We start from the raw sequence: 115,343 nt of genomic DNA, 5'->3' as shown, positions 1-115,343 counted from the left end.
GTGGATACGGCTGACCTTGCCAGTTTCCACCCGGACCTGGTAATGGTCCCTCAAAGTTTGGTGGGTACGGCTGACCTTGCCAGTTTCCACCCGGACCTGGTAATGGTCCCTCAAAGTTTGGTGGGTATGGTTGCCCGTAATTCCCATATGGATTAAAACCATTATTTCTGTTTGGCATCATGTACTGCTCCTCTCTTCATGCATTACACAATTAGCCTATTCATCAATTTCAAATCCGCAACTACCCATCCCAAAAATAGGCGCATATCCTAACTCGTTCGAAAGCCTTTTTGCCATAATACTAGGTTTACTACAATCAAAATTACTAAATATCCATACAAACCAAATGGAATGACGGAAGCGATAAAGTGTATTCCGGCAAACACTCCACCAATAATCATCATAAGAATATTATTTGCAACATTTGTTTCCTGTGCAAATGCAAAGGATTGAGAAAAGGGATATAGCTCATTATTTAATGCCTTATACGAAATAATCGTGTGTAAGAAAGCGACTGCCAGCACCACAGCAAGATCTAGGATGATCGTGAAAGAATGAATGCTCACAAATACGATGCTCGTCACAAAGAATACAGGAAAATAAAGCTTCACAAGAAATGCTTTTAATGTCGCACGATAAATGGAAGCTTGATCCTGAATGGGTGTAGCACGATAAATCCAAGCCCCTTTATACTTGCCAGAAAACTTAACCATATGGACGATTGAAGGAATGATAATATTAATAAAGTAAATCGTTAAATACATTTTAGTGTTTGACAAGTCTCCAAATGATTCCATGCTTAAAAAGTTCGCGACAAAAATAAACGGGAAAATAAAGGACATGCCTAGTAAAGGATAGACCTTTAGCTTAAATTCCCTTTCTTGCTTCATCATCCTAATGGCAAACAAGTAAAACGTACGCTCCTCTTTCGTTCTGCACATTACCTTTTGCCAAAAACGATCTACGCGTAACTTTTTCTTTTTATTATCTCCACTATTATTAAGTAGCTTTTGCAAATTCCTTTCAAACGATGGAACTAACAGAGCATAAATAAAAATGGAGATCAACGGAACAATGAGTGCCAATATTGAAAATAGAATAATAGCTTTTGATCCATTTTGATTTAATATCAGTTCAAATGGCGCTCCATACCACATTGGCGGAATGAATATGTGCCACCATTGAAAGTGGAATGTAACATCTAAATCGACAAATTCAAATGATCTTATTAAAACTTGGTAACCGACAGCGATTCCAACAGATAACAGAATTTGCACATAATTAATAATATCTTTTAATCGCTCTCCATTAAAAAAGCGTAAAATAAATATGTACACTAATGCAGTTAATACAACAATGAATAAACCAATTAAAATGATTTCAAGGATAAAAATAAGACCAAAGAGGATTCCTTTCACAAATATACTTACAATAATTGGAATGAGCGCAAACGCGCCAGTTAATTGGATCATATAAATGCTTACGTGTACGATCTTAGAAGCACTAATCGTCTTTTTCTTCACAGGTTTCGTGTCTAAAATAGCTTTATCTCTTACATCTAACAGTACTGTAGAAAAGTCGGAGATCATTGACGTCATCAGAATGAACATCGATATACCAAAGACAATGCTCATTTGGAAAACATAGTGGTCACCCATAACAATAAAAGGAATGAGAATGAGTCCATATAATGCATAAAGCCCAAGCGATTTAAAAAACTGATTACCTGTTTCTTTATTTTTTGACTGGTTAAAAATGGTTGGAACACGTCTTTGGTCCATCGTTAGCTTCATTGCTAGAATCTTTCTCATCATCTCGTATTCTATTCCTAGAAATCTAAAAATGAATTGAAACCTATCGAGTATTCTTAGGGATAGGAAGTTACGCATTATTGCCCACCTCTTTAACAATCGACACGACTTCTTCTGCTATTTGTTTATGCTGATCAAACCCAGTGAGCTCATTGAAAATCTCCTCTAACGTTCCTTCTTTATTTTTTTGTTTTAACTCCTCAAACGAACCATCAGCAATGATTTTCCCATCCGCTAGCAGTACGATTCGGTTACTGATTTTTTCTACAACATCCATAATGTGCGAGGAGTAGAAAATCGTCTTACCTTCCGCAGCTAACTGTGCCAAAATCTCTTTAATAATCATGACACTATTGGCATCCAGCCCACTTAGCGGCTCATCCAGGAATATCAGATCCGGATCATGCAGTAAACTAGCAATAATCAAAACCTTTTGTCGCATCCCTTTCGAATAAGCAGAGATCCTAGTATGATAGACATCACCTAACCCGAATTTTTCTACTAGTCTAATAGCTTTATATTCTGCTTCACTTTCGTCCATCCCATATAACTGCCCAGTAAACGTTAAATATTCACTTGCAGTTAAATTATCATACACCTCTGCATTTTCCGGCACATAGCCAATTCGTTGCTTATAGCTGTTGTCTCCATTGGAAATGTCCTGCCCAAAAATCTCAACGTTCCCATGATACCCATCAACCAAACCAAGCATAATTTTTACTGTCGTACTTTTACCAGCACCGTTTGGCCCTATGTATCCAATAATTTGACCCTTGTAAACATCAAGATCAACACCAGTTAGTACATTTGTTGCCCCATACCGCATCGTTAAATTAGAGATTGATAGTATTTTTTCGCTATTTGTATCGATTTCGATCACCCCTCCGGTTAAAAGCTTTACTCTACTTTAACATATTTTACCTTTTGTGTTGGGATGATAAATAGTTGTAAGAAAAAGGATTTTCTTTTGACAGTTTCTACCCCAGTCTTCTTTCCCGCCTGTCAAATGCGCTTCTCTTTTGACACCTTCTAACGCGATTTCCTTTCCCACCCGTCAAATACGCTTCTATCTCTTCAGACTCAACTCACCCTTGCCCATTTTCTGTCATCACGAGCCATACTCTAATGGCAACAAAAAAAGACACACAACAGAATCCCCTCCCATTGTATGCCTCAACCAGCCTCTATTTATTTCGTCCAAACCCAATATCACTACGGTAAAAAAACGAATCCGTGCGATCAAATACTTTTAAATAATCATAAATATGCTGCTGTGCAATCCCAGCTTCTTTTTGCACAGAACCTACAAGAAGAACACGCCCCCCAGAAGAAACAAATCCACCCGATTCATCATCCAAAGCTGTTCCAGCATGAATAACAAAGCATTCGTCAGAAGGAGCAAGCTCTGGTAACGCCACACCCTTGTCGTAAGCACCTGGATAGCCAGCAGATGCGACAACTGTTCCGATACAGTATGCATCCTCCCATGCAAGCTCTGGATCACGACCTGCTGTAACATCCTGAACAACCTGCAACAAATCATTTTTCAACAGTGGCAACACGACTTGTGTTTCGGGGTCACCCAATCTAGCATTAAACTCGATTACTTTAGGACCTTGGTCTGTTTCTATTAAACCAGCATATAAAATCCCCGTAAAAGTGCGACCTTCTGCAATCATTCCTTTTGCAGCGGGCATTAAAATTGTCTTAACAGCAAGTTCCACGTCCGAACCAGATAGATCAGGTACCGGTGAAAAAGCACCCATCCCCCCCGTATTAGGCCCTTCATCATTATCAAAAGCGCGCTTATGATCTCTTGCTGGCATTAATGGAAAAACATTTTCTCCATTCACAAAAGCCATCAAGGAAAATTCTTTCCCGTCCAAAAACTCTTCAATGACAACGCGGCTACCCGCTTCTCCAAACTTGTTGTCAACGAGCATCATCTCAACTGCATCTAACGCTTCTCTTACTGTCATGGCAACAACTACACCTTTTCCAGCAGCAAGGCCATCCGCTTTGATGACAATCGGTGCACCTTTCTCCTCTATGTATTGCTTCGCTTGATCAACATCGGTAAAGGTTTGATAGTCTGCAGTTGGGATCTGGTATTTTTTCATAAATGCTTTGGCAAAGTCTTTACTACCTTCGATTAAGGCAGCTTCTTTTGTTGGGCCAAATACGTTTAAGCCCTCCGCTTGAAATGCATTTACAACACCTGCAAGTAAAGGAACTTCCGGACCAACGATCGTCCAATCAATCGCATTATCCTTAGCAAAAGCCACTAGCGTATCCACATCATCGTCCTTTATATCTACACACGTTGCATCTGCAGCAATTCCACCATTACCTGGTGCCGCAAAGATCGAATCCACCTGCTTGCTCTCCATTAACTTTTTCACAATACTATGTTCACGACCACCACTACCGATTACAAGAACTCTCACACCACTACCCCCTTTTTTAATCAAAAACCCCCACATTGTGAGGGCCATTCAAAATCCTAAAATTAATGTTTAAAATGACGCATGCCGGTGAACACCATCGTAATTCCGTGTGCATTACAAGCATCGATCGAATCTTGGTCACGCTTCGAACCACCTGGTTGAATGATTGCTTTGATTCCAGCTTTTGCAGCTGCTTCTACTGTGTCAGGCATTGGGAAAAATGCATCGGATGCCATCACCGCACCGTTTGCTTTTTCTCCTGCTTGTTCAAAAGCAATTTTTGCCGCGCCAACACGGTTCATCTGCCCAGCACCAACACCAATCGTTTGGTCACCTTTCGCAACAACAATTGCGTTGGATTTCACGTGCTTTACAACTTTCCAAGCAAATAATAGCTCTGCTAATTCTTTTTCATCTGGTTTTCGATCTGTAGGAACTGTGATATCTTCTGCAGAAACGCTACCAGTATCTTGGTCTTGCACAAGCAGTCCACCAATCACGCTAACAACTTTCTTTGTATTCGAGCCTTCTCTGTTCATCGGTGTTTCTAGTAGACGGATGTTAGGCTTCACTGTTAAAATCTCCATTGCTTTTTCAGAGAATGAAGGTGCAATAACGATCTCTAAAAAGATATCCTTTAACTGATCTGCCGTTGCCGCGTCCACTTCACGATTCAGTGCCACAATTCCACCAAAAATAGAAACAGGATCTGCTTCATATGCTTTTGTATAAGCTTCTGTAATCGTCTCACCAATACCAACACCGCAAGGATTCATATGTTTCACTGCTACTGCAGCAGGCTCGCTATATTCAAGCACGATCTCTAGTGCAGCATTTGCATCTTGAATATTGTTATAAGACAGATCTTTACCATGTAGCTGTTTTGCATTTGCAATCGAAGCACCTTTTACATTAGGCTCTTGATAAAATGCCGCTTGTTGATGTGGGTTCTCTCCGTAACGTAAAGATTGTACTTTTTCATATGTAACAGTGTACGTTTCTGGATCTTTTTCTTCTGTAATCGTTGTAAAATAATTTGCGATCATTGCATCGTAATTCGCTGTATGTCTAAATACCTTTGCAGCTAGTTTTTTACGGAATTCTACAGCGTTAGAACCCTCGTTAAGCTGCTGTAACACTGCATCATAATCAGTAGGATCGACAACGACAGTTACGCCATTGAAGTTTTTTGCTGCTGCACGAAGCATCGTTGGGCCACCGATATCAATGTTTTCTATCGCATCTGCTTCCGTAACGCCTTCCTGCTCAATCGTTTGTTTAAAAGGATACAGGTTCACTACAACTACATCAATCGGAAGAATATCACGTTCCTCTAATTGTTGTTTATGGGATTCATCATCACGTTTTGCTAGTAATCCTGCATGGATATACGGGTGAAGTGTCTTCACTCTTCCATCTAAAATCTCTTCAAAGTTGGTTACTGCAGAAACCGGAAGTGCCGGTAATCCAGCGTCCTTTAACTTCTTCAACGTTCCCCCTGTTGAAATTAACTCATAGCCTAATTGATCTAGTCCTTGTGCAAATTCTACTACGTTCGTTTTGTCTGATACACTGAGTAATGCGCGCTTTCTCATATTGATGCTCCCCTTTCCCCTGTTTCAGCTTGTTCCTCGATTAATTTCTGGATCGTTTGTGGAAAAAGACGATGTTCAATTGCTTGGATTCGTTTTTGTAAGGAATCACGCGTTTCTCCTTTTTCCACATACAATGCTTGCTGATCGATGATTTGTCCAGTATCCATGCCTTCATCTACAAAATGGATTGTCACGCCCGCAACGCGCACCCCTGCTTCAATCGCTTGGCCAACTGCATCTTTACCTGGAAAAGCAGGTAAAAGTGATGGATGGATATTAATAATTTTTGATTCGTAAGGTGCTAATAGAGTTGGACCAATTAGGCGCATATAGCCCGCTAAGATAATCAACTCGACACCTTGTTCTTGTAACCTCTGTACGATCTCGTTTTCAAAAGTTGCTTTTGATTCATATTGTTTCGGATCAAACACAAATAAAGGTGTGCCTAATTCTTCTGCTTTCCCAATTACTTTTGCATTTGGTTGATCGCATACGAGCAGTGCTACTTCACACGCTAACTGCCCTGCATTGATCTGGTCCATAATCGCTTCATAATTACTACCAGTACCTGAGGCAAACACCGCAATCTTGGTTTTACGCATCGATTACGGTCACCCCGTTACCTTCAACAACTTCCCCAATTACAAATGCTTCCTCACCAATATCCTCTAACACTTGTAGCGCAATCTCCGCTTCGTAAGGAGACACAACTACCGCCATTCCAATACCTGCGTTAAATACACCAAGCATATCATCAAAGCTAAGGTTCGCTTGCTCTTGCAAAAGCGTATAGATGGCTGGCACTTTCCATGCATCTTTATTTATTGTAACACCTAAACCTTCTGGTAAAGCTCTTGGAAGGTTTTCATAGAATCCACCACCTGTAATATGGCTAATTCCTTTGATGGTCATGTTTAATTTCAGTTGCTTGATTGCTTCTACGTAAATTTTTGTTGGCGTTAATAGCTCTTCTCCTAAGGGACGATCTAGTGGTGCATAGGTGGATGCTAAATCTAATTGCTTATCGGCTACGATTTTTCGAACGAGTGAAAAACCATTGGAATGAAGACCACTTGAAGCAATCCCGATTACTTTATCACCAGCTTCAATCTCTGAACCGGTAATGATCTCTTTCTTATCAACAATCCCAACAACAAAACCTGCAAGATCATATTCACCGTCTTGATACATGCCTGGCATCTCAGCAGTTTCTCCACCGATTAATGCACTTCCGCTTTGTACACAACCTTCGGAGATTCCTTTAACGATTTGCTCGATCTTCTCCGGTTCATTTTTCCCACATGCAATATAATCAAGGAAGAACAATGGATCTGCCCCTTGTGCCACAATATCATTCACACACATCGCTACTAAATCAATACCGACAGTATCATGTTGGTCCATTTGAAAAGCTAGCTTCAATTTTGTTCCAACACCATCTGTACCGGACACAAGCACAGGTTCCTCATATTTAAAAGAAGAAAGGTCAAACAATCCAGCAAACGCGCCTACGCCACCAATCACTTCTGGGCGGTTTGTCGTTTTTATATGTTTTTTCATTAAATCTACTGCTTTATATCCAGCATGTACATCCACACCAGCTTGCTTATAAATATCGCTCATGATTTAAGCTCCTTTATTCCTTATATGCAGGTAACACAGTATCCGGATAGATTTCCGTTGGATAATTCCCTGTGAAACAAGCTTGGCATATGCCATGTTCCATCGAGTCTTTATCTTTTACAATCGCATCTTCTAATCCCTCTGTTGTTAAAAACGATAGACTATCCGCACCAATCAGCTCACACATTTCTTCTATGGAATGATTGGATGCAATCAATTCACCTTTCGTAGAGGTATCAATCCCGTAATAACACGGATTCTCTATTGGTGGAGATGCAATTCGAACATGAACCTCAGTTGCTCCAGCCTCTTTTAATAGCCGTACAATTCTTTTACTCGTTGTACCACGAACGATCGAATCATCGACCATCACGACACGTTTTCCTTCGACAATACCGCGAACAGCAGAAAGCTTCATCTTTACCCCTTGTTCTCTCAGTTCTTGCGAAGGTTGAATAAACGTGCGACCTACATATCTATTTTTTATCAAACCTAATTCATAGGGAATACCTGTCGCTTCTGAGAACCCGATTGCTGCAGATATACTTGAATCTGGAACCCCAGTCACTACATCTGCTTCTACAGGAGCTTCCATCGCTAACTGTTTCCCCATTGTTTTACGACTCGCATGCACATTTAATCCATCAAGGTCACTATCTGGTCTGGAAAAATACACATATTCCATCGAGCATAAAGTACGCTTCATTGGTGATGAAAATTCTTTTGATGTAATGCCAGTATCATCAATCATCAGTAACTCGCCCGGTCTTACTTCACGAATATACGATGCACCAATTAGGTCAAACGCACAAGTTTCAGAAGCAACTACATAAGCACCACCTAGCATCCCAATCGATAAAGGACGCAGACCACGTGGGTCAAGCGCAACGTACAATTTATCTTCCGTTAAGATCGTAATTGCATAAGCACCTTTGACCATGCTCAAGGCAGAGGCAATTGCCTGATCCATATCCATATAACCATTGCGTTTAATTAAGTGTGCTATCACTTCTGTATCAGATGTTGTTTGTAAAATACTTCCTTGTGCTTCTAGTTGAGATTTTAACGCATAAGCATTTACTAAGTTTCCGTTATGCGCTAGAGCCATACTGTTTCTTTGCGAACGAAACACAAGTGGTTGCACGTTCTCGTAACCGCCCCCACCTTGGGTAGCGTAACGTACGTGACCAACGGCTGCATGCCCTGTTAATCGTGAAAATTCTGCTTGTTGAAAAACTTCGTTGATGAGTCCGTTTCCTTTGTGCAAATGTAACGCTTCTCCATCACTCGTTACAATTCCTGCACCCTCTTGACCACGGTGCTGCAGTGCATGTAGCCCGTAATAGGTCATTTCTGCAGCCTTTTCATGTCCCCAAATTGCAAAGACACCGCACTCTTCGTTTAAGCCTTTGATTTCAGCAAGCATGGGATAGCCCCTTTCCATAACGCTGTCAAGTCTGCAACAGACTCTTCAATCACGGTTTCATCAGCTTTTGTTACTTGTAACATCTTGGTATTTGTTACCGAACCGATCAGTTTCGCATCTTCTACAGACGCTTCAAACACTTCTCTATTTTCTTGTTTCACGGATACGATAAAGCGTGATTGCGTTTCACTGAATAATGCAGTTGTAAGGTTGCCATCTACATCAACAACACACCCAAGATTTGTTCCGAATAGCGACTCCGCAAGCGCTACACCTAATCCACCTTCGGCTAAATCATGTGCTGATGCAACAAGACCTGACTGTATCGCTTGTAATAACTGCGTTTGACGTTTTGCTTCGACATCTAAATCAATCGCAGGCGCTTTGCCAAAATATTTATTTTCAAATACATTTTGCAACTCACTACCACCAAATTCAGGGGTAGCTTCACCAATCACATAGATGGCATCGCCTTCTGCTTGGAAGAAAGATGGTGTAATATGATCAAGTGACTCATGCAAACCTACCATGCCAACAACTGGTGTTGGAAAGATTGCTTGATTACCAGATTCATTGTAAAGAGACACGTTTCCACTAATAACAGGCGTGTTTAGCTTTAAGCAAGCCTCACTCATGCCATCCACACTTTTCTCAATTTGCCAAAAAACTTCTGGCTTGTCAGGATTACCAAAGTTCAACCCATCTGTTAAGCCTAAAGGTCTCGCACCTGAACAAATGATATTTCTAGCAGCTTCTGCCACTGCAATTTTTCCACCAACTTCAGGATCTAAATAGATATAACGAGAATTACAGTCCGTAGTCATTGCTAGTGCTTTGTCATAGCCACGCACACGTACAACGGCAGCATCAGAACCAGGTGTCACAACTGTGTTGGTTTGCACCATCGAATCGTATTGATCGTAAACCCATTCTTTACTTGCAATCGTAGGTTGTTGTAATAATGCTTTTAACGCCTCTGCTTGATTTTTCACATCTGGAATATAATTGTCCATTGCTTGGAATTCTTCGTAATATCCAGGCACTTTGGATGGCTTGTGATAAACCGGTGCATCTTCTGCTAACGAATCAACCGGAATATCTGCAGCTACCTCACCTTTATGCAATAAACGGAACTTTTTATCGTCCGTTACTTTACCAACAGCAACTGCTTCTAAACCGTATTTTTCAAAAATATCAATGATCTCTTGTTCTTCGCCTTGTTTCACACACAAAAGCATTCTCTCTTGTGACTCCGAAAGCATCATTTCATAAGGTGTCATATTTAATTCACGCTGTGGAATTAAGTCCAAATTCATTTCCATACCAGTGCCAGCTTTACTAGCCATTTCACTCGCAGAAGATGTAAGGCCTGCTGCACCCATATCTTGAATTCCAACAAGCGCATTACAGTGGATTACTTCTAAACATGCTTCAATTAGTAATTTTTCCATAAACGGATCGCCAACTTGAACAGACGGACGTTTGCTTTCGGATTCTTCCGATAAATCTTCAGAAGCAAAAGTCGCACCATGGATCCCATCACGGCCAGTACGCGCACCTGCATAAATGATCGTATTCCCGATACCAGCTGCAATTCCTTTTTGGATATCTTTTTGATCGATTAACCCGACGCACATTGCGTTTACAAGCGGATTACCTTCATAGCAGTTGTCGAACTGCACTTCTCCACCAACAGTTGGAACGCCGACACAGTTGCCGTATCCTGCGATTCCATGCACGACTTCTTCAAAAAGATATTTCACACGGCCAGATGTTAAATTACCAAAACGTAACGAGTTTAATAGAGCGATCGGACGAGCTCCCATTGAGAAAACGTCACGGATAATCCCACCAACACCAGTAGCTGCACCTTGATAAGGTTCAACGGCAGAAGGGTGGTTGTGACTTTCCACCTTAAATACCACTGCTTGGTTATCACCGATATCAATAATCCCAGCACCTTCACCAGGTCCTTGGATCACGTGAGGGGCTTTCGTTGGGAATTTTGCCAATACAGGCTTTGATGTTTTATAACTACAGTGTTCCGACCACATAACCGAGAAGATGCCTGTTTCGGTAAAGTTAGGAAGCCTGCCTAGAATTTTTTTAATCATGCCAAACTCTTCATCTGTTATCCCCATGTCACGATAAAGTTTGTCTTTTTCCACTACTTCCGGGGTAATCTCAGGCGCCTGTAACATATGCTTCCCTCCAATTGTTTAACACTGATTTAAATAGGTTTAATCCATCATCGCCACCAAGTATGCTTTCTACTGCACGCTCTGGGTGTGGCATCATACCAAGTACATTACCTTCTTCGTTCACAATTCCTGCGATATCTTCCACCGATCCATTCGGATTATTAGCATACGTAAACACGATTTGATTGTTTGCTTTTAACTGCTTTAAGGTAGCGTCGTCGCAATAATAGTTACCTTCTCCATGTGCAATTGGAAGGGAAATCACTTGTTTCTCTTCATAAGCAGATGAAAACATTGTCTTACTATTTTCCACTACTAAATCTTCAAAACGACACATGAACTTCAAGTTTTTATTACGTAATAACGCACCAGGTAACAAGCCTGCTTCTAATAGAATTTGAAATCCGTTGCATACACCTAAGACTGGCTTTCCTTTTGCCGCTTCACGTTTAATTTCCGTTACAATATGTGACGTTGCTGCAATCGCACCACATCTTAAATAATCACCATAAGAAAAACCACCAGGGACTAAAATAGCATCATAGTCTTCTAGATTGGCAGTTTGGTACCACACAAGTTCCGCTTCCGCACCTAATGCATCTTTAGCTGCATGATACATGTCTCTGTCACAATTAGATCCAGGAAAAACAATCACTGCAAACTTCACGAAACGACAACCTCCTCAACTGTGTACGCATAATCTTCAATAACTGGGTTAGCAAGTAACTTTACACACATTTCTTCCACTTGTTTTTCCACATCGGCATGATCATCCATTGTTAACTCCATGTATTTTCCTACACGCGCGCTTAACACATCCTCATAACCTAATGTGTTCAACGAATCTTGTACTGCTTTACCTTGTGGATCTAAAACACCCTGCTTTAATGTGATATAAATTTTCACTTTTTTCATTTTACTGCCTCCAGTCGATTTAAAATGTTGTCGTACACAGATAAAAGATCGCCTAAATCCTCACGAAACACATCTTTATCCATTTTTTCACCAGTGTTAACGTCCCATAGTCTACATGTATCCGGGGAGATCTCATCCGATAGGATAATCTCCCCATTTTTGTTTCGTCCAAACTCTAATTTAAAATCTGCGATCGTTAATCCTATATCTTCAAAGAATACTTGTAGTTGTGTATTCACCGCTAATGCCATCGACTTAATCTGTTGTAGTTCTTGTTCGGTCACATCCGTTAAGAGGAATGCATGCGCATCATTAATGATTGGGTCACCTAATTCATCTTTTTTGTAATAAAGCTCCACAAGAGGTGGCGTAAACACTGTTTTCTCAGCAATACCTAAGCGTCTCGTAATACTACCCGCAGCAATATTTCGAACAACTACTTCCACTGGAATAATCGTTGTTCTTTCGACTAACTGCTCCGTGTCATTCAAGGCACGAATAAAGTGACTGTTTACCCCTTTGTCCTTTAAGTATTCAAAAACTTTGGCCGTGATTAAATTGTTGTACTTTCCTTTACCAGTAAAACTAGCCTTCTTCTTCCCGTTAAATGCTGTAGCATCATTTTTATAGGACAATACTAACTGGTCGTCACTTCCTTCTACTTCGAACACTTGCTTTGCTTTCCCCTCATACAAAAGGTTACCCTTCACGAATGTCACCCCATTTTATTTTGTGAGTTGCAACTTACAATCCAATCTTGGTAAAAATCTGATCTACATTTTTCAAGTGGTATGTGTAATCAAAACAGTCATCCAGCTCTTCTTTTGATAAAACATTAGTAATTTTCTCTTCTGCTTCAATTAATTCTCTAAATGGAGTTGCCGTTTCCCAAGCCTTCATCGCATTTGGTTGCACCATGTCGTATGCTTCTTCTCTGCTCATTCCTTTATCGATTAACGATAGAAGTACGCGTTGTGAGAAAATAACACCGTAAGTTCGATCAATGTTACGTTTCATGTTTTCTGGGAACACCGTTAAGTTTTTCACGATATTCGAAAAACGATTTAACATATAGTCAAGCGCAATCGTTCCATCTGGTAAAATTACACGCTCTGCAGACGAGTGCGAGATATCTCTTTCATGCCATAACGCGACATTCTCATATGCCGTTACCATATAACCGCGAATCACTCTTGCCATACCAGTCATATTCTCAGAGCCAATTGGGTTACGCTTATGTGGCATTGCAGATGAACCTTTTTGTCCTTTTGCGAAAAATTCTTCTACTTCTCTTGTTTCTGTTTTCTGCAAGCCACGAACCTCTGTCGCAAACTTCTCAATCGATGCCGCCACTAGCGCTAGTGTAGACATGTAATGGGCATGACGATCACGTTGCAATGTTTGTGTCGATACAGGTGCAGGTGTTAAACCTAGCTTTTCACATACATATTGCTCTACAAAAGGATCGATATTGGCATACGTTCCAACCGCACCAGATAGTTTACCAGTTTCAATTGTGTTAGCTGCTGCATTAAAACGTTCCAAGTTACGCTTCATTTCTTCGTACCATAAAGCCATTTTCAAGCCAAACGTTGTTGGTTCTGCATGTACACCATGCGTTCTACCCATCATCACCGTATGCTTATGCTCTTGTGCTTTTGTAGCAAGGATATCGATGAAATTTTCGATGTCTTTTCTGATGATGTCATTTGCTTGTTTTAATAAGTAAGATAAAGCTGTGTCTACTACATCAGTAGAAGTAAGACCGTAATGCACCCACTTTTTCTCTTCGCCTAACGTTTCGGATACAGCACGAGTAAAGGCAACTACATCGTGTCTTGTTTCTTGTTCGATTTCTAAAATACGGTTCACATCAAACGATGCATTTTCTCTTATTTTCGCCACATCTTCTTTTGGAATAAAACCTAATTCACTCCATGCTTCACATGCTAATATTTCAACTTCTAACCAAGCTTGGTATTTGTTTTCATCTGTCCAAATCGATCCCATTTCTTCTCGTGTATAGCGACTAATCATGTATGTGTTTCCTCCTATATACTTGTTATACTTTTTCTATTTGTATTGCATCATCTATGATCTGTTGTAATTGTTCTAATTCGTTAGCTACAAAAGTGATGTGCCCCATCTTTCGTTTAGGCTTGTTTTCACTTTTTCCATACATGTGGATTTGTGCTCCAGTTAATTCATCGATTTTTTGCATGTAAGGCTCTACATCTTCTCCAAGTAAATTGACCATCACCGCTCCTCCATGGAACAATACTGGTACTAATGGCAACCCACAAATGGCTCTTACATGTTGCTCAAACTGGGATACATTACACGCTTCTATTGTATAGTGACCAGAGTTATGTGGCCTCGGTGCCATTTCATTTATATAGATAGCATCACCACGAACGAACATTTCAATCGCAAATGTCCCAACGACTCCAATACTTTCTGCAATCACCTTTGCTGCATCTAGTGCTTTTTCATGTACAAGCATTGGTACACGTGCTGGTACGATTGTTTTCGATAAAATATGGTGTTTGTGTTCATTTTCAGCTACTGGGAAGAACGTAATGTCACCATCCAACCCTCTTGTTAGCACAACGGAAACTTCTTTATCAAACACTACCCATTGTTCTAAGATACAACGACCATTCTTTTCAACAAATTGGATCGCTTCCGCTACATTTGCTTCTGTTTCAATCTTTAGTTGGCCTTTTCCGTCATATCCACCTCGACAAGTTTTTAAGACAGAAGGAATACCAATTTCCTTGATTGCTTCTTGTAACTGCTTACCATCTGTGACGATTGCAAAAGGTGCGATAGGTAAGCCATTTTCTCTCAATAATGTCTTTTCATCTTCACGATCTTGTGTAAACCGAAGTTGCTTTGAACCTTGTGGAAGCAACCCTTTTTCTTGTAAATAATTCGCTGACTCTAGATCAACATTTTCAAACTCATAGGTCACGACATCACACTGTGCAGCCAATTGTCTGATAGCTTCTTTATCAGCATAATCAGCAATAATGTGGTGATCACTTACTTGAGCGGTTGGACAATCTTCTGTCGGGTCTAACACAACAATCCGGTAACCCATATGTTTTGCTGCAGTTGCCATCATTCGACCTAGTTGGCCCCCACCAACGATGCCAATCGTAGATCCATAATACAATCTATTTTGTCGCAAGTTGGTCCCTCATTTCATTTACCTTTTCTTGTAATTGATTTTGATATGCTTGCAACCTATTGGCTACATCTTGCTCAAACGCGCCAATCATTTGGGTTGCTAGGATGCCTGCATTTTTTGCGCCAGCTTCACCTATAGCTACCGTTGCGACAGGTACACCACCCGGCATTTGCACAATCGATAGTAACGAATCTAATCCGTTTAATGCTTTAGACTGTACAGGTACACCTATGACTGGCAGTGTTGTTTTAGCTGCAATCATTCCTGGTAAGTGCGCAGCTCCACCTGCACCTGCGATAATAACGTTCAGTCCTTTTTCTCTAGCAGTCTCTGCATAAGTAAACATATCATCAGGCGTTCGATGTGCAGAAACGATTTCTTTTTCATAGGAGATTCCTAGTTCATCCAGTACGTCACATGCATGCTTCATCGTTTCCCAATCCGAGATACTGCCCATCACGATTCCGACTCTAGTCATAAAACCCCTCTTCCCCTGTTATGTATTTATAACAAATTATCTGATAATTGTTTTCGTAAAAAAATGCCTATTCATCTCATGTTGAGAGAAGATGAATAGGCATACGTCATTTCATATGCATCCGTAATAATCACTGTAGTGGCATTCGATGACTCGAAACATCATCGCGAAGGTTCACATGTATTCCTTGTTATATTTTCTTACATAACTTGGAGGCACACGTATCCCTAATACATGGCAAATACAATGATTCATCCTCCCTCATAGTCCATCATTTACGGTGACGGGTAGAAACGATCGGGCCATATCCCCGAAATTATATGAGGTTAACGTATAATCTTAGTGCATTTCTATGATAACAAGTATTAGGGAGTTGGTCAATAAAATATCGAACAATAGTTTATAGGTATTTTTTATTGTTCGTGTTTTGCTAGTATTGAATCAAAGATCACCTTTCTTCCCACCGGTTCGTAGGTCTTTTGTCCGTTTTGTTCTATTTCTTGAAATACAGGTTCTTCTACCCTTCTAACCGGGGTGTATCCTTCCTGCTTAATTCGGTCTAGACACTGGTCTATTGATTCATTTTCTTGTAACTCAAACCTTTTCTTATTCCTTTGGTTTTGCGTTTGGCTCTTCGACAGGTTGTTCGGTTGGCGCTTCTGTACGTTCTTCTGTTTTTTTGGCATTTTTAAAAAGGCGTCCTTTCTTTACCTGTTTGACCCAAAAGCCGCCGTGAATTTGTTTTGGCTCATACGCAATGATAAATGCTTTCGGATCCAGTTCTTTTATCGCTTCATATAACATTAACTCATATTTCCTCGGTGTCAATATTTGCATCGATAAACGATCCCCTTCCATACCATAGGCATAACTGCTTGTAACGCCATACCCTTTATCACGCAGCTTTTTAGTAAATTCAATATCAGGGTTAGACGAGATCACATTGACTGTAATGTACCCAAGCGCAAGTTTTTCCTCAATTTTAGACCCAACGATTACACCGATCCCATAACCGAGTGCATAGGCAATTAAATTCTCAATACGATCAAGATTACTCAACACTAGCCCTAAACCTAACGTGTAAATGGTAATCTCGAACATCCCGATCATTGCAGCTATGTATCTTCTTCCTTTTAAAGTTAAAATTACCCGTAGTGTCGATAAAGATACGTAAACCACATTAACTAACAAAATAATAACGATCATAATAAAAGCATTTTCTAACACATTAAAAGCCTCCTACTATTTGTTAAAACCTAGTTTTTCTCTATTTCACTTGTTGTAATCATCAAATCTAGGTATTCACCCATATAAAAAGTTATGCATACACTATATCGTATTCTATTCCTTAGCGCCAAACATTCAAAACCGCTTCCTCTGTCCATTTCAGGAAATTCGAGGTAAGAAAGGAGAATTATATGGATCCTTTTCGTAATATGAATGACTGGAAAAAGAACATGGATCATTTTTTTGGAGATACTTTTTGGAACGAATTTGAAGATGTACTTAAGCCACCTGTACCCCAGATTAATTTGTACAAATATGAAAATGAACTAATCTGTTATGTTAATTTACCTGGTGTAAAAGATCTAGAAAAAGTAGATGTATATGTTGATTATGCAACATTGGAATTAAAAGGCATGATTGATATTAATCACGAGAGCGGCGAGGTTATGAAAAACGAAATCATTCAGGGTATGTTTGAAAGAAAAATTGAGCTTCCCTATCCAGTAAGAAGTGATAAAATCCAAGCCACCTACCAACATGGATTACTCGTGCTGCAATTGCACCGGTTAGTGAATGATGGGACGAAAAAGAATCGGTTGGAAATACGGAATTTGGAGGAGCAGTGAGTAGTCTAATAGGTTCACTACCACGGCTACTTTTCTGGTGGTGACAGTTTCAATGGACGGACATTTTTTCCCTTATTTTCTTCTTTTCTTATTAATTTAGACTACTTGCGGACATTTATTCCGTTATTCCTTAGAATTGCTATGAAAATCCCTTCAAAATCAGGAAATAGCGGAACATATGTCCGCAAGTATTATTAAAATGGTCATTTTGGTGTAAATAAAGGAATAATTGTCCGCTTAAAAACTGTCTGAGTACATCTTATACATTAAGAAAATCAAAATAAAAAGCCTTGGCCAGTCAGCCAAGGCTTTTTCCATCTATTTATTCCGCTAAGAAAATGAAGTACAGGATAAAGATCACGAACAATCCCCACATAATTGGGTTGATTTCTTTGGCTTTCCCTCTTACTACCATTGTGATTGGATAGAATACAAATCCCATCGCGATACCTGTTGCAATACTATACGCAAGTGGCATAGCAATGACAGTCAAGAATGCAGGAACAGCAACTTCAAATTGATCCCATTCAATCTCTTTTAACGCAGAACACATGAGTACACCAACAATGATTAACGCAGGTGCCGTTACAGATGATGTAACCATACCTAATAGCGGTGAGAACACAAGTGCTAATAAGAATAATGCAGCCGTTACGATTGACGCAAAACCTGTACGACCACCAGCACTAACACCAGTTGTAGACTCTACATATGAAGTAGTAGTAGAAGTACCAAGCGTTGCACCAACAACTGTTGCAGCAGAGTCAGCGAATAATGCTTTGCCTGCACGTGGAAGTTTATTGTCTTTCATTAAACCAGCTTTATTTGCTACAGCCACTAAAGTACCAGCTGTATCAAAGAAGTCAACGAATAAGAATGTAAGAATAACAACTAGCATTTGAATCGTAAATACATCACCTAAGTGTAGAAACGCTTGACCAAATGTTGGCTCTAAGCTTGGAACTGGACCAATGATGTCATTAATGCTTGTCGGATATGGTACTTGACCAAAAAACATACCAACAATCGCAGTTATGATCATTCCATAAAATACGCCTCCTTTGATATTCGCAGCAAGAAGGATTACTGTCACGATAATACCAAAGATTGCAAGTAATGTAGGACCAGCAGATAAATCACCTAAACTAACTAATGTTGCATCATCATTAACAATGATCCCTGCATTTTGGAAACCAATAAATGCGATGAATAAACCAATACCTGCACCAACCGCTAATTTTAGGTTAGCTGGAATTGCATTAATTACTTTTTCACGGACACCTGTAAGGGTTAAAACAATAAAAATAAGACCTGAAACTAAAACCCCTGCTAATGCTGTTTCCCATGGAATTTCCCATCCAATAACTACTGTAAAAGCAAAGAACGCATTTAATCCCATGCCAGGTGCTAATGCAACTGGATACTTTGCAAGAAGACCCATGATTAACGTACCTACTGCTGCAGCAAGTGCTGTTGCCGTAAAGATTGCACCTTGATCCATACCTGTTGCAGATAACAGGTCAGGGTTAACGAACAAGATATACGCCATAGCTAAGAATGTTGTAACACCAGCCATGGATTCCTTACGATAGTTCGTACCTAACGCATCAAACTGGAAATACTTCTTCATGAATAAATTCCTCCTCTTTTTATGTCGCATTTTTTAAGAAAGCACAAAAAGCACCCCTGGAAATACCAAGAGTGCTACCTTTACTGTCGAAGAAACGAAAAAAAACAAAAAATATATCGTTTATCTTCGTAGTCAGACCAATTTACGGTAGTCCGGTAGAAACTCATGGGCCATATCCCCATCATTATACGACGATATTTCTATGAAATTATGATTACAAAATCTATAATACTAGGTAAATGACACATAGTCAATACGAAAAACGAATGTTTTTATTTGGAAATTACCTAACGTTCGGTTATTAGAACAAAAACAATAGACCTCCTAACTCGAAAGGTCTATTGTTTACTCACTCTATTCCCACTCAATCGTTGCAGGTGGCTTACTCGTAATGTCATACACCACGCGATTGATGTGATCGACTTCGTTTACGATTCTTGTTGATATTTTTTCAAGTACTTCCCACGGAATTCTAGCCCAATCCGATGTCATTCCATCGATCGAAGTTACGGCACGAATCCCAATTGTATAATCATATGTTCGCGCATCACCCATTACACCGACACTTCGAATGTCAGGTAATACGGTGAAATATTGCCAGATGTCACGGTCTAATCCAGCATTTTTGATTTCTTCTCTTAAAATTGCATCAGATTCTCTAACAATCTCGATTTTTTCATCGGTTACCTCGCCTAACACACGGATCCCTAGTCCTGGACCTGGGAATGGTTGTCTCCATACGATTTCCTCTGGAACACCTAACTCTAATCCCAGCGCACGAACCTCGTCCTTAAACAACGTATTTAATGGCTCAATAAGCTCAAATTGCATATCTTCAGGTAATCCACCTACGTTATGGTGGGATTTGATCGTTTGAGCTGTTTCTGTACCACTTTCTACAATGTCTGTATATAACGTGCCTTGTGCTAAATAGTCAAAGTCCTTAAGCTTTGCAGCCTCTTCATCAAACACATAAATAAATTCATTTCCGATGATTTTGCGTTTTTGCTCCGGATCTGAGACACCTTTTAACTTGCTTAAGAAACGGTCTTGCGCATCAATTTTGATAATATTCATATGGAAACCATCACGGAACGTTTCCATTACTGTGTCTGCTTCATCTTTTCTCAATAAACCATGGTCGACAAACATACAAGTAAGTTGATCACCAATTGCTTTATGAATAAGGGCTGCAACCACAGATGAGTCTACCCCACCACTTAATGCACAAAGCACTTTATTGGATCCTACTAGTTCACGAATTTTTTCTACTTCTTGATCTATAAAATTCGCCATTGTCCAGTCGCCTTTACATTCACAAACAGAAAATACGAACTGTTTTAATAAGTCGTTCCCATATTCCGTATTTCTTACTTCTGGGTGAAATTGAACACCATAGAAGTGACGTTCTACATCACTCATCGCTGCTACTGGAGTAGACTGACTAGTCGCGTCAATCGTAAATCCTGCAGGTGCTTCAATAATTTTATCGCCATGGCTCATCCAAACGGTTTGCGCATGTGGTGTTCCTTCAAACAGTTTTGCATTTGCTGTTACTTGAATGTCTGCTTTCCCATACTCTCTTTCGTTTGCTCTTCTTACATTTCCACCAAAGTGTTGCGTCATCAGTTGCATACCATAGCAAATTCCTAGGACAGGAATACCTAAGTCAAAGAGCGCTTCGTCACAACGAAAACTATTCTCTCCATATACACTATGCGGGCCACCTGATAAAATAATACCTTTTGGATTTATTTCTTTAATTTCTTCTGCTGTTATTCTGTGCGAGTGTAATTCACTATAAACACCAAATTCTCTAATACGTCTAGTAATCAGTTGATTATATTGACTACCAAAGTCTAATACTAGAATCATTTCGTTATTGAGTTCCATGTTTTCATCTCCTTATTTATGTAACCTACCATCAGCCTTTTATTGAAAGACTGTTTGATAAGATTGTTGTCTTTAACAAAACTTTGCCCAAACAGCCTAAAGAAAAAGTGATTTCTGTCTGTACATATACAGAGAAAGACAGAAATCACCGTTGATACCTGCCTTCATAGTCAGAACATTTACGGCGTTCTGGTAGAAACTTTCGAACCATATCATCGAGTATATATGAAGGAATTTTTCATTATTAATTTATATTATTCTATCAATGTGTCTATATCCGGTCAAGACAATGAACGCTTAATTAAATTTTCCCATAATTCACTCATTTTGGACCAATGCTCTGAACTCGCTTCATCTCTATATAAAAACCGTTCATAGTGATGCGTGAAACGACTCATCTCATTTGACTCAAATATTTTATCAATCATTCTAGCATATTCTCTTAGTGTTTGATCTTTATTTCTTTTTAAACCTTTGTGATCTAACACTTTTAATAAATATTCATAAGCATCCTGATAAGCTTGTGCATCGTGTCGTTTCTTATAACGGCTAACCAACCATCTGGTAACCCAACGATATCTCGTCAGATAGAGCAGGCTCGCTCCCACTGCTAATACAACTCCTGCAACAACCCATCCCCATATAGATGCACTGTCTTGACTACTGCCATTTGGAGTATAGCCAGTTTCAAAATCTTCAAATCCTGGAGGGACTCTTGGGTCAGCTGCACTAGTCTCTTCTTCCGTTTCATCCTCCGTTGTTTCTTCTGTTTCCTCTGTTTCTTCTTCTTCTTGCTCATCATCTATCGTAGCAGAGGCTTCTTCATAAAAATCAACCGGACTACTAAAACCTCTAGTAGGTTCAAAAGGAACCCATCCCACATCTGGAAAATAAACCTCTACCCAAGAGTGTGCATTTGCGTTACTCACTTCATAAACAGTTAAGTCTTGATTAGGTGCTTGTTCATCAGCTTGTTGGCCACTCGTAAAGCCTTTTACCCATCGTGCTGGTATATCGAGTGTACGCAACATAACAACCATCGAGGTAGAGAAGTTATCACAATAACCAATCTTCGTATCGAACAAGAATTGGTCAACGTAATCCTGGCCATCCTCTGGTACTGCCACTCCATTTGTTTCATAATTGTATCCATTGCGATTAAAATAGCTTTCAATCGACTTCACCATGTCGTATCTCGTTTGATCGTCTACAACCACGTCTTCAGCTAATGCACTTATCCTTTCAGGTAAATCATCTGGTAACTGCAGGTATAAATCACTTATTTCTTCAGGATCTTCTTCACTCGAAGTTATGAGTTTGTCTAAAGAAAAGGATGGATAGCTATAGTTGATTTGATAACCTTGCCCATTATCACGGAACTCTCCACCTTCTGATTCGATCGTTCCCGTTTCTCTGTCCACTAAATACTGAACCTGTTGATTACCCTGAATAGATGTTAAACCATAAGGATAGACCACTTTTGATAGATTTGCGTCATCTTCAAACCGGACCATTGCTGTTAAATCTTCCGTCTCAAGTGAATCATTAAACATTTCTAAATCAATTTGGTCGTTATCTTGTTCTTGTAGGTCTAAGTCTGTAGATCTCTCCCACCCAAGGCCAGTATAAAGATCTTTCGATTCAATTCTCCAATAGTGACTTTTGTTAACAGCCGCTTGGAATACAGGTGAATTATCAACGACAAAGGACCCACCTAAGCGAGAATCGTTTTCTCCGTAACCTGATTTTTGTACTGCATTTCCACCCCCACTACCAAATCCAGCATGCTCTGCTGTGCTAGTGAAAAATGGAACAGGGTCTGGCCATTGCGGGTTAAGCTTTGGCGATGCATAACCAATCACCGTAGATGAAAAGATAACGACAAACAAAGGAATAAACCACAAGGCTAATTTCTTTACATTCACTTGTTTAATCGCCTCTCTCGTAATCTCTTTCGATATACTAGAGATCCCCATTGCGATTAATGAAATGATAAACGTGCGTACGATCGCAGCGTTTGCACTATACGTAGTAAACGTATCTAGGATGGTTAAATAAACAAAGGTTAATAGAATGAACAAGAAGATTCGATTTGCAACGACAAACCAATAGTATAAGAGATAACTCATTAACCATAACAAAACTAAAAATAGGACACTTCGGAACAAAGGCGTCATTTGATACCATTGTTGATTAAGAATGACCTCCATATTAAATGTTGCATGCATTTTTAGTACGATAAACCAAGATTGACTAAACATTGCTTCCGAAATAAATAAACTATCGATGATAAACAACAGACTTATTAATTTCAACAAGCTTGATAGCCACCATTTAGGTCTAAGTATGGAAATGAAAAAACAAAACGCCGCGTAGATGACAAACACCGACAAACTACCTGTATCTGAAATCGTATCTAATGGTCGTAACCATTCCCAAAACAACAGAAACCCACACAGGTAAATAAGAGATGAATAAGTAGCTTTACTTTTTTGCGCTAGATTGTCCATTACATACTCACCTCGATTTCGGGCTTGGATAATTGCTCTTCCATTAATACATTCATGACGACCCCTTTTAGCGATAATTGATGGATGTACTCTTTGTCTAATCGGGTCATCTTTGAAGCAGGTTTTATTAGGAAAACAATTACTTGTTTACTTTTTCGTCGTAAATGAAGCAGTGCCTCCACCATATCTTGATCCACGTAAGTAATCACAACCATCGTCATGATTCCTTGTGGTATTTTCTTATATTCTTGCATTAACTGGAGCGGGAACGGCACATCTCCTCTTGGCTGCACTTTTGCTAATAAGGCATTCATTTGTTCATTCTTGCTAGGGTCTTGACTAAACGGAAAATACACTCTTTCCTCACCAATGGCGATCAGTGACAATTGCGAAGATTGATTCCGCATCGACTTAATAATAGAAGCTGTTAATTCTACACTTGCCTCAAAACTTATTTTGTTCTGCCCTTCATACGCCGTGCTGTCCATAATAAGTAATAACAAGGAGCTTTTCTCTTGCTCAAATTCCTTTGTCATCACTGCATCTTTACGGGCAGTTGTTTTCCAATCTATCCAGGAAAAACGATCACCTGGCATATATTCGCGCACACCAGAAACGACATTCGTATTTTTATGATTCACTGTATAAGCAGGCGATGCACCTTCATCGAAACTGTTTACTTTTTCTTTTAAAGACACCTTTCGTTGGTGTGGATACGCAAGAATATGATTATTCACCTGATACACACAGTCTTTTTTTATAAAACCAAAAAAGTCACCTGTTTTAATTCGAATAGCTTTCATGTGATGTTCTCCACGCGGTATATTGTTTAGCGTATAATTTACCGTCATCGTCCGCTTAAACCATGGAAAGATGAGCTTCTTTTCCATTCTTTTTATCGATAGCCTGGTAGGATCAGTCATATATTTATATTGGTTCCTACTTATACTCTCATACTGTAGTGATGCAGGAAAATACTCTTCAACAACGAGATAGGCAATCGGGAAAGCAAAATTTCTAGTAATCTCAATTTCTACTTGTATATGATTACCAGATTGTACAACATGCTTCGGTATTTTTCTCTTTACTGTCCATGTTGAAATGGGATAGAGAAGTAAAAGAAAAAGGTATAAGATGATAGGTAAGAAGCCATAAAAGAGGAACCAACTTACAAAGCCACCTTGGAACATTGCATACGTATAAAAGATTGCAAATAGGAGCAATACCTGGCATAGTTTTAGAGCAAAAATAACTTTTTCTTTCATTAACGAAATTCCCTTCGTACAGGGATTGCTACTTTTTCTAGTAATTCTTCAATCACATGATCTGTACTAACGCCATCAAATTTCGCCTCTGAGTTAAGAATAATGCGGTGGGTCAACACAAACGGCGCTAAATATTTTACATCGTCCGGAATGACATAATCACGGTCATGAATGTACGCATATGCCTTCGCAGCCTTCATCAATGCAATCGATCCACGCGGACTTACACCTAAATAAACAGAATCATGGTCTCTTGTTGCAGTGACCAATTGAACAATATATTGTTTCACATTCTGATCGATAAACACTTCTCTTACTTGGAGTTGCGCTTCGACTAGTTCATCCTTACTCATAACAGCCTCCACTTGATGAATTGGATGCTCTTTTGACGTACGGTCTAGCATTTCTAGTTCCTGTTCTGGATTTGGATAACCCATTTTTAATTTTAAAATAAACCGATCCAATTGCGCTTCTGGTAAAGGATACGTCCCCTCGTATTCAATTGGATTTTGCGTTGCCATAACGAAAAACGGTTTCTTTAAATCGATTGTTTTACCATCAACTGTCACACTCATCTCCTCCATTGCTTCCAATAAAGAAGATTGCGTTTTCGGCGACGTACGATTAATCTCATCCGCAAGCACCACGTCACCTAAGATCGGGCCACCTCTAAACTCAAATTGAAGTTCTTTTGGGTTATATATAGATACCCCAGTAACATCTGACGGAAGTAAATCTGGAGTAAATTGGATTCGCTTGAATTCACAGTCTAGTGATTTGGCAAGTGTTCGAACTAGCATCGTTTTCCCAACACCAGGAACATCTTCTAACAAAACATGCCCTTCAGCCAGTAATGCTACTAAGCTAAGTGTTGCAGCCTCATCTTTTCCGATCATTACTTTATTTATATTTTTTAACACTTTACCAACTTTGGAATTATACAGGTAAGTCTGTTGCGTCATTCTATCCATGCCCCTTCCATATTCTGGTTACTACATTTACACAAATATCCTTATTATAACTATACTACATGAGGGTGAGGGCAATGCAAGCAGATTGGATAGGTAATGGAGGAAATTTACGGATAATTTATAATTCTGAGACAATTGAACAAGTACTGCAGTTTTACTATAGAGTGCGCCGTCACGCAAAGATAATGAGTGCATACAACGCAAGCGGTCATGAGATCCCTTATTTTCCTGTTTTTGGTCAATTTTGATTTTAAGCGGTCGTACAGTACGCTATTTTACCAAAATCTCATCGAAACCAATGCAATTAGGGCAAATAACGGATCTGGTGACCGGCAAAATTTGATAATCTTGGATTTTAAGTGAATAACGGATCTCATGACCGCCAAATTGACCTTATATTTCTGAGCGGCTGTGAGAGACCTTATTCTTTTGTTTTAGACTACTGTTGAACCCAAGCGGCTATACAGTACGTTATTTTAACAACTTGCCGCCAAGATCAACCTTATTAGCCGCTACTTATAGTTACAACGCAATTTACATCAAATCCGACATAATCTTTATGAAATGAACTGAATTAAATAAAAACAGGAATTCTCTATCCAAGCTAGCTATGTGTCGCTAACCAGAAATGGAATTCCTGTTCCTATATATTAACCAATAATCACTTTCTCTGATGGATAACGGAAAACATCTTTTGTGCCTTTTCCTCTTAACAAGAATAAGAACGAGAAGATGCCGATACGACCAATAAACATCAGAAGCATGATAACGGTTTTTCCAAAGGTTGATAGATCTGGTGTTATGCCCATGGATAAACCGGTCGTTCCAAAGGCGGAACAAACCTCAAATATGATAGCCAAAATAGGAAGGCTCTCCGTCGTAGCTAAAATGATTATCGATGAAATGACCAATAAAGATGCTGTTGAAATAACAATAAAGGAGCGCGTAATATCTTCTTGGTCAATTTCCCTTCCAAATACTTTGATACTAGAGTTACCTTTGGCGTAGTTATAAATAGAAAGGAGCATGATAGCAAAGGTAGTTGTCCGAATTCCACCACCCACACTGCTTGGCGATGCCCCAATAAACATCAGAACACTAGTTAGCAATAAGGTTGGTAGGGAAAAATCATTGACATCCATTGTTGACAAGCCCCCACTACGAGAGGTAACGGACTGAAATAGACTATAGAAAAACGTCTCATGCCACGTTTTGTCTGCAAAGAAAGCATTCCGTTCCAGCAGGAAAATCAATAACCAACCAATAAGTACTAATCCAAAGAAGGTAAAAGTAGTAAGCTTTGTAAATAAAGAAAAACGATACGTTTCTCCATTATCTTTAAACATTCCTTTTAGCAATTCTTGAATTTCAATAAGAACAGGGAAACCTATCGCCCCAAGAATAATCAAGATAATATTAATAAACTGTACGAAGTAATCATTTGCAAACGGCATTAAGGAAGACCCCGTAATATCAAAACCACCGTTTGTTGTTGCACTAACAGCTCCAAAAAAACCATGCAACAATGCCTCTTGCCATGTATCATAATAAGTTAAAAAATAAGTAGATAAAATAATCGTTCCTACGAGTTCAATAAGCAAAATTATCTTAAATATTTGAAGCATCAATTTTACTAATCCAGATAATGTTTTACTATTTTGGTCTACCCTAATTAGCTGTCTGCCTCGGAGGCCGATTTTCTTTCCAAGTAATACCCATACGAATGTTCCCATGGTCATAATTCCGATTCCACCAAATTGCAAAATAACTGTGATCGCAATTTTTCCGTAAGCATTAAATGTCTCTGCAGTGGAAACTACCGTTAAACCAGTTACACTAATAGCACTTACCGCAGTGAATAAAATATCGATAAAGGTAAGATCCACACCGTCTTGATGAAAGATGGGCAAGCTTAACAAAAGTGTAGAAAATCCTACAGCCAGTAAATAATACAACACAATCAGATGTATCGTTGTTAGTTGTTTTGAGAGTTTAAATTCTTTAGAAAATAAATGCATGAAAAAGCTCCTTGACCTATAATCACATCAAACTATTTGTAAGTTTAACACAAAAGCAATCTGTTGGGACATTAATTTTTATGATGTGATTGGCGAGTACACCCCTATTAGTATAAACATCATTAAAGCCAAAAAAACACCCACAGATGAATATCTGTAGGTTTGCAGTAGTTTTATTAGATTAACCAATAATTATTTTTTCAGTTGGATAATGGAAAATGTCTTTTGTGTCATTCCCTCTTAACAAAAATAGGAAGGAGAATATTCCAATTCTTCCAACAAACATAAGAAACATAATTATAACTTCTCCAACTGTAGATAAGTCGGGAGTTATTCCCATCGATAACCCTGTCGTCCCAAAAGCAGAAGTTACTTCAAATATAATGGCTATAGTCGAGAAACTTTCTGTCGCTGATAAAAATATGATGGCTGTACCACATAAGATACCAGCTGTAAATATGACGATAAAAGATCGCATAATATCTTCTTGGTCAATTTCCCTTCCAAATACTTTTATACAAGTGTTGCCTTTTGCATAATTGTATATAGCTAATAGCATAATCGCAAAAGTAGTGGTCCGAATCCCTCCACCCACACTACTAGGGGAAGCACCAATAAACATAAGGATGCTAATTATCAGTAACGTAGGGTCTTGAAATTCACTAACATCCATCGTCGCAAGTCCTCCATTCCGGGTTGTGACCGACTGGAACAAACTATAAAAAAGGGATTCATGCCATGTTTTATTTGCAAAAAACGCATGTTGCTCGAATAGATAAATCATCACCGCGCCAAAAAGTACTAAGCCAAAAAAAGTTGTTGTTGTTAACTTGGTAAAAAGAGAAAAATGGTACTTACCGTTTTTAAGTTTGTTTTTCCCTCTTAACAGTTCCTGGACTTCAATTAAAACAGGGAAACCGATCGCACCTAGTATTAAAAGGAGCATATTAATAAACTGAACAAAATAATCGTTTGCAAATGGGATTAAAGAAGAACCAGTTATATCAAAACCCGCGTTTGTTGTCGCACTAACTGCAGCAAAGAATCCTTGTAATAAAGCTTCCTGCCATGTTTCGTAGTACATTAAAAGATAGCTTGATAGAATCACAGTACCAATTAATTCTATGATTATAATTATTTGAAGGATTTTTAACATCAACTTTACTAACCCTGAAAGAGTCGTCCGGTTTTGATCAATTTTAATTAATTGTCTTTCTCTTAACCCAATCTTCTTTCCAAACAATATATAGATAAATGTTCCTAGAGTCATGATCCCTATCCCACCAAATTGCAACACAACAGTAAGCGCAATCTTCCCGGCAGTATTAAATGTATCTGCAGTAGAAACTACAGTTAAGCCTGTTACACTGATGGCGCTAATTGCAGTAAATATTGTATCAAGAAGAGATAACTCCACTCCTGTTTTATGCAGAAAAGGTAAACTTAGTAGAATCGATGAAAAACAAACTGCCAATACATAAAAAAGTACAATTAGATGTATGGATGACAATTGACGTCTGCTTTTAAATTCTTTCCTTTTAAATATCATCGTATATTCCCCCATATATTGTATCCACTTATGCATTCTCGTTTGTCATATACTTAGAAATCGAATTCGTAAATCTATAATACTCCTATAGCAAATAATGTCTAGTGAAAATTAATTTTTTCACGTTCTAGACAAAAAAAAAGCACTTTACTGCTTCTTTTCCAAAAGGCAGAAGTGCTTTTGTTTCAGGCTCAAATCTTCATTTTTTAATTCAAGTACGCTCTAAACATCCAAACATGCTTCTCTAATGACACTCTTATTCCAGTAAACATATCAGCAGTCACTTCATCATTTGTTTCTTCTGCGATATGAATGACATCCTTCGACTCTCCAGTTATGATATCAAAATCATTCACAAGTGATGTAACCATTTCTTGTGGATCCTCGCTACCAGTTGCTTCTTCAATAGAAGCATGATTTAAATAATCCTTTAACGTCGCTAATGGTTTTCCACCAATCGTTAAGATACGCTCAGCGATTTCATCGACATATCCAGCCGCCTCTGTATATAATTCCTCAAATTTCTCATGTAAGGTGAAGAATTCTGGCCCAGTCACATACCAATGATAGTTATGAAGCTTCGTGTAGAGAATATTCCAATTCGCTAACTGCATGTTTAATTCATCAATTAATTGCTTGTTCTCCATTTTAATACACCTCCAAGTTATTCTTCTTTAAATGTAAAGCTACTCGGAGATTTATTCTGTGATTATTATCACAAAAGAATTGTTTAGTTACGTTACATATGTATCCGAATATTTTTCTATTAAAAATTGAAAATACAACCTGTGAATAAAATAGTCCATTGAAATAAGTGAAGGTATGGTAATACCTAGACCTGTAGTAACTGGTAATCCGCCGAATTAAGTTCATAGCCCAAAACATTGCAATAAAAGTCTACTGACTTTTTCAACTCACTCACTGGGAGTCTCAAGCAACAGTACCAATTATATCTGCATTATCCGTTTTTTTACTCACCATATTTTCTAGATTCCCCTTTTCAATAGGTTTTCGTATGCAAGAACATAAATCACTTCAACAAAAAAACCTTAATTCCTGCTTTGTTCAACGCAACATTAAAACTTTTTTCTTCATCAAACTTTCACATTCGTACTCTACTATTATTAATAATTAATTGCTTATTAAAACTTAGAGTAAAGGATGTGGAGAAACTGAAGGCATTTGCGACGATACTTATGATTGGTGGTGCATTATTTCTTATAATTGGTGGCTACCAATTGGTAAACTCGAAAATGGAGCAAAAAGATAGATTAAACGAAGCTAAGGAAGTAATTAATACGACACAGGATGGAAAAGAGGCACCCAATCTCTTACGTGGTGATCCATTTTCTTTTCATCCAAATCAAGGAGAAACGGTAGGGCTTTTAGAAATACCAAGTATAGAAGGAGAACTACCAATCATTGAAGGCACAGATCCAGATGAATTAGAAAAAGGCGTCGGACACTATAGTGGAACAGCTTTTCCAATGCAAGGTGATCAAATTGTCATGTCAGGTCATAGAGATACGGTTTTTCGTAGATTAGGAGACGTACAGATTGGAGATACGATTACCGTGAAGTTACCATACGGTGAAAAGGCGTATGAAATGGTTGATTCTAAAATTGTAGATGCAGACGACCGAACCATTATTGGACCGACTTCCGATGAAGAATTAGTGATTACTACATGCTATCCATTTTCTTATGTTGGAGATGCGCCGGATCGGTACATATTATATGCAAAGCCAGTGGAGAACGAATAAAAAAGATTTACACTTGAATTTTTAGCTGTCGAGGTATCTCCGACAGCTTATTTATTTTGATCAAGACGACTTTTCTACACTTGTGAACAAAAAAAGTTAACCTCTAGCTAATCCTCTCTCAAACGCTGCAAGGTGATTTACCGAGGCATTGCGTAATTGTTGAAAGACAGTTCTCATATCAACAGGTAGTTCATAAGCCAAAAACTTATCATACATCGCAATATTCGCTATTTCTCCTTGCACACCAGCAGCATAGGATGCTTTCAGGCTTTCTGGTGTAGTTACAAAATTTTGCGACATATCTTCTGGTAATGGCACTTGGTACCGTTCAAATAAAGGTAATAATGCGCTTATATGTCTCAGTTCAGCTTGCCTTATTCTTGAAAAGGTTGGAATATCACCAAACGTTCCAAGAATGTTATCATACCTTGCTTGTGCCAAGTATTCATCTTGAAGGGCGTAAGTTAGCATTTGAGGGAATGTCAATGTTGTAGCACTTAATGCTCCTTTCGCTCCATAATTCTCAACTTGACGACTGCCTTTAATGCTATCTGTTGTATTAAAAATGAAATACATAAACCAAACAGCATGATTTTGTTCGTCTGCTGCCGCACGTCGAAATCTATCTTTAATATGAGGATCTTGCGCTTGATCTGCTATATCTAAATAAAAATCAACTGCTCCTTGTTCATCCTTAAAAGCAAAATCGATTCCTGCTCTATACTTTTGGGGACATTCCTCAATTATTGTATAGCTAGGTTGTTGACCTGTTAAATTTCCATAAATATTACTGAACTCGTCCAAATGTCGTTTTTCATCTTGTTGTATCTCAATTATCTTTTCCTTTACATCCATTGTAGGTGCCACCTTGGCTAAATGCTCATAACAAATAATTGCACTATACTCTGCGTTAATCGCTTTCTGAAAATCACTGACAAGTAGATTGTCATTATCCATTCGATAAGCATTATATATTGTACCCTGATGATTTAAATTGTAATTTGAATACATGATTGTCCTCCTTCTGTTTAATTCTCAACTTATTTTATGCTTAACGTATAGGTTACTGTGCATAGTGCATTCTAGTTCAGGGTCAGGATGACTTTTTTGAAGAAGGGTGTTACTTTTAAACAATCCAACCAGTTGGTTAAAAAATTCATAAAATAAGTGAAGTTTAAGTACATCGCCGTTACAAGTGCATACGATAATTTTGTAGAACTTGTGAAGGGATTGAGAAAAAATGTACTATGTTCCATATACGTATCCATGTCAATATCAATATCCGTATTATGCGAATGCACCAATGCAATATCATGAAAGACAGCCTATGTACGGGGCTTATCCTAATGAGGTAGGGAAAACAAACAGTGGTTTTAGATATTCAAATACTAATGGCGCCGTTCCTTTAAGAGATTATGGACCAAATCCATTTGTGATTGATATCAATCAAGCAACACTGCAAAACGATACGTTTCGAACCGCTTTGTGGACAGGGAAACATTTACAACTGACTTTAATGAATATCGGTGTTGGGGAAGATATTGGTTTGGAGATGCACCCTAATCTTGACCAATTCTTACGTGTTGAACAAGGTCAGGGAATTGTTCGCATGGGGAAAAATAAAGATAATTTAAACTTCGAAAGAAATGTCTATGATGATTCAGTAATCATTATACCTGCTGGAATGTGGCATAATCTAACCAATACAGGTAATACACCTATAAAACTTTACTCGATTTACGCTCCACCTAATCATCCATTCGGTACCGTTCACGTTACCAAAGCAGATGCAATGGCTGCGGAGGAAGGACACGGCAATGAAAATACAAATGTATTTGGAAAGACTCCAGATGAATGGGTGCAGCACACGGAATTTTTAGTAAAAGAAGGATTAGAGGACGTCGAAAGAGGCATTAATGCAACACATATCCTTCAAGAATTCGTGCTAATGGGGGTTCTTGTCGGAAAAGGTTATACTCCTGAAAAAGCCTATGAAACAGTCGAAGAATGGGAACGTACAGGAGAATCCAAACTTCTTCAGCAAAGTAAAAATATGTAGAAATAAAATGTAGGTATAAACATGAGGGGGCTGTCAGATGACAACTCCCTTATTTGAATTGACTTCTTACACAGTAGTTGTTGATGAAGTGAGTTGCCAAACTGGCAATCCCTTTTGATGCATATCTAAATCTATAAAATAAAACATGTATAACAATAATCCTAGAGGAGATAATGGTGATAAAAATTTGGAAAGGGTGGAAATATGAATAGTTATCTTTCAACTGCGATAGAATTATTATTCGGATTTCTACTTCTATTATTAATCATAAAGATTCTAGGAAAAACACAATTTTCCCAAATCACTCCGTTTGATTTTATATCTGCTTTAATTTTAGGTGAATTGGTAGGGAATGCTGCATATGATGATGGGGTTAAGCTAGGTCAAATAACCTTTGCCATTTTATTTTGGGGGATGTTAATTTACATGATTGAATGGATTACACAAAAGTATAAAGGCACACGTAAGCTTCTTGAAGGTGAACCGAACATTGTCATCCATAAAGGTCAAATAAAGTTTGATGCTCTAAAGAAAGTAAAATTAGACATCAATGCATTACAAAGTTTAATAAGACAACAAGGGTACTTCACTATTCAAGAAGTGGACTACGCTATAGTGGAGACAAATGGCATGATTAGTGTTCTTCCCAAATCTGACTATGATACTCCTAAAAACAAAGATTTAAATCTCGTAACGAAACCGGCTTCTTTACCAATAACCCTCATTCTTGATGGAGAAGTAATCCTTGATAATTTAAAAGAACTCGGTCTTGGTGAAAAGTGGCTAAAAGATCAACTAGCAATGCAAAGTATCAAGGAATATAAAGAAGTATTGTTTGCTGAATGGATTCCCAACATGCCTGTATATGTGATGAGGTATGAAAAGGGATGAAGCAATTAAAGATTAAATTTTAACTACTCTTCCTTAGGTAACGTAAAAGCAAACGTATGATCATTCCCATTGGAACTCAACCAGATATCTCCACCATGACTCTGAACTATTTCCTTAGATATCGCTAGACCTAATCCGACTCCACCCGTAGAACGGTTACGCGAACCATCAACACGGTAAAAACGATCAAATATTTTATGATGATCTGCTTCAGGAATTGCTGTACCTTTGCCACTCACGGAAACTTTATACTTTTTGTTAGAGACATCTCCCCGTACTGTTATAGCACTCGAACCTATATTATAACGAATTGCATTTTCCAATAAGTTGCTCATCACTTGCAATACTGCTTCTCGATTAATGACAACAACTCCACTTTCTAATTCAACGTTTACTACAATACCTGCTTTTTCTAATGACCAGTGACACATATCAACAGACTGCTCAATAAGTCTCACTATTTCTACTCGATCCTTCTCAAACAAAACTTGGTTTGACACATAATCCCATTCTTTTAAATGCTCTAATTGCTCAACCATATTGGTTAGTCGTTTCGCTTCATCATGAAGCGCCTGATACAACTTCTCATCCCCAGTTACTACACCTTTTTGTAAGGCGTAAAGGTAACCATTCAAGTTGGATAACGGCGTCCTGAATTCATGAGATATATCAGTTACAAGCTTATCTTTATGTTGCTGATTTATTTTCAACTGCTTGACCAAATCATTAAAATGGCCTATTAATTGACCTGTCTCATCCTTGTTATTCACTTCTAATGGGCCAGGATATTCTCCGCGTTTCATTTTCTTTGTAGATTCAATCAGCTCTCTTAACGGGTGAATCATTTTTCTAGTTAAATAAAAATGAACAATACTTCCGGTAACAATTGTAATTACACTAAAAATCCATAAATATTGAAACAACGTCGCATTGAATTGTGATTGTTGACTAGCATTCATCGGTAACATGCCCTCTGCAAGTACGCAAGCCGTATTATAAATCGCCCAGCTACTTATAGCGATAAAAGAGGATACAATTAAGCCATTTACTAAAGTTAACCTCCATAAAAACTGTTTTGGTAGTCCTTTAAATCTATTTAACAAATTTATACCCCATCCCACGAACAGTACAAATTCTTCTTGGATTTGCAGGTTGATCCTCTATCTTCTCTCTTATCTTTTTTATGTGGGCATCAATAGTTCGGTCCATTACGGTATTATCCTTATATGGATATAGTTGATCAATAAGCTGCTCTCTTGTTATGACGATGTTTGGGTTCTCCATAAAATAATAGAGTAATAGAAACTCATGCTTGGTCAACTTAATCACTTGATCATACAGTAAAACCTCACCTTTTCTGGGCTTTATACATAAACCACCGTAAACAATTTTTTGACAAAATTGACCGGTTCTCCGCAGAACTGCTTCTACATGGGCCACAAGTTCATCTGGATCAAACGGCTTTGTCAAATATCCATCTGCACCAATCTTTAACCCGTTAATTTTGTCCTCTATTCTTACTTTGGCAGAAACCATAATAATAGAAACTTCATTCCGCTCTTGCTCTCGAACCCATTTACAGAAATCTTCACCACTTATTATAGGAAGCATTAAGTCCAGTACAATTAAGCAAGGATGATGGGTTAAAAATAGATGTTTAGCGCTGTCTCCATCAGCAGCCTCGACTACCTCATATCCTGCTTTCTCTAAGTAAATGGAAATAAGTTTCCTAATCATTTCATCATCTTCAACCACTAAGATTGTTTGCTTCATTAGACCACCTCGCTTCCTTTCATTGTAATTTAGAATTAATGTTAATTCATATTATCTAGCTCCTGAACCATCATTTCATAGTTCATCGGACCAAACGCCTTATATTGAATAACGCCATTTGAATCAATCATATAGGATGTCGGAATTGGTCGGATCGCATAATTTGTCGCAACTTCTAAATCTTCATCTAAAAGAATAGGAAACGTTAACTCAAAATCTTTCACAAAATCTTCCACATCTTGCATACTGCCCTCTGTTTGTGCCAAATTAACTGCTAAGATGGCTACATCTTGATTTTCATAAAACTTTTGCATATCAGGCATTTCCGCACGACAAGGTGGGCACCAAGTAGCCCAAAAGTTTAACATCACATTTTGACCACGAAAATCTGACAGCTTAATCGTTTCCCCAGCAAGCGTTTCTAATTCAAAATCTGGAGCCAGATTTCCAACTTCTAGTCCTTCATTTTCATACTTTTCTTCAGACGTTTCATTTGGATTTCCCTGTTGCTCCGTATCCGTTTCTTCACTTTCCTCGACAGATGTAAATACTTGGGCTGACTCCTCTTCTTGTGCCTTTTCAGAATTAGCATTATCCGACTTAGCAACAAGGGCATAAATTGCGTAACCAAACATTCCTACTAATACGAAGACTATTATCATTTTTTTCATTGTGACACCTCCACGAATTATCCTAAGTTTGACAACCAACTATCCTGTACTAGACGAAGCAAGAAATTAGATAGCTTTGCCATCTGTCCAGTAAATAACAACACACCCATCATAATCATAACTACTCCACCGACCTTCATGATTTTTCCACTATGACGCACTAACCCTTTTATTGAACCCAAGAAAAAGGTAAGCACTAGAAATGGAAGGGCAAAACCAATCACATACACAATTGTGTACAATGCACCTTGTGTTGGGTTACTTCCCGCAACAACTAGTATGGAAGCGAAAATCGGCCCAATACACGGTGTCCAACCAGCAGCAAAACCCATTCCCACAAAAATCGTACCAATGTAGCCTACTGGTTTTTTAGCGAAACGAAAACGTTTCTCTTTCATTAATCCTTTGAATTGAAGCCATCCAGCCACAAATAATCCCATGAATATAATGAAAATCCCTGCAATCCTTTGTAGAAACAGTCCGGATTGGCCTGATAATATACTTTGGATCCACTGGCCTAATAAAGACACACCTATACCCAAACTTATGAAGATCATGGAAACACCTAAAAGAAAAAATAGCGCATGAATTAATAATTTCCCGCGAACTCTTGTATCTTGATTATCTTGAATCTCCTTTACACTCATTCCAGTAATGTACGAAAGATAAGCTGGAAAAATAGGTAGTGTACATGGAGAGAGAAAAGACAGCATACCCGCTCCAAGTGCGATCCATATTGTAAGATCCGCAACTGCAGTCATTATTACACCTTCTTTCTAAAAATAAATAACAGAACGCCACTTACCATAATAAGAGAATAAAAGAATAAGCTTACATTAAATTGAAAAACAGTTGTTCCTATAACTAATTTCAACAAAAGTTGTCCCAAACCCCATCCTACTAATAAGATGGACGTCATAGTCACGATGGAATACTTCTCCTGCAGAAACAAAATAATAAATAAAAGAACAATCAGTACACCTAAGTATCCCCATGTTCGACTGTGCTGCCCTGAGATGATTTGCACAAACTCATTAATAAAAGAGGCAGTCAGAAAAACACAAATCCATGCATAGAGGATCGGTGTCCATTCTACCTGTTTTCGAATGTACTTAAACCAGACATATATAATTGTAAATACTAGACCAATATAAAGTGCATTTGAATCACTAGGATAGGCAAGAATAGCAATTGGATCTTTGATGAATGTTGCAAATCCTAACAAGATTTTCCCAATCCATAACGAAAATATAAACGTAATGAGAATGTTTCCTACTTGATCCACATGTTGCTTCGCTTCCATTTTCGGGAAAGGACTTGTAAACCGATAAAAAATAATTGCTACAATAAAACTAACTAGTGTTACTACCAATGAACTCTTAATAACGAGCGGGCCAATTAGCCAAGCAGATGGCATGAAGACATGCCCCCTTTCTTTGTAATTTTATTATAAGCATGTAATGTGAAAGTTTTATGAAAGCGAAAGTAAAAAATAGAACGACAATAAGGATTACTCCTTGCCGTTCTATCATCATACTTCTAAATACTTTTGTCGATACAAGCAATTAGTCGATTTTCGATATCAGCTGCAAATTCTTTTAATGTCTTATCCTCAACCATTTGAATTAATGCTGTCGGTCTTGGCATACCAATTTTTGTTTTACCCCCATCATCATAGACTACAATTTTACAAGGTAAAAAGTAACCTACCATCTGATTTTGCGATAAAACGCGTTCAGCTTCGACAGGGTTACAAACCTCAAGAACCATATAGTCTTGATTGAAATCTAGTCCTTTTTCTTGTAATTTCCCCTTTATATCAAATTGCCAAAGAACACCAAACTTTTCTTCCTTTAAGCTTTCTTCTAATGCCTGTATGGCATCGTTCATGCTTTTATCTGTTTCAATGGTATAATGAAACATTTTTCACCTCCTCAAAATAATTTAGAAGTAATGGAAAACAACACAAATACTGCTCCTACCAGGAACATTAATTTTTGTGAAGGTCATAAGCTCTTCCATAGGTTCCCTAACTGCTTTTTCATATCCTCTCTCCTTCACCACAAGCTTACCGTTCCAATTCTCCTTTGTATTCCTGCATGCCACCAACCATATTTTCCGCTTCAAATCCTAGGGCAGTTAAAATCCCACAAGCTGCCTTACTTCGATTGCCTGAACGGCACACAACCGTGTAGGCTTTGTCTTTTTCTAGTTCAGCTTTTCTTATTGCCAAATGACCAAGGGGAATATGCTTCGCTCTAGGAATCTTCCCTTCTGCAACTTCATCATTCTCCCGAACATCTAGAACATGAATTTTCTCTTTTTGTTTTATACGATCAGATACTTCCTCAGGTGTAACTTGTTTCGGCATTCGCTTTCCTTCTTTCCTTCATCGTTCATGACATTGTCATAGACAAACACTCAGACAAAGATGTTACATTGCTACATGGGATAAGAGGACCTTTATTTGTCCTCTCCCTTACCCTTTTTTAATCCAAAACTTTAATACATCGCCTTCTTCTGTATCCTGTAATAATTCATGTCCACCTGATTTAGCCCAGGCCGTTAAGTCACTTTTAACCCCTTTATCCGTAGCATGAACCTCTAAAATATCCCCAGAACTCAATTCGTTTATATTATCTCCTACTGTTTTGAATTTATCACATCAATATACCTATACCACTAAAGGTATAGATAATAACATAAAATAATACCCTTAACAATAGAAGAATAGGGGTTTTCTATTGTTAATCTTTTGTCGGTATTTTTGTTTGATTATTTTCCAAGCGTTCATTACCTGTCACTTTTACTCCTAGTATTTTGCTTTTTGTAAGTGTTAATACCTAGGTTGCTTAATTGTTACGTAAAGCCATAAATACTACTGGAACGAGTATCAATGAAAGAATCCCACCACCAAGTGATAAGACAGTAAAACTTGAATGCGCAACAACAATTCCTGCCAACGCTCCCCCAGAGGCTCCCGCAAGAGCAATGAACACATCCGCAGCACCTTGTGTTTTAGCACGTTTCGATGGTGGCGTTGCATCTACAATAAGTGCTGTTCCGCTGATTAAGCCAAAGTTCCACCCTAACCCTAGCAAGGCTAACGCAATAGTAAGGACAACGAGAGAATCGGTTGGTGCAAAAGCTGCTAGAGCACCCGCTACTAATAAAGTAGCTCCTGAAGTGATAGCCATAATCTTACGACCAAATTTGTCAACAAGCATTCCAGTTACAAGAGAAGGAAGATACATGGCTCCAATATGAATACCAATGATGAGTCCTACTTGATTTAAACCATGGCCATGATCTCCCATATGAACAGGTGTCATTGTCATAACTGCAACCATCACGATTTGTGTTACAACCATAATGGTTGTCCCAGCAATAACTCCACGTTTATTTATTGGTTGTATTTCGGTATTTTTGCCTATCCTATCTTCCTGTTGATTTTGTCTCCTGATTGCTATTGCTTCTGCAACCTTAAGAGGATCAGGTCGTAATAATATGAAAATCATTAATCCCGCAAGTATGAACGCTACACCAGCTAATATAAAAGGGCCCGCCAGTGCAGGTACGCCAATAGACAAAGCAAATTCACCCATGACATCCACTAAGATCGGACCTGCAACCGCACCGAATGTCGTTGCAACCAATGCTATACTTACCGCCGTTCCCCTTTGCTTCGAAGTAGCTAAATCCGTTCCTGCATAGCGAGCTTGTAAATTAGTAGCCGTTCCTGCACCATAGATGAATAAGGAAACAAACAATAGAATGACGTTGTTTGTGATTGCCGCAATGACTACTGTAAGGGCGCCAATCCCACCGGTTATGAAGCCAATTGCAAGTCCTGGTCGACGACCAAACCGATGCGATAAATTTCCTACAAGTAGGGCAGCACCTGCTGATCCTAATGTGAACAACGCGATCGGAATACCGGCAAAACTGTCTGCGCCTAACATGTCCTCTGCTAGCAAGGCACCCACTGTGATACCAGCTGCAAGACCTGCCCCACCAAAGATCTGTGCAATAACTATAACGATTAATGTTCTTTTATATAATTGTTGTTGTTTAATAGGATCATCTACATAATCTTGGATCTTCGTATTTATCGAATTACTCATGCTGACCTCCTATCTAGATTTATTTAATAGTATTTTATACGCCCCTACATACCCCTATAGGTATTATAGAGTTAAAATATATGCATTGCAACCTAAGAACCTCAAAAAGCGTATTCCTATCACCCTGTACATTGTTATTTTTATTGATTAATCTATTGCATAGGTATGAGATTGATTACTGAAAAAGAAAAATAAGGATAGAGATAAAACAGATAATAACGAAGAATTTATAGAATGGGATACAAAAAAGCTGAAGCCATCCCCTAAAAGGTTAGCTTCAGCTTTTCATTCATACTTTTAGAACACGAAACTGTCCATCACCGAACAATTCCTTCGTATAATCAACTTTACCATTGTCAAAATAGATCGCATCCCTTTCACTTACTAAAAATTGAATGCCATCTAGTTCCGTAATTTCATCATTTTCTGAAGCTGACTCTTCCAGAGCCAGACGAAGTTGTGGGCCACCTCAGCCAATTCCCATTGTTAATCGAACGAAGGGTTTTTTGCCTTCATCTATAACCGGTTGAACTTCTTCTTTAATCTTAGAAATTGCCGATTCCGTTACTTTTACCATATTTATTCCTCCCTGATCGCATACGATCCTTTATAGTTTTTTCTGTGTATTACAAAATATCCATCCATATTTTAATAGCAGTAGCAGCTATTAAGGTCGCCAATATCACTTGTAATACTTTGGTATTCACCTTTTTTCCTGCCATCGCACCGAGTGGTGATGCAATAAGACTAGCTACAATCATAATCGCAGCAGGAAGATATTCAATTTGCCCTGTTGTTATTTTTCCAACTGTTGCACCAATTGATGATATAAACGTGATTGCAAGTGATGAAGCAATCGTCATTCGAGTTGGAATCTTAAGCACAACGAGCATAATCGGTACAAGTAAAAATGCACCGGCAGCTCCTACGATACCCGCACCAACACCCACAATAAGCGCAAGTATTGCTGCAACCCACTTGTTAAATTTCACTTGATCAAATGGGATATCATCAATTCCCTTTTTTGGAACAAACATCATGATAGCAGCAATCAATGCTAATATACCATAAGTTAGATTTATTCCGCCTTCAGAAAGCATCTTGGAGCCATACCCTCCAACAAAACTACCAATTAATATACTTGTACCCATATAAGCAATTAATGTTTTATTGAGATATCCACCTTTACGGTATGCCCATACCCCTCCAATTGTAGCAAAAAACACTTGAATAGCGCTAATTCCTGATACTTCGTGTGCTGTGAATGCTGCTAAACCAAATAATGGAGGGATATATAAAAGCATTGGATATTTAATAATAGATCCGCCGATACCTAGCATTCCAGAAATATATGAGCCGACAAAGCCAATTAAAAATATAGTAATGATGAATGCAAAGTCCATACTTCTCCTCCTATCTAAGAAAAGGAGGCTCACCAAACGGGCAGGCTTTTCACACTTGTTAGCGTGCATATTAAGCCCTTTATCCCTTTTGACGAGCCCACATCCTTATGGATTAACCCTTTTTAATCCAAAACTTGAAGACTTCATTTTCTTCGGTATCTTTTAGTAGTTCATGACCACCAGATTTTGCCCATGCTGTTAAATCACTTTTTGCACCTTTATCTGTTGCATGCACTTCTAAAATTTGTCCAGGTTCTAATTCATTGATTGCCTTCTTTGTTCTAACGATTGGCATAGGACACGCCAATCCTTTTGCATCTAATACTTTTGTTACGTCCATTTTTCATCCTCCTATTTTTCAACGAATTTCTATTAAGCTCTGGTGGTAGAAAATCTAAATTCCCACCCCATTGTTATTATCTAACTGCACAACGGTTTGGTCCGATCTCCATTTCGCGTTGTTTTTCTTCTTCTGGCGTAATTTTCCCCATATTTGTTTCACGAATTTCTTGATATGCATTCGGTTGTGGTGGTAAGTTCTCTGTTACTAGTCTTCTGAACTCCGCCTCATCGTCAATGTTTAGACCATGGTTTTTTACAAAAAGTGTACCTAGTTTCTCAGCAACACTTCCGTCTTCATTTAACTCATCAATAATCATAAAGTGAGCTGGAAGTACGACTAATTCTCCCGATAGCTCTCTGTAACGTGTATATAAGCTTTCTCTTAAATCGCCAACCCAATCCTCTGCTTTCCCAGCTAGGTCAGGTCTTCCGATTGAGTCAATGAATAGGATATCCCCAGATAATAAGAACTTCTCATCCACAACAAAGGAAGTAGAACCAATCGTGTGTCCAGGTGAATATAATGCATGAATATCAATAGCTGTATTACCGATCGTTACAACGTTTCCACCTTCTAATGTCGCATAGTCAAAAGTAACTTCTTCTGCATCTTTCGGCGGTAGCCAATACGTTGTATTTGTTTTCTCCGCAATACTTCTTCCGCCAGAGATGTGGTCTGCATGTAAGTGTGTGTCTAATACGTTCGTGATTTTCGCACCTTTAGATTCTGCAAAGTTTAGGAAAACATCTGTCATACGGGTAGCATCGATAATTGCTGCTTCCCCATTTGAAATAACCATGTAAGACAAGCAACCTTTTCCAATACGGACAAATTGATACAATTCGCCACCGTCTTTTAAGTCACCTACTTTAACCGGTTCTAAGTGTTCACTCCACGACTTCATACCACCTTTAAGGTAGGAAACAGTTAAGCCTTCTTCTGCAAGCATTTCTGCTACCATCACAGATGAGCCTTCTTTCGCACAAACAACTAAGACTTCTTTGTCAGAAGGGATTTTCTCCATTATTCCTTCTACACCATCTAGTAATTCAAAATAAGGAATGTTGAAGTAATCAAAGTTATCTCCTTCGATCTTCCAATCTGCAAAAGCATCTTCATTACGAACGTCTAAGATAAATAACGCATCTTTGTTAATTACTTTTTTTGCTACTTCTCCTGCTGTCATTACATTTACAGTCATTTAAAATACCTCCTTATTTTCCAATACTTGTTGTCTCGCCGTTCCATTCGCTCATACCTGGAACTACGTTAATAACGTTAGAAAAGCCTAATTCCGTTAATTTTTGTGCAGCCATGTCACTTCTACTTCCCGTACGGCAGACCACATAGATTTCAGCTGCTTTATCTAACTCATTTGCTCGCGCTTCTAACTCACCTAGTGGAATACTAATTGATTTTTTTATGTGATTAAAAGCATATTCTGCTTCTTCTCTCACATCTAGTACAACGATATTTTCATTCGCATGTAGCTTGTTTTGAAATTCTTCATTATTAGCAACATTCGGATGTTTTCTTTCGGCTTTTTCCTCATCATTTGACTTTCGGATATAATGCTTTAACACATCGCCATCTTCAATCGTACCTAAATACTGATGTCCTGAGCTCTTTGCCCATGCTTCCATATCCGCTTTTGAGCCTTTATCTGTTGCTTGCACTTCCACTACTTGACCTGCTTCTACATCCTTCATTGCCTTTTTTGTTTTAACAATTGGCATTGGGCACGCTAAGCCTTTTGCATCCAACACCATGTTCGATTTCACTTGTTCCATCTATAGCCCTCCTCTATATACCAATAGGGGTATATTTGTTTTCAAAAAATTTTACGCTAATTCGCCTTCCCACGCTAACATACCACCAGTCATGTTAATGACCTTATAACCTTGCTCTATTAAGAACTGACACGCATTCCCACTTCTTCCTCCAGAACGACAAACCATAATATACTCCTGAGACTTATCTAATTCATCTAATCGATTTGGTAATGAACCCAGTGCAATGTGTTTCGCTCCTGGAATAACGCCAGTTGCAACTTCCTCATCTTTACGTACATCAATGATATTTCTTGGTTTATTTTCTTCTACTAATTGTTGTACTTCTTTTGCTGATAATTCCTTCATTATAATCCCTCCATTTATCTCCAGGCACTCATGCCGCCTTTTACATTTGTTACGTTATACCCTAATTTTTTTAGGATCTTACTTGCTTTTTGACTTCTCATACCACTGTGACAAATAACCACTACTTCTTTATCTTTAACTAATGCTTTTGTTGCTTGGTCAGCAAGTGTATGCAGAGGTATATTTTTAAACCCTTTAATATTGTTTCCCTTGAACTCTCCAGGTGTACGAACATCTACAAATTGCTTGTCTTTATCTTTTAGTTCATTCTTCAGTTCAGTAGTTGTTATGTTACGAACCCCTTTTGTTGGAACCATTCGTTTAAATAAGAAGAAAAAGAGTAGTGCCATTAAAATGTAATTCATATATTCCATTTGACTTCCTCCTAATCGGATAAGGGGAGTGTGCCCACCGCTTCATTTTATTAGATAAATAAGTTCACGTTACCGTCTTCTGCATCACCAAGATATGCTGCTACGCCTGCATAATCGATGTTGTCTAACAATTCTTCTTTTTGTAAACCTAATAGATCCATTGTCATCGTACAAGCTACTAATTTAACATCTTGTTCTTGTGCCATTTCAATTAGACTTGGTAAGCTCATTGCATTGTGCTTTTTCATAACACCTTTAATCATTTTTGGCCCCATACCAGCAAAGTGCATTTTAGATAATCCCATCTTGTCTGCACCTCTTGGCATCATCTTGCCAAACATCTTTTCCATAAATCCTTTTTTCACTTGAATATTTTCATCTTTACGTAATGCATTTAGTCCCCAGAATGTGTGGAAAATGGTTACCTCATGATCATAAGCTGCAGCACCATTTGCAATAATGTAAGCTGCCATCGCTTTATCGTAATCTCCACTAAACAATACAATTATTGTTTTCTTTGTTTCTGACATATCTGAATCCCCCTATATAATTAATTTTAAAATTTTTACATCTATACTCATACCCGCACAGGTATATAATATAGTAAAAATAAAAGGCAATGTCAATCACGATCATCGCACTAAAGTTTTTATTCCATTTGGTTGAATAACTCAACATCACCCAGTTTATACCCTTAGGGGTATATTGTCAACTCTATTATGAGTTTTTTTTATGGATAGGATGCTTATTTCTTTTTAGACTTCATCTTGGAACAAAAATAATAAACGAATCCGATGTAAGCGGCTGTGAGATCCCTTATTCTTCTGTTTTAACCCAATTTTGAATTTAAGCGGCTATACAGTACGCTATTCTAACAAATTGCCAACAAAATCAGGATAATCAAGACATATAACGGATCTGATGACCGCTAAAATCATATAATGATAGATTTTAGTCAAATAACGGATCTCTTGGATCTCTGTCAAGAAAGTGGACTCCCAAATAACGAAATAATGGTTTTATTATTTTGTATTCGAGGCTTTTCTTAACTTTTGTGATCATAGATGATGCCGTGGAAAGCGTCAAGCCCAACCCGCTTGACCCATCCACTCTATCATCTGTATTGTTGGCAAGTTAAGAAAAACCACCATACTGCCTCGAAATTAGCGCAAGCTCAATTTACGCTGTCAGATTCAAATAAAACTGTTGTGCAAATTCAAATGGTGACATATATCCAATAGATCCGTGTATTCTTTTGCGATTATAAAATAGCTCAATATAACGATAAATTTCGTTATATGCTTGTTCTTTAGTTTTAAATTTACGTCCTTGCATTAATTCTTTTTTTAGAAGACTGAAGAAAGACTCTGCACAGGCATTATCGTAACAGTTTCCTTTTCGACTCATACTGGCATCCATTTTATATTGCTCTAACTGATTGCGATAGTCTTTTGAAGCATATTGAGTCCCTCGATCAGAGTGGTGAATTAGCCCCTTCTGGGGCTTCCTAACTTCGTAAGCATTCTTTAACGCGTCTAGAACCAACTGGGTGTCCATGTTTTCCTTTAAGCGCCATCCTACGATTTCACGTGTGCAGAGGTCGAGGATAGTCGCCAAATATAGCTTTCCTTCACGACAAGGAATATAGGTAATGTCGGCAACCCATACCTTGTTCGGTTCTGATACTGCAAAATTCTGATTTAACTTGTTTGGAGCAACAGGATAATCGTGATTAGAATCAGTGGTGATAACCTTAAATTTCTTTGAAACACACGAACGTAATCCTAGTTCTTGCATGTATAAGCTAACTGTTCTTTCTGTTATGGTGTACTTTTCTTTTTCTAATAGCTTTGTAATCTTTGGGCTACCGTATATTTTATTTGAGTCATAGAAATGATAGGCAATGCGATCTTGTATTTCCTTTTTTCTTAGTTCCTGCTCACTTGGTTTATGATTCTGCCATTTATAATAGCCGCTCGTAGACACCTCTAGGGCTTTGCACATCTTCATTACTGAGAATTTTGAGCGATTTTTCTCAATAAATTGAAACCTCATGTTTTTGGTCTGCTGAAGATGTGCACCGCCTTTTTTACAATTGCGAGTTCTTCTTCTCTTTCAGCTAACTGGCGATCCTTTGCTTTTAAAACTCGTTCCTGATCACGTAGTTGTTTTTCTAACTTTTGAATTTTCTCTTCAAAAGCAACTGGCTCATTTTCAAACTCACGATATTTGGTCATCCATTCATGAAGAGAACTTAATGGGACCTTTAATTCATCAGCGATATCTCTCATTGTCTTTTTTTGTTGATGTTCCTGTGCGAATTTAACTGTTTGTCGTTTAAACTCTTCACTATACCTTTGACGGTGTTCACTCATGGAAACCCCTCCTATTTATTAGCATCATAACCAAATATGATGTTCGTTAAAGGGGTGTCCACTTTTTATTCTAGTACTATCTTAGCCGCCAAAATCGACCATAGTTGATCCACCGTAATATTTACATCAAGTCCGAACACTAAACAAAAGTAGCTAATGAAAAAAAGACCTTACTAAAGTAAGATCTCTGATACACACTATTTATTTGTAAATCCACCATCTATAATAATAGTTTGCCCTGTAATGAAGTTAGACCAATTGCTCGCAAAGAATAATACACTACCAGTAATATCTTCTGGCTTTGCAATTCGACGTAGTGGCGTTTCTCTAATGATCGCATCTTTTATTTCTTCTTTTGTTCTGCGACTAGCATCTGTTGGATAAACAAGCCCTGGCGCGATACAATTCACGGTTATTCCAAACGGTCCTAAATCTGCAGCAAGATTATGCGAATAAGATAAAACAGCACCTTTTGCAGTATTGTAATCATGATAGGCTATAACAGGTCGATACACGAGGTTTGAAACCATATTTATGATTCTACCAAAGCCTTTTCTTTTCATAATAGGAATCGCATGTTTACAAACATGATAAGTCCCCTTTAGCGAACCATCCAGTTGATGTTGATAGTCGCCCCAACTTAACTCCCATGCCTTTTTACGTTCATCTGGGTCGAATGTATAACCATACAATGCATTATTAACGACAACATCAATCGTGTCGAACTCCTCGATGATTGCGTCCATCATCCGCTTTACCGAATCTTCATTTGTTATATCAGCTTGAATGGGGATAGCATCTATTTGATAGGTCTCCATCAAATAGTTGGCAAACGTAGTGGCTTTCTGCTCACTTTTTACATAATTAATGATAATATGTGCACCTTGTTTGGCAAAGGATTCGGCGATTGCTGCTCCTATTCCACGACTCGATCCGGTGACTAATACAACTCTACCTTCTAGTAACGTATCCATATTTACACTCCAATGATGAATGGCTTTAATTTAATTCTTCTACTAATTCGTTCGTAACCATTTCTTCAATTCCTACCGGCCCTTGTAGTAATCCCATATCAATATAGGTCTGTTCTACCTCATTTAATAAGTCAACATTTAACCAACCAAGACCTTTTTCTTTCATCTCTTCGTTCATTGACGTTGCATTACGTATTTTAATAATTTCAACGTTTCTTTCTTCATCCTGTCCATCAATTGCTGTATCAACAGCTACTTTGGCAGCCTCTTCCGGATTTTCCATCACATACTTTACGCTATCACGATAAACTTGAAGAAACTTTACTAATGCCTCTTTTTTTTCATTAAATGTTTCTTCTGTTACAACAAACACATCTGAAGGAGTATTTAGTACATCCTTTACTTCAAATAGGTTTACTTCACCCAAGCCTTTTTGCTGTGCATCATATAGACCTGTATCCGTTGCAGCTGTAGCCGCGACCTGATTGTTCATTAAAGGTCCAAAATTTAACACACCTGTTTCAATTACATTAACGTCTTCATCTGTTAATCCTGCTGAAGATAATAAAACTTGTAGGTTTTGATATGTACCACTTGTGAAGCTATACACTCCGATATCTTTACCTTTTAAATCTTCAACTGTTTCTATTCCGCTATCCTTTAATGAAACAACATTAAATACGTTATCGGGATAGATATTATAAATAATCTTTAGTTTTTCTCCTTTTTCAGCAGCTAATAAGACTGCCTCTACATTCGCAAAAGCAATATCTGCATTTCCAGCAACAATGTTCTTTACAGCATCTCCACCACCTGCACCTGGAATATATTCAAAGGCAATGCCAGCTTCTTCAAACCAGCCTTTGTCTTCAGCTACATACAAATTGCTTTGTTCCGCAATCTGTTTACTCCATGAAGCCATTTTCATTTGCACTACTTCCGTCTGGTTTTCTGTTTTACTTTCATTCTCATTTGCTGGCGTTGATTGGTTATTCCCACATCCCGCTAGTAAAATCAATGATATAAATAGAACGGTCATTAGTCTGTTCAATCGTCATTCCTCCTGGAAAAATAATATTTCTTTAAAAAACTAGATTCAATGATCGCTATCATTTGATAGAAAAGAATCCCAATAAGCGTTAAAAGAATAAACGCAGAAAACATAAGGGGTGTGTCCATCATTCCCATTGCAGTAGTAATGACCGCTCCTAGTCCTTGGTTTGCTCCTATAAATTCACTCACTGCAGCTCCAACAACACTTAAAACGATCGCGACCCTCAACCCAGACATTAAATAAGGCAAAGCAATGGGTAGCCTTAGTTTCATTAAAATTTGATAGCGCGTAGCTCGAAGCGATCGGAATAAAGCTAACTTATCCTTATCGACATACGACAATCCTGCTACTGTACTTTCGAACAACGGGAAAAAGCTAATTAGTGCAGTGATCACGATTTTGGGCATCAAACCATACCCAAACCACAGTGTTAAAAGTGGTGCTAAAGCGAGCTTTGGCATCGCTTGCGACGCAATAATATAAGGGTGTAAAACCTCTTTAAGAAAAGTCGATCGTGAGACTAAAAACCCTAATCCAATCCCAAGAACTGCCCCAATAAAAAATCCACCAAGAATCTCGATTAACGTGACCTTAGCATGATCCAATAAATAACCACTCATGATGTTACGATATAAATTTTCCACAATCACTGTTGGCTTCGGTAAAATTAACTCGGGGATATCCCTAAGTTTAACAGTCAACTCCCAAGCTGCTAAGACAAGGATAAATAACACTACAGAGAATATATGACTACGTTTCATTTACTTTCATCCTTCTATCATCTCCAGGCTCTCATAAATCTGCTTGATCAGTTGCTGAAACTCCGGCTCAAACTTTAGATCTTTATGTCTAGGTCTTGGAAACGGAACTATAAATTCGTTTACTTTATTGCTATTTTCATTGATCAGAACTACCCGGTCAGATAGAAATACCGCTTCTTGAATATCATGCGTGATAAAGATAACTGTTGAATGATAGGTACTAATAATTTGGGTCAGCTCGAGCTGTAACTGTTCCTTCGTAATTGAATCTAGTGCAGCAAAAGGCTCATCCATTAATAAAATTTTAGGATTTGTAATAAGTGCTCTGGCTAATGAAACTCTAGACACCATACCTCCGGAGCACTCATGGGGGTACTTCGCCTGATCTTCTTCTAGATGAACCAGTTTTAATACCTCTTTCGCCTTATCGATATCCTTCGTTGTTACCTTACGTTCTAGCTCAATCGGGAGAAGAACATTCTCTAGTAAATTACGCCACTCTAACAAAACTGGCTTTTGAAAAACGTACGTTATTTCTTTATGAGGTTCTGTGATAGCTTCCCCATTAATCAAAACACGGCCACTTGTTGGCGCTAATAAGCCGGCTATCATGCGAATGAGTGTTGTTTTCCCTGTACCACTCTTTCCTATAATACTTATAAACTCATTCGCTTCCACTTGCAGATTTAAATCCTCAAAAATGGTTTGCTTCCCAAAATCTAACCCTATCTTTTGTAATTCAATAAAAGGTTTCATATCTATACTCCTATTTCACTAGTCGCGGTATGGATCAAACATATCCATCGTATTTTCAACGGATGACTCCACATCACACCAATAGACGAGGTCTGCTAAATTAAAGCGCCCATCATGGTGCCATCCTGGCTCAGGTAGTGACATTTCCCCTAAAAAGCTGATACGGTTGGCCCCACAGTCACCTAATTGTTGAATAAGTGTTTGAAACCTTTGTGGTGGACAAGCTATACCCACAGTTTGGATCACACGTCTTACTTCCTTCGTCTTCTCTTTCACCTCAGCTAAATCATCAACCGGAACCACAGTAACAAATCGATTCAATACCGACAAGGGAAACTCTTGTTGTTTTTCTCGAAAAACAACTGTCCAGCTTGTTCCTGCTTCACTTGATAACAATTCAACTTCATCACTCGTGAACGATTGAAACTCTGCATTAGAACGAGCCTTCATAATGTCTGTTGTTTCACTTGTTGTTAAGGTTGCACGACTCATCTTATGTTCAAAATTAGACATTTCATGTGCTAGCATACGTGCGAAGTCACGTGGTGAGTACTTGCCACCTTTCTCCACATAGAAAACGTGTGGAGAAAGGCAACCCTGTTGGTCAAACCAAGATGCATCCTTTGCCGCTCGTTGTGCGCTTTGCCAAGCTAAACTTCCCGTTAGGCATTCTTTCGTAATGACACCAAAGCTAACCTTATGGCCGTGCTCAACAAATCGAACATGAGAAGGCACCTTTTCGGAAATGTTCTTCATCGTGCTTTCTCCACCATACGCGATAACGGTTTGTGATTGGTTAAATGCCGTTTGCTCTAATTCATCATTTCCTCCCCGCCACCACGTTATTGCCATTGTTTTAGCTAAATCCGGATCAATCTCTGCAATGGTTTTAGCAAACAAAGTCGGAAAAAGTGGTTCAGAAGAAGAGACTTTTCCAAGTGTTGCTGATTTTACAAGCAGACCAGAAACTAAGCTCCATAACGGGAGGGCTGGTACATTGCCAGAAAATATATGTGTAATGAGATCAGGGCCGTATGCGCGTGTTAGCCCCCCTGCCTTTCTTGGTCTAAATTCATCAAGCACGAGTGGATTTGCAAAATCTTCATCTATTATTCGTTGAAGTTTTTCTTTCCTAAAACTCCGTAAGTACCGAGATAAAAACAGCCTTACCATTTCATCGTCATATCCAGTAATAACAGGTAAAGTTTCTTCTGCGAATTGACGAAGCTCATAGCTTGGATTTAGCCATTTTTGTACTGCTTCATCAATAACTGAAACAATTTCATTTGTATGAAGCTTACTTAGATACTTTTGACGATTTCCTTTAATCATTAGCATAGTGGAGCTTAATTCTGCTTTTGTCATATCTGGTACTTTCAACTCTACTTGCTTCGCATGGTTTTCAAACAAGAGTGTTTTACATTCCATGCCTTTCGTTATTTCTTCTGGTAAGAAAAAAGCTGCATATAAAGAATCCATTATGTAAGATCCTCTCTATTTGACGATAGGAATTGTTCCACAGCTAGTGAACAACCTTTTGCTTCAGCGCCCTCTGCACGGCCAAGTAAATGAAAACCTTCTCCTTCTTTCACTCCAACATCCTCCGTCATAATAGCTAGAACCGAATTGATGTTAGCTAAATCGTAATGAACAATAATACCTTTTTCTCCTTCAGGCTTTTCAAGCATTGTCTCGGGGTCAACAATTAACGTTTTGACCCAATGTGGAGATTTCATGAAGGATGGTTGTTGTTCTTGTTTCAAAAAGTATTGCTTAAAATCCTGGTTATAGATTTGAGAGCTTAACTCTGTCATTCCGTACATGTTCCCGCAAGCATAGGAAGGAATAGAAAACAGATTCGCCAATTTGTTTTTCAATTCGACTGTGTCCACACTTCTAGATTTACCTTTAGCCCCACCTGTTTCCATTATTCGACTGCCTGTCGGTAATTGAAATTGTATTCCTTTTTCGCTACATTCATCCAAAAATTGAATAAAAGAGAACGTTGCACCTAGTACGAACACTGGCTCATTTGTTTTTTCTGCAACAAAAAGGAGCTGTTTCAACCTCTCCATATCAAAGCCATCTTTGGATACAACATATTCACTCTCCGTTGTTCCAAACTGTTTTTTTGCCAAATCCAAATAATGAGCTAAAGAGGAATTTGGCATTTCCGCTTTAGAAGGGAACAAAATAATGAGCTTTATTCTATCCAAGTCAGGTAACATACAGTCCTTAAAATACGTTTCCATAGATAGATCATAAACCTCGAGATCTTGATGAATATTTTTCCCCTTCTTTTCTGGATTCGTTGTTCCGCTTGTCATAAAAATAGCTTCCGCATCTTCAGCTGTGGAGCAAGCTAATGTAGCTTCTTTAAACGCATTGATAGGAACAGGTGGAATATCCGTAAAGGTGTGCACATTGTTCGGACTAATTCTCCGTTTACGGCAGAACTTTCGGTACGCTTGATTATTTTGGTATTGAAAGCTAAACAATTGTTTAGCGACTTCTGAGAAACTATCATTTTGATTTTTATGATTTAAAATAAATTCTTTAACTAGGTGTTTTATTGCAGGGTAATCATTCTGCAAATCACTCACTCCTTGATTCTTTATAAAATAACAAAAAGCCACCCTCATCAGAGAAAGTGGCCATCACATATCCATATTATTGAATAACAGTACACTTCCCTACGCTGCAATTATACAGATCAGGTTCCAAGGGTTTAAAAGGATCCTACCTTTAGTCTCAGCACCACAACATGCTCCCCCAGTGATCACACTATTTACTTTTATACTAAAGAGCATAACACGTTTCATTAGATTGTCAATTGAAGCGTAAACACAGGGACACATCTCGTAAACATGGGGACGGTTCTTTTGTTCACGTTTGCAAATTTACCATGATGACGCCTTAACTCCCACTGGGCAAATATATTCTCTAATTCACTAAATCGATTTTCTTAATTCTGTCACACTTTTCTCCTTTACTTTATGTTATTATACCTATAGGGGTATACCTATAAAAACAAAAAAGGAGAATAGATATGATTAAAAAAATCCTAATTGTTGGTGGTGTTGCAGGTGGTGCAACAACTGCAGCTAGACTTAGAAGACTAGATGAAGAATCTACTATTATACTTTTCGAACGAGGAGAGCATATTTCATTTGCTAACTGTGGATTGCCTTATTATATAGGAGAAACAATTAAAGATCGTAATAAATTAATGGTTCAAACTGTAGAAGGTATGAGCAAAAAATTCAACTTAGATATACGTAATCTAAGTGAAGTAACAAAAGTGAACCGCGAACAGAAAACCATTACAGTTACCAATCTAGCAACAAATGAAGTATATGAAGAGAGCTACGACGTACTAGTGTTATCACCAGGAGCAAAACCTATTGTTCCACCGATTCCTGGATTAGACGAAGCAAACAATATTTTTACACTTCGTAATATCCCTGACACGGATCGAATTAAAGGGTATGTAGATGAACAAAAACCAAAAGAGGCCGTAGTAGTTGGTGGTGGATTCATAGGACTAGAAATGGCGGAGAACCTGGTAGATCGCGGAGTACGTGTAACCTTGGTCGAGATGGCTAATCAAGTGATGGCTCCGTTAGATTATGAAATGGCTGCTATTGTTCATCAACACTTAAAAGAAAAAGGCGTTAACCTTATTTTAGAAGATGGTGTAAGCGCATTTGAAGATGAGGGACGTGTCGTGACGTTATCTAGTGGTACAAAAGTAGAAACAGATATGACAATCCTCTCCATTGGTGTGAAGCCCGAGAATAGTTTAGCAGCTGATGCTGGCCTTGCTATTGGTGAAAGAGGCGGCATCATCGTTAACGATTATTTGCAAACGGATGACCCATCGATCTTTGCACTCGGAGATGCGATTGAAGTAAGAGACTATATCAATCAAAAACCTGCAATGATTCCATTAGCAGGACCAGCGAATCGTCAAGGTCGTATCGTAGCTAATAATATTTATGGAAGAAATGAAGCATACAAAGGTACACTCGGTACTGGTATTGCAAAAGTATTCGATTTAACCGTGGCAACGACAGGTAATAATGAGAAAGTCTTAGAGCACCAAGGCGTTGACTATGAAGTTGTTCATGTTCATCCCGCTTCCCATGCTGGGTATTACCCTGGCGCAGCACCGATCGCATTAAAGTTAGTTTTTAATCGTGATGGTAAAATTCTTGGTGCACAAGCCGTTGGAAAAGATGGTGTGGATAAGCGTATGGACGTTATTGCAACTGCAATCAAAGGTGAGTTGTCTGTATTTGATTTAACAGAACTAGAATTATCTTATGCACCGCCTTTCTCATCAGCAAAAGATCCTGTGAACATGGCTGGCTACGTTGCTGCCAATATGATCGATGAAGGCATTAAAACGGCACAGTGGCATGAAATAGACCAAATTGTGAAAGATGGCGGTTTACTGGTTGACGTAAGGGACCCACATGAAAGAGAGAATGGATTCATTCAAGGATCGATCAATATACCCCTTGGGGATCTTCGTGATCGTTTAGGAGAACTACCAACGGACCAACCGATTTATGTTTCTTGCCAAGTTGGATTAAGAGGTTACCTTGCTACTCGTATTCTGAATGGACATGGGTTTGATGGTGTTAATGTGGATGGTGGTTGGAAAACTTATTCGGTGGCTAAAGAGAACTAAATAGCATAAGAGCTAATATTAAGTAAGTTTTAAGTTAAATATTAAAAACCAGATCATCAATTTGATCTGGTTTTTTGATTTCATATTACAATGGATGTATAAAGTGAAATGAATAGATAAAAAGATATGTGCTATAATGAGAATACTTAATACTTGAAATGGCGGTGATTATCATGTTATCGCAACAAGAAATCCTTGAGGACCTTTCCAATAATATGTATATATGGAAAGAGAAGTACGGAATGAAACGCATTGCATTATTTGGCACCTATACCCGTGAAGAACAAACAGAATCCAGTGACATAGACCTTTTAGTTGAATTTGAAGAAAACTCCATAACCTTTGATAATTACATGGATTTAAAACTTCATCTTGAGGACCATTTCAAGAAACAAGTAGACTTGGTTATTCTTGACGATATAAAGCCAGCAATTAAACCAAGTATAATTAGGAGTGCCAAGTATGCAGAGGGAGCCTAGCGTTTTTTCAGAGGATATTTATACTGCTGCAGAAAAAATTGAAAGCTATACAGATGGCCTATCGTTTGAAAGTTTTATTGACAATGATTTAGTATTCGACGCAGTGATAAAAAACATCCTAGTTATTGGTGAAGCGACGAAGAACATTCCTGATCATATAAGAAATGATAATCCTCAGATAGAATGGAGAAAGATAGCTAGAATGAGAGATATGATGATCCATGGATACTTTTCCATAAACCACCGTATAGTATGGGATGTAGTTCAAAATAAAATTCCAATCTTAAAAAAAGAGGTTAAAAAGCTCATCTAGCTTGCATATATATTTGCAGATAAATTATTATGAAGAGATACTGACTTTTAAAGCCGCCAAATTGGCGGCTTTTTGTATAGTATGGATTTTACTTTTAGTATCTTTTACACTGTATAAGGTGATGAGATTGTAATATTAAGCTTTCTTAACTTATAGTTCTGGTTTCACAAAAAAAAAAAAACGGAATCTGGACATTAGCCCAAATCCCGTTATTTGAAACTTATATCGGAAACAGGAGAACCGTCCCCCCGTTTACAAGATCTGTCCCCATGTTTACGTTTACGCTGATTTTTTAGTTAGGTCGCTTTCTAGTTCTTCTAGTGATTTTCCTTTTGTTTCAGGGATGAACTTCCAGATGAATAGAGCAGATAGTAAGCTCATTACACCGTAGAAAGTGTAAGTTAGACCGCCACTGAATTCCATCATTGCTGGGTAAGTGGATGAGATGAAATAGTTTGCCGCCCACTGTGCTGCTACGGCAATCGCCATTGCTTGCCCTCTAATCTTATTCGGGAAGATCTCTGAAAGAAGTACCCAAACTACAGGACCCCAAGACATCATGAATGATGCAGTGTAAATAATAATGAAGATTAACGTACCAATTCCAATCGCTCCTGAGAATGCCATTCCTGCTACACCAAACATACCAATTGTCATGCCGATTGAACCAATAATTAATAGTGGTTTTCGACCAAATTTATCAACAGTAAAGATAGCGATTAACGTAAATACTACGTTTACTAAGCCCATCACAATCGTTTGGAACATTGATGCGTCTCTTCCTGCACCCATGCTTTCAAAAATACGTGGAGCATAATATAGTGCTACGTTTATTCCGACAAATTGTTGGAATATGGATAATAGAATACCGATAACAATAATACCTTTACCAAAAGTAAATAGTTTTGCTTTGTTTACATCAAATGATTTCTTAATCTCAAACATCGTTGCCTTAGCAAATGTTTGATCATACACTTTGTTTAGCACTTCCAACGCCTTACTATCTTTATTCTTAGACACTAGATAGCGAGGTGTTTCTGGTACCGTAAATAATAAAAGTAAGAATAGTGCTGCAGGGATTGCTTCTGATAAGAACATATAACGCCAACCAATATCATTGATCCATTCCATTGACTGTCCTTTTCCAATTCCATAGTTTACAAAGTAAACGACTAACATACCAAAGATAATTGCAAATTGATTTAATGAAACTAACGTACCTCTTATACGCGGAGGTGCCATTTCACTGATGTACATTGGCGCAACAGCTGATGCTAGACCAACACCAATCCCGCCAATAATTCGATAAAGATTAAAAGTGATTAATAGTGCTATTGTAGGTTCACCTTTTTCAAAAAATAAAAACTCTGGAAAAGCAGAACCAAGTGCTGATACTAAAAATAGTACAGCTGCAATTACTAATGAATACTTTCTTCCAATGTTGCTAGAAACATACCCTGAAATCAGGCCACCAATAATACAACCAATCAATGCACTCGAAACAGTAATTCCATGTGCTAGTGATCCAAGTCCTAAGCTATCTGCAAAATATAATTGAAGTGATGATTCAGCCCCAGAAATAACTGCTGTATCATATCCGAATAAAAGCCCTCCAAGTGTTGCGACTAAGGTAATTAAAACAATATATAATTTCTTATTATTCATCTTTTATTAAGAAAGAGAAATACTTCTCTTTCTTGTCCCCCTCTCTGAAACTTTTTTTCTGTATTGTTAGCCCTTACATTCTAGTAAAAAAAATGTTGATAACCTTCTAGAATTGTCTTGCTGTCCCCCTTGATGCGTGTCTATTTCTAAATGGTGTCGTTTTCATAAATGTTGAAAAGGTGTTTAAGCCTTCCGTGTAATAAAATTATCATGAAATCGCATTCTTGGTAGCACTTTCATCTTCACTTTCTTGTTATTACCTAGACTTTCTTGTTAAGCATAATTTTCCATATGTGGTTTTATCATAATTTAGCGTTTGTTGTTGTTAATTTAGCGCGTTTTGCAGATAATTTAGCGATGGCACCCGATAATTTAGCGACTTTCTTCATTTAATAGCGACTTCAACAGATAATTTAGCAAAACGCAACAAAAAAGCGACCCCAACATGTAGGACCGCTTTTCTATTCCTGATTTTTATTTCGATACTCTCTAGGGCTCACATCGAATTCCTTTTTGAAAACTCTACTAAAATAGTTCGGATCTTTATACCCAATATTTAAAGCAATTTCTTTTAGTGGAATGGAGCCGTCCATAAGGAAAGCCTTCGCTTTTTTCATTCTAATATCTGTTAAATATTCAATAAAAGACAGTTCAAATCGATCCTTAAATAACTTGCTTAAATAATAAGAGCTAATTCCAATATGGTCTGCTACTTCCTCAAGGGAGATGGACTGACCATAGTTCTTATCGATATACTCCTTCGCTTGTAATAGTAGTGATTGAATCCCACTTGCTCGCCATTCTTTTATCCGATCCATCATAAATAGCAACCGAGATTTTGCTGCTTCCTTTAACTGCATAGCCGTTTCTATTCGCCCTAAACTCACTTGCATATCTTGATCAAAGCCTAGATCTTTGATGGCTCGGGTTAACACAACAAAGAAGTCCTCGATTGCTTTATGCGTATGTCGCAGTTGGAATTCGGTTGCCTGATGGATGGATTGAAAATAAGTGTCAAACACATGAAGTCCTTTTTGGGTATCCCCCTGTTTCACAGCCTCCACTAACTCTTTTTCCACTTCAAATGGAACAAGAACTTGTTGCTTTTCTCTTGTACGTTCGTCATAAACCATATAAGAGGCGTTTGAATGGTTATGCACGAGTTCTAGCGCATAGATTGCTTCTTTGTACGAGTCAGTAAACTGCCCCACATCTGAAACAATACTTCCAACACCTGCAAATAGACGGCATTGTTCTAAATGATGTTGCACTTGATGAATAATCATCCTTACGAAATCCTCGCTTCGTTCATGATCGGTTTCTGTAGATAACACCAACACCGGAACTTGAAACCCGGTTAAAGGTCCTATGATGCAGTGGGGCGATTGACTGAGCAACACCTGTTGTAGCGTCTGGTACCATTTGCTCTTTTCCTCACGCTTTGGTTGCAGGCTATCTGATTCAAATGAAAAAACAACCATGAACCCTTGCTTACCTTCAATGTCTATCCATTCATCCCATTCCGCTTGATTAACGTCATGAAGATGGTCCATCATTAAGGAGACAATGAAATCTTTTTCGATAAAAGAACTGGCTCTTTCCAAACGGTGACTTACTTGTTTTCTTTCTTGTAATGTCTGTTTTTCTGCTTCGATCTCCGTCACCAATTGATCATAGGCTTCTAAGACTTCGGCTAGTTTACTTGGTTTTAAGAGATAGGATTTCACACCAAACTTCATTGCCTCGCGTGCGTATTCAAACGTATCAAAAGCCGAAACCATAATATACTTTGTTTCTGGGAGCTCAGGAGCTATTTTTTTTATTGCTTCAAGTCCATCACATACTGGCATCTTGATATCCATGAAAATCAAATCTGGCTTATGTTGTAAAGCGAAATCCACGGCTTCTATGCCATTTTGCGCTTCAGCTACAACTTCAAAGTTATTTCGATTTCTACTTAGCATTAGCTTGAGGCCTTCTCTTTCAATCGGCTCATCATCAACTAGCATTACCTTTAGCACACCGTTCTCTCCTTTCTCTCTATCACTGGTTTTTCAGTCGAATGCTTACGGTTGTACCTTTTCCAAGGTCTGAAGAGATGTTTACACTACTGTCTTTATCGAATAATTGCAGACGATCCATTACATTGCGCATACCAATTCCAGTAGAATGGCCAGAACCTTTTTTAGTTGTGGTTGTCACAGGTTCTTCTTTTTTCATTAAGCGTTCAATCGTTTCCTGGTTCATACCAACACCATTGTCCTTCACATCGATACATAATCTATCCTTCTCCTGGTATATGTGTAATTCAATTTTTGACCCCCCAACCATATCTTCAATCCCATGCATAAAGGCATTTTCTACAATAGGTTGCAGCGTCAAACAAGGAATAGACGCGTTAAGACAGGCAGGATCTATGTTCTCGATAAACGCTACCCGATCGCCAAATCGTGTTGTTTGAATAAAAAAATACTCTCTAACAATTTCAACTTCATCTTTTAATTGCGTTTCTCGATCCAAATTCCCAATATTATAACGCAGCAGTGCAGAAACAGAAGCTATTAATTCACTCGTTCGTTCAGCTCCTTCAATGTACGATGTTTTCGATATCGTATTTAGTGTGTTAAACAGAAAGTGCGGATTTATTTGATTTTGTAGGCTTTTTAATTCCATTTCTTTTAATAGATTGGCCAACTTCGCCTTCTCCTCAATTTCACTTACTGATTCTAAGATATTCTTTTTCATTTCATTAAACGTTTTGGTTAAAAACCAGAGCTCGTCCTTTTTCGAAACAACAACATCCTCGCCAGCATAATGCCCCGAAGCTATTTCTTGCGCAGCTCTTGTTAACCGATCAATGGTTCTTGTAATTCCATTTGAAAACCATAATGCAAATAAGATACTAAGTGCAATAATCGCTATGATGATCGCTGTACCTGTTTGTTTCGTATCGATAATTTTTTGATCGATCAAATCTGATAAACCTTGATAGGTGGTTAACTCCTTATTAATTAAATCTAAAGTATTTTCATGGATATAACTTGATGTTCTCTCAGCTTCATTCAAATACATCGAGTACTGTTCAATATTCTGTTGATGGACTCCTTCCACCGTTTTAGCCGTTTGCTCTAGAAAACTATTCATCATCGATACGTAGTTTTTCTTTGGAATACCTTCTTGTTCTTCCTGTTCAAATGCATCTTTCAATCGGATAAGCGCTTGTTTTGACTCTTGGTAGAGCGATAAGTTTTCAGGAAGTGGTTCATGCACATAGATTTGCAATGACTCGATCGTTTCATTCGTTTTTTTCGTCATTTCATTTAAGAGAAAAAAATGCTCAATATTCTCGTCATAAAGGTCAATTACTTGTTGATTACTTTGTTCGCGCACAAATAATAAGACAACAAATAATAGAAGAATTGTCGCAAAATAGATCAGTAGCTTCGTACGTATCTTAATCATTTGCAGCCATCCTTTTCGCCTTCCATCCTGCCAAGTTCTCCTTCCGCACGATAGAGGAATCGGTATGAAAAACGTTTTGTATTTGCCTGTCATTTACAATATCTAACATTGTTCTTATACTTTGATTTCCCATTTCAAAAGGGTGTTGTTCTACAATCGCATCAATGTCCCCTTCTTCAAGTAGCTCGATATTTTCATCAATCGTATCAAAAGTGATGACATACATATCATCCTTCTTTTCCAACGACTCCGCTGCGGCTACAATTCCTAACCCGTTATAGGAACTTGTTCCATAGAAAGCTGTTATATCTTGATGCTCAGTTAACATACTATACGCTTTTTCTTCTGCTTCTACTCTTGTAATATTCGATTCTTCTATTGCCACAATCTCGATTCCTTCCATATTTTCCACCACATCTTTAAATCCTTGTAGACGTAATTGGTGATGCGGATTATCCAGACTGCCAGAAATGATTCCAACGGTTGCTGTTCCATTTGTATCGGTAACCAACGCTTCTCCAGCTAATCGTCCTGCTTGATAATTATCCGTACCAACATAAGCGTGACGAGAGCTTCCTGGTGAATCTGTATCAATCGTTACCACTGGAATACCTTCACGGACTGCCTTATTAATCATTGGCGTGAAATGATCATTAAGCGCTTGAACAATGATCCCATCAACTTTAGACTTAATAGCCATATCAAATAACTTCAATTGTTCTTCTGGATTGGAACGTTTTGGAGCGTCATATTCAACAAAGACGTCATACTCGGATTCGGTCTTTTTTGCACCTTCTCCTACTAAGCGCCAGTAGTCATGATTCATTTCTTCACCAATTAAAGCAAAATGATAGGTCGGAAGAGGTGTTTCGGCAGTAATAGCTTCTTGCATTTTTTGATCATTAACCTGCATCTGCTGGTAGTAATATATAAAAAATCCTATCGCAATGAAAAAGGATGTTATTAATATGAGGTAAGTAAACGGTTTTCGTTGCATGGTGACCTCCTTAAAAATAGCTAATAGAATTGATAATAGCATAATTAGGTGAGAAACTCATTAGTTATAAGTGTAAGCACTTGTTATGGTGCCTATTTTAAAAAAGACTTCTCAAATGAGAAGCCAAATTTTTAATCATAATCTCTTTTAAAGAGTAATTCTTTAGGCACGACTGTACCTCGCGCACCACGGATATCCGTCTCTTTCATTTCTGTCGGATAGAACACAATTAAGTTACCATGTTTCTTTGATATTATTTTGCTTGGTAAAGCCTCTAGTTCAGGATGCCAGGCAACCGTTCCTCTTCGTGCACTTATCAAAATGATAAGATCGTTTGCTTTCACAACGTCTAATTCACGTTCATATAAAGCTTCCCAGCTTTCCACTGACTTGAAGTCTATTTTAATACCAGGGCGAATTCGTTCAGATACTTTTTCATAAGAAGCTAACTGGTCACGAACTACAAGACCCACGACCTCTGTATTTAGTTGAGATGCAATGTCTTTAATAATAGAAATGGAATCCTCGAAGCCTGGTTTGAAGATGACATTATTCGGAAAAATTAGAATCAATCGTTCCATTGTACTTAGTGGTTGTCCAATATTAGTAATTAAGGTACGTTGATACGTATGCTCAAGAAAATTATCAATAATACTACCAAAAACCTTTTTACTACCTTCACTCGCACCATTCCAGCCAGCAATAATGGTGGTGATACGTTCTTCCGTAACAGCTCGCTCAATTCCCCACCCAATATTTCGGTCGACACGTGTTAACAATTTAACAGAAACATCTGCACCGGAAGCGTACATGACGGTATGACCAAGCATCCGTTCTGCCTGTGCAACTTCATTGCTTGCTTGTTTTAAATCCTTTTGAACGACAGTCAATGGATATAACGGTTCCTCTGTCTTTTTTGCCTTTTTCATCACAAACCCTAAGTCTAGCAATGATTCCATAGTATTTGGATTAGCTAACGGAATTAGGATACGCTCAGGAAGTGATTCATCTATAACCTTTTTATCTTGTGAAGTTGCAAGCTTCCTACCATATTTCTCTGAAAAATATGGTCCTAAAATACATGTTAGTAAGATCATCACAATAACTGCGTTTACCGTTTGTTGATTCAACAGTCCCATTTGGTATCCAACAAGTGTAGATGCCAATGTTGCAGCAGCTTGCGAAATAGATAAACCGAAAATTACTCTGTTTTCATTTCGTGAGTAACCATAGATCTTACTCGTTACCCAACTTGCTAGTGCTTTACCAACAACCACCGTCCCGATCACTAATGCCGTTACAATCCATGCACTTGGATCCGTTGCTAAAACACGAAGGTCCATCAACATTCCAACAGAAAGTAAGAAAAATGGAATAAATAACGCATTACCGGTAAATCGAATTCGATTCATTAATGGACCGTGATCATAAATATATCGATTTAGTGCAAGGCCTGCCAAGAATGCCCCTATAATTGGCTGCAATCCTACGAATAAAGCAATGGCACCTGAAACAAATAAAATCGCCATAACAAAATTAAATTCTAATGCAGCTTCGTTATTCGAGCTTTTGAAGAACCACTTCGATAGATAAGGTGTAATTAACAGCGTTCCAGCAGCAAAAAGGGTTGTTGCGATGATTAATGTCATCCAAAAACTGAAGCCCACATTTCCTTTGGATACCCCCGTTACTACGGCAAGGACAAGCATCGCTAATGTATCCGTTAACAGCGTTCCACCTAAAGCTGTTGTCACTGCTTTATTTTTTGTTATTCCAAGACGACTCACAGCTGGGAATCCCAGCAATGTATGTGACCCAACAATCGAGCCAAGTAGTATAGCAGCAGGCATACTAAATCCAAGCCATAACCCTACTATTGTTGCGAGAATTAAGGGAAAACTAAATGACAACAATCCAAACAAAATACTACGATTTCGATATTTTTTAAATCCATCTATATCTAGTTCTAGTCCAGCAATAAAAATAATAAAGAGCAAACCAACTGTTCCAAGTAACTCGATCGTTTGATCGCGCGCTAATAATTCCAGCCCATTCGGTCCAATAATTATACCAGCTACAATCGGTCCGATAATAGAAGGTATTCTCAGTTTACCCATCAGTATAGGAAAGAATAAAAAGATTAACACAGCTAAACCAAAGATGAGAACTGGTTCCTGCAGTGGAATATTCATATGTAAGTCCTCGCTTTCTATATCTCAACAAAACATGAAAAATTGTCGCAAATATAAATGTACTATTATTTATGGAATTTGAAAACAACTATGCAAATGATTCCTACGAATTTGAGCCGTAATTAATTGACGTTACTTAAAGTATTGCACTGTGGTCTATACATTATTATTTATTGGTTGAAAAAAATAGGAGTGGCACTCTCCTAACATGGTTAGAGGGTGCCACCCCTATTTTTGTTTTGCTACTTTCCAGACCTGTATTCTCATCTTCGTGTCCTCCCCCGGTGGACAAATCTATCATTTGTCTTTCGACAGGGTCTGACCCCTTAGAAATCAATGCGTAACCTCAAAAAGTTTCTGTTTTTTTATTTCCAGGAATTTTTGATCATACGGGTGAAGTTGATGTAACTCATCAAATGAAAACGTTTTGTATGCAAGAAAGCTCCATAAGATCTTCTTATTGTCATCTGAACACTTTTGAGCCGTCATAATTAATGCATCCATAATGGCTCCTAATATGATAATGTCTTTTCTTTTTTCTATGTTAAATTGATTAAACGTGAAGTATAGTAAATTATTTAAGTCTTCCATAGGAATGAGTAATCTTGGCTGGTTCTCCGTGTCCATATATAATGAATCCCCATCTAAAATGGTATTGGATTCTGCCAACACCTTCCCAACATTTCTAATACAGTGCTTTGCCGTATATGGATCATTAATAGCTGGGGAAGTAGCTCTGAGGGCAATCTCTACTAATTGTTGAAGCGAATATGCTAAATCCTGAGATGGGCTACGTTTTCGCCCTAATGTAATATAGTCTGCACACTCCTTCATTACTCCTTCTTCCAAATTTGCTTCATCACTGTAAATCGTAAATAATAACGTGTTATCTGTGATAAACTCACCAATCTTATGATGAATTTTAATAAATATATACTTTGTAGCTGCAAGTGACACTAGCTCTTCCATCTCAACCCTCTTGATATAATCACTGCTCTTCGCATAATAGGAATGACCATATAAATAAGGGGGCGAATATTGTTTTACTGTTGTGAGTTTATGATCCCTCATTTTATTTTTTATATCTTTACTAGACTTAAGCGTCTCCTCCGCAATATTTTCGATAAGATTATCAACTTGAATGGATTTGGCGATAAAGTGAATAAAATAAATAAAAAACAGTAAGCAAATAATTGTAATGAATACACCAATCACCGCAGAGATAACGAACTCATTATCTAAAGAATTCCGCATAAATAATAGACTGTTAATCGAGTAGATGAATCCACCTAAGAATATTCCGAGCACCCTCATCGTTGCTTTCTGAGTCATGAAATTTGGAAGTGCCCTTGGAGAAAATTGAGAAGAATACGTGGTTAGAACCACCATAGTCATTGAAAATGTAAAAGTAGTCATTGTGATAAGTGCAGAAGACAATGTAGCTAAGATTTCAGTGGCTAGATCAACACTTGTTAAAAAAATATCTGGGACAAACTTTTCATAGTGCTCATTGAAATACATATCTAGCGTTATGGTTAAAATCGCAATACATAATCCAATCGCACTATATAAAGCAGGCGTGAGCCAAAGACTGTTCTTTATTTTATTAAAAACCTTTTTAAGCATATCGAATACCTGTCCTTTTCTAATGGAGTGTAACTTCTTTATTGTTACCATTCTCGGCATGTTTTAAAAATCTACACTCCTAGTAATTTACTTCGGATATATGCATACGATTTAAAAAGGGAGGGATTTGCATGGACAGATATCCACTTTTATTTTTGGCTTGTATCCTAGCTGGATTTGCTTTGATAAGAGTTCCACTTACAGGATTTCTCGAACCTTTGAGTCCACTAGTGTTTCTGGTTGGGGTTCTATCGATTTTGGTATTCTCATGTGTCATCATTTACCACGGTGTTATGGCGCTTATTAAAAAGATATAAAAGATAAGAGACTTCTCCATGTATTTTTAAAACATGAGAAGTCTCTTATTAACTATCCTTCATTATAATTAAGGTGCTGGTTGGATTAGTATTCGTGCCATCGCAATAAAATGCTCTGTTTCTTTCTCTACACAATTAAAGTAGAAGTAGTTCCTTCTATTAACATTATTTCGTTATCTTTCCCTTTTTTTGAGCCACGTAAAAAAACCTATATGAAAGTAATCTCCATTCGTAATTGATTACTAGGATATACTAGATCTCAAAATCAACAACAATACGATCCTCTACCCCAATTCCCTTTAAATATGAGACGATTTCTTGGTGCGCAGGATGTGAACCATAGTATTCCAGAGAATCCCTGTCCTTAAATCGGACCGTTAATCCAATTTCGTATCCTTGACTTCTAGATGAAAAATTAACGCCCTGCTGAATATCAACTATGCCTGGAATCACTTCTTTTAAGGCAAGTGTCCTTCTTATTAGCTCTTGCTTTTGATCCTCCGTCGTTGTTGATGAATGTTTGATTAATACAATATGTTCAATCATACGTACACTCCTACTTCTGATTCAAAGTTTCCCGGTCAAAACCAGCAACTTTTTTGTATTTATTAGCTATCTTCTCAAGTTCTTGTTTCGTAATGACATCATCTAATGATTCAAAACCCTTAGTTGCCCTTTCTTCCACAATTTGCATAACCTCTTCTGGACCGTTTTTTCGGTTAGCAAAAACGATATTGGCTGTTGGTTCCATTCTTATTTGTTCATAGCTCTTCAAAGCCAGTTCTGCATTTTGATTTTCCAATATCGATTGACCTAATGCGTCTGCATCCAGTATGGCCTGGGAAGCACCGTTTGAACCTATCGGATACATTGGATGAGCTGCATCTCCAAGTAAAGTCACACGCCCAAACGTCCATTGAGGTAGTGGGTCTCGATCGACCATTGGAAATTCGAAAATGTCGGTTGCACTCTTAATAACTTGTGGTACATCTAACCAACCAAAATCCCACTTCGCAAATTTAGGTAAAAACTTCTCCTTATCTACCGCATGATTCCAGTCAGCTCGAGGAGGCATTTCACCTCCAACGGTAAGTTCAGCTATCCAATTAACAAGCGAACGTCCTTTTGCGGCTGTATCCGGACAGATGGGATAAGCTACAATTTTTTGATCCTGGTGACCTGCCATAATCATCGATTTCCCTGTTAAGAAAGGAGTGGATTCCGTAAGCCCACGCCATAGGATGCGACCACTAAATTTTGGTGGTCCCTCGTCTGGATAAAAGAAATTCCTGACAACAGAATGGATACCATCTGCAGCAATCATGACATCTGCATGGTAAGAACCTAAATGTTCACCTGTTCTTTTAGTTATAAACTCAGCTGTAACATTGTCACCTGAATCATGAAAGGATGTTAAATGATGCCCTGTTACTACTGCGTTCTCTCCTAATCGTTCTTTGACTGCTTTTAGTAAGATCATTTGCAGTCTCCCACGATGGATCGAATATTGAGGCCAGCGATATCCAGCATTCAACCCTCGATCTTCCTGCCAAATTTTCTTACCAAATTTGTTTACATACATGAGTTCTGCTGTTGGAATCCCCGTCTTTTTAAGCTCTTCTTCCAAACCTAGTTCCGTTAGCACTCTCACTGCATGAGGTAAGAGGTTAATTCCTACGCCTAATGCTTTAATCGTTCCCACACTTTCAAAAACCCTTACAGACACTCCCTCACGATTAAGTTTCAGCGCTGTGACAAGTCCACCAATCCCACCACCAATAACCATTGCTGTTTTCATATTAGACAAATAAATACCCCCATGACCAACACACTAAAGTTTAAATATTCTGAATTAATTCTATTAGACTATTACTTAAAGGTCAATTAGTCAGAAGTTCAGGTTAGAAAATAAAATCTAACTTTGTAGTAAAGAGCAAAAACTCTCTAGACTAATCTAGAGAGTTTTTACGTTAGAACGATATATAAATATCTTCACGGTTTTCCTATTGCTTACAACATACCAACTAAGGTATTAGTCTGTAGTATCATAAACAAGTAGTTTGTAGAGTGTTAAGTTTTTCACTAAATTGTCTGTAACTCTTTAAATTGGCTCGTTGCACCAGGGAGTTATTTCACACTGATAGGGGGAATTGATGAAAAACAAATTATTGATGAGGTTTAAAGACATTAAGGAGGAGCAATTATTGACCTTGCACTTTTTGAATACATTGATATGCGTATTCAGACCCACGGTTCATTAATTACCAAACACTAGCTGAATACAAAGCAATACGTCATTTACTATTATTTCAGTCTAGTGTCAACATACCAATGTTTTAAAAGTGTACGTTATCTATGAATTAATCTTAACAGAATACTTCTAATTGCTTTTCTGTGATACCTTTAATTAATTTTAGTTCACTCATTAAAAATGCATGAGCATTATCAAACATTTTCTTTTCGCTTGTATTTAGCGCTTTTTCTTTCTTCATAATACTAAGATCGCGTACAACCTCAGCACCTTCTTGTATATTACCCGTTTTAATTTTGTTTGTGTTCACTTTATACCTATGTTTCCACGGCAATAATCGATCTGGTTCTCCGTGTTGAAAAATCTGTATGATTTGTTTTAGTGCCATTATGTCAGTAACTGGGCGAATACTTGAACTAGATATTTTACTCGCAGGAATCATGATTTGCATATTACTGATCATCATTTTTATGACATAATACTGTTGTTTTTCCCCTGAGATTTCCTTTTCTTCTATGGATTCAATTATACCTACTCCATGCATAGGATATACAATGTGTTCGCCAATTTTAAACAATAAATCCCCTCCATATATGGTATTGGTATTAATCATAACACAGATACGTTTATTTGCCAAATTTTTTATTTTATCATAACTGATTATATCAAGTCAATAAAAAACTTCAAAAAAAGTGAAAACGATTGAATTTCATCTTAGAACACCAATATAAGTTTAATTCACCTGCATATAATAAACTAAAATCTATAAACCATTTACAATTATTTTATTGACAGAGTATGATTCCATTTTTTATACAAGCAGAAAAAAAGGCTTCTCATGTGTTTATAACACAGAGAAACCCGCTTTATCTTTCACCATAGTAGAAGCGTTAATGATATTTCCGTTTGAAATTAACGGTTAATCCACCTTAAAAATGTCTCAACCCTTTTTCTACTAATTTTCCCACCTGAAAAACGGTCAATTTGTCTAAATGGCATGTTTATAACAAAGTACACATTATTAGCCGTTAATGGTTTTCCAATCTTCTTAAGGAAAACATGGACGAACATAATAGAATTATATAGCATTTTTCCTATCCAGTTCTTATATTGAGCTTGCTTAATCGTGTCATTCATACCTAAATCCTTATCCCGGTCCCAATTTGTAGGTGGAAGTTTTCTCCCCAATATTTTCTCGAATTCTGAATCAGGGATATCCTTTACATTTGCCGATGCATAGTGCGGATATTCATTTTTCAAGAAAACAGTTGGAGAAACACCAACCATTTCAATAGTTTCCTCTAAATGAATCGCTTGAATGGAACTACCTACTTGAATCTTGTAGTCCCCATTTTCAATCTCCCAATCTTTCACTTCAGGATTATAGTAAGAAAAATCTCGTTTCGTTAACGCTACCGACACTCGCTTCGTTTTACCAGGTTCCAAGTAAACTTTATCAAAGCCTTTCAGTTCCTTTTTCGAACGAAAAATACTTGAATCTACCTTTTCCATATATAACTGCGCAATCTCGGCTCCAGCCAAGTCACCTGTATTTGTCAGATCAAAACTTACAGTTAAACCATCAATCTCTATGTTGCTATATTCAAAAGTAGTATAAGATAGCCCGTAACCAAATGGATAACGCACTGCTAGATTTGCTGTTTCAAAATATCGATAACCGATGAATAACCCTTCTTTATGTTCACTTGTTGCTTGTTCTCCCGGATAGTATGCCGAAGACGGCACATCTGTATAATGAATAGGGAATGTTTCGCTTAATTTACCACTTGGATTGTGTTTACCGAGTAAAAGATCAACAATAGCTTCCCCAACACCTTGGCCAGAAAGATAGGTGTGTAACATACCTTGTACATGATCTGCAAATGGTAATTCAAGTGCTCCACCGCCAGCTAAAACAACAACCACATTCTTATTTACCTTTATTAATGATTCAACAAGGTCTAGCTGATTTTGAGGAAGTTTTAAATCTTCTCGATCTACCCCTTCTGCTTCTTTACTTTCATCAAGACCAATAAATAAAAGTACTGTTTCAGCAGACTCTGCAAGGCTTGTTGCTTCTTTCAATAATTTACTACTCTTTCCGCCCATACGTTTAAATCCCTGTGCATAACCAACTATATTTAAAGAAGAATCATGTAAATGCTCAAGCGGATTACTCAACTTATAGGGATTAATTAATGAACTACCTGCGCCTTGATACCTTGGATTTTTCGCAAAATCACCAATAACTGCTACTTCTGTTCCGGCTTTAAGCGGAAGAATATTATTTTCATTTTTAAGCAGTACCATAGACTGACGAGCCGCATCAACTGCTTTATTGTGGTGTACTTCATGATCGACTTGTAAGGGCTCTTTATCATCTAAACGCACTTTATTTATAAGAGATAACAATTGATCTACTGCTTCATCTAATACCGATTCATCTAGTGTTCCTGCATGTATTGCATCAACTATTTCCTTATCTGTAATTCCATTCGTAGATGGCATTTCTAACTGGTTATGAGCTTTTAACCCGGCAACACGGTCATTATTTCCACCCCAGTCCGTTACAATAACACCATCAAATCCCCATTCATCATATAAAATGTCATTCGCTAAATGTTGATTTTCATTTGCATATTCGCCATTCACCTTATTATAAGACGACATGATTGTATATGGATTACTTTCTTTCACTACTTTTTCAAATCCGGTTAAATAAATTTCTCTAAGTGAACGTTCATCCACAATTTCATCAATCGTCATACGCATATGTTCCTGACTATTGACAGCGTAATGTTTAGGGCAAGCTGAAATACCATTAGACTGAATCCCTTTCACCATTTCACTAGCAAGTTCACCCGTTAGGTAAGGATCTTCTGAGAAGTATTCAAAATTACGGCCACATAATGGATTACGTTTTATATTTAGTCCAGGCCCTAGTAATACACTTACTTTTTCACTGCGAGCTTCCATACCGATATCAAGTCCTACGTTATATGCAAGTGACTTATCCCAACTATTTGCTAACGTTGCTGCTGTTGGATAACAAGTTGCTGGTAAACTTTTGTTTAGTCCTAAGTGATCTGCTTTTCCACCTTGTTTACGCAGTCCATGTGGTCCATCAGTTAACATAATCGATGGTATATCAAGTCGTTCTACGGCCTTGGTATTCCAAAAATTTTGCCCGGACATGAGGGAAGCTTTCTCCTCCAAGGTCATTTGTTTAATTATATTTTTATGTTTCATTCTTCACCGCCCCCGAAGTTATCAATTGGTAAGAAGGCGGACAATGCCCACCTTCTTACTCTATCAAGTATTATTATTTGTTAAAAATGTGCGTTTTTAGTGTTGCATATAGTGCGTTATGCATGCTATTTCGCAGTCCAACTGTGATCGCTTCTGGATGCTGCTCATATGCTGCTTCTAATTTATTTTTGTTTGATGGAACGGAAAATATATCTAACATTAAGTCATTACCAGATGTAACGGCTTGTGGTGCTTCCATAAATCCAAATACCGCATCTGAAGATACTACACCTTCAAAGCCCCACTCATCTCGCAGCATGCCATTTAACAATTCTGGATTTGCCCATTTCCCATCGATGTAGGAGAAACTAGACATTGCACCCGTTACATCAGCCTCTTTTACAGTCATTTCGAAAGGACGTAGGTGAATTTCTCGCATTGCTTGTTCATTCGACCATACTAGAATCCCAGAGCGTGCATTTGTTTCTTGCTCGTTCATTGCAAAGTGTTTAATGAAAACAGTAATACCTTGGTCTGTAGCACCTTTTGACATACCCGCACCAATCATACCGTTTAATACAGGGTCTTCTGACATATATTCAAAGTTCCTTCCACCTTGTGGCGTACGATGAATATTTAGAGCTGGAGCGTACCATCCGTGAATTCCGTAAGCTTTTGCTTCTTGTCCAATCACTTCACCCATCTCGTAAGCTAAATCTTTATTCCAAGTCGATGCCATTACGATTTCAGTCGGGTAAGCACCGGCTTCAAACTGCTTGAAGAAGAAACTGAATCCAGCAGGACCATCCATTAAAACTGTATTCGGAATACCAATTTCATCAATTGCTTTTGTATGATAAGCACCCTCTGAAACATAATCAATCATTTGATCAACAGTTAATTGGTCTAAAAAATCATCCCACATTGGATCATCATAATCTAACCCTTTAAGGTCTTCCAAATTAAGACCATTGTCAGCACCTGTTGCAGGCATTTCTACATCATCATTATATGCATGTCCTTGAACTCTTTCGATCACTTTATCAGTAGCAACTTTTGTATCATCTTGATCTGATGGATATGTCCCTTCCCAATCGTTACGAGAAAGAACAGTCATTTCGTTTTCAGATTGAGTAAAACGATTTTTGTATGTTGTTCCTGTATCTCCATCTGTTTGGTACACAATATCTTCAGCTAATTCAAAATTTAGTGTACTGTCAATTTCATGGACATTCTTACCAAGTTTAATTTCGTATGTTCCATTTTCTAAAATATAGTTTTCATTTGTCATATCATAAGAAGCCATGTCTCTTGTATCATATTGAATCGTTACTACATCATACTCTCCTGGTTCTAATGATTTTGTTTTTTCAAATGTAGCTAAGTTAATGGCAGACTTCTCAATACCTCCTGGTGTATAAGGAGCAGAATAATACACTTGCACAACGTCTTTACCAGCTACATCACCTGTATTTGTTACCTCTACTTGTAACTCAATAGAATCACTATTTAATTCTTGATTAACAACATTCCAATCAAATGTTGTATAACTTAGACCAGATCCAAAAGGAAATTGAACAGCTTGATTGTACCCTTCTTCATTTCCTTGATAGAAAGTTTCATAGAATCTGTATCCTACATAAATTCCTTCTTCATAGTTAAGATAAGCTTTGTCTAAGTTTTCATACTGATAATCTCCGAAATTTTCACTAGCTGGAGAAGATTCAATATCATAAACATACGTATCTGTAATACGTCCTGAAGGATTTAACTCTCCTGATAATGCTTTAGCAAGGGAATTAGTTCCAAATGGCCCAGGTGTTCCAATCCAAAGAACAGACTGAATACTTGGGAATTCCTCAACAAACCCTAGTTCTAACGTATTACCAGCATTAACAATAATGGTAACGTTACTAAAGTTTTCAGCTACTTCTTCAACTAAATGATGCATTTCCTCTGATAACTTTAATTGATCTTTACTTACATCTGAAGCTTCTACGGCATCACTTTGAATAATAATCATAGCATTTTCAGAGTACTCTTTCGCTTGGGTTAACGCAGCATCCGTCACATCCGGTTCACCAGCAGCCTCATCACCACTTAACATTCCTTTTATAACTTGAACAACACCAGTGCTCGAATTTCCTGTCGTTGCTTCTAGTTCTGGCAATCCCACATAGTAATCATATAATTCCTGATTATATTCAATCCCTGCATTCGTAAGTGCATCAAATAGATTCACAGCACGAGTTTGGTCGGATGCGCCAGAGCCACCTCCACCATACTTAAAATTAAATGCAGTAGATCCAAAGACGTTGATTTTTTTATCTGTTAATGGAAGTGCGTTATTTTCATTTTTTAATAATACTAACCCTTCATTCGCAATCTCTTCTGATACAATGTCAGCGGCATCCCTTGCTTCTGCAGCTTCGTCACTTGTTGTATCAATCGCAATATGTTTACCAGTAATGTTCTCCACTAAGCTTAAGACTGTCGGCCCTACAGTGACACCAATAGTTAGTAACAATATAGCAACAATGGACCAGCCAGTGAAACGTCTTGGTCTATTTTTTAATTTCTTATAGATTTTAGCCTCTTTTTTCGCTACTTTTCTTTCTTTACGGCTTAACGATTTCAATTCTTTTTTTCTTTGTTGCTTCTGCTCTTTTCGCAACAGTTTATCGTTTTTAATTTCTGCCTTTCGTTCTGATTCTGGTAAAGCAGCGATTTCTTGTTTTCTTTCTTTACGCTTAGCCTTATCTTCTTTCACACGCTGCATAATTTCATGCTTCTTGCTTTTTCTATTTTTAAAATATTCAAACACGATAATCCCCTCCAACTTCTATATATACTTTATTTCAAAGTATATTAAAATTCACATTTTTCTAACTTCGCCCACTAAGATAACGCTTCCATTTTACATGTATGAAAATCCATTTTGATAGAATTCTGATACTTCATTTTCCTTATTCCTTTTTTTATCCCCTCTCGCCTCTTTATTACCAGGAAAGATGTGATACCATAGCGGACTTTCCTACGGGTTAGTTACAATATACTATCCAACATCTCGGAATACATTCCATTAATTAAGATATGCTATTCCGATTATTGACTTTTATATAAAAATAGACACCGCCATAGTGATGGCAGTGTCTATTTTCAAGTCCTATTCTATTATGATTTTCATACCTATTTATCGTTATCAATACCGGCGTATTATTTCAATCAATTGTATTTCATGAGGGTGTAGGAACGTTTCAAGTCTATAATTATTTTGAGCAGAAATATGCTGTATTTTCACTCCAGGTTCCGCCCGTCCTTTCATATAGTTAATAGTATCATCGTCCATATCACTAGGTGCTCCAGTGTCTACCCAAGCATCATAGGAAGATCCCTGGTGTCTATTCACATACTGCTTCTTGATTATATACTCACCATGTAAGCCCTCCAAAGTTAATTGAATTGACTTCACACGTTCGTCTTCGAATACTTTATAGCGACTAGTTGGTGAGAGTTGGGAATAATCGAAACTTCGGTATAAATGATTAGGATGGCTATAATTGAAAAGTAGTATTTGGTAGTCTTCGCCACTTTTAGTGACGATCATATCTTCTAGTTTAGTAACTAAATAATCACCAAGCTTGCTTAGAAAATAGAATGCATGGTACCCAGCCTTTTTTATTCCATTGTAGGTCATTAATCCAAACCCTCCATGGAAGAGCGGCTGCTCTAATTGAAACTCATCAAATATGTCTGTGAATGTCCAAAAACCCATCCCTTTTACTTTTTCAAAGTTTTCAATAACATTCTTAGTGATAAAGGCTCCCATATAACAAGTGTCGTGTAAGAGGTCCCTGCTATCCGTATTTGCATTCCATTCCGTTATCCATCGTTCTTGATTTAGTGTTACTAATTCTTTGCTCTGATGAATCATATCGTCAATAATTTTTGAAAAATTATGTTCATCACCTAGCATAATGCTATTAGATTCAGCTACTTTTTGCATAACGGTTCCTGTTAAGTCCATACCACTTACAATTTCTATTGATTTGGGTTTTGATGAAGAATTTTTGGATAAATTGTAAACATGAAAGGAAAAGAAATCTACACCAACCTTTTCTTTTTCTGCAAAAGCATCAAATTCACTTAACCAAGTTTGGTGTTTGGAAAAGTTAATGGTTCCAAACCCTCCAATTTTTAATTCAGGATCGATTGCTTTTATGCATCGATAACTCTCCGCATAAAAGGTAAAGAATTCCTGCCTTGTCCCTCCCCAGAAATGTTGTACTTCCGGTTCATTCCAGAATTCAAAATACCATGTTCTAACTTCTTGAAGTCCATACCGATTCATTACATGTCTGAAAAATGCATCCAGTAATCTTATCCAACGATCCATTTCTTTTGGAGGGGATACAAAAGCATCCCACCAAAATATCTTCTTTTCAGTACTTGCTAAATCTTTTGGCATAAATCCAATTTCAATAAAAGGCTTTACATGGGCGTCAAGTAAATTATCCAATAAAGAATCAATGTGATTAAAGTTAAAATAAAAGGACCCATCCGATCTCTCGTTATAAACCATGAGTTGGTCCGAAAAAATGCCGTGAAATCGGATGTATTCGAAACCTATATCGCCCTGAATCTGTTTCAATTGATCATAGAAATCCTTTCTGAGGGCATGAGGAGCAAATCCAAAAGTCGATAATCTTGTGAAAGAACGATCTATTTTATGTAGATAATTCGTAACATCAATTGTTCTTGTTTCACCTTTTGTTATTTGGATGTCTCCAGTATCCTTACGATCAAGGTATTTGAATAGATTGGTGAATGATTCCTTGCTGTTGATACTCAGATAATCCTTTACGATGCCTTTTTTTAGTTCTAATTGATATTGTTCTCGATATTGCATTGGCGTTATCCCCAATACTTCCTTGAAGACTCTGTAATAGGCTTTACTGTCTGGAAAACCAAATTTAAGAGCAATCTCCGTTACGGTTTCTTCTGTTGTCCGCAAGGTGAATAATGATTTGTTTAAGCGCATGCTATCTAAGTATTTTTTCAGGGAAACCCCTACATTGGATTTAAAATATCTGGACAGATAATGTGGATTTAATGAAAACTTTTTTGCTATATCCTGTAAACCAAAGTGTACTTCTAGACAATGGTCATTCATATAATGAAGTATTTCTGCGAGTCTTTGGTCATCTTCCATTCGCTTTTGCTTTGTTGTTGTCGGCACTTCAAAATGTTCTAGCAAAATGACTACAAGATCCAATAGCATTTTCTTAACCTTAAGGTGGTAAAGGTTTTTCTTATTCAATACCAGGTCCATCATATTAGCTAGGATATATTTTATTTCATCTAAAACAAACATAGATCCTTCTTCAACTTCCCTTGAATTCAAATAGAATCTTTTTTGCTCAAGATCAGTCCCCAAATTCTTAAAGTACCGGTTGTCAAATTGCAGAGCTAACACCTGTGTTTGTCCAAACACTGTCTTAGAATTGATAAAATGCAGCTCATTTCCATTCACAAGAAAAACATCACCCATTTGAAGATGATAGTCATCTTGGTTAACCCTGATATCCAATTCGCCTTCCAACACAAAAAGAATTTCAGTCGCTTCGTGCCAATGAAAAGGAAATTGTTCTACTGTATGTGTGAAAATGTTAATCGGCAAATCAACCTGATAATCTATCTGCTCATATTGGTAATGCATTCTTCACCGCCCCTTGTATGATAATTATCCATACTTTAGCATAAGAAAAATATCTATACAATTTTTCAAGTGTTTGTTTAAAAGACTAGGTAAAAATAAAGAGGCTTTTCAAAAGTTGTGGTAACTAATGAACAGCCTCTTTTATTTTTTTAATACATTAATAAAATGTTAGCATTTAGATAAGATGTGAGATTGGTGGTAGGGGTTTAAATAAAGAAAGTTAATTATTGAAAACATCGGCTGTATCAATTCGAAAACCTTCAAACAATCTGGATGTTACTTCACCTTTATTTTTTTGCATATCATGTTGTTCATACATATTCTGATCATTGAGGGCATATACCACGACTGCATTCAACATTGGATTAACAATCCAATACTCTTTGACACCATAATTCATATAGATATTTAACTTGGTAATAAGATCATGTGACTGATTGGAGGGGCTTAAAACTTCAACAATTAGACTTGGAACGCCAACATATCTAGCATCTGTAAAACCACTTTCATCACAAATGATGCTTATATCCGGAATGACAATTTTGCTGTCCTTCACTTTTTCATTTTTTAATTCAATATCGTATGGCGCATGAAATAACTCGCAAGACTTGCCTTCAATATAACTCCCAAATTTGTTCTCCAGCTTTCTAGATATACGTTGGTGCTTTGTCGATGGGGATGGTGACATATAAACAAATCCATCAATATATTCTAGTAAAGTATCGGATTTTTCACGTATTTGGAAATATTCATCAATAGTCATGGAATCCGTACGGTACTGATTCATTACGCCCATCCCCCTTTTTTCTGAAATTACTAATTTTATTTTACCACGTTTTGTTAAAGGCACTCACTATATTGAACCTCAAAAAGCGTTTGAAAATTTGTCTAAATAAAGAAAGTCTATTTTTCATACTGACTCTTTGAAGTACGAAAAAAGTGCCTGGTCCTTGTACTTTCTAGAGTAATTTCTATTCGGAAATGAAAAAAGAGGCTTCCATTAAGTTAACATTACAGTTACTTCTAATTTTCACTTTTTACCACCATAGATAACTGCATGGGTATTTGTATGAAAAAATGTCAGAATAATTAGGCCGCTAAATGCAGTATAGAATTTCATTTCTATAAGCACTAATGTCACAAACACCCATTTTTTTGAAAAATAATTATTCAAATGACAAAAGATATCATTAAATTACGTTATTTAACACCCTAAATAGATTTTTTGTAGATAAATAGATTTATTTCACATCAACACATTCCATATATTAGTAAATAATGTTATATTTTAGTTGTTATTCTTTCATCCTATTTCATGCAAGTTATAATAGGATAATTACATCCAGTTTCTTCACAAGCAGCAAGCTATGGATCTATTATAACTCGATCATATGGGAATCATGGAATTACATACTTGTTAGAAAAATTAGTTCTTCGAGTCCAAACGTTAGTCTAAGCCATTCTACTACTCCGACTAGCTACCTATTTACTTCCTTCACCTAAGAGAATTTCTTATACAAACGCAACTAACATAAATAATAATATTTCTACTTCAGGTAAACGTCTCCCAACCTATCGCTCTGGATATGGTGGCGTTGAAAAAAAGTATTGCTTGTCAGCATACCCTTTCTGAAAATAATTTTGTGAGTTATAAGCATCATTGGATCTTAGACACCTTGATTGATTTAAACAGGAGAACACGCCTCCTGTTATCTTTATACAAGGAGGGTTTTAAATGAAACCTTTAGTATTTTTGAATTACTTAATATTGCTGTTATTTCTGATTGCCTGTGAAAGTAGTGCGGAGACACCTGATATACCAAACAACTTGGTTATCAAGCTTGATAATAATCAGGAAGGTTCGATTGAAACAGCAAGAATACATACAGCTGCTTTTATTAACTTGAATGTTGATGATGTTGCTAATCAACTACTACAAGCGGAAGTAATCAATAAAAGGACCTATGCCGAAGGCCAGCAATTTGAAACGGATGGGGACATATTCAAAGAATATATGTTGGTTTACGATGGTGGGAAAGCTTTTGGTGAGTCGAGTGGAGTGAACGGTGGATTTAATTACTCTAAATATATAAAAAATGAAAATAAACACTATCAAACTGTTGCAAATTTAGATCCTACTTCGACTAATCAATCACCTCCTTATGCCCTGAATAGTGACTACCAAACTTTTAATGACTTATCTTTTTTGCCGTATGACGAGGCAGAGCAAGACGTTCTAGAAACATTTTCATCTGTTGGGATTAAGAACTTGCAAACAGAAGTTATCTATTCTCTCGACCAAAAAACAATGAACACCCACTCTACTCAATATATGGAAGCAGCAGATGAGGATGAAACGCAAACAGAATGGACGGCGGAAGACGAGGCTTATTTGTTTTTTTTAAGACAAGCTGTTGACAATATTCCACTTGCAAATTTTATTTGGCAAACGGAAGCTCGAGGGGTAAACGAAGCGACAGAAACGGTTATAACCGCTATTTACAATAAGGATGGAGACCAACAACTAAGTGCGACAGGGGTATATGACATTCTAAGTAGTAGCCAACCTCAAGATATTATTGATCATAAAGATGCATTAAATAAGATTGTTGAACATTATTCCTCTACCATACTAACAAACGAAACAACTATTTATGAGCAGGATCTTTATTATGTTGGCGTTGTCGATGGAGAAAATTATAAGCTAATTCCTGCATGGGTATTTCAACTTGTTAGTAAGCAAACAGATGACAAGGGAAAAGAATACGATGAATATAGTTATTTTGTCATCAACGCAATATCTGGTGAAAAAATAAAAGAGGCAGGCGAGTAAAATAAATGAACCTATTTCTAAATCTGCAAAAAATTAACTTTCTACAAGCTGTACTATCTTTCCGCTTTTTATTTAGTAGTTTTTTAGTTTTCATAACGATTACTGCCACGACTTTAGCGATTCTTGACGAACCACAAGATGTGATCGCTCTACTAGAGTTTGGATTAACTGGCTCTCACGGAAGTCTCATGTTAATCATGGGGACTTTACCTTTACTACCTTTTGCGATTTCTTTTGCTGTTGAGTGGGAACAGAAATCCGTTTTGTTTTGGGTCATTCGTACAGGTGTTAACCGCTATGCTATTAGTAAGATAATTACAGGTGCATTTTCAGCATTCTTGGTAACTGCAGTAGGCTTAAGTATTTTTGTACTGGCTATGGATGCGTGGCTACCAATCTATGATCATAGCTATGGAGTGGAGGCATATCAACCCTTTTTGACAGATGGACAGATTACATTGTACTTGTTATTTCGTATTTCCCATATTTCCTTAACTTCCGTATTGTTCGCAATATTAGCCTTTTGGGTATCCACCATGATTCCAAATAAATATGTTGCTATGGCGGCTCCAGTAGTATTCTATTTTATCGCTCATAGACTAACAACTACACTGAACATACCAGTTTACTTAAAAGCACTTACCATAATTGAAGGTCAATACGACGCTGGTTCTCCTCTTTCAACCATCTTGTTGAAAGCAATTACTGTGTTGGTTTTGTCGTTACCATTAGCTTATTTATCGGTGAGAAATATTAGAAGGAGGATTATACATGACTAATGCAAAGATGGTATTATTTTGCACACAAATAAATATGAAAAAGTGGCTCGTAAACCCAAGAATTTATACAATCTTTGTATTAGTATTTGTTTTCTTGCTTTATCACTCTTATGGTCTATCTACTTTTTCAGATGAAGTAGGACATGGCGTAAGTCCGTGGGTATTTCCTCATTTAATAACGCCACCTGTCTTGCAAGTGTTTGCTTTTTTTATGGTTCTTTTATTTTGCGATGCGCCATTTAATGATCGACACACCCCATTTGTATTGATCCGAACAGGTCGAAGAAACTGGATTATTGGTCAGATTCTATACATTGTATTTGCATCGGCAATTTTTACAATATTCACCTTTATTACATCTATTATTGTACTTATTCCAAATATCCAATTTTCCATAGATTGGGGGATTCTGATTAAATCTCTAGCTTCTGACCCATCTATCGCACCAACAACCGTTACGGTGTTCTTTAATCCTGGATTATTATCAACTGCTCCAATTACTGCAACAATTGGTAGTATCTTTCACTTTTTTACTGTCGCTGTTTTCATTGGTGTTGTTATATTATTCTTTAATCTCTTGTTTAAACAAATGATGGGGGTAGTTGTCGCAGGAGTATTTATTGCCCTCTCTTTTTTTGTTCTATATATTGGGAATATAATCTTTGGTTTTAAAATATATTATTTTTCTCCAGTTAGTTGGATGAGTATATCCTATTCTGGTTGGAGTGATAGTGGATCATTTCCGTCACCTATATATGCTATCTCTGTTTTATTGCTCTCTATTATTATGATGAGTATCGTTTCTGTGTTGATTTTTTGTCAAAAAGATATGGAGTTAAAGGGAGGGATGAGTTAATATGGCAGAAAATATGGTAGAAGTAATTGGTGCTGTAAAGAAATTTAAAGATGTAGTGGCTTTAAATGACGTTTCTATTAATTTTGAAAAGGGCAAAATTCACGGAATTATTGGTAGAAATGGTTCTGGAAAAACAGTTTTATTCAAAACAATATGTGGGTTTATGAAGCTAGACTCAGGAAAGATTCATATTGAAGGAAAAGAAGTTAAACCAACTACGAATCAAGAGATCGGTCTCATCATTGAAGAACCAGGATTCATAGACAGTCTAAGTGGTTATAAAAACTTAAAACTGCTTGCCTCCATCAGAAGGAAAATAAACGATGAAGATATTAAGAAGGCCATTGAATTAGTTGGACTTGATCCTACTACAAAAAAGCCGGTGAAAAATTATTCGTTAGGTATGCGGCATCGGTTAGCAATAGCACAAGCGATTATGGAGAAACCGAGATTACTTATACTGGATGAACCAATGAATGGATTAGATAAAAGTGGCGTGATAGAGATGCGACAGTTATTCAAAAGATTAAAGGAAGAAGGCATTACTATTATTCTATCTTCACATTACGCCGAAGACATCGAGGCACTATGTGAAACTGTTTGTGAGATGGATAATGGCTTTTTAGTTAAGGTCCAGTAATAAAGAAATTTATAAAATTCCCTGTAAAATTTAGTATTCCTTACGTTTAAATAGGTACATAAAAATAAGGCTTCTTATTAGTCGTGCAACAAATAAGAAGCCTCTTTTATATAATTGACGTTAGCATGGAGATAAAATGGTGTATCTTATACTTACCACTTTATTGCTTACTAAGTATCTATTTTATTGCACTCAAATAAAGGTTTAACGAGTCTTCTACTTCACTTGCAACTATCTTAATAAAGTCATCATATTCTTTTTCTGTATGTGCTTTATCTAATGCTTCGTAATAAGCAATACGGTTTTCTACTTTAATAACAATTGGAGGAAAACCGTGTTTCATGAGTTCTAAATTTAATAACAAACGTGATGTTCTACCATTTCCATCGACAAATGGGTGAATACCAACAAATATAGCGTGTAGCATAGCTCCACGAACAACCGGATGCAATTTTTTTGTTTCTGCTTTTTCATACCAGCCAAGCAACTGCTCCATCTCTTCTTTTATAAGGAAGGGAGCTGGGGGTATATGTTTAGCCCCAGAAATAAAAACTTGCTGGTCACGATATACACCTGCATACTCATCGTCAATTCCTTTTAGAATAAGTCGATGTAGATTTTTAATTTGCCACTCCGACAAAGGTTCATCCTTTTGTACAATCTCCTCTACATATTGGATAGCATCCCGATGATTAATAACCTCCAAGTGTTCACGCAGTGTTTTACCACCAACAGTAATTCCTTCTAGGACTACCTTCGTTTCATTGATCGTTAACGTATTTCCTTCAATCGCATTTGTATTGTATGTCCATTCGAGTAATAGCTTTTCACGTAAGCTTTTTACTGTGTAATTAGGTAACGGCCGATTGGCATCTAAGTAATCCTTCTTTTGATTAATTTGTTCGAACATCGTTTCACCTCTCTAACTGAAACATACAAAACTGGAGAATTCTAACATTGAACTGACTATAACTTTAAAAGTAAATTAAATCAAATAAAAAAAGCCTATTTTATTGCTTTACTAGAATAATTGAATTTGTTGGCTTTTCTCTTTATTTTCACCATATAGACTATAACCAATATTTTTATATCCCTTTAACCGTTTCTGAAACATTTTCTGTAAAATATCCACATTTGAGTCTACATAATCAAACACTTTTACTTCATCTTTATTAAGGTGGTCCCGGTGGAGACGACCTACATATTGCTGCAACGTTCCTTTCCATGAGATCGGCATTGTTAGAAAGAGTGTATCTAATCTAGAATCATCAAACCCTTCTCCGACATATTTTCCTGTCGCAATTAATAATCGCTCCTCACTATCCGGTAAATTAATTAACTCTTTTATTTTTTGTTTTCGATCTTTCTTTTTCATAGCTCCAGTTAAAATAATTATATTTTTAGCAAACCCCTTAAAAAGTTCATAGAGCTCATCAATATGATCTAAGCGTTCCGTTAACACTATAGGTGATCGCTTTTCATCTAGTGCTTGTAGAACATCATTAAAAATCATATCATTTCGTTCTTTATTAGTAGATAACAAAGAATAGATAGCTTGTATGTCCGTTTCATTCGTTTTTAATTCTGTTTCTCTTTGCACAAGTGTTTGTTTAAACGAGCGAATACTCGCTTGTATTTTTTTATTGGTTTTATACCTTATTGGTCCACACTGCATAAATATGATCGGGTGCAAACCGTCTTTTCTAACTGGGGTTGCTGTTAGCCCATACACCTTTTTTGCTCGTACTGCTTTTAATACCTTCTCAAAGCTAACAGCAGAAATATGATGACATTCATCCACGATAATTTGCCCATAATGATGTAACTCTGGTTTGATTTCACCATTACGATTAAGTGATTGAATAGTAGCTATATCTATGTTGTAGCTTGGTTTATTTTTTCCTCCACCAATTTGGCCAACTTCTTTTACTGGGATGTTTAGAAAAGTGGATAATCGCTCTTTCCATTGTTCAACTAACTGTGTTCGATGCACAATGATGAGTGTATTGGTTTTATTTCTACTAATTAATGCTGCAGTTGTCACTGTTTTTCCAAAACCAGTATCTGCCGCCAATACTCCATTATCATAATTAGCCATGGCTGCAACAGCATCTTCTTGTTGGATAGAGAGCTGACCGTGAAACTTTGCATCAATTCCTTTTCCCATATTTTGTCTGTTTAATATTTTAAGAGATATTTTATATTTTGAAAAAATATCCTCTACTTTTTCTATTAATCCCCTTGGTAATAGGAGCTTATTGTCATTTATTTGTGTACAATCAATCATTCTAGGCATTCGATGTGTAGAATAACGTTTTGCTTGGGCTTTGAAAAACTCTGGATTTCCAAATGTCGCAAGTTTTTGTAACTCAGTTAGTATATTATTAGGTAATAAATCCTTAGGAATTTCAATACCCTGATTTAATTCGATAGTAATTTTTGTTGGCATGTTAATATTCTCAACTTGCTCTTTTACCATAATAGGATTCTCTTCATTAGAGAATTTTTTTACTATTTGTAAGATATCTTTTTCAGATATCTTTTTAACCGTAGATAAATATTGCCATTGATCGTCGTATTCCTGAAATGAATCGTTTACGAATACACTATTACCTTTCACTTTTGCTTGTTTTTGTAATGGGAGGGCAATTAAATTACCAAAACCACCTTTAGGTAATATGTCTTGATTAGGGAACATTCTATCAAAGGAATCCATACCAACTTCAAAGCGTTTTTCACTTGTTTTCGATAATAGAATCCTCCCAAACTTTCTAGCTGCCGAAGCACTAATTGCCTTCTCGAAAAAGAACCATACATGAGCCCCTTCTCCTGATCTGGAACGTTCGATATGATATGGTAGCCCTAATCTTTTACAAGTTTCACTAAATGCTTGTACATCATCTTGCCAATGTTTTTTATCAAAGTCGAGAGCCAGAAAATAACACGTATTATCTTCAAGTAACGGATATACCCCTACCGTTTTACTCCCACTTAAATGTTCGTAAATAACTTGGGTGCTTAAGGTTTGAAATGATTGATTAGAGCAATCCTGACATTTGATTTTAGGTTTTCGACAAAGCTCTTTATCCCACTCATTAGCACATACAGGTGAATAACCAGATTTGCCAGTAGTGCTCGATTCCCACCTTTTTGCAAACACGTCTGATCTTCCACGAAAAAGGTTCATGAATAGCAAAATAGCCGCTTTTTCCTTAGGAGAAAAAGCAGTCTTTGTCTTCGGTTGAGATGTTCGAGTGTAAGAGTTACTAAGACCATCTGCTTTATAGAGATCCTTTTTTAATTGCGTATTCTCTTTTTTTAATCTATCAATTTCTTTTAAAGCAGACCTGAGCTGTTCTTGAATATCCATAAGGCTACTCCAATCACTAAAAACTTTAACTCTAGTTTAGCCAATAATTTGCTTGTTTAACAGTATATTTTAATGTATTGGCATCCATATGAGATTAATATGAGTTTTATAGTATTCCCCGTTCGAAATGCATCTCAAAAAATTACAAAACATAATTAACCAATCCTTTTGTGAATACAGTCAGAAGTCCGTCCCGAATGAAGAAGAAGTCCTCACTCGTTGTAAAGAGTAAAAGAGTAAAAGAGTAAAAGAGTAAAAGAGTAAAAGAGTAAAAGAGTAAAAGAGTAAAAGAGTAAAAACTCTCTAGAATAAGCTAGAGAGTTACACGTTTAGAACTATTTATAAATATCTCCACGATTTCCTATTGCTTCGATAAAACTACTTGCTCTTGGTGGTCAATATTAAAAATCACACGGTAACTCCCAATTCTTAATCTATACAACCCTCTATGCCCTTTAAGATTTCTAATATCACCTTCAGGAGGAATGGATAAAAGTCCTTTTAATCCAGTTACAATTCTCTCTTGTGAGTTTTTATCTAATTTAGCTATGAATTTAACTGCGGACTTATGGTAAATCAACTTGTAGTCCGAATTCACGCTTCGTATCCTCCCCTGAATTGTATCCGTCTTTACTTTCTAACTGCTCGAGTTCTTCTTCTGTTAAAGGATCATTGTCACTTTTTAACTCATCTATCTTTTGCCATGATTCAGGCTTTTTGTTCTTAGATCGCTCAATCAAAAATTCCATAAAGTCATAGGCCGCTTTCTTATCCTCATCGTTTAAAGATTCCACCATCTTATATAAATCTTCCTTTCGAACAGCCACTTCCACACCACCTTTATCTCCATATACTTGTAGCTTTATTATAAGCCATTTTGATTGGTTTTTAAAAATGTCTCTCTACATATGCTTCTTATATATACTATGCACATCTCTAACAACAGCAATAGAAAAAGACTTCTAATTAGTTGATCACTAATTAGAAGCCTCTTTTAATATCTGATGTTAGCATTTTGTTACATGGACCCTTATACATCAAGGGTTTGGGGCCGATATTACATCATGCCGCCCCTATGGTGAGAGTGTGTAATATCTTTAACACTGTGTGCGTAGAGTGCGGTATATTAAGGTTTTGATTTTTACTGTAGTGGGTTCCATCTTCATTAGCGTGCATGCTAGCTGCCTTGCGTAAATATTAGGAATCCTTTTATACTAAGTGCATTCTATTTCAACCAATCAACATGAACAGACTTTACAAAGACATTTCTATAACCTATTTGATAGCCCACATTAAACCTTTTTCTATATACTCATTCCAAAAATCCCATGTATGCCCTCCAGGTGACTCTAAATATGTGTGTTCTACATGTTCAGACTTTAAGAAATCACGGAATTTATGGTTAACATCCAATAAGAAATCCTCTGTACCACATGCTAAATAAATTTCAGGTATTCTTGTATCGGTTTTCTTCAAGTTCCTTAACAAAGCTTCAGGGTCTTTACCGCTACCCTGAAGTTGGGTTAGGTCACCGAAGACACTTTTTAGATATTTATAATCGGCAATCCCGTCATCATAATCGGTACTTGCGTTCTGTATATTATATGTAATTATAGCTGAAGACAAAGCAATAATTCTTCCAAAGTTACCGGCATATTTTAATCCATTTCGAATCGCACCATAACCACCCATAGAAAAACCACCAATAAACGTATCTTCTTTATTGTGTGACAATGGAAATAGCTCTCGTGTATATTTAACTAACTCGTTTCCTACATATTCTCCGTATAATGCCCTTCTATCCTCATCGTCAATATAAAAATGATTTTCTCCTGCAGGCATAAAAACAGCAACATGAAACTTATCTGACAACTCACGAATTTTACTGAAGCTTATCCAATCAGTCACACCACCTGAATATCCATGTAACAAATAAAGTGCTTTCATAGGTCTTTGATTGACTGTTGGTTTTCCCGGTATCTCCATAGTATCTAATGGGATAAGTGCATTAAATATTACTTCTCTTTGTAAGGCTTTTGAATGATAATTGACCTGTAACATCGCCATTGTTCATACTCTCCTTTATTAGGGATAATAGCTTTTACGCCCATCATAACTTCCCCTGTAATTCTAATCTCTCATACTATCATAAGTAGATAAATGGTTCTTTTGCATCAATAAAGGTAACAGGACAATCATTAACCAATGGCTTAAGCCATTCTTGCATGTATTTCATACCCCATTCCTCACTTCTTTCATGACCAAGAACAATCATACCTTTATTTAGACCTAGCATTTTTGCATCATTAATATATGCACAGAGTGTCCATTCTAATATTTCACCACAAACAACTACATCTACATTGTGTTCACGGATCCATTCCATCGGCATTTGTTCTCTGCCTAAACCGAGACTACCTCCACCAACTAAAATACCAACCCTTTGACACTTCATTTCTGGATCACCAACAATTTGTATTGTATTCATTGATAATTTATCTTTAAAGAAACTTGCTAACTCTGCTAAAGATTCACCCTCGATTTCATAGATTGATAACCTATCCTTCATAATTTCATTAAGTTGAGATGGATTATTATTAACGTTTGTAATTGTATCTTTGTCCTTTTGATCTGGTGCTTTATCATCCCAATTCAATACCTTGATTAACCCATCATAGATTTTATCTGTTTCACCTAAATGCATATAATCGTGAAAACGCCATATAGCAATATTGTTGTTTTCTATTAATTTCTTCTTCGACAGGTATAAAGGGTCTTCATATAACCAATCTAATTCATCATTTCCAGTATAAAATGTTGGTTCATGTGTGATAATAAAATTTGCTCCTAAATCTATTGCCTGAGTAATTACATCAACAGTAGCCATAAATGTAGTAACTATTCCCTTAACTTCTGTATTGTAATCACCACATATGAGCTTATCCCCAGTACTATCGAGTCTAAAATCACCACATGTGTGACTTATTACATTCTCAATTACTTCTTTCACATTCATGTCATTTACCTCCCTAAGGTTCCAAATAAAGCTTATTGTTTTACGACAATTAAGTAGTTTCTCTTTCCAATAATTTAATCGGCAAAATAGTTTCCGCAGGAGGATTTTTTGCTAATATTTGCTTAATTAAATTTTCAACTGCGATTTTACCCATTTCTTTAATAGGTTGTTCTATCGTTGAAATCATATAATTCCGATTATATCCTTGGGCTATGCCATCATATCCTACTATTTTTACTTGGTTAGGTATTTGAAACCCTAATCTGTGACATTCATTTACAACCTGCATTGCAATAACATCGCTACTTGCAAATACTCCATCTATATCAGGATGATCGTTGAATAGTTTATGGACCAATCTTTCATAATCCTTTAAATCAAATCCATTGATATCAGTTTCTACTACTACATATTCTACTCCATGTTGAACGACCTGTTCCATAAACGCTTCATGCCTCTTCTTCGCTAATAGGTTTAGTTGTAAATTACCACTGATATGGGCGATTTTTTTACACTCTTTTCCAATCAATAATTGAGTTGCTACTCGCCCACCTTCATAGTTATCCGAACAAATGTAAGGAATTTCATCGGAGATCTTTCGGTCAATAGTAATTACTGGAAGGTTAATTAATTCAAAGTCTTCTACACTTATTGTCTGGCTCCCCATAATAATTCCATCTACTTGACTTGCTTTTAATAAATCAATGTACTCTTTTTCCTTGGCTCTATTTAGCAAGGAATTACAAAGAAGAACTTTATACCCGTGCTCATATGCATAATACTCAATATATTTTGTTAACTCAGAAAAGAATGGATGAGATATATCTGGAATGATTAAGCCAATAATATTTGATTTTTTTCTAGACAAAGATCTTGCTATTTCATTTGGTTGATAATTGAGTTCAACTATAGCTTCTTGTACTCTTTCCTTCAGATGATTACTTAGATATCCACGGTTATTTAATACTCTTGAAATAGTTGTAACAGAAACACCTACCTTCTCAGCAAGATCTTTTATCGTTACAGTCATTTAGTTTCCTCGTTTCTTTGAAATCATGATGATGGAAATGCATAATTCTAGTAATCTTAGTTACTATAAAATTCAAAGTAATATTACTTATTTTAAAGCACCATCTGTAATCCCTTGAATTATATGTTTTTGTAATACCAAATATAAAATTAATACAGGAATCATTGCCATAAGTAATCCTGCCATCAATGGTGCATAATCCACAGAATAGGATGAGAAAAAGTTAAAGACAGATAACGGCAACGTTCTAAGCTCAGGCGATTGCAGTATTAAACTAGCCAAAAGATAATCATTCCAAATAATTAGAACCTCTAATATAATTAATGTAACCATTACTGGTTTTAATAATGGAAAAACTACCACAAAGAAAGTTCGCAATCTTGAGCTACCTTCCATAAATGCTGCTTCTTCTAATTCATAAGGAATCCCTTTAATAAATCCATGAAATGTAAAAACGCCTAAAGGCAACCCAAACCCAACATACATAAACATTAATGTCGGACGCATATTCAACAGATCCATCTCACCATATAGAATAACTAGTGGAATCATTAATACTTGGAATGGGAGTGCCATTGACGATAAGATGGTGAAAAATAGTATCTTGTTAATTCTCCATTTAAATCTAGCAAATAAATATGCTGTCATTGCAGAAAAAAATACAATTACTATTATACTTCCAACTGTTAGTAGCAATGAATTAAAAATACCTTGCATAAAATTCATACTTTGAAAAGCATCAACATAATTTGAAAAATTTAATGATTTAGGTAATGAAAACGGACTTTCAATAAAGTGTTGTGTCGCCTTAAATGAGTTCATTACTACTATGATAAAAGGGACTAAAAAAATAAAAAGTGTGATGTATAAAGCAATCGACTTAGAAATTGCTAGAAGGCTGTTACTGTTTTTAACCATCAAGCCTCTACCTCCCGTTTTTTAAGTATATATGTCTGAGTAATTGCAATAAGAGCTACTGCCATGAAAAGAACAATTGCTTGCGCCTGTCCTGCACCATAATCGTTAGATAAAAATGCTTTTTGAACGATATGATAAGAGACCATTTCAGTAGAATTATATGGACCACCATCAGTCAATGATAAATTAATATCATATGCTAAAAATGCACGGGTAATCGTTAAGAAAAAACAAATTATAATGGATGGAATGGTAAGTGGTAATATAATCTTTCTTAGAATTTGAAAATAATTTGCTCCATCAATACTGGAAGCTTCTATTACCTCTTTAGGTACGCTTGCGAAACCTGCCATATATATAATGACTAGGTAACCTACTAGTTGCCAAACTGAAGCAACGACAAGCGCCCAAAATGCTTTATCTGGATCTCCTAACCAAGATTTCTCAAAAATACCCCAGCCATATTGATCCCCCAAATATGGCAATACCTGAGAAAATAGAGTTTGCCATAAGTAACCTAAAACTATTCCTCCAATTAAATTTGGAGTAAAAAAGCCCGTTCTAAGTAATCCCTGGCCGTTTATTTTACTTGTAAGTGCCAGGGCTATAAAAAAAGCAATAAGATTGGCAAATATTAAACAAGCAATAACATATTTTATTGTAAACCAGAATGAGGTAAGAAAATCTTTATCAGTAAATACTTCGAAGTAATTACTCAATCCAACAAAGGTGCTATCTCCTGTTGCAACACTCCAATTTGTAAACGTTAGATATAGACCAAAAATAAATGGAATAACGATAACAGCTGAAAAAATAATTAATGTTGGTCCCCCAAACAACAGAAAGATTCCAATGTTTTTGAGTTTTTTGTTTTGTCTCATACAGTTACTCCTTTAACAAAATGTGGAAAAGAAGTCTTTTCCACATTTTGATTTTATATATTATTTAGAAGATTCCCAGTAGTCTTCAAACTCATTGTATAATTCTTCACGTTCTATATTATTTGATAAGTACTTTTGCATGGATGCACCTACTTTTGACCACCAATCAGGTTGAAAATAGTTCATTACACTAATGTTAATAACATCACCCTTGTTAACATACTCATCAACACTATGTGAAATAATGTTAGGGCTTTCAGCTAATAAATTTTCATATGGCATATTTAAGCCCATATCAGTTATGATTGCCATTTGTCCTTCTTCACTTGTTAGCATCCACTCAATTAAGTCTTTTGCTGCTTTTTGCTGAGCCTCTGTAGACTCTGTATCATCAATGGCAAATAATTTAGGTTCACTAAAAGCTATCTGACTATTACCATAATCCTCTGGGTTATTACTAATTGGAACTGGAATAACACCAAATTCATCATCTCTACCCTCAAGTTGTCCTATTACTGCCCAAGTCCAATCACCCATAAAATAGAATGCTGCCTCACCTTTTGCAAAGGCTGTACTATCTAAGTTATAGTCAGACACGAGAGGATCATCTTTTCTAAGGTTATATTTCTTTAGTAAATCAAAAGTATCCATTAAACCATTAAATTGCTTATTCTGTGATAAATCAGCTTCTCCATTTTTCAAGTCCTCAACAAATGCAAGATTTTCATCAACGTCTTGAGACTGCAATGCATAGCCCAAACCCGTATAATGAGAACCTAATGACCAGTCTGCCCCATGAATCACTACAGGTGCTGTTCCAGCAGCATCAATTTTTTCAAACAACGTTGCTAAATCATCACGTTTTCTTATCGATGCTGGATCAAATGATTCGCCAGTCGCATCCTCCACTGCTCGTTTGTTATAAAGTAGACCATACCCTTGTGAAGTCCAAGGCACTCCCAAGAATTTACCATCTAGCAATACACGATCTATTGTACCTGGCTTAGTCAATTGCTCATATTTTTCACGATCTGACTCTAAATCTAAGAATTTATCCTTATATTGCAATATTGCTCCAGCATCTAAGTTAGCAATAGTCGCTGGTGTACCCGATGCTAATAAAGACTGGAATTTCTCTATTTGCGCTCCACCAATTGGTGTAGGTATTAACTCAACTGTAACATTTGAATTTAATTCATGATATTTATCAAATAAATTTTCAAATACCTCGTTTACCTCCGCTGAAGTATTGAAGAAAGTAATTTTCACATCTTCACTTTGCTCTTCGTTACTGTTTGAATTGTCACCACTGTTTGAGTTATTATTTGAATCATTTTCAGATGTTGAACTATTGCTTGAACAAGCAACTAACATAGATAGTAATACTATTGATAATAAGATAACAATACGTTTCAATTTCATAAAATTTATCCTCCAATCAATTTATATACTTATTCACCTTTGGACTGCCAATAATCTCCAAACTCTTCAATGAATCCCTGCCTATCTATATTGTCTGTTAAGTACTTTTGCATAACGGAACCTATTTCGGCATAGTGGTCTCCAGGAAGGTACTTCATAATTCCTATGTTAATCGTATTACCCTCTTCAGCATATTTTTGAATTGCTGGTGATAAAAGATTATCACTTTCCACTTTCACATCTTTGTACGGCATCGTGATTCTTTGTAAATTAACAAATGCACTTTGCCCCTCTTCACTGGTTACCATAAACTCAATAAAATCCTTAGCAGCTTGCTGTTGTTCTGGAGATGATTTAGTATTATCAATAGAAAATAAGAATGGTTCTGAAACTGGAATTTCGTTATTACCGTATTGAGAAGGATCATTACTTATAGGAACTGGAATTATTCCATACTCTTTGTCATGTCCTTCCACAGGCTGAATGTTCGCCCATGCCCAATCTCCCATAAAATAAAATGCCGCATTTCCCCTAGCAAAATCAATACCATCATGTTCAATATTAGCTACTAGCGGGTCATCATATCGCAAATTATATTCCTTTAATATATCAAAAGTATCGATTAAACCATTCAAGACATTATCGTTTGATAAATCTACTTCTCCATTCTTAAGTCCTTCAATATAGTTAAGGTTATCTTCGTTGCTCTTTGATTGTAAAGCATAATTCAAGCCCATATAATGCGAACCAAGTGACCAATTAGCTCCGTGAATGATTACAGGTGTTGTTCCGGAAGCTTTAATTTTTTCAAACAAACCTGCTAAAGCTTCCTGTGTATTAATAGATTCGGGATCAAACTTACCACCAATAGCCTCTTCTACCACTCTTGTATTAAATAGAAGTCCATATCCTTGTGTTGTAAAAGGAACTCCCAAGAATTTACCTTCAAAGAGATTTCGTTCAACAGTTCCTGAGAGAGTTAGATTTTGATACTTCTCTTTCTCAGTTTCTAAATCTAGAAAGCTATCTTTATATTTCAAAATAGTAGCAGGCTCTAGCATTGCTAAGGTAGGAGCATTGCCCGATGCTTGTAGTGCTTCATATTTTTGTATATAATCCAAGCCTGCTTGCGCATTAATCATTTCAACTTCTACTTCAGGTTTCACCTCCTCATATGCTTTTATTATTTCTGAGAACGTATTATTGTCATTAACTGTATAGAATGTAAGTTTTACATCTTCATCTCTATTAGTTTTACCATTCTCGCTTGTAGTGGTATTACTGTCTTCAGAACTTGAACATGCTGAAAATAATAAAACTAAACATACTAACAATAAACTACATACTGCCATTTTGAACTTCATATCAAATTACCCCCTTTTTTGTTATGAAAACGCTTCCTAATTTGTATGTTAACCGATTGACATATTAATGTCAACCGGTTGACATAAAATTCAAAAAATAAATGTGATTCTTAAAAATGTTAAGTTAAAATTCTAAGCTAAAGGTCAAAACAACATTAGTTGCATAAATGTGGTATTAATTTGGAAAGTGTTACTATACAATATACTTTGCCACTTTTCCTTCTTGATCGATATATTCTATAACTGTTTTATTTGTATTTAAATCCACAAACAGTTCACACATTCTGTCATTTAGTTGCCACCGAAGTTTCACTTCTCTAGCACTTGAATTAATTACATCAAAATTACCATTAAACGCATCGTATTCATTACGAAACTTAGTAAGTTGAATTAACCTTTGAACAACTTCCTTTTTAAGTGATTGTTCAATTTCACTTAGTGTAAAGTTATGACGGTTAATTTCTCTACCTTCCCCAGTTTCTAATACCCTCTGATGATCATTTTCACCTGCCAATAAACCAACATAGTAAACTTGAGGAATTCCAGGTGTGAAAAATTGTATTGCTCTTGCAGCTATATATGCATCATCATCACTATTTAGAACGGAGTAGTACGAACAACGTATCTGATGCACATCAAAACCATCTGAACTCTTATGTTCTTCAGATAATATATGACTGAGATTTGCCCCTCTGTCGACACAAACATCCACTACTTCCTTTGCTTCCTCCGTATCTATTAAATCATCTAAATCTGGCTTGACAGGAATACCATCATGACAATCGAGCATAGTAAATTGTTTGTGAGGCCGAACCCGCAAATACTCAAGTAATTCTCCACTTGATTTATTGGTTAACGCAGATAAGATTCTGAACGGTAATATAAAGTCATAAATCCAAAATCCATGCTCGGCAAGTTTATATTGGATGGTATAATGTGAATGAACTTCTGGAAGAATTTCGATATCATAATAATTGGCTGTCTCATGAATCCAATTTAAAAACTCATAAATTTCAGGTTCTACAAAAAAACAGCTTGTTCCAAGTTTTTTTACAACATATCCAACCGCATCAAGCCTTACTATTTTCACATTATGTTTTTTAAAATTCTTAAAAAACTCTATAAAAAGTTCTTTCACATCCTCAGAGTTTATATCTAAATCAATTTGCTCTGACGGATCAGTCTTTCCAAATGTTGTCCATACGGTTTCTTCTTCACCAGTTTCTTCAATTATTAATGTAGAATAGGGCTTTTTTCTGCGGAGAAACATCTTATCAATATCTTCTTGTTTTGGTTTTCCATCTTCCCACATTTTTTCTAAAGTAATAAATAAGTCAGCATACTCAGATTTTCTGCCTTTAGCTAGAAAATCTCTGAAATATTCTGATTGTTTTGATATATGGTTCACCATCAAATCCAACAATACATCAAATTCTTCACCTATCTTACTAATATCCTTCCAAGTTCCAAATGCGGGTTCAATTTCTAGATAAGTCAATGGTGCAAACCCTCGATCTCCAGATGATGGAAAAGGTGGCAAAATGTGAATTCCTCCCTTAAAAACATCTGAAAAGTGTTTTTTCATTACTTCATTTAAAGTATATAGATTACCTCCTAATGAGTCAGGGTATGTAATAAGTTGCACTTGATTTTTAACTGCCATTTTTCTCCAATCCCTCCTGCAAATTATAAATAGTTTTAATTCTTTCTATTTTAGGTAAGTTGATAACTGCCCCTGTATATTTCAATTTAAACGCACTAACACCGAAACCTAAAGCTAAAGATTCCCTAATTGTATGACCTTTTATTAATCCAGTATAAAATCCAGACCAAAATGCATCTCCTGCTCCCGTAGTATCAACAACTTCTTTGGCTAAAGTGTTGAATCGAATAGTCTCTTTACCATTAGAAACAATCGCCCCATTCTTTCCTAATGTCAGAATCACTAAGTTCGCACCGAGTTGCAAAAATTTCTTCAGTTGGTTTTCCGGTGTATCTTTTCCAAATAGTCTTTCAGCATCATCTTCTGATGGCTTGACTACATCAACGTTTTTTATTATGGCTTTAACATAATCTATGCCATCCTCTCCTTCACTCCATATCATAGGATGAAAATTGGGGTCGAACCCAACCAAAACTTGATTCACTTTTGCCACTTCTATTACTTTTTCAATTGTACTTCTAGCAGGCTCCCTTGATATTGGCCAACATGAAAAATGAATTATCCTAGACTTTAGTAACGTTTTCTCTAGCTTTGTTGTGTACTGTAAATGATAATCAGCACTTCTATAAAATATTGGAGTGGGTGTTGACTTGCTTTTTGTCACCATTACGAGACTTGTCGCATAATTAACATTTTGCACACTTTCAATATCTACCCCATTTTTTAATAAACTATTTATTAAAAAGTTTCCAAATCCGTCATTACCTACTGCAGAACTAACTGCGGAATTAATACCAAGGTTTTTAACGTTTATTGCAATATTAGCTGGAGAACCTCCAAAATATCTTTGATAAGTATCACATTCAAAGTTATCATCATAATCTACTGATATCATATCAATTAGAATTTCTCCTAAAGTTAGAACATCATTTTCTTTTTTTTTGAATTGTATTTTGCTATCAAATTCTAACATGTTCTACCTCTCCACCTTAACTTATACACCGCTATACCACCCATCAGATATAATTCAAAATAAAATAATAGCATTAGCACCAGGATACTTTCATCCTACATTTATCATATCTACTATAAATTTTGTATCCATCTACCTGCCATTTCAACCCAGTTACTCACTTCAGGTAAAACGGACTGACTATAATTTTTAGATTTTGTTTCTTCAGTTCCTAGCGCTAATCCATGAATGCCTCTTGGATATATATGAATTTCCATTGGTACATTATTTTTTAAAAGTGCATTTGCAAACAATATACTGTTCTCAACAGGTACTGTTTCATCAGTTCGAGTATGCCAGAGAAATGTTGGAGGAGTGTAATTTGTTACCAAATCTTCTAATGAGAGTTCAGATAAATGTTTTTCATACCTTTCCCCTAAAAGCGCTTTAAAAGACCCTTTATGTGCATATCGACCAGACGTAATAACTGGATAACTTAACAACAAACCATCCGGCTTAATATCCTCATATAAACAGCCTAATTGATTAGATAGGAAGTCCTTATCCCAAAAAACTCCCAAACTAGCAGCAAGATGCCCCCCTGCAGAGAATCCTGCAATAATAATCTTTTTCTTATCTACATGCCACTTTTCTGCTTTTTTTCTAATAAGCACCACAGATTGAGCTAATTCTAAAAGTGCAGTTGGATACGTATTTGGATATACACTGTATCTTAAAATACACGCATTAAATCCCAAAGCATTCATCTGTATTGCTATAGGCTCCGCTTCACGATCAGAAGTGAACTCATATCCGCCTCCAGGACAAATGATTATTGTTGGTCGAACTCGCTTTTCATCTATCTCTATAGAATTGTCAAGAAAATACGTATATAGTTTTGCATGTGAACCATTTATATTAATGTCTATTACTTCATGATTCAATTAACTTTCCACTCCTTATCATTACTTAAAAAACTTAGGTTGTAAAAGCCTTTGAAAGTGCATTAATATACTCATTCTTTGCTTGCTTACTAATTTCTGCATCTGGTGCAATATGCTCAAAAGCGTGAAAGCATCCAGGATATAACTTAAACTCAACATCTACACCAGCACTTGCCAAACGTGCAACATAGTTAATTGTTTCGTCACGGAATGGATCTAATTGTCCCACACATGTATATGTTGGGGGTAAACCTTCTAGATTATCAGCTCTAGCTGGAGCAGCATATTGTGGGATTTTCTTGTTTCCAATCTCACCTAGATACATTTTCCATGCGGCAATGTTATTGGCTTTAAACCAAACTGCCTGATAATCAATAATTTCTAAACTAGATGAGGTTATATTCCGATCGTCAATCATTGGATATAAAGGCATTTGAAAGCATATGTCTGGGCCTCCTCTATCGCGTGCTAACAATGCAATCGCTGCAGTTATCCCTCCACCTGCACTACCACCAGCTACAGAAATTCGTTTTAAATCAATATTAAATTCCATATAATTATCCTTCGTCCATTTTAAAGATGCATAACAATCTTCTACTGCTGCAGGATACGGATGTTCAGGAGCAAGTCGGTAGTCTGGAGAAACAACAACACATTTAAGATTATCTACAAAGCTTTCACATAATCTGTCATCGCTATTTGGATGACCGAGTACATATCCACCTCCATGGTTCCAAAGAACTGCGGGCAATGGTTCATCATCTTTATGTATAGGTTCGTAAATCTTAATTAGCATTTGTTGACCGTCTCCACCAGCAATAGTACGTTCAGTAATTCGAACAGTCTCTGATTGTCCATCAGAAGGTATTGGCATTTGCCTTGCAGTTTGAAGATCTTCTGGCAACTTAACAATTGGTACTGATTCTAAAGGCTCTCTTAACTCATCTAAAACTTTGTCTAAAAAGTTCACTAATAAACCTCCAATCTTTAGATGATAGTGATTTTAATGCAATTTCTAACTCTCACATTTATAATAATCGTTGCCAATCTTTGTGTCAACCGGTTAACATAGAGGTGCAAAATAATAATTGCTACTGTTAATAACAATTAGCAATTATTATTTCACTCTATGTTGTACCTCGCTCAACTAAAGAGACAGGTAATAAGTTATTAAAGGGAACTTTCTCACCTTTTATTTGTCGGATCAAAAGATCAATGGTAAGTTCGCTTAATTTTTCTAATGGCTGACTTATAGTAGTAAGTGGTGGAGTTATTACTGTTGATAACTCTACACCATCATATCCGATAATTTTCAAGTCATCTGGTATTGCCTTCTTTAAACGATAACATGCTTGAATTATCGTTGATGCAATAATGTCACTACTTGCAAAAATTCCATCAATAGTCGGATTTATCTTTAAAAATTCACTAACTTCCTCTACCATGCTCTCAATTTCAGAGGTATTTAATTCTTTTGTTATTAATGATATCTGATCCTTTCTAGTTTTTATACCTTCCAAAAAACCTTGATATCTATCATTTGCTAATAACGCAGTATGATGAGGACCACCAATTCCACCATATATGTAGGCTATGTCTTCACATTTCTTCTTTATTAATAAATCAGATGCTAATTTTCCTCCAAGGTAATTATCGCTTGTCACAACAGGAATATTCTTAGATAGTGCACGGTCAAAAGATACTATAGGTAGATTTAAATTTAGATAGTTTTCGACTTCTAAAACCTGACTACCCATTATAACTCCCTCGACTTGATTTTGTTTTAACAATTCTATATATTCTTTCTCTTTGTTTACATCACGATTTGAATTACATAATAATAGTTTATAATGCTTTTTATGTGCAAAATGTTCCAAGTAATAGGTTAACTCACTAAAAAAAGGGTGAGATACATTTGGAACTATAAGTCCAATAGTGTTAGATTTTCTTCTGTATAAAGAGCGTGCAAGCTCATTTGGCTGATAATTTATATCTTTCATCGCTTTATATACTTTATCTCTTGTAGCCTCGCTAATATATCCTCTATTATTTAGCACACGAGAAACCGTTGTGACAGAAACTCCTGCTTTGTGTGCTACGTCAGTTATTTTCGGCATATTATCTCACCATCTTTGTTTTTTATATGATTAATTCTTTCCATAATTAAAAGAAATATTATATTATTTCCGAGCATAAATATTGAGTGTACAAATTTAGTATATCATATATCATCTTAGGTAAAGGTTCATTTGCAAAATACCTTTATTTTGGTTAACCAATAGTGATTCCACTTATAATTGTTATTCATGTAGAACTGATATAAAAGAACCGTGATATGAAGAAATGTCAAGTTGCTGTAACAATTATATAAACTTTGGATATACAATAACTCAGGAGTAAGCTTTTAAAGATAATAGATAGAAACCTTATTGATTGAAACTACTAACCCTACTTTTTGGAATGGAGTATCAGTTGTTTTAGATGGAGCATCTGTAGCATTACCTTTTGTTCCCGCAGTAGGAGGACTAACTGTTAGATCTATTAAATCAAGCGATAAACTTACTACTGCAGTTAAGCACGGTATAAAACCATACAATACGTTTAGAAGAGATCTCTCCGGAACTGGTTTACATGCACACCATATCATGACCGCAAAGCTTGCATCATTATTCAATGTATCTTCAGGTCAAATGTTTTCTATCGCAGTGGAACCTAGCACTCATAATGCAATAACAGCAAGATTTCCTAAAAGAGCATGAATACTCTAGGACTTATGTGATAAACAATACGAAATACCTCTATCAACAAATGTACTATGAAACTGATGATTACTATTATAAATTTATGGCTGACTTTATAGAGGATGGACAGTTTGTCCCGAAAAATTAAAATAATTGAAAGAGTGATTTTATGTTAGTGGATGAATTCATTAGAAAATTCAATAAAAAATTCCCTGATGTAGATAAATTCGATTATGCTACAGACCAAATGATTTCTGAATATGAAGATAATATTAATTATAAATTACCTGCATCGTTTAAGAAATTCTTAAAAAATTTTTCTAATGGAATATTCTTATTAGATTGTGAACCAATAGGTGGTGTAAGTAAGGATTCACCATGTGGAGATATATGTAAAGTAACAACTATTATTCCTGATGTACCAGAGAAGGTATTACTTTTTGAAAAGAATGAATATATTGATTCTAAGAAACTTGTCTCATTTACAATGTATGATTCTAGTAATATTTCTAATAACCATTGGGTGTTTATATGCAATGAAGGAATTCCAAACAATGAATACAGAGTTGGATTTATTAGTGAAAGTTCAAATAAAATAGTAAAAGTATTAAGTACATTTGAAGAATGGTTAACAATATTCTGGGAGAATAACAATGATTTAAATGAAATGGGTGAGCCTGTTTTCAATAGTTTTTTCCAAATATTGAAAAAAGACTAGATATCCTAGAAGATTAAACTTCAATTAAAATAATAGACAAGTCGTAAAGAGATGCTTTTTCCATGCAGCTATTCAAGAGGAAGAAAGAGTTGCTACGTTTTTTACTTTTCCACTCAAAAAATGGTCACCTCACACATTCGGCAATCATTTGTCGTTCTAAAAATATATGTTAATATTTTAATTACTGTTTTCTAAAGTATCTAGTGAACGTTCTTGAATGTCACTTTTCGAATAATAGAATTATAGGTACTTTAATATCACTTTAAAACCTTGGTCAAGTCCATCTTTCCGTACACAACTCTGTGAATTTCAACGACCTCTTCTTTAACAATATAGAATACTACGTAATTTTTCACTGGCAAAAGCCTATATTCGCTCTCCAAAGGTTGAATGGACTGGTAAATTCTATAAGAATAAGGGAATTGCTGAAGCATTGATATCGAATCATTCAGAGCATTCAAGAAGTCCATCGCAGCCTCTGGATCTCTAACTGTATCAGTTATATAATCTGTAATTCCCCTTAAATCCTTCAATGCCAAAGGCAAGTATTGTAACTCATACATCATCTTTAACCTTTTTTGTGATTCTTTCCTTTAAATCAGAGAATACTTCTTCATGAGAATACCGCTTATCAGTAGAATTCGCCTCCAATTCAGCTTCTTTTAACTTAAGATATATCTCACTTTCAAACAACTTACGTTCATAAGCTTCAATACTCATAACAACCATGTCACCATATCCATTTTTAGTCAAAAACACTGGTTCTGCTGTTTCATGAACAGTTTTTGAAATATCAGCGAAGTTGTTCCGTAAGTCCGAAACCGGCCTGATGTATGGCATGTAAACACCCCTTCCACTTACTAATTATCATTATTTTATCATAATTACGCTAAAATATGTAATGGCTTATAACTTGTAATTATATAAAGCAAGTGACTCTATGTTGTGATTTTTCCGTAATCTTGTAAGAGTTACAACAATTTTATAATCTGTTTACCCCAAGTAGATCGACCGGAACCACCTTCCATAGAAGATAGCGTTCCAATCATCTCATATTCTCTTATGATTGATTTACCACTAATAAAAATTTGATTAATTTACCGGTACCTGTCACCACCCGTAAATTGTATTATTTTGTCGATAGAACAACATTCTACCGTATCCATTTATTGTTTTTAAGTGCACTTTAAAAGAGAAAAATGAGTTTTATTAACCCGTTAATCGTATAATAAAACACTAACACACCTAAACCTACCTGTTTCTTAGTCTTGCTTATCTAGTGTCTTTATAGAGCAATAACTTATTTATTTATATCTCCTCTACTACCGGCAGAAATAACATATATTATTAATTCCTTGTCCTTAACTTCGTAAATTATTCTAAAATCTCCAACACGCAAACGAAAAGCACTGTCTACACCTTTTAATGAACTAATGTCTAAAATCCCTCTATGATAGGGGTCTTCAGCTAAGGTGAGCAGTGCTTCTCTTATTCGTTTTCTAGTTGGCTTATCTTGTTTTTTTATATATTTTACCGCCTGCTTAGAATATAGCAGTTCATACATAATCATCTTCTCCAAAAACATCTTCATGCGTATAAGATTCACCATTTTGGAATTCTCTTTTCGCTTTTTTAATAGCTCGCAAATCTTCATCAGTAGGATCTATAGATGGAAAAGAGTCTTGATTAAGTCTTTTATTAAGCTTCTTTATATAGAGCATTTTTTGGATGACTTCTGGTATTTCCTCTTCGTCCAGCTCATCTAACATTTCATGTGCTAGCTTACGAATATCCTGCATCGCCATTCATCACACCTCCAAAGAATATATCTTGTTTCCTTCATTATATAATATGTTTTTACTCTAGTCACTTTCACAATCTAACGACTGATAAAGAAAAAGGCTTCTCAAAAGTTTAATCAACTAATGAGAAGCCTCTTTCATATCTGATGTTAGCATTTTGTTAGCACATTGTTACATTAACCCTTATATATCAAAGGTTTGGGGGCGATATTACATCATGCCGCCCATTCCGCCCATGCCACCCATGTCAGGCATGCCGCCGCCAGCATTTTCTTCAGGGATGTCTGCTACTACTGCTTCTGTAGTTAGGAACATCGCTGCAACAGATGCTGCGTTTTGAAGTGCGGAACGGGTAACTTTTGTTGGGTCAACGATACCAGCTTCGATCATGTTTACCCACTCGCCAGTTGCTGCGTTGAAACCAACACCAACTTCTTCACCTTTTAGACGTTCTACGATGATAGAACCTTCAAGGCCAGCGTTGTGTGCAATTTGACGTACTGGTTCTTCAAGTGCACGAAGTACGATTGATGCACCAGTTGCTTCGTCACCTGTAAGTTCTAGCGCTTGTACTTGTTTGTACACATTGATTAATGCAGTACCACCACCGGAAACGATACCTTCTTGTACCGCTGCACGCGTAGAGTTCAATGCATCTTCAATACGAAGTTTACGCTCTTTTAATTCTGTTTCTGTAGCAGCACCAACTTTAACTACTGCAACACCACCAGAAAGCTTAGCTAAGCGCTCTTGTAATTTTTCTTTATCGAATTCAGAAGTTGTTTCTTCTGCTTGCGCACGGATTTGTGCTACACGTGAAGAAATTTGTTCTGGATTACCAGCACCTTCAACGATTGTTGTGTTTTCTTTTGTCACAACAACTTTAGAAGCGCGACCTAATTGCTCAATGCCAGTGCTCTTAAGTTCTAAACCTAGATCTTCTGTAATCACTTCAGCACCAGTAAGTGTAGCAATATCTTCTAGCATTGCTTTACGACGGTCACCAAAGCCAGGAGCTTTAACAGCAACAGCATTGAATGTACCACGAAGCTTGTTCACTACTAATGTAGCTAGTGCTTCACCTTCAACGTCTTCAGCAATTAATAGAAGTGGTTTACCTTGTTGTACTACTTGCTCTAATACAGGTAGTACTTCTTGGATATTGTTAATTTTCTTGTCTGTAATTAAGATGTAAGGATCGTCTAATTGTGCTTCCATTTTATCTTGGTCAGTAACCATGTATGGAGAAGCATATCCACGATCAAACTGCATACCCTCAACTACTTCAAGTTCTGTGTTGAATCCTTTAGATTCTTCAATCGTGATAACACCATCGTTACCAACACGTTCCATAGCTTCAGCAATTAATTGACCTACTTCATCATCACCAGAAGAAATCGCAGCAACTTGTGCGATCGACTCTTTGCTTTCTACCGGTTTTGAGATTTTGCGTAGCTCATCTGTAGCAACTTGAACCGCTTTTTCAATACCACGACGAACGCCTACTGGGTTTGCACCAGAAGCAACGTTTTTCAATCCTTCTTGGATCATCGCTTGTGCAAGTACTGTTGCAGTTGTTGTACCGTCACCAGCAACATCGTTTGTTTGAGAAGCAACTTCAGATACTAGTTGCGCACCCATATTTTCAAATTTATCTTCTAACTCGATTTCTTTCGCGATTGTTACACCATCGTTCGTGATTAGTGGTGAACCGTATTTTTTATCTAAAACTACGTTACGACCTTTTGGTCCTAATGTAACTTTAACCGCATTTGCTAGTGTATCTACACCACGTAGCATAGAACGGCGAGCGTCTTCACTAAATTTAATTTCTTTAGCCATTAAAAATGCCCTCCTTGTAATTTAAATCCTTATGATATAAATATTTATGTTGTTCTCCGCTTTAACCGAGCTTGGAATAGCTAGTTATTAACCAATAACAGCTAAGATGTCACTTTCACGAAGAATTAAGTATTCTTTACCTTCGTACTTCACTTCTGTTCCAGCAAATTTAGAATAGATAACAAGGTTTCCTTCTTCAACTTCAAGTGCTACCTTCTCACCATTTTCTGTCACACGGCCAGACCCTACTGCAATAACCTTTCCTTCTTGTGGTTTTTCTTTCGCAGAATCGGGTAATACGATACCGCTCGCTGTTTTTTCTTCCTGTTGCACAAGTTCAATAATTACGCGATCACCTAGTGGCTTTAGCATGTTAAAAACCCTCCTTAATTGTATTCGAATGGTTTATAATTTATTATTAGCACTCACTCATCAAGAGTGCTAACACAATTATTATAATAATTAAATGATATCCATTTTGCAAGTAAAGAAATCTATTTTTCCAAAAAAAATTTGTGTGATTTATCTATTTCGTAGATGAAATCCAAAAAGGCGAGGAATACTGATAGAACATGGAAGATCACTTAATTGGACTAACTATTTCAATTCTATTCTAAAATTGTGTTAAAATACGTACAATGACTAATAAAACATGAAAATATGTAATCTCTTTGAAGGAGTCGTTGCTTTTTGCCTAAAAGATTTTGGTATGTGATTTTAACATACGTTTTGATGCATGTATCTACTATTGTCGTAACGCTTGTTGCAAGTATTTTCATTTTAAATGAATCCACTTTATATATGGTCGGAGTTACTTGGAACATACTTAGCTTTATTATTGCCCTGGTCATTATATTGTACTTGCTTCGTGATGATATGAAACAAAAGGTATCTCGTGGAGCTGCAGGTATAGGCATGGTTGTTCTTTGGTCATTTGCTGGTGTGTTCATGGCATTTGCAGGACAAATGATCTCATCTTTAATTGAAACGTTTATTCTTGGTATTGAACCTGGGTCTGAGAACACACAACAGATCATGGAAATTACTCGTTCATTTCCACTCTTTATTTTGGTCGTTACTATTATTGCCCCTATATTGGAAGAAATAATCTTTAGAAAAATTATTTTTGGGTCTATATATAAAAGAACAAACTTTATCATTGCTGCTTTAGCATCTGCATTTGTGTTTGCAGTCGTTCATACTGACTTCACACATCTACTTACTTATACAGTTATGGGACTTGTGTTTGCATTTCTGTATGTACAAACGAAAAGAATTATAGTACCAATCATTGCACACATGGCTATGAATACTGTCGTGGTCTTAGCACAGCTAAGTATTGATCCTGAAGAGGTTGATAAGATGCTAACTGACTTAGAAAAATTACAATTTATTATTGGAGGCTAACAATCCGATGAGGACATCCCCACTGTTTATGGCTTCCTTATATTTAGGTATGGGAGTGCTATTTACTTATATCGCAATAGGAACTGCAGAAGAGACCGTATGGAATTTTATTACGATCTTATTGGCTTTCTTTGCTACACTAGATTTCGTCGTATCGTTTCGTTTATTTCGACTTCATTTCCGAATTAAAAAGGCAAAGAAAAAAGAATGATCTAAAAAAACGCTCATTTGAGCGTTTTTTTAATTGATCGGTTCTAGTTCTTCTTCTATTACCCATTTGTGATTGGTTACCTCATGTCCGTCCACGGTAGTAAAGTCAACCATATATACGGTTGTTTCTTTTGAATCAATGATTTCTTGTGTTGATCCTTTCATCCCCATCATATGATCAGCTGTGGTTTCCACTTCCGCCCCTGGCTCTAATTTTTCCTCTCCCGCATCAATAATTTCCTCTTGTATGATCCATTTGTGATTCTCTATTCTCGGGTGACCTTTAGGTGTGAAAGATGTGATATAGGCAGTTGTTTCATAAGCACCAACAATTTCTACCTCTACTCCCATCATCATTTCACCCATATGATCCGCTTTACTCATTGCTTTATTTCCCACTGGGTAGGTTGGATCTTTAGCCACTTGGAGATCTTCAGGTACTTCTCCAGACCCCTGCATCACCATATGGTGCGAGTCATCCATTTCTTCCATATGGGTATTACCACAAGCTACTAGAAAGATCATAAGTAAAGATAAACGAATCAACCTAAATCGCTTCGATAAAATCAACTTTTTCACTCACTTTCCTAATGCTACATAACGAAAAAAGGATACAAACCCTCTGACGGATTCATACCCTAGGTCTTTACATATAGGTTAACCTAATTTACTCCATTGATTATGCTTCCTCATCTGTATCTAATGGATAATGTTTCATAAAGTAAACCAAAGACTGAAGTTCTACAGACAAATCAATATGATGTACCCGAACTCCTTCAGGGACAGTAATTCTTGCTGGAGTGAAGTTTAAAATACCTGTAACTCCAGATTTAATTAAACGCTCGGTTATGTTTTGCGCTTCCGCCAACGGTACCGTTAAAATCGCAGCTTGTACTTCTGATAATTTCTGCTCCAACTCATCAATATGGTAAATTGGAACACCGCCAATTTCTGTTCCTACCTTATTCGGATCTGCGTCAAATGCCATTTCGATCTTTGTATTATTATTTTTGGTGAAATTATAATTTAAGAATGCAGTACCTAAATTACCAACGCCAATTAGGGCGACTGGTGTTTTTTCATCTTGGTCCAACGTCTTTCTGAAAAATTCCAAAAGGTATTCTACATTATAACCGTACCCTTTTTTCCCTAGCGCGCCAAAATAAGAAAAGTCTCTTCGTATCGTTGCAGAGTCTACTTTTACTGCTTCGCTTAGTTCTTTCGATGATACCCTTAGTTTACCTTGTATGTGTAGATTATTTATAAATCGATAATATAATGGAAGTCGTTTCGCAGTTGCCTGAGGTATTTTATTTTGTTCACTCATCCGTATTCCCCTACCTTAAAAATGAATTTAGTTCTCCTATTAGTATATCCAGCTTACCAAAACTGATAGCGTATCCATTCATTCATTTGTTGTGAAATTATTAACTAGCTCTTAATTCTTTATTCTACCAGATAATTACTCTTATGTCGTGAAAATTGTCACAAAGATGTAAAAATTAGCATCTCCCTCAATATTTTGTTCGTTGAATTAACCATTCTCTTGCTAGTATTGAGCTCGATACGATACACTATTTCTATTGAGGTGAACTTATATGATATTAATGCAAATAAATAATTTAGTGAAAAGATTTGGTGCTGAACTTATTTTATCTAATATAAAAGTTGAAATACAAACGAACGACCGAATTGCCATTGTTGGGAGAAACGGAGCAGGAAAATCTACCCTACTTAAAATTATGGCAGGGCACATCTCGTATGATGAAGGGCAAATATATCAACCAAAAGATACAACATTAGGTTATTTAGCCCAAAATACAGGATTAGAGTCCTCTCGTACCATCTGGGGAGAGATGCTAGAGGTTTTTCGTCACTTAGTAGACCAAGAAAAAGAGATAAGAATGATGGAACAAAAAATGGGTGATCCGACCGTCTTAGCTGATCAAGTCACATACGAGCAGCTATTAGAAAAATATGATGCAAAACAGCAAGCTTTTAAAACAGAAGGTGGCTTTCATTATGAAGCAGATATTAAGGCTGTTCTAAATGGATTGCACTTCCAGAACCATGACCTAGATACTCCCATCAGTGAATTAAGTGGTGGACAAAAGACCAGACTTGCGTTAGGTAAATTGCTTTTATCAAAACCTGATCTGTTAATTCTAGATGAGCCTACCAACCACTTGGATATTGAAACGTTAACATGGTTAGAAGGATACTTAAACAACTACAAAGGTGCCGTCGTGATTGTTTCACACGATCGTTATTTCTTAGATAAAACCGTTAATATTGTTTATGAAATCTCTCGAAACCAGTCCACTAAATTTCACGGTAACTATAGTAAGTATCTTGAACAAAAAGCAGCCAATTATGAGCGAGATATGAAGCAATTTGAGAAACAACAAACGGAAATAAAAAAGCTAGAAGAATTCGTTCAAAAAAATATCGTACGAGCTTCTACTACGAAACGTGCGCAAAGTAGAAGAAAGCAATTAGAGAAAATGGATAAACTCGATAAGCCGAGCGGAGATGAAGCTTCTGCAAAATTCAGTTTTGACATTGAGCGTCGTAGTGGTAATGATGTGTTAAAGATTAAGGATTTAGCTTTTAGATACGACGATGATGATCGGTACATTTTTTCTAACCTGAATTTCGACCTCACACGCGGAGAATCGATTGCGCTTGTTGGACCAAATGGAGTTGGAAAAACTACACTGCTAAAAACGATTATTGGTAGTTTAAAGGCAAGTAAAGGCACCATCCAAATTGGAACCAATGTACAAATCGGATATTATGACCAAGAGCAAGCAAATCTTAATAGCAATAAAACTGTCCTGATGGAGTTATGGGATGATTATCCGATGATGAATGAAAAAGATATTCGGACGATCCTAGGTAATTTCTTATTTTCCGGTGATGATGTGCTAAAGCCTGTTTATGCACTTAGTGGTGGGGAAAAAGCTAGACTATCACTTGCTAAGCTCATGATGGAAAAATCGAACCTACTCATTTTAGATGAACCTACGAACCATTTAGATTTAGATAGTAAAGAAATCTTAGAGGCAGCAATGATGGACTTCCCCGGCTCTATCTTATTTGTATCCCATGACCGTTATTTTATTAATAAGATTACGAGTCAGATTGTCGAGATGCAAGGAGATAGCACAACTTTGTATTTAGGTGATTATGATTATTATTTGGAGAAAAAACAAGAAGAATTAGAACTAGAAGAGTTAAACGCTAGTAAAGAAAAAGTTGTGGAAGCAGCAAATGACACAAAGTCTTCCTTTGAACAAGATAAAGCGATGAAGAAGGAACAACGAAAGAGAGAACGAAGAATTAAAGAGATTGAAGAGGAAATTGAGAAGATTGAGATAGAAATGGAAGAAATAGAAGCACTACTATGCGAACCAGATGTGTACCAAGATCATGAAAAATCACTTGAATTGACAACCAAAAATGAACAAAACAATAAACGCATGGAGAGCTTGATGGAAGAATGGGAAGAGCTTCATGAGTAAATAGAACGACTTAAAAACACGTAGACTCTACGTGTTTTTTATGTTTTTAATAAGTCTCACTGTCTCAGTAATACACATCTTATCAACAGGATTATACTATTAGAGCAATTTTATTAACAACTATTCTGTTTAGTTTTGTCATATTAATGGTCATTGCGTCATTCATTTCATAATAGCTAGACTTATCCCAACAATTCACAGGTTTATACACAGTTAGATAGTTGCTACATCAGTTTTCAACATATTTATCCCCAATACCCACAACAAAAACCGCACTTATCCACATTTTTTATCCTCAACAACTTTATTGCTATAACAAGATCTATAAATTGTTATCCACAAATTAGAAGGATGCTTGTTGATTAATGTAAAAAATTGTAGAATACTGCTCTTGAAAGCATTGTTACTTACGTTTTTCGCACCTTTTATCCACAATCAAAAAACGAGCTCTAAACCAAGCTCGTTTTTTCTACACAATTTACTTTTTTCTATCCGAATACACTTCTAAACTTAGCGAGGGATTTGCATTTAAGTCTAAACCCGCTCGATGGCCTTGTTCAAAGGCAATGCTTCCAGCTGCAGCAATCATAGCTGCATTATCGGTACATAAATGAAGTGGAGGGATCAACAATTCCATCGATGTTTCTTTAAATTTATCTTCTAATGCTTGGCGTAGTCCTCTGTTTGCTGCTACGCCTCCTGCAACAATCACTTGCTTCACATTATGTTCCATTGCAGCACGGTATGTTTTTTCTGAAAGTACTTCTACCACACTTGCTTGAAAACTAGCAGCAATATCTTCTTTCTTTAATTCCTCATTACGTTGTTCCGCATTATGTAACTTGTTAATCACTGCGGATTTTAGACCACTAAAACTGAAGTCGTAGGAATCATCTTCTAGCCAAGCACGTGGAAAGTCAATTGTCTCTTTACCTTCTGCAGCAAGTTTGTCGATCATTGGTCCACCTGGATAAGGTAATTGAAGTGTCCGAGCTACTTTATCATATGCTTCACCGGCAGCATCGTCTCTTGTTTCCCCTATGATCTCAAAAGAACCATGCTCCTTCATTAGGATCAATTCGGTATGTCCTCCTGAAACTACTAAGGCTAAAAGCGGAAAATTAAACTCCTTCTCTAGTCGATTCGCATAAATATGGCCTGCGATATGATGCACACCAATAATTGGTTTATTATTCGCGAATGCTAACGTTTTAGCAGTATTCACTCCTACAAGTAATGCTCCTACAAGGCCTGGACCCTCTGTAACCGTAATAGCGTCCATATCCTTAATCGTTAATCCCGCCTGCTCAAAAGCTTCTTCTAGTACCACCGTCATTTGTTCTACGTGATGACGTGAAGCAATTTCAGGTACGACACCACCAAATCGTTTATGACTTTCAATTTGTGAAGCCACCACGTTGGAAATGACTTCAGTCCCATTTTTTACAATAGCTACGGCAGTTTCATCACAGCTAGTTTCTATGGCAATAATATATTGATCTTTTTTCATAAATTCACCCACATTACTAATGCATCCTCATTATTATCCGTATAATAGTTCTTTCTAATTCCACCTGGGACTAGCCCATATTTACTATATAATTTTTGAGCTACTAAATTGGATTGTCTAACTTCTAATGATAATCTTGCAGCTCCTAATGCAACTGCCTGATTCAACACATATTGAAATAAAGCTGATCCATATTTTTTTCCTCTTAGAGCTGGCAGAATTGCTATATTTGTAATTTGCGCCTCATCGATTACCACCCACAAACCACAAAAGCCAACCACGTGCCCATCTGCTTCTACAACTGAATAATAGGCATACCGGTTTTCTGTTAACTCTTTTATATAGATGTCTTTATCCCATGGTACTGCAAAAGAAGATCTTTCAACATGCAGGACTTGGTCAATATCTTCTTTTGTCATTTTTCTTATTAATACTTTAGACATTATTCTTTTTCCCCTGATTTTCTAACCATTTCGCTTCCGCTTCCACTAATCTTAAATAATTAGGTGTTAATGTATGCACCGGATCGGCTTGTCTATCTATAGCGATCTGCGCAAGTAAAGAAGGTCTAGGAACGTGGTAGATAGATTCCGGTATAATTGCTAAGTCACCCATATATTGAAGAATGACATCTCTATGTATATCGATGTGTGGACTTAAAAATACAGTCTTTTTTCCACGCTGTACTAACTGTTCCAACCATTCTACAAAAAGAATATTTGTTTCATCCCATACTGTGCTTAATGCCGCGCTCTCTTTATTTTCATATAATCCTGTATAAACTAACCCTCTTCTAGCATCAAAAAAAGAACATATCTGATGATTGTAGTATGCTGCTTGTTGTGCCACAAGTTCAAGACTAGAAATAGCTATGACTGGAATGTTTAATGTCCATGCTAATGTCTTAGCCGTAGATAAACCGATTCTTACGCCTGTATAAGAACCTGGTCCCTTTGCAACAACTACTTGATCTAGTTCATTAGGTGCTACATCTGTATCTCTCATAACTTGGTCGATTGCTGGTAACAGACGTACGGAATGATTTTTTTTTACATTCGTTATATATTCTCCAGAAACTTGGCCATCTTTTATAACGGCCACTCCCATTGTTTCGTTTGATGTATCTATAGCAAGAATATTCATCGTGCTAACTCCTCACATATCTTTTCAAAACTATCTCCTCTAGGATAAAAGGTAATCTTCCTAGTATGCTCATCTACAGCGCGAATAACAATATCCAATCGCTTTTCTGGTAGAAATGCTTCGATAAAACTTGCCCACTCCACGACCGAAATACCATCAGAGTGAAAGTATTCGTCAAAACCAATATCTTCATCACTATCCTCAAGACGATACACATCCATATGGTATAGAGGTAGTTCGCCCCTATACTCTTTAACAATCGTATAAGTTGGGCTATTAATCGTCCTTGTTACACCTAGGCCGGATCCCAATCCTTTTGTAAATGTCGTTTTTCCAGCTCCTAAATCACCTTCCAAAGTAATGACATCGCCAGGCCTTACTAACTGAGCTAACTCCTCCGCCAATCGCATTGTTTCTTCTGTTGTATGTGTTATAATTTCAAGTTCATTCATCTACTTCACCTATTTCAAATGTGTATATCCAGATTTGTGTAACACTTGTTTGTTATTGTTCTCATATAACATAACGTTATGAGCAATGTTTGTGAGCTCAGAGACATAGCCAATCGCTGTTACTTTGGTATTTGTTTCTTCTCCAATCTTAACTACAAGAGGCCATTCTTTTTCCGAGACGGTTCCGATCAATTCAAAATCTTCCCCACCAGACAATTTCCACTCTTTCGTTTTGTCATAATCAAATTGATCTAATTGATGGTGAGAAGGTATTTGTTCATAATTAATATGCATCATTACCTTGGAAGCCTCTGCAATCTCTGCTGCTTCATTCGCGATGCCGTCACTGATATCATTTAAAGCAACCCTTGATAGTGATTGTAATCGTTTCGCAAAAGAAACTCTAGGCGTAGGCATTCGATGGCGGTTTATGAAGTAAGAAAAGGGTTCCTGGTCTTTCTCGTCCAATTCCAATAACACATGAAGGCCAGCTGCGGAATCACCTAATGTGCCAGTCACAAAGATCCTATCACCACTAACCGCATTACTTCGGTATCTAGCCTTGTCTTTATCAACAAAGCCGATAACTGTGATTGACAATACTAGTTCATTCCCTGATACTGTATCACCACCTAATAAATCCATGTTATGCACGGAAGCGAGATCCTTCATGCCTTCAAATATATCGGCAAGTTGTTGTTCTGACCAATGCTTTGGAATTACAATGGACACTAGGTAATATGCAGGATTACACCCCATAGCAGCCATATCGCTTATGTTTGCTGCTAATGCTCGATAACCTATATGGTATGGTTTCATCGTTTCTATTGAAAAGTGTACATTCTCTACAAAGGTATCTACAGATGTTACTGTATCTTGATAAGTGGAACGAAAGACAGCTGCATCGTCTCCTACACCTTTAATCAAACTTGGTTGTTTATAGTTTTTTTGTTGTATCGACTTTATGAAGTCAAATTCATCCATATAAATGTCCTCACTCTGTATTTTAATCGCTAAACCTATCATAGCAAAGATTAAGCTTAAAGTGAAAACCATGTAGCTTTGCAAAGCGACATAAGCGTAATCCACGATTGCAAATTCTAAGGAATGCTAGATTGAAAGGACATTTTTTTCCGTTATTTTTGTATTTTCTTCATATTTCTACCTATTTGCGGACATCTTATTCCGCTATTACCTAGAAATCTCAGAGAAATTCTATCAAAATCAAGGAATAGCGGAACAGATAGTCCGCAAGTTGAAATAAAGGAATAAATGTCCGGATAAAAAAAGAAAAACCTTAGGAGGTTATCCTAAGGCTTAATATGTATGAAATGGCGGTCCGGACGGGACTCGAACCCGCGACCTCCTGCGTGACAGGCAGGCATTCTAACCAACTGAACTACCGGACCAATGATTTTTCACTAGCATTGAAGCAATTCCAACGTAGTAAGTGAAAGTAATTTGGTTGCGGGGGCAGGATTTGAACCTACGACCTTCGGGTTATGAGCCCGACGAGCTACCAG

At 36.9% G+C, this 115,343-nt stretch carries 108 protein-coding genes, 1 tRNA gene, 2 pseudogenes and 4 riboswitches (1 of these 115 running past the window's edge); of the genes and pseudogenes, 17 read left to right on the top strand and 94 right to left on the bottom strand.

All coding sequences use genetic code 11. The features are described from left to right. From NYQ66_RS13620 to NYQ66_RS13540, 17 genes are all read right to left on the bottom strand, one after another. Positions 1-178: the start of a hypothetical protein gene (locus NYQ66_RS13620; RefSeq protein ID WP_259870220.1), read on the bottom strand. It extends 485 nt beyond the left edge of the window; only the first 178 of its 663 coding nucleotides appear in the window; it begins with the start codon at positions 176-178; the stop codon falls past the left edge of the window. Positions 179-269: 91 nt separating this feature from the next. Continuing rightward, complete coding sequence (locus tag NYQ66_RS13615; RefSeq protein ID WP_259870219.1) at positions 270-1,889, bottom strand: hypothetical protein; 1,620 nt, start codon at positions 1,887-1,889, stop codon at positions 270-272. Further along, positions 1,882-2,637: an ABC transporter ATP-binding protein gene (locus NYQ66_RS13610; RefSeq protein WP_407652088.1), complete on the bottom strand. Its 756-nt coding sequence runs from the start codon at positions 2,635-2,637 to the stop codon at positions 1,882-1,884. Before NYQ66_RS13610 ends, NYQ66_RS13615 begins: the two co-directional genes overlap by 8 nt. A gap of 358 nt (positions 2,638-2,995) precedes the next feature. Then, positions 2,996-4,258, bottom strand: coding sequence for a phosphoribosylamine--glycine ligase (gene purD / locus NYQ66_RS13605; protein WP_259870218.1), 1,263 nt, complete (start codon positions 4,256-4,258; stop codon positions 2,996-2,998). A gap of 62 nt (positions 4,259-4,320) precedes the next feature. Beyond that, positions 4,321-5,853, bottom strand: a complete 1,533-nt coding sequence (gene purH, locus NYQ66_RS13600) for a bifunctional phosphoribosylaminoimidazolecarboxamide formyltransferase/IMP cyclohydrolase (protein ID WP_259870217.1) — start codon at positions 5,851-5,853, stop codon at positions 4,321-4,323. After that, positions 5,850-6,455: a phosphoribosylglycinamide formyltransferase gene (purN, locus tag NYQ66_RS13595; protein WP_259870216.1), complete on the bottom strand. Its 606-nt coding sequence runs from the start codon at positions 6,453-6,455 to the stop codon at positions 5,850-5,852. The genes purH and purN overlap by 4 nt, the downstream gene beginning before the upstream one ends. Then, entirely contained in the window at positions 6,448-7,476 is a 1,029-nt protein-coding gene (purM, locus tag NYQ66_RS13590) for a phosphoribosylformylglycinamidine cyclo-ligase (protein WP_259870215.1), read from the bottom strand. Before purM ends, purN begins: the two co-directional genes overlap by 8 nt. A 13-nt stretch (positions 7,477-7,489) precedes the next feature. Then, on the bottom strand, positions 7,490-8,902 hold the full coding sequence (gene purF / locus NYQ66_RS13585) for an amidophosphoribosyltransferase (protein WP_259870214.1): 1,413 nt from the start codon (positions 8,900-8,902) through the stop codon (positions 7,490-7,492). After that, positions 8,878-11,103 (bottom strand): phosphoribosylformylglycinamidine synthase subunit PurL, encoded by a 2,226-nt coding sequence (gene purL, locus NYQ66_RS13580; protein ID WP_259870213.1) that lies wholly within the window; start codon positions 11,101-11,103, stop codon positions 8,878-8,880. The genes purF and purL overlap by 25 nt, the downstream gene beginning before the upstream one ends. Next, positions 11,087-11,770, bottom strand: a complete 684-nt coding sequence (gene purQ / locus NYQ66_RS13575) for a phosphoribosylformylglycinamidine synthase subunit PurQ (protein WP_259870212.1) — start codon at positions 11,768-11,770, stop codon at positions 11,087-11,089. The genes purL and purQ overlap by 17 nt, the downstream gene beginning before the upstream one ends. Beyond that, the gene (gene purS, locus NYQ66_RS13570; RefSeq protein ID WP_259870211.1) at positions 11,767-12,018 is read right to left on the bottom strand and encodes a phosphoribosylformylglycinamidine synthase subunit PurS; all 252 of its coding nucleotides are present in this window, start codon (positions 12,016-12,018) and stop codon (positions 11,767-11,769) included. Before purS ends, purQ begins: the two co-directional genes overlap by 4 nt. Then, positions 12,015-12,728, bottom strand: coding sequence for a phosphoribosylaminoimidazolesuccinocarboxamide synthase (gene purC, locus NYQ66_RS13565; RefSeq protein WP_259870210.1), 714 nt, complete (start codon positions 12,726-12,728; stop codon positions 12,015-12,017). Before purC ends, purS begins: the two co-directional genes overlap by 4 nt. A gap of 34 nt (positions 12,729-12,762) precedes the next feature. After that, a complete protein-coding gene (purB, locus tag NYQ66_RS13560) occupies positions 12,763-14,055 on the bottom strand; it encodes an adenylosuccinate lyase (protein ID WP_259870209.1) in 1,293 nt (430 codons plus the stop codon). Between the two features lie 25 nt (positions 14,056-14,080). Continuing rightward, positions 14,081-15,211, bottom strand: a complete 1,131-nt coding sequence (gene purK / locus NYQ66_RS13555) for a 5-(carboxyamino)imidazole ribonucleotide synthase (RefSeq protein ID WP_259870208.1) — start codon at positions 15,209-15,211, stop codon at positions 14,081-14,083. Then, positions 15,198-15,689: a 5-(carboxyamino)imidazole ribonucleotide mutase gene (purE, locus tag NYQ66_RS13550; RefSeq protein ID WP_259870207.1), complete on the bottom strand. Its 492-nt coding sequence runs from the start codon at positions 15,687-15,689 to the stop codon at positions 15,198-15,200. Before purE ends, purK begins: the two co-directional genes overlap by 14 nt. A gap of 244 nt (positions 15,690-15,933) precedes the next feature. Next, positions 15,934-16,033: riboswitch (purine riboswitch) on the bottom strand. 69 nt (positions 16,034-16,102) lie between these two features. Next, positions 16,103-16,330, bottom strand: coding sequence for an NETI motif-containing protein (locus tag NYQ66_RS13545; protein WP_259870269.1), 228 nt, complete (start codon positions 16,328-16,330; stop codon positions 16,103-16,105). Further along, positions 16,296-16,916, bottom strand: a complete 621-nt coding sequence (locus tag NYQ66_RS13540) for a DUF2179 domain-containing protein (protein ID WP_259870206.1) — start codon at positions 16,914-16,916, stop codon at positions 16,296-16,298. Before NYQ66_RS13540 ends, NYQ66_RS13545 begins: the two co-directional genes overlap by 35 nt. 191 nt (positions 16,917-17,107) lie before the next feature. Between NYQ66_RS13540 and NYQ66_RS13535 the strand changes: the two genes are divergently transcribed. Next, a complete protein-coding gene (locus NYQ66_RS13535) occupies positions 17,108-17,542 on the top strand; it encodes an Hsp20/alpha crystallin family protein (RefSeq protein ID WP_259870205.1) in 435 nt (144 codons plus the stop codon). 322 nt (positions 17,543-17,864) lie between these two features. Here NYQ66_RS13535 and NYQ66_RS13530 read toward each other — a convergent pair whose 3' ends face one another. From NYQ66_RS13530 to NYQ66_RS21530, 9 genes are all read right to left on the bottom strand, one after another. After that, positions 17,865-19,172 carry an NCS2 family permease gene (locus NYQ66_RS13530; protein WP_259870204.1) on the bottom strand — a complete coding sequence of 436 codons (1,308 nt, stop codon included), beginning with the start codon at positions 19,170-19,172 and terminating at the stop codon, positions 17,865-17,867. 109 nt (positions 19,173-19,281) lie between these two features. Next, a riboswitch (purine riboswitch) is annotated at positions 19,282-19,384 on the bottom strand. A 142-nt stretch (positions 19,385-19,526) separates the two neighbouring features. Further along, positions 19,527-21,065, bottom strand: coding sequence for a glutamine-hydrolyzing GMP synthase (gene guaA / locus NYQ66_RS13525; RefSeq protein WP_259870203.1), 1,539 nt, complete (start codon positions 21,063-21,065; stop codon positions 19,527-19,529). A gap of 147 nt (positions 21,066-21,212) precedes the next feature. After that, positions 21,213-21,314, bottom strand: a riboswitch (purine riboswitch). A 32-nt stretch (positions 21,315-21,346) separates the two neighbouring features. Beyond that, entirely contained in the window at positions 21,347-23,575 is a 2,229-nt protein-coding gene (locus NYQ66_RS13520; RefSeq protein WP_259870202.1) for a DUF4129 domain-containing transglutaminase family protein, read from the bottom strand. Next, positions 23,575-24,840 carry a DUF58 domain-containing protein gene (locus tag NYQ66_RS13515; RefSeq protein ID WP_259870200.1) on the bottom strand — a complete coding sequence of 422 codons (1,266 nt, stop codon included), beginning with the start codon at positions 24,838-24,840 and terminating at the stop codon, positions 23,575-23,577. The genes NYQ66_RS13520 and NYQ66_RS13515 overlap by 1 nt, the downstream gene beginning before the upstream one ends. After that, the gene (locus tag NYQ66_RS13510) at positions 24,840-25,802 is read right to left on the bottom strand and encodes an AAA family ATPase (RefSeq protein WP_259870199.1); all 963 of its coding nucleotides are present in this window, start codon (positions 25,800-25,802) and stop codon (positions 24,840-24,842) included. The genes NYQ66_RS13515 and NYQ66_RS13510 overlap by 1 nt, the downstream gene beginning before the upstream one ends. 659 nt (positions 25,803-26,461) lie before the next feature. Beyond that, positions 26,462-27,829 (bottom strand): TrkH family potassium uptake protein, encoded by a 1,368-nt coding sequence (locus NYQ66_RS13505; protein ID WP_259870198.1) that lies wholly within the window; start codon positions 27,827-27,829, stop codon positions 26,462-26,464. A 181-nt stretch (positions 27,830-28,010) separates the two neighbouring features. Beyond that, complete coding sequence (locus tag NYQ66_RS13500; protein WP_259870197.1) at positions 28,011-29,378, bottom strand: TrkH family potassium uptake protein; 1,368 nt, start codon at positions 29,376-29,378, stop codon at positions 28,011-28,013. A 206-nt stretch (positions 29,379-29,584) separates the two neighbouring features. Continuing rightward, on the bottom strand, positions 29,585-30,025 hold the full coding sequence (locus tag NYQ66_RS13495; protein WP_259870196.1) for a Dps family protein: 441 nt from the start codon (positions 30,023-30,025) through the stop codon (positions 29,585-29,587). 185 nt (positions 30,026-30,210) lie between these two features. Beyond that, a complete protein-coding gene (locus NYQ66_RS21530) occupies positions 30,211-30,300 on the bottom strand; it encodes a hypothetical protein (RefSeq protein ID WP_407652084.1) in 90 nt (29 codons plus the stop codon). 250 nt (positions 30,301-30,550) lie between these two features. Here NYQ66_RS21530 and NYQ66_RS13490 point away from each other — a divergent pair, with 250 nt between their 5' ends. Next, positions 30,551-31,141: a class D sortase gene (locus tag NYQ66_RS13490; RefSeq protein WP_272480013.1), complete on the top strand. Its 591-nt coding sequence runs from the start codon at positions 30,551-30,553 to the stop codon at positions 31,139-31,141. 96 nt (positions 31,142-31,237) lie between these two features. Here the strand turns inward: NYQ66_RS13490 and NYQ66_RS13485 are convergent, their stop codons facing one another. Beyond that, entirely contained in the window at positions 31,238-32,152 is a 915-nt protein-coding gene (locus NYQ66_RS13485; RefSeq protein WP_259870195.1) for a ferritin family protein, read from the bottom strand. Positions 32,153-32,381: 229 nt separating this feature from the next. Here NYQ66_RS13485 and NYQ66_RS13480 point away from each other — a divergent pair, with 229 nt between their 5' ends. Next, positions 32,382-33,200 carry a cupin domain-containing protein gene (locus tag NYQ66_RS13480; protein WP_259870194.1) on the top strand — a complete coding sequence of 273 codons (819 nt, stop codon included), beginning with the start codon at positions 32,382-32,384 and terminating at the stop codon, positions 33,198-33,200. Positions 33,201-33,404: 204 nt separating this feature from the next. Beyond that, complete coding sequence (locus tag NYQ66_RS13475) at positions 33,405-34,091, top strand: DUF421 domain-containing protein (protein WP_259870192.1); 687 nt, start codon at positions 33,405-33,407, stop codon at positions 34,089-34,091. Between the two features lie 23 nt (positions 34,092-34,114). Here NYQ66_RS13475 and NYQ66_RS13470 read toward each other — a convergent pair whose 3' ends face one another. From NYQ66_RS13470 to NYQ66_RS13355, 24 genes and pseudogenes are all read right to left on the bottom strand, one after another. Further along, positions 34,115-35,194 carry a sensor histidine kinase gene (locus tag NYQ66_RS13470; RefSeq protein ID WP_259870191.1) on the bottom strand — a complete coding sequence of 360 codons (1,080 nt, stop codon included), beginning with the start codon at positions 35,192-35,194 and terminating at the stop codon, positions 34,115-34,117. After that, the gene (locus NYQ66_RS13465) at positions 35,184-35,864 is read right to left on the bottom strand and encodes a response regulator transcription factor (RefSeq protein WP_259870190.1); all 681 of its coding nucleotides are present in this window, start codon (positions 35,862-35,864) and stop codon (positions 35,184-35,186) included. Before NYQ66_RS13465 ends, NYQ66_RS13470 begins: the two co-directional genes overlap by 11 nt. 41 nt (positions 35,865-35,905) lie before the next feature. Next, positions 35,906-36,535: a peroxiredoxin family protein gene (locus NYQ66_RS13460; RefSeq protein ID WP_259870189.1), complete on the bottom strand. Its 630-nt coding sequence runs from the start codon at positions 36,533-36,535 to the stop codon at positions 35,906-35,908. A 17-nt stretch (positions 36,536-36,552) separates the two neighbouring features. After that, positions 36,553-37,296 (bottom strand): cytochrome c biogenesis CcdA family protein, encoded by a 744-nt coding sequence (locus NYQ66_RS13455; RefSeq protein ID WP_259870188.1) that lies wholly within the window; start codon positions 37,294-37,296, stop codon positions 36,553-36,555. 2 nt (positions 37,297-37,298) lie between these two features. Then, entirely contained in the window at positions 37,299-37,952 is a 654-nt protein-coding gene (locus NYQ66_RS13450; protein ID WP_259870187.1) for a hypothetical protein, read from the bottom strand. A 122-nt stretch (positions 37,953-38,074) separates the two neighbouring features. Further along, positions 38,075-38,458 (bottom strand): DUF302 domain-containing protein, encoded by a 384-nt coding sequence (locus NYQ66_RS13445; RefSeq protein WP_259870186.1) that lies wholly within the window; start codon positions 38,456-38,458, stop codon positions 38,075-38,077. A 145-nt stretch (positions 38,459-38,603) separates the two neighbouring features. Beyond that, the gene (locus NYQ66_RS13440) at positions 38,604-38,906 is read right to left on the bottom strand and encodes a rhodanese-like domain-containing protein (protein ID WP_259870185.1); all 303 of its coding nucleotides are present in this window, start codon (positions 38,904-38,906) and stop codon (positions 38,604-38,606) included. A 108-nt stretch (positions 38,907-39,014) separates the two neighbouring features. Next, positions 39,015-39,170, bottom strand: a pseudogene (locus tag NYQ66_RS13435) (sulfurtransferase TusA family protein); the annotation flags it as partial. A 217-nt stretch (positions 39,171-39,387) separates the two neighbouring features. Next, positions 39,388-40,659, bottom strand: a complete 1,272-nt coding sequence (locus NYQ66_RS13430; RefSeq protein ID WP_259870184.1) for an MFS transporter — start codon at positions 40,657-40,659, stop codon at positions 39,388-39,390. Between the two features lie 626 nt (positions 40,660-41,285). After that, the gene (locus tag NYQ66_RS13425) at positions 41,286-42,062 is read right to left on the bottom strand and encodes a sulfite exporter TauE/SafE family protein (protein WP_259870183.1); all 777 of its coding nucleotides are present in this window, start codon (positions 42,060-42,062) and stop codon (positions 41,286-41,288) included. A 112-nt stretch (positions 42,063-42,174) separates the two neighbouring features. Next, positions 42,175-42,402: a sulfurtransferase TusA family protein gene (locus NYQ66_RS13420; RefSeq protein WP_259870182.1), complete on the bottom strand. Its 228-nt coding sequence runs from the start codon at positions 42,400-42,402 to the stop codon at positions 42,175-42,177. Positions 42,403-42,478: 76 nt separating this feature from the next. After that, entirely contained in the window at positions 42,479-43,606 is a 1,128-nt protein-coding gene (locus NYQ66_RS13415) for an MBL fold metallo-hydrolase (RefSeq protein ID WP_259870181.1), read from the bottom strand. Positions 43,607-43,619: 13 nt separating this feature from the next. Then, on the bottom strand, positions 43,620-44,195 hold the full coding sequence (locus tag NYQ66_RS13410) for a sulfurtransferase TusA family protein (protein ID WP_259870180.1): 576 nt from the start codon (positions 44,193-44,195) through the stop codon (positions 43,620-43,622). Positions 44,196-44,246: 51 nt separating this feature from the next. Beyond that, complete coding sequence (locus tag NYQ66_RS13405) at positions 44,247-44,543, bottom strand: rhodanese-like domain-containing protein (RefSeq protein WP_259870179.1); 297 nt, start codon at positions 44,541-44,543, stop codon at positions 44,247-44,249. A gap of 14 nt (positions 44,544-44,557) precedes the next feature. After that, on the bottom strand, positions 44,558-44,917 hold the full coding sequence (locus tag NYQ66_RS13400) for a rhodanese-like domain-containing protein (protein ID WP_259870178.1): 360 nt from the start codon (positions 44,915-44,917) through the stop codon (positions 44,558-44,560). A gap of 50 nt (positions 44,918-44,967) precedes the next feature. Then, positions 44,968-45,447, bottom strand: coding sequence for a DsrE/DsrF/DrsH-like family protein (locus tag NYQ66_RS13395; protein WP_259870177.1), 480 nt, complete (start codon positions 45,445-45,447; stop codon positions 44,968-44,970). A 649-nt stretch (positions 45,448-46,096) separates the two neighbouring features. Continuing rightward, the gene (locus NYQ66_RS13390) at positions 46,097-46,972 is read right to left on the bottom strand and encodes an IS3 family transposase (RefSeq protein WP_259870176.1); all 876 of its coding nucleotides are present in this window, start codon (positions 46,970-46,972) and stop codon (positions 46,097-46,099) included. Continuing rightward, positions 46,969-47,292: a transposase gene (locus tag NYQ66_RS13385; RefSeq protein WP_259870175.1), complete on the bottom strand. Its 324-nt coding sequence runs from the start codon at positions 47,290-47,292 to the stop codon at positions 46,969-46,971. The genes NYQ66_RS13390 and NYQ66_RS13385 overlap by 4 nt, the downstream gene beginning before the upstream one ends. Before the next feature lie 197 nt (positions 47,293-47,489). After that, entirely contained in the window at positions 47,490-48,266 is a 777-nt protein-coding gene (locus NYQ66_RS13380; RefSeq protein ID WP_259870174.1) for a 3-oxoacyl-ACP reductase, read from the bottom strand. A 25-nt stretch (positions 48,267-48,291) separates the two neighbouring features. Beyond that, complete coding sequence (locus NYQ66_RS13375; RefSeq protein WP_259870173.1) at positions 48,292-49,317, bottom strand: ABC transporter substrate-binding protein; 1,026 nt, start codon at positions 49,315-49,317, stop codon at positions 48,292-48,294. Further along, positions 49,314-50,081 (bottom strand): ABC transporter permease, encoded by a 768-nt coding sequence (locus tag NYQ66_RS13370; protein WP_259870172.1) that lies wholly within the window; start codon positions 50,079-50,081, stop codon positions 49,314-49,316. The genes NYQ66_RS13375 and NYQ66_RS13370 overlap by 4 nt, the downstream gene beginning before the upstream one ends. A 6-nt stretch (positions 50,082-50,087) precedes the next feature. Beyond that, positions 50,088-50,837 (bottom strand): ABC transporter ATP-binding protein, encoded by a 750-nt coding sequence (locus NYQ66_RS13365; protein WP_259870171.1) that lies wholly within the window; start codon positions 50,835-50,837, stop codon positions 50,088-50,090. Between the two features lie 18 nt (positions 50,838-50,855). Then, positions 50,856-52,316 (bottom strand): acyl-CoA reductase, encoded by a 1,461-nt coding sequence (locus NYQ66_RS13360; RefSeq protein ID WP_259870170.1) that lies wholly within the window; start codon positions 52,314-52,316, stop codon positions 50,856-50,858. Then, the gene (locus NYQ66_RS13355) at positions 52,316-53,431 is read right to left on the bottom strand and encodes a LuxE/PaaK family acyltransferase (RefSeq protein WP_259870169.1); all 1,116 of its coding nucleotides are present in this window, start codon (positions 53,429-53,431) and stop codon (positions 52,316-52,318) included. The genes NYQ66_RS13360 and NYQ66_RS13355 overlap by 1 nt, the downstream gene beginning before the upstream one ends. A gap of 79 nt (positions 53,432-53,510) precedes the next feature. Then, positions 53,511-53,621: riboswitch (TPP riboswitch) on the bottom strand. A 265-nt stretch (positions 53,622-53,886) separates the two neighbouring features. Here NYQ66_RS13355 and NYQ66_RS13350 point away from each other — a divergent pair. The 3 genes from NYQ66_RS13350 (at position 53,887) to NYQ66_RS13340 (ending at position 56,325) form a co-directional block, all read left to right on the top strand. Then, positions 53,887-55,533 carry a CoA-disulfide reductase gene (locus tag NYQ66_RS13350; protein ID WP_259870168.1) on the top strand — a complete coding sequence of 549 codons (1,647 nt, stop codon included), beginning with the start codon at positions 53,887-53,889 and terminating at the stop codon, positions 55,531-55,533. 173 nt (positions 55,534-55,706) lie between these two features. Next, positions 55,707-56,012: a nucleotidyltransferase family protein gene (locus NYQ66_RS13345; RefSeq protein WP_259870166.1), complete on the top strand. Its 306-nt coding sequence runs from the start codon at positions 55,707-55,709 to the stop codon at positions 56,010-56,012. After that, entirely contained in the window at positions 55,996-56,325 is a 330-nt protein-coding gene (locus NYQ66_RS13340) for a HepT-like ribonuclease domain-containing protein (protein ID WP_259870165.1), read from the top strand. The genes NYQ66_RS13345 and NYQ66_RS13340 overlap by 17 nt, the downstream gene beginning before the upstream one ends. A 279-nt stretch (positions 56,326-56,604) precedes the next feature. On the opposite strand, the gene xylE is transcribed toward NYQ66_RS13340, so the two are convergent. From xylE to NYQ66_RS13310, 6 genes are all read right to left on the bottom strand, one after another. After that, a complete protein-coding gene (xylE, locus tag NYQ66_RS13335; protein ID WP_259870164.1) occupies positions 56,605-57,990 on the bottom strand; it encodes a D-xylose transporter XylE in 1,386 nt (461 codons plus the stop codon). A 461-nt stretch (positions 57,991-58,451) separates the two neighbouring features. After that, a complete protein-coding gene (locus tag NYQ66_RS13330; RefSeq protein WP_259870162.1) occupies positions 58,452-60,011 on the bottom strand; it encodes a response regulator in 1,560 nt (519 codons plus the stop codon). A gap of 22 nt (positions 60,012-60,033) precedes the next feature. Further along, positions 60,034-61,452: a sensor histidine kinase gene (locus NYQ66_RS13325; RefSeq protein ID WP_259870160.1), complete on the bottom strand. Its 1,419-nt coding sequence runs from the start codon at positions 61,450-61,452 to the stop codon at positions 60,034-60,036. Then, positions 61,445-62,449, bottom strand: coding sequence for a sugar-binding protein (locus NYQ66_RS13320; protein WP_259870159.1), 1,005 nt, complete (start codon positions 62,447-62,449; stop codon positions 61,445-61,447). The genes NYQ66_RS13325 and NYQ66_RS13320 overlap by 8 nt, the downstream gene beginning before the upstream one ends. A 131-nt stretch (positions 62,450-62,580) precedes the next feature. Then, entirely contained in the window at positions 62,581-64,641 is a 2,061-nt protein-coding gene (locus NYQ66_RS13315; RefSeq protein ID WP_259870158.1) for a cation:proton antiporter, read from the bottom strand. A 333-nt stretch (positions 64,642-64,974) separates the two neighbouring features. Further along, on the bottom strand, positions 64,975-66,267 hold the full coding sequence (locus NYQ66_RS13310) for a DUF2254 domain-containing protein (RefSeq protein ID WP_259870157.1): 1,293 nt from the start codon (positions 66,265-66,267) through the stop codon (positions 64,975-64,977). 131 nt (positions 66,268-66,398) lie between these two features. Here NYQ66_RS13310 and NYQ66_RS13305 point away from each other — a divergent pair, with 131 nt between their 5' ends. After that, positions 66,399-66,584: a hypothetical protein gene (locus NYQ66_RS13305; protein WP_259870156.1), complete on the top strand. Its 186-nt coding sequence runs from the start codon at positions 66,399-66,401 to the stop codon at positions 66,582-66,584. Between the two features lie 252 nt (positions 66,585-66,836). Here NYQ66_RS13305 and NYQ66_RS13300 read toward each other — a convergent pair whose 3' ends face one another. From NYQ66_RS13300 to NYQ66_RS13270, 7 genes are all read right to left on the bottom strand, one after another. Further along, positions 66,837-67,130, bottom strand: a complete 294-nt coding sequence (locus NYQ66_RS13300; RefSeq protein ID WP_259870154.1) for a Dabb family protein — start codon at positions 67,128-67,130, stop codon at positions 66,837-66,839. A gap of 10 nt (positions 67,131-67,140) precedes the next feature. Beyond that, a complete protein-coding gene (locus tag NYQ66_RS13295) occupies positions 67,141-68,382 on the bottom strand; it encodes a flavin-dependent oxidoreductase (RefSeq protein ID WP_259870267.1) in 1,242 nt (413 codons plus the stop codon). A 568-nt stretch (positions 68,383-68,950) separates the two neighbouring features. After that, positions 68,951-69,412 (bottom strand): CarD family transcriptional regulator, encoded by a 462-nt coding sequence (locus NYQ66_RS13290; RefSeq protein ID WP_259870152.1) that lies wholly within the window; start codon positions 69,410-69,412, stop codon positions 68,951-68,953. Between the two features lie 335 nt (positions 69,413-69,747). Beyond that, positions 69,748-72,030, bottom strand: coding sequence for a glycoside hydrolase family 3 C-terminal domain-containing protein (locus tag NYQ66_RS13285; protein WP_259870151.1), 2,283 nt, complete (start codon positions 72,028-72,030; stop codon positions 69,748-69,750). A gap of 127 nt (positions 72,031-72,157) precedes the next feature. Further along, positions 72,158-74,908 (bottom strand): glycoside hydrolase family 3 N-terminal domain-containing protein, encoded by a 2,751-nt coding sequence (locus NYQ66_RS13280; RefSeq protein ID WP_259870149.1) that lies wholly within the window; start codon positions 74,906-74,908, stop codon positions 72,158-72,160. 378 nt (positions 74,909-75,286) lie between these two features. Further along, positions 75,287-77,803: a GH39 family glycosyl hydrolase gene (locus tag NYQ66_RS13275; protein WP_259870147.1), complete on the bottom strand. Its 2,517-nt coding sequence runs from the start codon at positions 77,801-77,803 to the stop codon at positions 75,287-75,289. Positions 77,804-78,023: 220 nt separating this feature from the next. Continuing rightward, on the bottom strand, positions 78,024-78,590 hold the full coding sequence (locus NYQ66_RS13270) for a Uma2 family endonuclease (protein WP_259870146.1): 567 nt from the start codon (positions 78,588-78,590) through the stop codon (positions 78,024-78,026). 948 nt (positions 78,591-79,538) lie between these two features. Here NYQ66_RS13270 and NYQ66_RS13265 point away from each other — a divergent pair. Genes NYQ66_RS13265 through NYQ66_RS13250 form a run of 4 tightly spaced genes read left to right on the top strand, consistent with a single transcriptional unit; the run spans position 79,539 to position 82,911 of the window. Continuing rightward, a complete protein-coding gene (locus tag NYQ66_RS13265; RefSeq protein WP_259870144.1) occupies positions 79,539-80,636 on the top strand; it encodes a hypothetical protein in 1,098 nt (365 codons plus the stop codon). A 5-nt stretch (positions 80,637-80,641) separates the two neighbouring features. Beyond that, positions 80,642-81,415: a hypothetical protein gene (locus NYQ66_RS13260; protein WP_259870143.1), complete on the top strand. Its 774-nt coding sequence runs from the start codon at positions 80,642-80,644 to the stop codon at positions 81,413-81,415. Then, positions 81,408-82,271, top strand: a complete 864-nt coding sequence (locus NYQ66_RS13255; protein WP_259870142.1) for a hypothetical protein — start codon at positions 81,408-81,410, stop codon at positions 82,269-82,271. The genes NYQ66_RS13260 and NYQ66_RS13255 overlap by 8 nt, the downstream gene beginning before the upstream one ends. Position 82,272: 1 nt before the next feature. Next, entirely contained in the window at positions 82,273-82,911 is a 639-nt protein-coding gene (locus tag NYQ66_RS13250) for an ABC transporter ATP-binding protein (protein WP_259870141.1), read from the top strand. A gap of 178 nt (positions 82,912-83,089) precedes the next feature. Here the strand turns inward: NYQ66_RS13250 and NYQ66_RS13245 are convergent, their stop codons facing one another. The 16 genes and pseudogenes from NYQ66_RS13245 to NYQ66_RS13170 form a co-directional block, all read right to left on the bottom strand. Continuing rightward, entirely contained in the window at positions 83,090-83,821 is a 732-nt protein-coding gene (locus NYQ66_RS13245) for a Fic family protein (RefSeq protein ID WP_259870140.1), read from the bottom strand. Positions 83,822-83,932: 111 nt separating this feature from the next. Beyond that, complete coding sequence (locus tag NYQ66_RS13240; protein ID WP_259870139.1) at positions 83,933-86,281, bottom strand: TOTE conflict system archaeo-eukaryotic primase domain-containing protein; 2,349 nt, start codon at positions 86,279-86,281, stop codon at positions 83,933-83,935. A 335-nt stretch (positions 86,282-86,616) separates the two neighbouring features. Then, a pseudogene (locus tag NYQ66_RS13235) lies at positions 86,617-86,879 on the bottom strand (type II toxin-antitoxin system RelE family toxin). Continuing rightward, entirely contained in the window at positions 86,848-87,108 is a 261-nt protein-coding gene (locus NYQ66_RS13230) for a hypothetical protein (protein ID WP_259870138.1), read from the bottom strand. Before NYQ66_RS13230 ends, NYQ66_RS13235 begins: the two are co-directional and overlap by 32 nt. 448 nt (positions 87,109-87,556) lie before the next feature. After that, positions 87,557-88,348 carry an alpha/beta hydrolase gene (locus NYQ66_RS13225; protein WP_259870137.1) on the bottom strand — a complete coding sequence of 264 codons (792 nt, stop codon included), beginning with the start codon at positions 88,346-88,348 and terminating at the stop codon, positions 87,557-87,559. Positions 88,349-88,427: 79 nt separating this feature from the next. Further along, a complete protein-coding gene (locus tag NYQ66_RS13220) occupies positions 88,428-89,297 on the bottom strand; it encodes a Nif3-like dinuclear metal center hexameric protein (RefSeq protein WP_259870136.1) in 870 nt (289 codons plus the stop codon). A 49-nt stretch (positions 89,298-89,346) separates the two neighbouring features. Then, positions 89,347-90,327, bottom strand: coding sequence for a LacI family DNA-binding transcriptional regulator (locus NYQ66_RS13215; protein ID WP_259870135.1), 981 nt, complete (start codon positions 90,325-90,327; stop codon positions 89,347-89,349). An 87-nt stretch (positions 90,328-90,414) separates the two neighbouring features. After that, the gene (locus tag NYQ66_RS13210; protein ID WP_259870266.1) at positions 90,415-91,245 is read right to left on the bottom strand and encodes a carbohydrate ABC transporter permease; all 831 of its coding nucleotides are present in this window, start codon (positions 91,243-91,245) and stop codon (positions 90,415-90,417) included. Next, on the bottom strand, positions 91,245-92,126 hold the full coding sequence (locus tag NYQ66_RS13205; RefSeq protein ID WP_259870134.1) for a carbohydrate ABC transporter permease: 882 nt from the start codon (positions 92,124-92,126) through the stop codon (positions 91,245-91,247). Before NYQ66_RS13205 ends, NYQ66_RS13210 begins: the two co-directional genes overlap by 1 nt. 60 nt (positions 92,127-92,186) lie before the next feature. Further along, positions 92,187-93,548 (bottom strand): ABC transporter substrate-binding protein, encoded by a 1,362-nt coding sequence (locus NYQ66_RS13200; RefSeq protein WP_259870133.1) that lies wholly within the window; start codon positions 93,546-93,548, stop codon positions 92,187-92,189. 29 nt (positions 93,549-93,577) lie between these two features. Beyond that, positions 93,578-94,912, bottom strand: coding sequence for an ABC transporter substrate-binding protein (locus NYQ66_RS13195; RefSeq protein ID WP_259870132.1), 1,335 nt, complete (start codon positions 94,910-94,912; stop codon positions 93,578-93,580). A 193-nt stretch (positions 94,913-95,105) separates the two neighbouring features. After that, positions 95,106-96,575 carry a sucrose phosphorylase gene (gene gtfA, locus NYQ66_RS13190; RefSeq protein ID WP_259870131.1) on the bottom strand — a complete coding sequence of 490 codons (1,470 nt, stop codon included), beginning with the start codon at positions 96,573-96,575 and terminating at the stop codon, positions 95,106-95,108. After that, positions 96,565-97,548 (bottom strand): carbohydrate kinase family protein, encoded by a 984-nt coding sequence (locus NYQ66_RS13185; protein ID WP_259870130.1) that lies wholly within the window; start codon positions 97,546-97,548, stop codon positions 96,565-96,567. The genes gtfA and NYQ66_RS13185 overlap by 11 nt, the downstream gene beginning before the upstream one ends. A 113-nt stretch (positions 97,549-97,661) precedes the next feature. After that, entirely contained in the window at positions 97,662-98,471 is an 810-nt protein-coding gene (locus NYQ66_RS13180; RefSeq protein ID WP_259870128.1) for an alpha/beta hydrolase, read from the bottom strand. A 34-nt stretch (positions 98,472-98,505) separates the two neighbouring features. Next, entirely contained in the window at positions 98,506-99,441 is a 936-nt protein-coding gene (locus NYQ66_RS13175; RefSeq protein WP_407652082.1) for an alpha/beta hydrolase, read from the bottom strand. A 157-nt stretch (positions 99,442-99,598) separates the two neighbouring features. Next, positions 99,599-100,588 carry a LacI family DNA-binding transcriptional regulator gene (locus NYQ66_RS13170; protein ID WP_259870126.1) on the bottom strand — a complete coding sequence of 330 codons (990 nt, stop codon included), beginning with the start codon at positions 100,586-100,588 and terminating at the stop codon, positions 99,599-99,601. Between the two features lie 312 nt (positions 100,589-100,900). Between NYQ66_RS13170 and NYQ66_RS13165 the strand changes: the two genes are divergently transcribed. Together NYQ66_RS13165 and NYQ66_RS13160 are read left to right on the top strand one after the other, a co-directional pair. Continuing rightward, on the top strand, positions 100,901-101,230 hold the full coding sequence (locus NYQ66_RS13165; protein ID WP_259870124.1) for a hypothetical protein: 330 nt from the start codon (positions 100,901-100,903) through the stop codon (positions 101,228-101,230). 151 nt (positions 101,231-101,381) lie between these two features. Next, positions 101,382-101,930 carry an SMI1/KNR4 family protein gene (locus NYQ66_RS13160; protein WP_259870121.1) on the top strand — a complete coding sequence of 183 codons (549 nt, stop codon included), beginning with the start codon at positions 101,382-101,384 and terminating at the stop codon, positions 101,928-101,930. Positions 101,931-102,187: 257 nt separating this feature from the next. Here the strand turns inward: NYQ66_RS13160 and NYQ66_RS13155 are convergent, their stop codons facing one another. From NYQ66_RS13155 to groES, 6 genes are all read right to left on the bottom strand, one after another. Beyond that, positions 102,188-102,493 carry a type II toxin-antitoxin system RelE/ParE family toxin gene (locus tag NYQ66_RS13155; RefSeq protein ID WP_259870119.1) on the bottom strand — a complete coding sequence of 102 codons (306 nt, stop codon included), beginning with the start codon at positions 102,491-102,493 and terminating at the stop codon, positions 102,188-102,190. After that, the gene (locus NYQ66_RS13150; protein ID WP_259870118.1) at positions 102,486-102,770 is read right to left on the bottom strand and encodes a type II toxin-antitoxin system Phd/YefM family antitoxin; all 285 of its coding nucleotides are present in this window, start codon (positions 102,768-102,770) and stop codon (positions 102,486-102,488) included. Before NYQ66_RS13150 ends, NYQ66_RS13155 begins: the two co-directional genes overlap by 8 nt. A gap of 460 nt (positions 102,771-103,230) precedes the next feature. Next, positions 103,231-103,494 (bottom strand): type II toxin-antitoxin system RelE family toxin, encoded by a 264-nt coding sequence (locus NYQ66_RS13145; protein ID WP_259870117.1) that lies wholly within the window; start codon positions 103,492-103,494, stop codon positions 103,231-103,233. Continuing rightward, positions 103,487-103,735: a hypothetical protein gene (locus tag NYQ66_RS13140; protein ID WP_259870116.1), complete on the bottom strand. Its 249-nt coding sequence runs from the start codon at positions 103,733-103,735 to the stop codon at positions 103,487-103,489. Before NYQ66_RS13140 ends, NYQ66_RS13145 begins: the two co-directional genes overlap by 8 nt. A gap of 207 nt (positions 103,736-103,942) precedes the next feature. Next, on the bottom strand, positions 103,943-105,574 hold the full coding sequence (gene groL, locus NYQ66_RS13135; protein WP_259870114.1) for a chaperonin GroEL: 1,632 nt from the start codon (positions 105,572-105,574) through the stop codon (positions 103,943-103,945). 87 nt (positions 105,575-105,661) lie between these two features. Next, entirely contained in the window at positions 105,662-105,946 is a 285-nt protein-coding gene (gene groES / locus NYQ66_RS13130; protein WP_259870113.1) for a co-chaperone GroES, read from the bottom strand. 318 nt (positions 105,947-106,264) lie between these two features. Here groES and NYQ66_RS13125 point away from each other — a divergent pair, with 318 nt between their 5' ends. Beyond that, positions 106,265-106,981, top strand: coding sequence for a CPBP family intramembrane glutamic endopeptidase (locus NYQ66_RS13125; protein ID WP_259870112.1), 717 nt, complete (start codon positions 106,265-106,267; stop codon positions 106,979-106,981). Between the two features lie 7 nt (positions 106,982-106,988). After that, positions 106,989-107,192 carry a YdiK family protein gene (locus NYQ66_RS13120; protein ID WP_259870111.1) on the top strand — a complete coding sequence of 68 codons (204 nt, stop codon included), beginning with the start codon at positions 106,989-106,991 and terminating at the stop codon, positions 107,190-107,192. A gap of 29 nt (positions 107,193-107,221) precedes the next feature. Here NYQ66_RS13120 and NYQ66_RS13115 read toward each other — a convergent pair whose 3' ends face one another. Then, positions 107,222-107,761 (bottom strand): YdhK family protein, encoded by a 540-nt coding sequence (locus NYQ66_RS13115; protein ID WP_407652087.1) that lies wholly within the window; start codon positions 107,759-107,761, stop codon positions 107,222-107,224. 109 nt (positions 107,762-107,870) lie between these two features. After that, a complete protein-coding gene (locus NYQ66_RS13110) occupies positions 107,871-108,518 on the bottom strand; it encodes a redox-sensing transcriptional repressor Rex (RefSeq protein WP_259870110.1) in 648 nt (215 codons plus the stop codon). Between the two features lie 271 nt (positions 108,519-108,789). Here NYQ66_RS13110 and NYQ66_RS13105 point away from each other — a divergent pair, with 271 nt between their 5' ends. After that, on the top strand, positions 108,790-110,715 hold the full coding sequence (locus tag NYQ66_RS13105; protein WP_259870109.1) for an ABC-F family ATP-binding cassette domain-containing protein: 1,926 nt from the start codon (positions 108,790-108,792) through the stop codon (positions 110,713-110,715). Positions 110,716-111,193: 478 nt separating this feature from the next. Here NYQ66_RS13105 and tsaD read toward each other — a convergent pair whose 3' ends face one another. The 6 genes from tsaD to NYQ66_RS13075 form a co-directional block, all read right to left on the bottom strand. Then, entirely contained in the window at positions 111,194-112,225 is a 1,032-nt protein-coding gene (gene tsaD, locus NYQ66_RS13100) for a tRNA (adenosine(37)-N6)-threonylcarbamoyltransferase complex transferase subunit TsaD (RefSeq protein ID WP_259870108.1), read from the bottom strand. Then, positions 112,222-112,668: a ribosomal protein S18-alanine N-acetyltransferase gene (gene rimI, locus NYQ66_RS13095; RefSeq protein WP_259870107.1), complete on the bottom strand. Its 447-nt coding sequence runs from the start codon at positions 112,666-112,668 to the stop codon at positions 112,222-112,224. The genes tsaD and rimI overlap by 4 nt, the downstream gene beginning before the upstream one ends. Next, on the bottom strand, positions 112,661-113,368 hold the full coding sequence (gene tsaB, locus NYQ66_RS13090; protein ID WP_259870106.1) for a tRNA (adenosine(37)-N6)-threonylcarbamoyltransferase complex dimerization subunit type 1 TsaB: 708 nt from the start codon (positions 113,366-113,368) through the stop codon (positions 112,661-112,663). Before tsaB ends, rimI begins: the two co-directional genes overlap by 8 nt. Beyond that, a complete protein-coding gene (gene tsaE / locus NYQ66_RS13085) occupies positions 113,365-113,820 on the bottom strand; it encodes a tRNA (adenosine(37)-N6)-threonylcarbamoyltransferase complex ATPase subunit type 1 TsaE (protein WP_259870105.1) in 456 nt (151 codons plus the stop codon). Before tsaE ends, tsaB begins: the two co-directional genes overlap by 4 nt. A gap of 9 nt (positions 113,821-113,829) precedes the next feature. Then, the gene (gene thiL / locus NYQ66_RS13080; protein ID WP_259870104.1) at positions 113,830-114,804 is read right to left on the bottom strand and encodes a thiamine-phosphate kinase; all 975 of its coding nucleotides are present in this window, start codon (positions 114,802-114,804) and stop codon (positions 113,830-113,832) included. Positions 114,805-115,152: 348 nt separating this feature from the next. After that, positions 115,153-115,229 (bottom strand) — tRNA-Asp (locus NYQ66_RS13075). Positions 115,230-115,343: the final 114 nt, after the last annotated feature.

It is taken from the genome of Aquibacillus koreensis (assembly GCF_025154055.1).
In the GTDB taxonomy this organism is placed as follows: Bacteria; Bacillota; Bacilli; order Bacillales; family Amphibacillaceae; genus Aquibacillus_C; species Aquibacillus_C koreensis.
The sequence above is the reverse complement of the archived record's forward strand: the minus strand, read 5'-3'. Positions and strand labels throughout refer to the sequence as shown.

Coding starts and splice junctions, on each gene's coding strand:
- NYQ66_RS13615 (WP_259870219.1), bottom strand. CDS start 1,889: ATGCGTAACTTCCTATCCCTAAGAATACTCGATAGGTTTCAATTCATT.
- NYQ66_RS13610 (WP_407652088.1), bottom strand. CDS start 2,637: ATGCGGTATGGGGCAACAAATGTACTAACTGGTGTTGATCTTGATGTT.
- purH (WP_259870217.1), bottom strand. CDS start 5,853: ATGAGAAAGCGCGCATTACTCAGTGTATCAGACAAAACGAACGTAGTA.
- purN (WP_259870216.1), bottom strand. CDS start 6,455: ATGCGTAAAACCAAGATTGCGGTGTTTGCCTCAGGTACTGGTAGTAAT.
- purM (WP_259870215.1), bottom strand. CDS start 7,476: ATGAGCGATATTTATAAGCAAGCTGGTGTGGATGTACATGCTGGATAT.
- purF (WP_259870214.1), bottom strand. CDS start 8,902: ATGCTTGCTGAAATCAAAGGCTTAAACGAAGAGTGCGGTGTCTTTGCA.
- purL (WP_259870213.1), bottom strand. CDS start 11,103: ATGTTACAGGCGCCTGAGATTACCCCGGAAGTAGTGGAAAAAGACAAA.
- purS (WP_259870211.1), bottom strand. CDS start 12,018: ATGAAAAAAGTGAAAATTTATATCACATTAAAGCAGGGTGTTTTAGAT.
- purB (WP_259870209.1), bottom strand. CDS start 14,055: ATGATTAGTCGCTATACACGAGAAGAAATGGGATCGATTTGGACAGAT.
- purE (WP_259870207.1), bottom strand. CDS start 15,689: ATGACTAGAGTCGGAATCGTGATGGGCAGTATCTCGGATTGGGAAACG.
- NYQ66_RS13535 (WP_259870205.1), top strand. CDS start 17,108: ATGGATCCTTTTCGTAATATGAATGACTGGAAAAAGAACATGGATCAT.
- NYQ66_RS13530 (WP_259870204.1), bottom strand. CDS start 19,172: ATGAAGAAGTATTTCCAGTTTGATGCGTTAGGTACGAACTATCGTAAG.
- guaA (WP_259870203.1), bottom strand. CDS start 21,065: ATGGAACTCAATAACGAAATGATTCTAGTATTAGACTTTGGTAGTCAA.
- NYQ66_RS13520 (WP_259870202.1), bottom strand. CDS start 23,575: ATGGACAATCTAGCGCAAAAAAGTAAAGCTACTTATTCATCTCTTATT.
- NYQ66_RS13515 (WP_259870200.1), bottom strand. CDS start 24,840: ATGAAAGAAAAAGTTATTTTTGCTCTAAAACTATGCCAGGTATTGCTC.
- NYQ66_RS13510 (WP_259870199.1), bottom strand. CDS start 25,802: ATGACGCAACAGACTTACCTGTATAATTCCAAAGTTGGTAAAGTGTTA.
- NYQ66_RS13505 (WP_259870198.1), bottom strand. CDS start 27,829: ATGCATTTATTTTCTAAAGAATTTAAACTCTCAAAACAACTAACAACG.
- NYQ66_RS13500 (WP_259870197.1), bottom strand. CDS start 29,378: ATGATATTTAAAAGGAAAGAATTTAAAAGCAGACGTCAATTGTCATCC.
- NYQ66_RS13495 (WP_259870196.1), bottom strand. CDS start 30,025: ATGGAGAACAAGCAATTAATTGATGAATTAAACATGCAGTTAGCGAAT.
- NYQ66_RS13485 (WP_259870195.1), bottom strand. CDS start 32,152: ATGTATTCAAATTACAATTTAAATCATCAGGGTACAATATATAATGCT.
- NYQ66_RS13480 (WP_259870194.1), top strand. CDS start 32,382: ATGTACTATGTTCCATATACGTATCCATGTCAATATCAATATCCGTAT.
- NYQ66_RS13475 (WP_259870192.1), top strand. CDS start 33,405: ATGAATAGTTATCTTTCAACTGCGATAGAATTATTATTCGGATTTCTA.
- NYQ66_RS13465 (WP_259870190.1), bottom strand. CDS start 35,864: ATGAAGCAAACAATCTTAGTGGTTGAAGATGATGAAATGATTAGGAAA.
- NYQ66_RS13460 (WP_259870189.1), bottom strand. CDS start 36,535: ATGAAAAAAATGATAATAGTCTTCGTATTAGTAGGAATGTTTGGTTAC.
- NYQ66_RS13455 (WP_259870188.1), bottom strand. CDS start 37,296: ATGACTGCAGTTGCGGATCTTACAATATGGATCGCACTTGGAGCGGGT.
- NYQ66_RS13450 (WP_259870187.1), bottom strand. CDS start 37,952: ATGCCATCTGCTTGGCTAATTGGCCCGCTCGTTATTAAGAGTTCATTG.
- NYQ66_RS13445 (WP_259870186.1), bottom strand. CDS start 38,458: ATGTTTCATTATACCATTGAAACAGATAAAAGCATGAACGATGCCATA.
- NYQ66_RS13440 (WP_259870185.1), bottom strand. CDS start 38,906: ATGCCGAAACAAGTTACACCTGAGGAAGTATCTGATCGTATAAAACAA.
- NYQ66_RS13430 (WP_259870184.1), bottom strand. CDS start 40,659: ATGAGTAATTCGATAAATACGAAGATCCAAGATTATGTAGATGATCCT.
- NYQ66_RS13425 (WP_259870183.1), bottom strand. CDS start 42,062: ATGGACTTTGCATTCATCATTACTATATTTTTAATTGGCTTTGTCGGC.
- NYQ66_RS13420 (WP_259870182.1), bottom strand. CDS start 42,402: ATGGACGTAACAAAAGTATTAGATGCAAAAGGATTGGCGTGTCCTATG.
- NYQ66_RS13415 (WP_259870181.1), bottom strand. CDS start 43,606: ATGACTGTAAATGTAATGACAGCAGGAGAAGTAGCAAAAAAAGTAATT.
- NYQ66_RS13410 (WP_259870180.1), bottom strand. CDS start 44,195: ATGGAACAAGTGAAATCGAACATGGTGTTGGATGCAAAAGGCTTAGCG.
- NYQ66_RS13405 (WP_259870179.1), bottom strand. CDS start 44,543: ATGAAGGAATTATCAGCAAAAGAAGTACAACAATTAGTAGAAGAAAAT.
- NYQ66_RS13400 (WP_259870178.1), bottom strand. CDS start 44,917: ATGGAATATATGAATTACATTTTAATGGCACTACTCTTTTTCTTCTTA.
- NYQ66_RS13395 (WP_259870177.1), bottom strand. CDS start 45,447: ATGTCAGAAACAAAGAAAACAATAATTGTATTGTTTAGTGGAGATTAC.
- NYQ66_RS13390 (WP_259870176.1), bottom strand. CDS start 46,972: ATGAGGTTTCAATTTATTGAGAAAAATCGCTCAAAATTCTCAGTAATG.
- NYQ66_RS13385 (WP_259870175.1), bottom strand. CDS start 47,292: ATGAGTGAACACCGTCAAAGGTATAGTGAAGAGTTTAAACGACAAACA.
- NYQ66_RS13380 (WP_259870174.1), bottom strand. CDS start 48,266: ATGGATACGTTACTAGAAGGTAGAGTTGTATTAGTCACCGGATCGAGT.
- NYQ66_RS13370 (WP_259870172.1), bottom strand. CDS start 50,081: ATGAAACGTAGTCATATATTCTCTGTAGTGTTATTTATCCTTGTCTTA.
- NYQ66_RS13365 (WP_259870171.1), bottom strand. CDS start 50,837: ATGAAACCTTTTATTGAATTACAAAAGATAGGGTTAGATTTTGGGAAG.
- NYQ66_RS13360 (WP_259870170.1), bottom strand. CDS start 52,316: ATGGATTCTTTATATGCAGCTTTTTTCTTACCAGAAGAAATAACGAAA.
- NYQ66_RS13350 (WP_259870168.1), top strand. CDS start 53,887: ATGATTAAAAAAATCCTAATTGTTGGTGGTGTTGCAGGTGGTGCAACA.
- NYQ66_RS13345 (WP_259870166.1), top strand. CDS start 55,707: ATGTTATCGCAACAAGAAATCCTTGAGGACCTTTCCAATAATATGTAT.
- NYQ66_RS13340 (WP_259870165.1), top strand. CDS start 55,996: ATGCAGAGGGAGCCTAGCGTTTTTTCAGAGGATATTTATACTGCTGCA.
- xylE (WP_259870164.1), bottom strand. CDS start 57,990: ATGAATAATAAGAAATTATATATTGTTTTAATTACCTTAGTCGCAACA.
- NYQ66_RS13325 (WP_259870160.1), bottom strand. CDS start 61,452: ATGATTAAGATACGTACGAAGCTACTGATCTATTTTGCGACAATTCTT.
- NYQ66_RS13320 (WP_259870159.1), bottom strand. CDS start 62,449: ATGCAACGAAAACCGTTTACTTACCTCATATTAATAACATCCTTTTTC.
- NYQ66_RS13315 (WP_259870158.1), bottom strand. CDS start 64,641: ATGAATATTCCACTGCAGGAACCAGTTCTCATCTTTGGTTTAGCTGTG.
- NYQ66_RS13310 (WP_259870157.1), bottom strand. CDS start 66,267: ATGCTTAAAAAGGTTTTTAATAAAATAAAGAACAGTCTTTGGCTCACG.
- NYQ66_RS13305 (WP_259870156.1), top strand. CDS start 66,399: ATGGACAGATATCCACTTTTATTTTTGGCTTGTATCCTAGCTGGATTT.
- NYQ66_RS13300 (WP_259870154.1), bottom strand. CDS start 67,130: ATGATTGAACATATTGTATTAATCAAACATTCATCAACAACGACGGAG.
- NYQ66_RS13295 (WP_259870267.1), bottom strand. CDS start 68,382: ATGAAAACAGCAATGGTTATTGGTGGTGGGATTGGTGGACTTGTCACA.
- NYQ66_RS13285 (WP_259870151.1), bottom strand. CDS start 72,030: ATGTCCGGGCAAAATTTTTGGAATACCAAGGCCGTAGAACGACTTGAT.
- NYQ66_RS13275 (WP_259870147.1), bottom strand. CDS start 77,803: ATGCATTACCAATATGAGCAGATAGATTATCAGGTTGATTTGCCGATT.
- NYQ66_RS13270 (WP_259870146.1), bottom strand. CDS start 78,590: ATGAATCAGTACCGTACGGATTCCATGACTATTGATGAATATTTCCAA.
- NYQ66_RS13265 (WP_259870144.1), top strand. CDS start 79,539: ATGAAACCTTTAGTATTTTTGAATTACTTAATATTGCTGTTATTTCTG.
- NYQ66_RS13260 (WP_259870143.1), top strand. CDS start 80,642: ATGAACCTATTTCTAAATCTGCAAAAAATTAACTTTCTACAAGCTGTA.
- NYQ66_RS13255 (WP_259870142.1), top strand. CDS start 81,408: ATGACTAATGCAAAGATGGTATTATTTTGCACACAAATAAATATGAAA.
- NYQ66_RS13250 (WP_259870141.1), top strand. CDS start 82,273: ATGGCAGAAAATATGGTAGAAGTAATTGGTGCTGTAAAGAAATTTAAA.
- NYQ66_RS13245 (WP_259870140.1), bottom strand. CDS start 83,821: ATGTTCGAACAAATTAATCAAAAGAAGGATTACTTAGATGCCAATCGG.
- NYQ66_RS13240 (WP_259870139.1), bottom strand. CDS start 86,281: ATGGATATTCAAGAACAGCTCAGGTCTGCTTTAAAAGAAATTGATAGA.
- NYQ66_RS13225 (WP_259870137.1), bottom strand. CDS start 88,348: ATGGCGATGTTACAGGTCAATTATCATTCAAAAGCCTTACAAAGAGAA.
- NYQ66_RS13220 (WP_259870136.1), bottom strand. CDS start 89,297: ATGAATGTGAAAGAAGTAATTGAGAATGTAATAAGTCACACATGTGGT.
- NYQ66_RS13215 (WP_259870135.1), bottom strand. CDS start 90,327: ATGACTGTAACGATAAAAGATCTTGCTGAGAAGGTAGGTGTTTCTGTT.
- NYQ66_RS13210 (WP_259870266.1), bottom strand. CDS start 91,245: ATGGTTAAAAACAGTAACAGCCTTCTAGCAATTTCTAAGTCGATTGCT.
- NYQ66_RS13205 (WP_259870134.1), bottom strand. CDS start 92,126: ATGAGACAAAACAAAAAACTCAAAAACATTGGAATCTTTCTGTTGTTT.
- NYQ66_RS13200 (WP_259870133.1), bottom strand. CDS start 93,548: ATGAAATTGAAACGTATTGTTATCTTATTATCAATAGTATTACTATCT.
- NYQ66_RS13195 (WP_259870132.1), bottom strand. CDS start 94,912: ATGAAGTTCAAAATGGCAGTATGTAGTTTATTGTTAGTATGTTTAGTT.
- gtfA (WP_259870131.1), bottom strand. CDS start 96,575: ATGGCAGTTAAAAATCAAGTGCAACTTATTACATACCCTGACTCATTA.
- NYQ66_RS13185 (WP_259870130.1), bottom strand. CDS start 97,548: ATGTTAGAATTTGATAGCAAAATACAATTCAAAAAAAAAGAAAATGAT.
- NYQ66_RS13170 (WP_259870126.1), bottom strand. CDS start 100,588: ATGCCGAAAATAACTGACGTAGCACACAAAGCAGGAGTTTCTGTCACA.
- NYQ66_RS13160 (WP_259870121.1), top strand. CDS start 101,382: ATGTTAGTGGATGAATTCATTAGAAAATTCAATAAAAAATTCCCTGAT.
- NYQ66_RS13155 (WP_259870119.1), bottom strand. CDS start 102,493: ATGTATGAGTTACAATACTTGCCTTTGGCATTGAAGGATTTAAGGGGA.
- NYQ66_RS13150 (WP_259870118.1), bottom strand. CDS start 102,770: ATGCCATACATCAGGCCGGTTTCGGACTTACGGAACAACTTCGCTGAT.
- NYQ66_RS13145 (WP_259870117.1), bottom strand. CDS start 103,494: ATGTATGAACTGCTATATTCTAAGCAGGCGGTAAAATATATAAAAAAA.
- NYQ66_RS13140 (WP_259870116.1), bottom strand. CDS start 103,735: ATGGCGATGCAGGATATTCGTAAGCTAGCACATGAAATGTTAGATGAG.
- groL (WP_259870114.1), bottom strand. CDS start 105,574: ATGGCTAAAGAAATTAAATTTAGTGAAGACGCTCGCCGTTCTATGCTA.
- groES (WP_259870113.1), bottom strand. CDS start 105,946: ATGCTAAAGCCACTAGGTGATCGCGTAATTATTGAACTTGTGCAACAG.
- NYQ66_RS13120 (WP_259870111.1), top strand. CDS start 106,989: ATGAGGACATCCCCACTGTTTATGGCTTCCTTATATTTAGGTATGGGA.
- NYQ66_RS13110 (WP_259870110.1), bottom strand. CDS start 108,518: ATGAGTGAACAAAATAAAATACCTCAGGCAACTGCGAAACGACTTCCA.
- NYQ66_RS13105 (WP_259870109.1), top strand. CDS start 108,790: ATGATATTAATGCAAATAAATAATTTAGTGAAAAGATTTGGTGCTGAA.
- tsaD (WP_259870108.1), bottom strand. CDS start 112,225: ATGAAAAAAGATCAATATATTATTGCCATAGAAACTAGCTGTGATGAA.
- rimI (WP_259870107.1), bottom strand. CDS start 112,668: ATGTCTAAAGTATTAATAAGAAAAATGACAAAAGAAGATATTGACCAA.
- tsaB (WP_259870106.1), bottom strand. CDS start 113,368: ATGAATATTCTTGCTATAGATACATCAAACGAAACAATGGGAGTGGCC.
- tsaE (WP_259870105.1), bottom strand. CDS start 113,820: ATGAATGAACTTGAAATTATAACACATACAACAGAAGAAACAATGCGA.
- thiL (WP_259870104.1), bottom strand. CDS start 114,804: ATGGATGAATTTGACTTCATAAAGTCGATACAACAAAAAAACTATAAA.